Here is a 115,343-nt window from a genome sequence, read left to right as displayed (position 1 = left end):
AGGATTTCTGTATCATATGAAGCCCAAGTAAGACCTTCAGGTGCATTTTCGTCGTCTTTGTAGATTTCAACAATTGCTTTATCTACTGGTTCTCTTAGGCTACTTATAAGTGCCATTTTAACCGTTTCGCATAATTCCGTATCGGCTTCATTTATTGTTTCTGTTTTTGCATTTACTGTTCTATTAGAAATTACTAATAGCATTCCAACCATAAGCAAGACCGCAAATTTTTTAATAATTATCACCTCATTTTAGTTTTCCTAAGAACTAAAATGATTTATTCAAGAATATGGCCCTTTTCATGCAGAAAGGCACATTTCCTTATTCAAGAAATGCGCCCGTTTACGGAATATCGTTATTATAGGAAATACTACCCGAAAGTTTAAGTACAAAACTTCACAATTATACATTATTAAACACATAACGACCAGGCACGCGAACAACGGTCAAGTGCAAAACCTTGTTAGGTTTTGTCATTATCAACCAAAGTTATTACTACATTTCCCTTTTTGTGTCCTTTTTCTACATATCTATGAGCCTCTGGAATTTGTTCTAGTGGATAGCGTTTATCAATTACCGATTTTATCTTCAACTTTTCAATAAGCTCTTTGAGGAACAATAAATCTTCAGTACGTTGCTTTGCTATCCCCTGTCCTTCAACTGACACGTATGTCCCGTTCGTAGTTAGTGCTCTCTTAGAATTTGATTTCGATCTCTTCCCTACTGCATCAAAGATGATATCATAACGCTCTTCTCTTTTCGTAAAATCCTCTTTTATATAATCAATTACCTTATCAGCTCCAAGCGATTTCACCAATTCAAAATTTGCGGCACTGCATACCCCAGTAACTTCTGCCCCAAAGTATTTGGCAAGCTGTACTGCGGAGGTCCCTACCGAACCTGAGGCTCCATAGATAAGAACTTTTTGTCCGTCCTGGATATTTCCTTTTCTTAGAAAATGCAGGGCGGTAGTGCCTCCAAAAGAAACTGCAGCAGCTTCCTCATAGGTCATATTGGTAGGTTTTATTGCCACTGCCCCGTCTTCAGGCAAACATACGTGCTCGGCATAAGCCCCAAAATTCATCCCCGTCATCGCAAAAACTTGGTCGCCTTTTTTAAATTTTTTTATATTCTTCCCTATCTCCTCTATCTCCCCAGCTAACTCCATCCCCAGTATTGATTTTCTCGGTTTTTTCAGACCCAAGAAGATTCGCATAGGAGGGATCCATGCCAAGATAGGACTATTGAAACTTCGAATTCTACAGTCCCCTGATGTTACTGTTGTCGCATGAACTTTAACCAGTACCTCATTGTCCTTGGGAGTAGGTTTTTCTACCTCTTTGAGCTGAAGAACATCGGGTGTTCCGTATTTTGTGCAAACAATTGCTTTCATAACTATCCTCCTAAATTTCTTTGATTTATTCCTTAAATCTTATGATATAAACCACAATATAAAACTACTATGATAAGGAAACTGAAGCGAACAAGCCTTATGCTCTTTGGATATTGTTTTTATTAAAATAAACTGCATCTTCAGTTTAAGTACATTCCTTCACAATCTCACAGCAACGTAACAAAAATTAAATGGCCCTTTACATAAAGAAAACGCATCTCTTATTCAAGAAATACGCTTTTATGTGGAAGACTCGAATTCAAGATAATCTTAAAAGACTTTAATTAGAATCTTCCACTATTGCCCCCTTTAATTGAATAAAGAATAAGCCGAATATCACCAGACAGATTTTCAGCTATTGCACCCGTTACTTTAAGTGTAGTTTTTTACATTTTTTATTACTCTTATAAAACTTTCACTTTCATCCTAGAAATCAATTTATGAGAACCTAATATATAGAAAAACATTATTAAAAAAGTATATATCGTTGGAAAAATTTCTACTCCATCCTCTTTTACATTTACAACGTACAAAAATGAGATGTTGTACTTATCTGCAAGGGAACTCAACAGAATAAAGCCTAAGTAGAACCCAATAAATGATAATAAATATAAAAAGAAAATTTTGATTTTGAAAATCAAATCATAAACACCTCCTTCTTGTGTTCTAGCCCCCTTATATGGAATAACCACTTAAACAACGTCAGCAATCCATTAATCAATATTCTTACAAATGACCTTTCAAATTAACATTTGGTCCAATCATATTAAAATGTCAGTTTTATCTTACCTTTTTCTGTCATATCATTATACAAAGTGGCTATTTATTGGGAGGTTAAAAGGTGAAGAGTACATATTCAGGTAGAAGGTCTGCAATAATTACTGGAATGTTGTTATTAGCTGGGATAGTAGCCGGTATATTTAGTGTTGTTCCTGTTGTAGATGGAGAGGACTACATCGCTAAGGCTTTTACATATAAAAACCAGGTCCTAATAGGGTCATTTTTCCAGTTGTTAATGGTTGTTGCATATGTTGGTGTTCCTATCATGATTTATCCGATTTTAAGTCAGCATAATAAAATTTTTGCTCTTGGATCTGTTGCTTTCGGCATTATTTCGGGTGTGTTCATTATTATTGGTGTGATCATTCTTTTGTTGCTACTGACCTTAAGCCAGGAATTTGTAAAGGTTGGAAATCTGGATGTATCGTATTTTCGGACCATTGGCGGTTTGTTACAAGCAGGGCGAGATTTGGTGAACCATATGGCAACGACACTGACATTTGTTTTGGCAATGCTCTTATTAAACTTCGCGTTTTACCAATCAAAACTAATTCCATCTTGGTTGTCAGTTTGGGGTGTTCTTGGATCTACCTTATCCATAATGGCAAGCTTATTATTTATGGTTCGTTTCATTGGTCTGGATTCAATCTACATGATGTTAAACATTCCAATAGCCTTTCAACAATTTGTTTTGGCTATTTGGTTTATCGTTGGATTCAATCCAACGATACAGCACTCCAATTCAAATTAATAAGAAGGTATGGTATGTAAATCTGTCCAATAGTTATGTATTAAACAAAAAGAGGCGTTATCCTTCTTAGATCAACGCCCCCTTTCGTATTATTAGGTTAACCAGAATGTTAGATTTTTCTGGTTGACCATTTTTTATGGTCTTATTATAACAGTAGCCAGGGTAGAACCTCCCTGCCCGTGGGACTTGGATCCCGTCAGTTAAACCGTTCGCCCCCTACTGGTAGAAACATGTTTGAGGCTGGTTGGGACAAAGATCTCGTATAACAAGCTAAGCTATGATACTACTAGGAGGAAATTGGGGCTACTGGCAAGTTGATTTAGAGGAGGAGATTAAGAATGAATCCAGTCGTAGGTTATATTTAGGTTAGAGGAGTGAAATGCCTGATATTAAAAGAACCACACATATTAGACATATCTAAAATGTGTAGTCTTATTTTGATGGCTTCTTCAACTAACGCCCCCCTATTATGGAATAACCAATAACTTCTTCTTACAGAAACTACAAACCATAATGATTATAGCAGATGTATTATTTTAAGATAAAATTGTCAACAGAATAGCTACAATTAAATTAGGTGCTCCAATTAATGCAAAGACATACATACCTCTTTTTCTCTTCTTTCCTTCATCACGATTCTCAATAGCTGCGTTCGCTCTAATTTGATCACCACTTATAAACACTCCAGAAAGTAATCCTGATATTAAGAGACTCACTAGTCCAAGCCCACCAGAAGCTAAAGTAAACAATTCTAATTCAGTAAAATATCCACATATAAAGAAGATAACGGCGACTAAAGTCCCTACAAAAAAAGCTCTTTTCAAGCTATTCATCTCCTCTTTCCCTTTATATCTTATACGTGGAATACAGAAGTAAGTTTCGAAATACTCAGAATTTACAATACCTAAAATCTTTTTCCTTTAAATACTCTTATATACATTGTCTTCAAAAATTTAAAATGCTTCATAAATTAACTATTCTTATCTTCAGCTCTCGCCCTCTATACATATAGAAAGAGCGCAATTCATACTCCAGAAAAGCGCCCGATTACGGAAGATCAATTAGTAATATAGATGTCCCTTCAGTAAAGTCACACATTCTCCAATTAACTCAATTTGTTCTCCTTTTATCTTTAATTTTATTTCACCCCCGCGCTCTGAATCTTGATATGCTGTAAATTCTTTTTTATTTAAGAGATCACTCCAATATGAAGCTAATGCGCAGTGTGCAGAGCCCGTAACGTAATCTTCGTTAATTCCTATTTTTGGAGCAAAATACCTTGATACAAAGTCATACTTATCTGATCCACGACTAGTAATAATTATACCCGAACCCTCTAGTTCTCTAATTGCTTCCAAATTAGGCGTTACTTTATGAATCATATCCTGATTTTCCAGTTCTAAAATGTACCGATCTTCTGCCCAAGCAGCACCTTTTATGGGGAAATCAATAACACGTTTTAATTTATCGGTCACTTCTGTTTGAGTTGATTCTTTTATTTTAAACTTTAGAATTATTTGTTGTTCTGACAGCTCAGTTTGAAGGAGTCCTGATTGAGTATAAAAGTTAATTGTTGACTCTGATGAAGCAAAACCCTCACTCCACAGAATATGTGCAGCTCCTAATGTACCATGCCCACATAAATCAATCTCTTTTGCGGGTGTGAACCATCTAAGCTGATTGTTATTTTCAGCTTTTATTGAAATAAAAGCTGTGATAGGCTGATTGAGTTCTTTTGCTAAGGATTTCATCCACTCTTCTGATCTTTTCTCTCTCAAGAAAACTATTGCTGCAGGATTTCCCTTAAATTCTTCTTTAGTAAAAGCATTTATAAAATAAAATTGGCTATTCATATACTGCCCCACCTTAAATTAAATCAGCAACATTTGATTTCTATAACATAAAAAGAACTTGATCCTCTTTTTAGTTGTATATTTCAAAGTAATTAAGTATTATAACGATAAACTCATAGTAACTGTTCTTATATTAAAGCCCAATTCTTTGTACAGTTTAATAGCTTGGTTCTCTGCAAAAGCACTAAGACGAACTTCGTGGTATCCATGTTGCCTTAAATGGTCAATAGCAGTTCTCATTAATCGTTTAGAAATTCCATTTCCTCTGTATTCTTCTAAAACAAATAGTTCATAAATAAATCCATTCGTCTTATCAGTAAACTGATCTTTACTTGCCCCTATAAGAATCCAGCCCATTAAATTATCGTATTCTGTTGCTATCAAGTAATAGCTTCCCTTTTCCAGTAGTGGTTTAACGAGTTGTTCGATTTTTTCATTTGTAGGTTTTACTTCACCCAATGTACCATCAAATACAGCTTGTGGAGAAAGTTCTAAAACCTTTTTAAGTTCCGAATCGTTAGGTTTTCTAATTTCCATTAATTCAATCAAGACCTTTCATTACCCTTTAATTTTCAGTTTATCATAATATTCCAGTAGTTCTTCATCTAGAGCCTTTAAATTACTATAATTTTTTAGTAAATTAAACTTGCTTAGTTCGATAAGCTTATTCCAGAAAATGGCCCTTTAATTGAACAAGATATTCTAAGGAAAAAATGAATACAATATGCAAATCTAGTTAACATAATGCTAATTTTCGGAAATTCATAAATACAAAACCCCTTGGGCGCAAAGGGGTTTCAACATGTCTGAGATTTATCGTTTATGCATTGTTGGTTTATCAATGTTTTTAGCCTCTGAAAAAGCCTGACTTCTGCATAAAAAAGGGGTGTTTTATGCAAATAAAATGTTAACTTCGGTTTTTAAGAGATAACGTATGTTTCCGATTTTTGTTGGTAGAACTGGTAGGACCCCTTATTCAAAATATGTTATCAATACACTCTAAAAGAAATTTTCCCCTTAATTTGCCTTCTTGGGTTATGGACTTTTGCCACATCCCCATAATACGTTCCTGGATACATATTCGTAAATGTCGTCGTATTTTCTTCACCTAGGTCAATGGCTTTATATATAGTACAACCTCCACCAATTCTACACAAACGTACTTTCACCCAATCGGTAGTCCCCCCCCAATCGTTAATATAAACCCTCACATTATTACCACTACGAGCTGTAAACTTTCCATCCCATTGACCGTCGCCCGTTGCAAACCAGTATGGCCCATAATTCGTTGCAGCAGAAGCAACTATATTAGAGCTCCACATGATTGTAAACAATGCTACAATAGAAATTCCTAATTTGGTGAATTTTCTTCTCATACAATACCCTCCTATTCCTTTTCAAAATAAATACACGAAAATTTTATCACATATCCTACCGAAAATGTTTATATATTCCTTTTTTATCGAGGGTTAGATAAAAACACCTAAAACCAACTCCTTCTTAATGACTAAACAGTAACATTCTTTAAACTGCAATTCTTTCACTAAACTGCTAAATTTAGTTTAAAATCCTCCGTATATTTTCAACTTCGATTCTTCTGAAACAATACCCTGCAATCCTCCACAAAATGGCCCTTTACAGGAAGAAAGCGCATCTCTTATTCAAGAAATGCGCCCGATTATTGAAGATCGTTATCTTTTAATTTATTTAAGAAAAGCACCCGTTAGTTATACATAAAGACTTACACATTAATTGCATTTATATAAATGATGTGACAATAAGTAATTATTTCTTACCTTTTAGTTCTAAAAGTATAGGTGCAATATTTAGTAAGATAGAAACAATTGTCAAAAACCATAATGCCCTCTCCATACCAGGTACTACATCCCCTAAAGCTGACCAATCTTCCACTTTTACCCACCGAGATACAAGACTATATTCTGAACAAAGTGTTAATGCTGTAAATGATAGTCCTATCGCCATAGCAAGCTTATAATCCTTTCCTGCTTTATACATATAAAGATTTATAAAAGTTGCTACTATTGCAATAACCCCAAATATTATAAACATTGCTAACCTCCATATATTTTTATTTTTGTCGTGTAATAATACTAATGTGCATCATCTCAATTTTTTGCATTACTTTTTTATTAGACATTAATACGTCAAATCTTATTTTATAGTAAATGCTCTTGCTTTTGTGATTTCTTATTGAACAAACCTGCTCCATTACTTGAATAAAGGAAAAGCTGAAGACAATCAATCCAACCTTCAACTCTTCCCCATTAACGGAATATGCACGACACATTATTCATTTGTACCTAATCTTTTTATATACTCCGACTCCAAGGTAATAAAGGAGACCAATAACCATTATAATTACGCCATGACTATAAATCCCATCCCAATCCATCCTCTGATAAAGACAATACCCAAAACGAAAGAAATATACCCGATTATTGAGATAGATAAGGGAATAGTTAACCATCTTTTACTTTTTGTTCTCACAAAATGAATAGAAATCAAAATCAAAATTGCAGTCAACGTTGATACAGCAATTACTGTATCCCCTTAATACTCCCACCACATAAAAACTCCCTCTTCGTTCACTATGCAGTTCAGCAATCATGTCCTTTTAAGTAATACCCAATTATTTCAAATATTCATATTTTAGGCAATGGGTTATTCCGTTATATGGCCCGATTGCTGAACAAGTTAAAAGAGCACTCATTGACTATCTGTTATTTCAGGCATAAATAAGATTCTATAAAACTGACATTTATGCTGTTAAAAAACAACATTATCAAAAAACTACCTTTTGATAATCGTAGATGCTATTATTTGTTACAAAACTCGTCTAATTTAGTGTTGACATTCCAATTTGACGTTTGCGTTTAAATTGTTATATTTTCCAAAGTGGCTCCTCAATCTACGAATTGTCTCCATCCCCCTTAAACACTTGTAATGAATTATCTAAATGTCTTTGAATTAAAAGTTAATAGTAACTAGAAAGATCTAGATCCCATCGTTCTTCCATTATTTCGGCTTCGGTCCATTCTTGATTTGGTTTTTCCTCTGTTAATGTAAAATGATATTTTTGATAAAGATGGCGCGCTTTGTTTAAGATGCTGACTGTCCATAAAAAAACATGCTGGTAGCCCTGTTCTTTACAGAAATGAATAGCCGTCTCCATAAGCCTTTTTCCTAAACCCATTCCCTGGTACTCTTCATCCAACACAAACCATCTAAGCTGCGCTGTTTTCTCATTATATTTTGTAATCGCAATCGAACCGACGATTTCGCCATTCACTTCTGCAACCCATAGCTGTCCACCGTCCGTATTCATCATAAATTCTGTTAGCCCCTTCATGACGTAATATTCGAACATTGGTCCAAATTTATATGTCTCATCGTATAAACGTCCATGAAGATGTGCAACGAAACCAACATCCCCTGGCTGAAACGACCGAATCGATACAGTTGATGGGGAAGGATTTTCGATAGAAAAAATGGATTCAATCTGCTCCATTGATGATGTTAGCTTAGAGAGATCCCGATTCGATAAAGCTTTAATCATGTTTCCGACTTCTCGTCTTGAATTATTGACAAGATCCTGATAAATTTCTTTTCCATGATCTGTGAGATAGAGTAAGTATTGTCGTTTGTCTTCTTCAGATTGCTTTTTATAAATAATTCCCTCGTCCTCAAACTTTTGAATCATCCTACTCATATAACCTCGGTCGATGCCAAGGTTTTCTCTAGCTTCTGTTGCCGTACAACCATTTTTATTATTGATTTCAGTAATAACCCGTGCCTCTGTTAACGGGAAAGGCTGATGATAAATTTGTTGATCTATCTTCCCAAGGACATTTGCATAATATCTGTTGAATTTACGGATTTTTTCGATAAACTGAATCGTTTCCATAGGTAATTTCCCCCTCTTAATAGTTAGAAATTTCAAGATATTATTAGCATATCCTTATTAGTTGACTTCGTCAACTAAATTCTAAAAAAGGCTTTCTTTTAGGAATATAAAAAATAGCCACCAGTCATTGGCAGCTATTTTTTATCAATCAGAATAATAGAAGGTACTTCATACTCTCTAAAATCCTACAATAAATCGATCCATATCTTAATCGCTGTTCCTAAAATTAAGACAGCCAAAATCCATTGAAGTAGCTTTGTGTTCATTTTCTTCCCAGCTTGAGCCCCTAGTGGAGCAGCCATTAAACTCGCTATCACCATTATAAGTGCAGGAATATAGTCTACTTGCCCTGTAGCGATTTTCCCGATTGTTGTCCCAATAGAGGAAATCAAGGTAATAGCAAGGGAGGAAGCAATGGTCATTCTGGTTGGAATTTTTAAAACAACAAGCATAATTGGGACAAGCAGGAATGCCCCTGCTGCCCCAACAATACCGGCTCCAACTCCAACAATAAGAGAAAGAATCGCTGCAAGCCCTTTATTAAAACGTACCTGTTCTAACGGGATCTCATCTAACCCTTTTTTCGGAATAAACATCATAATAGCAGCAACGAGGGCTAAAATCCCATAAACAAGATTAATCCCTCCTTCAGACATAAACTTAGACCCATATCCTCCAATAAAGCTGCCCATTAAAATGCTAATCCCCATATAGAGTATTAACGTTTTATTTAAGTAACCCCCTTTTCGATAAGCCCACACTCCACCAAGAGTAGCAAAAAATACTTGAACAGCACTAATACCGGATACTTCATGAGCCGTAAATGCTGCGACTCCTAAAAGGGGTGGAATATAAAGAAGCATAGGGTATTTAATGATACTCCCACCGATTCCAACCATTCCAGAAATATAGGAACCGATAAAGCCAATGAGGAAAATTGTAAGAATAAAAGCAAAATCCATTCTTAATCCCTCCTTTAAAGGTATAGAGACTGACCATTTAAATATTTAGCCTCTATTTTTCATTTTGATCGAATAGCACAGCGATTTGGACCGATTTCCATTTCACGTTGTTGTTCTTCATCTGGAGACATCTTCCCCATATTGGTTTTACGAATTTCTTGATAGGCATTCGGTTGTGGTGGCAGATTCTCAGTGACCATTTTTCTAAATTCTCTTTCATCTGTGATTTTTAAGCCGTGATTTTTCAAAAAAAGTGTTCCTAGCTTTTCAGCAACAGAGCCATCCTCATTTAATTCTTCAATGTTCATAAAATGGGCAGGCAATACAAGTACGTCTTCTGCTAAATCTTTGTAGCGTCCATATAAAGATTCGCGTAAGTCCCCTACCCAGTCTTCTGCTTTTCCAGCAAGATCCGGTCGCCCAATCGAATCGATAAATAGGATATCTCCCGACAATAAATATTTCTCTTCAATGATTAAAGATGTTGATCCAATTGTATGCCCAGGGGAGTATAAAGCTGAAATATCAATCTTTGTTACACCAATTTTCACAATGCCCCCATCCTCAAGCCTTGCATAATCGAATGTTACTTCCTCAGCATCCTTTGGAGGCAGCCAATAAGTGGCATCTGTTTGTTCAGCAATCTTCCGGCCACCCGAAATATGGTCTGCATGTAAATGAGTATCAAAAATGTGAGTAATTTTCACGTTTTTTTCTTTAGCAAAATTAACAAACACATCTGTCATACGAGTTGCATCGATGATTGCTGCTTCCCCTTCTGATAAAATCATATAGGATAAACATCCTTTTCCTAGTCGAATGAATTGGTATAGCTCCCCACCATTTGGAGTATCTGCCACTTTCACTGGTTCTAAGTGCTCACTCCATGCTTTCATTCCTCCTTGCAGATAGGAAACGTCCAATCCTTTTTCTGCTAGCATTTCAGCAACCAGAACGGAAGAGCCTTCTTTTGCGCATACGACTAAAATCTCTTTATCTAGTGGCAGATCAGAAAGAATTTCTTCCACTCCCTCTAATAAATCAAAATAAGGGACATTTAGATAAGAGAAGCTTTTTCCTTCGATTTTCCACTCTTGAAATGCTTCTTCATTCCGTACATCTAAAATAAACATTTTCTCTTGATTGATTACTTTCTGAGCAATTTCTTTTGTTGTCATTGGTTTTATAGTCATCCCTTAATACCCCCTGCAGTATATTTACTTTCAAAAAAATTTATTTTATATTGGATTCTACCTCACCATTCCACTGACTCATTCCAGGAACAACATTCGTCACGTTTGGAAATCCTTTATCTGTGAGCATTTGTGCAGCGATATCACTGCGGTTACCTGTTCGGCATACAACAAAGATATTCTTGTTCTTATCTACCTCTGAATACCGAAATTCTAATTCACCAAGTGGAATCGATACAGCCCCTGGTATATGGCGAAACGCATATTCAGCTGATTCACGGACATCAATGACGACTGAATCTGGATCAGCTAACTTCCTGACTAATTCTTCATTTGAAATAACGTCACCATGCTTTCTTTCCTTTGCTTCATCATTGCTTGCTTTACGAATAAAATGTTTTAAAACATCCTCATCCTCTATTGTTCCAAGATACTCATGTCCTGAGCTTTTTGCCCATGCTTGTAGATCGGCTTTTGAGCCTTTGTCTGTCGCATGAACTTCGATCACTTGTCCAGCGTCAAGATGATTCATCGCTTTTTTCGTTCGTACAATTGGCATTGGACAAGCTAATCCTTTTGCATCTAATACAACATCTGTGTTAATTTGATTCATGGTAAAACCTCCATATACAGTATAGGGTATATTTTTAGATAAATAAATTTACATGGCCATTCTCAGCGTCAGCTAAATAAGCGGCTACCCCTGCATACTCAACATTTTCTAGTAACTCTTCTTTTTGCAGGCCAAGAAGGTCCATTGTCATGGTACAGGCAACTAGATTGACCTCCTGCTCTTGTGCCATGGATATAAGATCAGGTAGCGGCATAGCATTGTGCTTTTTCATTACATTTTTAATCATTTTAGGACCTATTCCTAGAAAATTCATATTGGATAATCCCATTTTATCTGCCCCTCTTGGCATTATTTTGGCAAACATTCTTTCCATTAGCCCCTTCTTTACAGGCACTATCTCTTCTTTTCTTAGTGCATTTAATCCCCAAAAGGTATGGAAGATGGTTACATCATGATCATAGGCTGCTGCTCCATTTGCAATAATGTAAGCGGCCATTGCTTTATCATAATCTCCACTGAATAGAATAATATTGGTTGTCTTTCTTTCCGTCACCATGGTTCCTCCTTTATCATTATTACCCCATAGGGTATATAAATCATCAAAAAAATTTATCCTTTTTTAATCCAGAATGTAAATACATCATTTTCCTCTTTAAATTGAAGGATTTCATGACCCGCTGATTTCACCCATGCTGTAAGGTCACTTTTCGCCCCTTTGTCTGTTGTTTGAACTTCTAATATTTGATCAGATTCCAATTCTTTGATCGCTTTTCTTGTTTGCACAATTGGCATTGGACAAGCCAATCCTTTTGCATCTAATGCTTTATCTGCCTTCATATTTATTTCCTCCTCAATCGTTAAATACCTACAGGGGTATTTTAAACTGTATAAAAACTGATGTCAATAGATAACGTTTCTTATCTACTTTTCATCAGTAGGTGAACGGCTTCCTTAACAAGGGCTTCTGTGTCTTCTCCTTTTTCCTGTGACTCTTTTACACATTCAACAAGATTCATACTGACAATTAACCCAATCGAACGTTCGAGAGCGGTTTTCGCTGCAGACATTTGCGTAATGACATCCTTACAATCTTCCCCTTGCTCCATCATGCGCAGTACCCCGCTGATCTGACCCTGTGCCCGTTTAATACGATTGATTACTTGTTTATCGTATTCCATGTAGAAACCTCCTTGATTCTAAAATATGATCACTACATGGAATATAATATACCCTATATGGTATATAGTCAAGCATTGCGTTCTTGTTAGCTATATTCATTATCATGTTTTCGAATTATGAGGCATCCTTCACTAAATCAACCATCATTTCTTCATTCATCGGTCCGATTATTTTCTTCGATATCTTTCCTTGTGTATCAATAATATAACTAGTCGGAAAGGCAACAGCTTGATATCTTCCACTCACATTCCCTTCTTTATCTAGTAATATAGGAAAGGTCAATTTATACTCGGAAACAAATTGATTAATCGCTTTTTCCCCTTTATCCAAATCGGTCACATTAACGGCAAGAATTTCAACATTTTCCTTTTCAGATGCTTCTTCATAAAAATTTTGCATATGCGGCATTTCGGCCCTACATGGAGGACACCACGTTGCCCAGAAGTTAATGATCACTTTTTTTCCTTTATAATCAGATAATGATACAGTTTGTCCATCTAAGGTCGTTAAAGTGAAGTCAGGTGCCATACTTCCTTCGTCGAGCTTCTCTGATGAATACGTCTTTTGACTTTCCGCTTCAGGATTATACTGATTGGACGTTTCATCATATATTCGCTCTTTATCTTTTTGATTTTGAATAATATTAATAATGAAAATTGCTACTAACAATGACACGACGGCTAATGAAAATACTTTTTTACTCACTTCTATTACCCCTCCAAGACAATATCATTAAATAGAACATGATTACGATGTAAATAGTTGTCGATAAACTCCCTATCGACCCTTGGATAGATTGGACCAATAGTTGAAAGATGGTGAAGAGAATCACGATTTGGATACCTCTACTTGAAAAATAAACAAATCCTACGTTTATGAAGAATGCAATAAAAGTCGTAATATACATCTGTGATAGGATTCCAAGAGTTAGTTCGTACATAGTAATGGTTATGACCCATGCTGGAAATAAAAATTGTTGATCATTTGTTCTTTTATAATAAATGTAGGTATAGACTAATACGGCCAATACCCCTAACCAAACTCCTTTTATGCCTCCATTAAAATAAATAATGGAATAAGGGTGTGCCATAATATTCTTTATATCAAAAAAAATGATACTGAACTTCCATACCATAATGAAAATAAACGCACAATTAGAATACCAATTAACCGTGTGCTCGTCATAACGGAGCCTCACTATTATGGATGTAATCACCACTGCAATAATAAAAGCCAACCAAGTACTAGCAAACGTAAAGGTACCTATTGTATACCAATGTTTTTCCATCCATTTCATTCCTTTAGTTTTACATTTTTATTTAAAGGTAGATGCACTTCAAAACGATGATGATACTCATCGGTATTCAATATGATCTTCCCCCCATGTGCCTTTACAATTTCATTTGAAATTGAGAGTCCTAATCCCGCTCCATCGGTTGCCTTCGTCCGGGAAGGGTCCACACGGTAGAACCTTTCAAAAATTAATTTTTCTTCATTCTTTGGAATTCGTTTTCCCTTATGTTGAAACTGTAATATATAACTCTCATTTGAACGAAATCCCTTGATTCTTACAGATTTTCCAGTATCATAATCTACAATGTTTTGAACGAGGTTTATCATCACCTGTTTAATCGCATAGTCTACACCAAAAATTGTAGCAGCTTCTATTTCCTCAAAAACATCGATATTATTTTTCATAAATTTTATTTGAAACGTCCTTACTATATCCTTAATGACTTGATCAATTTGAATGTTCGTTTTTTGAGGGGTAATCATTGTTGTGGGTTCAGTCCAGGAACTCATCCACACAAGCTGGTTAAATAAATGCTCGATTCGATCGGTTTCCTCCTTTAAAGAACGGTAGATTTCTTGATCACCCTCTATAATTCCTTTCTCCAATCCTTCTAAATAGCCGGAAAGATTCGTTAAAGGCGTTTTTAATTCATGGGATAAATCTCGTAGTAATTGTTGTTGTTTCTGCTTCACTTGCTTAAGGGAATCTATGAAAGAATTAAAGGTTTCATTTAACTCATTGACTTCATTAATTACGGAGCGGTCAACATGGGATGGGATTTCTCCTGCCTTCAAACGCTCAGTAGCCTCGGTTAACTTTTTGACAGGCTTAGTAAACCATTTTAAAAACAAGTAGTAACCCAGCCCCCCTATGAAAAGGGCTACAATCGTTATGACAATGAGAAAGTCCATTAATTGCTTTTCTAGAAGTTCCCCTGTTATATCCTGCTGATTAACCAATGTACAAGCATAATTTCGGACAGTGAGACCAACTGTAAACGTCATAATAATCAAAATAATTGCATGGACAAAGGTTAGATGGGAAGTAAACTTCCATTTATTCAATAACAAATTTATACCCCATTCCTCTGACAGTCTGTATGTAATGATCAAGTGCAAGTAAATGAAGCTTCTTTCTTAAATGCCTTACGTGTACATCAATGGTTCGCTCCGTTACTACTTTTTCTTGAGCTTTATACAAATAATCCAATAATTGATCCCTAGAGATCACTTGTCCATGATTTACCATTAAATAATACAAAATTAAAAATTCAAATGCGGTTAAATCAATCATTTCTCCTTTGTATGTAACCTCGCCTTTTTCAGGCTTTATTGTAAGTCCACCGATACTCATTTTTTTACAATGATTGTTCGTACGTCGCAAGACAGTCTCTACTCTCATGACTAGTTCACTTGGACTAAACGGTTTCGTGATATAATCATCTGCGCCAATCTTTAATCCCGTTATCTTTTCCTCCTCACTCGATTTAGCTGTCACCATTATAATGCCTACTTGACTATTTTGTTTCCCCCGAATCCACGAACAGAGCTCCTCTCCATTTACATACGGTAACATTAAATCAAGAATGACAAAGCAAGGATCATGAAGGATAAATAAGTCCTGTCCTTCCTTTCCATCGGCTGCCTCAATGACTTCAAAGCCTTCTTTTTCTAAAAATATCTTCATTAATTTTCTAATTTTATCATCGTCTTCGATTATTAGAATATTTTTACGTTGAATCGGCAAGGATTTCCACTCCCTTAGAAAAATAAATTATAGGTGGCGAGGTAGGCACTAATCTGCTGCATCTTTCCACTCATGACTAGAAACCCAAGAATGATCATTAATAAACCATTGATAACATTTAATTTTGGCAGGATTTTATTCAATTTCCCCATTACGCTAACGGTTTTCGTTAGTGAAAATGAAATCATGATAAAAGGGATTGCTAATCCAAGAGAATAAATCACTAATAAGAAAATTCCTTGAGTTAATGTACTTGTAGAACCAGCTAACAGCAATATAGAGGATAAAGTAAATCCTACACAAGGTGACCACCCACTGGCAAATGCCATGCCTAAAAGGAAAGAGCCGAAACTTGTACCTTTTTTACTCGTGTTAAACTTACGTGTATCTTTCATTAAAAACGAAAGATTTATCCACCCTATCATTTGGAGACCAAAGAGGATAATAAGTATGCCAGCTATTTGTTCAATATAAAAGCGATACGCTGTAAACATCTCTCCTAAAAAGCTTGCAGATGCCCCCATAATGATAAAGATGATCGAAAACCCTAATATAAATCCTACTGACCTTGTTAATACAAGGGACCTTTCTACCTTCAATCTTCCCTCTTCAACTCTTCCTCCTGTTAAATGACTCACATATGCAGGTAATAATGGAAATACACAAGGAGAAAAGAAAGAAAGCACCCCTGCAAAAAAGGCAAACCAAATTGAAACCTCTTGCACTGGCTGTTCACTCCTTTCTCCTAAATAATGAACCATCTTTGTTAATTTTTTATTAATTCCACAAAAAATATTAAACATCATGATGTACTTTTTATCATCACTAAGGATTGAAATATGTCTTATCCTGCATACTTCCTCTCAAAATGGGGATAGTTACAACAAGACCATCTTAGCTTTTTTAATGAAAAAGGAGGATTCTAAAATGGAGGATATGACAATTTTTATAAAAGAAGCAACCAGAGAGAAGCCGATCCAAACGCTAGAAACCGTTCTGATGCAAATAGATGGAGTAGAAAGAGCATTAGTGGATATTGTTGATGGGGAAGTGAAGGTTACATACAATGAGGGACAGGTTAAACAGGAAGAGATCCTTTCTAGTATTCAGCAGCATGGGTTGCATCCTTTGGATTAAAACAAAGTTGGAAAAACTTATTGAGTATACTAGATAGGTTACAACAATTTACTATTTATAAATAGACCGGTGTTCACAATAGTAAGTAGTCCGATCCTATGGTGTAAATGTAAAATAGCTGGTAAAAAACATCAAATCACAGCGGAAATAGCAAACTAAATATCAATTAGATTAATGTAGAAAAAACGCTTGGATTGTATATCATTCAAGCGTTTTTTGTTCTAATGTCTCTGATTTTGTGCTATGCAAAGTAGACAGCACTTAATTCAGTGCGATCTCACAAATTGTGTTCTGCGATAAATTATTCTGCTTCGACTGCTATTCGGTACGTTATTTCTAATGTTTCTTCACGAAAACAGTATTACTAATCACAATGAACGCCTACTTTCCTTCGTGAATCCTAATGATTAGATATTGCCGTTATATATGGCCATAATGCCTCAGACTCAAGCTTGAGCATTTTATTTCCGAGTCGTTTTGCCCAATCACTCTCATTTCCGCACTCGTCACGCCATGACCATAATCTTCTTGTACTATGCTGTAAGGAATGCTCTTCGGTAAATCCAATCGCCCCGTGTACTTGATGAGCGATCGGGACACCTACGCTTGCCGCTTCACCAACACGAATTTTCGCCATCATGATTTGGTCTTTTCCATCTCCCGCTTCATATGCCTTCATGGCAAGATTAGCGATCGCCTTTGCTGCAGATACTTCTCCTGCTAGGATGGCAATTTGCTGTTGGACTGCTTGAAAGCGGGAAATCGTTCGACCGAATTGGGTTCGTTCCTTCGAATAAGCGATTGTAAGCTCTAATATGTTCTCAAGTGCTCCTGTCATTTGAACGGTACGGATTAATGCACTACTGTATTGGGTTTTCTCTTCATCAAACCTCTTCAGTGATGATACTTTTTCCTTGCTTACCAATATATTCTCTAAAATCACATGATCCCTTGCTTCGTTTGCCATATTCTGGCCTTTAGTAATAAGACATTTATCACAATTAACACTTGCAGCTATCTTCCCTTTTTCCGATTTTCCAACGACTACAATCGAATTTGAATTTCGAGCAAAAGGAACATCGAATGCTTCCCCTGAAATCACCCATCCATCTGCTTTTTCAGTAAAGGCAATTTTTCCATTCACATTAGATATGACGGTCATTGGCTTTGCCGAAATCGGAAGTCCTGCATCAGATAATATCCAATTGGCTAAAATCGTTTCACTTAAAGGAATGGGAGCAGAGTATTTCCCTGAAACTTGTATTACATTAAGGGCATCGATAAAACCACCGTCAGAACCACCCTCTTCTTCAGAAATTCCGATCGCAAGCATACCCGTTTCAGCAAGGGTGTTCCATAATTTCATTGGGTTCGTTCCACGTTCGGCATCATCCACCACCTGTTTGGTACATAAATCCTCCATAATTTTCTCAGCTGTTTGAATAATGATTTCACTAGTTTCATTCATCTTATTCCAACTCCTTTTGCTACAATTCCACGCAAGATCTCCGTTGTCCCTCCACGGAGAGAAAAACCAGGTGAATGTAATAACGCTTTGGCAAAAAGTGTTTTAAACCTCGGCTGTAGAGCTGCTGGGGTAGTAACAACCTGACGGGCAACTTCAGCAATTTCTGTTTCAAACCTCGTTCCTAAGTCTTTCACTAATGCGGCTGTCACATCAGGTGAGACCCCCTTTTCTAGTAAATCAGCTACTCCAAGGGACATTTCACGTAATGTCACAAGGCGGACGACCAATTCACCGATCGCCGTGGAGGCTCGTTCATTAGCCCCCTCTTCTTGTAAGATTTGGAATAACTCATTAAGTAATGGAAATGTGCTAAGAAAACGTTCTGGACCGCTTCGTTCGAATGCTAGCTCCGCCATACTTTGTTTCCATCCATCACCAATTTCACCAACCACTCGCTGATCGGCGACAAATACATCTTCCATGATGACTTCATTAAAATGGTGTTCTCCAGTCATGATTCGAATCGGCCGGACGCTTACTCCTGGAGTAGAAAGATCGACGATTAATTGACTTAATCCTTCATGACGATTTTCGGTTCGGGCAGATGTTCTACATAACGTCACCATGAAATGAGCATGATGGGCACCACTAGTCCATACTTTACTGCCGTTTATATTCCAACCCCCATCGACTTTCTTCGCTGTTGTTGAGATCGATGCTAAGTCAGAACCAGAATTGGGCTCACTTAAACCAATCGCAAAATAAAGCTCACCACTTGCGATCGCAGGTAAGAACTCCTTTTTTTGCTCTTCTGTTCCATAACGAAGGAAAAGGGGTCCTGTTTGACGATCTGCAAACCAGTGGGCTGCAACGGGAGCTCCTGCCGCTAATAATTCTTCCATCACAACGTATCGTTCAAAAGCTGATTTTTCCTGTCCTCCATACATTTTCGGCCAGGTCATCCCGAGCCAATTTTGTTGGCCAAGCTTACGACTAAAATTAGCATCATAACCAGATAGCCAGCTATCACAGTGTGGAGTAAAATGTCCTGCTTCCCTTTCCGCTTTTAAAAAGGAGCGAACTTCCCCCCTTAATATTTCAACTTTATCCGATAAATGTACCGACCGAATCTTTAACTCTTTCATAAATAAATCCACCTCCAGAGAATCAATAAGAAAATTGCTTTAAGTACTACATTCTGGGAATAAATAAAATAGTTTAGGGGGACGATTAGTAGGATAGAGAAAAAATAGTAGGTAAAATCGTTATTCACTTATTGTAAATCACTTTTCAATGAATACTTTCTCGAAATATGATGACGGTTTGCATCCTTCCAGCCAAGTGCATCTTCTGCTATTAATATCCGCTGAACATTCGCGGACCCTTCTCCTGTATGAAGCATATTAGCATAATTTAAATACTTCAAAATCGGATATTCATCCGTTACGGCATAGCCACCAAAGATCTCGAATGCCGATTGTGCTGCTTTTGTTGCGATTTCAGAGGCAAAATATTTAGAATGGGAACTTTCTCTCGTGGCGGATTGCCCTTTGTCTTTTAGATAGGCACTTTTATAAACTAGTAATCTCCCAGCTTCAATACTTACGACCATGTCCGCTAGTAAGTGCTGAATCATTTGGTATTCTCCAATACGGTGGCTTTTCACCACACGTTCATTGGCATACATAAGGGATTGTTCCAAGCAGCCTTGGGCTATACCGATCAACCGGGCAGGTACCGTCAATCGCCCGTAATCCAAAGCATTCATCGCAATCTTGAATCCTTCCCCTTCCTTACCAAGTAGATTCTCTTTTGGGATTCGAACGTCTTCAAGAAATACATCACAGCTTCGGACCATATACCCTAGCCCACTCATCTCAATCGGAATCGCTTCAAAGCCAGGTTGATTCGTTTCAATAATAAATGCCGATATCCCACGATGGCCAGCAGCTGTATCCGTTTTCGCAAACAATATTCCAACATCGGCTTCGTTTGCAAACGTGATAAATGTTTTTGAACCGTTAATGAGGTATTCGTCTCCTACCCGTTTTGCCGTTGTTTTCATCGAACCTGCAGGGTCTGAACCTCCACCGGCTTCGGTCAAAGCGAACATCCCGATAGACTCTGCTGAAATTAATGAGGGCACATATTTTTCGATTTGCTCTTCCGTTCCCCAGTTCAAAATCGTAAATGGGCATGTCATTGCTTGCATATTAAAGGCGTATCCTAACCCGGGACATGCCTTGGAAACCTCTTCACAAATAATCGCTAAGTTGACAAACCCTAACTCTGATCCTCCATATTTCTCAGGAAAGCACGCTCCGAAAAACCCATATTCCCCCATTTGTTTGATAAGTCCTCGGGGGAATTCCTTCTTCCTCTCATATTCTTTAATCGTCGGTTCGATTTCCGATTTTGCAAACTTTTGGATAAGATTTTTTACAGTCAAATGGTCATCTGTTAAATCAAAATTCATGCTACTCATCCTTTCCTGAATCATTCAAAATCAGGCTTGCGCTTTTCTATAATGGCACTTAACCCTTCCTTGTAATCCGGATGCTCTGTTACAATCCCCATAAAGGAAGAAACCATATCTAATGAAGTTCTTAAATCGGTTTTTAACCCTTGATAAACCGTCCTCTTAATCAAACGTATGGCCTGTTGTGGTCCATCCGCAAGACGTCTCGCCAGCGAATTCGTCTCTACCATGAGTTCTTCGTGGGAAACCATTTTCGTGATTAAGCCTATCTTACTGGCTTCGTGAGCATCGATGATCCTGCCACTCCAAAGTAGATCTAACGCCTTGTCGATCCCAATGATTCTCGGTAAATAATATCCGCCACCGTCACCTGGGACAATGCCGACATTGACATATCCCTCACCAAATCTAGCTTGATCAGATGAAATTCTCATATCACATTGTAAAGCCATATCTAACCCTGCCCCAATGGCATCACCATTTACAGCGGCTATCGTTGGCTTATCGATTTCCTCCATTAATATTGGAATGCGTTGAACATGCTTCCATAAGCTATTCTTCCTCTCAAGACTGGATGATGAGAAGTCTTCCTTTTCATAGCCCGTTAGATCTAGAAACCCTTTTCCGCTTTTCATTGCTTTAATATCGCCACCGGCACAGAAGGACCTTCCATTTCCCGTTAGGACCAACACACGGATGTCATCATGATCTCTCACTTTTTGTAGTGCTTGAATCCATAGCTCGATCATCTGCATACTAAATGCATTTCGTGCATTCGGACGATTTAACGTGATCGTCGCAATTCCATCATTAACATCAAAAAGTAAATCCTTCATATATCCCTTCCCCTTTTATGATAATTTCATAGAAATGAGTTGTGCCGTTTCTTTCACTTGCTCAATATATTGTTCTATCTGAGTTTCCTTAACTCGAACAGTAGGCATTAGAATTGAAAGAGCGGCAATCACTCGATTGAAGCGGTCGATAATTGGTGCACTAATAGAAAATGTACCTGGTACACGTTCCCCATAGCTAATGGAATATCCATTTTTGCGAATCGTATCTAGTTCTACTAGTAACGTTTCCTTGTTCCTAATTGTTTTATTGGTAAACGATTCAAAATCTTCTCCTTCTAATAGTGCTTCTACTTCTTCATCCGGCAAATACGCCATTAAGCATTTAGCAGATGATCCTGCATATAAAGGGGAATACTGCCCAATATAAGTTAGTGCCGCCAGTTCATGATTACTGGCAATATAGCCAATACATTTTCGCTTATTATGATGAATAATACTTAAAGAAATCGTTTCATCGAAGCACTTATTTAAGTGTGTCATATAAGGCTTGGCAATCGACATTAAATTTGAGTTTTCTTCTACTAAATGTCCTAGAAAATACAACTCAATCCCAAGCCTATAAGTTTTTCTATTCTCATCTTTATCGATAAGCCCCTGCAATACAAGTGTATTTAAAATACGTTGTAAACTAGATTTTGATAATCCTAATTTCCGATGAAGATCAGCCAAGGAAAGTTCTTTCTCTTTTTGTGAAAAAGCCTTTAAAATATTGACCGCTCTCGTAATCGTCTGCATCGATTGTTCTGTCACATTTCCCCACTCCAATACTGGTTATTATTTAAAAATAGTACTATATTGATCTATTGTTATTTTTGAAGTGCTGACGTAACTATTTATGTGGGGAATAAATAAGGATAAAGCGCAGTTTACTTTTCCCACTATTCTTTACAAAATGTGATACTTTCGGTGGAATCGATAAAGCACAACCTTCTGTAAGCTCTGCTTTTTCTCCTCCAATTTCCACATACATCTTTCCTTCCAAGATATACATCAATTGTTCTATATCATCATGTGAATGCTCTTCCGCTTCACCCCCAACCTCCATTTCTCCAAAAATCATTTCTACTCTTTGAATTCCATCTTCCTTGCCAATAATCCTTCTATTAAACGTTCCACTATGCCCTGGCGGGAAATAGCCTTCTACTTGATCAAGATATTTCCAGTAACTCATCGTAAGCCTCCTACATATTCATTTGACTTGGCAGCCAAGTGGAAAGTAATGGGAAGAAAAAAAGCAGGATTAAAATGATAAACTCTACAACAAGTAATTTCCAAACCCCTTTAAACGCTTCCGTAACAGGGACTTTCGCTGCACTAGAAGCGATATACACATTCATTCCTAGTGGGGGTGTAATTAAACCAATTTCCGCTGTTTTCGTCACGATAATCCCAAACCAAATCGGATCGAATCCAAGTGATTGAGCAATTGGAAAGGTGAGCGGAATCGTCAAAAACAAGATCGCCAATTGGTCCATAAACGTCCCTAATAATAGGTAAATGAGTACAATGATTCCCATAATGACATAAGGATGGACAGGAAGTTCTCCAACAAAGGAGATTAGTTGTTGTGTCACTTGTGTTGCCGTTAGAAAATAACCGAAGACCATTGCACCAATAATAATCACAAAGATCATACACGTGGTCTTCATTGTCTGATTTAATGCATGCTTAATTTGTGGAAACTTGGTGGAAAACAGGAAAACCGCTATCAGGAATGAAAAAAACGCTCCTACTGCACCAGCTTCTGTCGGCGTGACAGCTCCTGTATAGATGGCCACAACTATGAGAAAAATTAAAATCATCATTGGCCATATCCCTTTTAAGGATTGTACTTTTTCCTTTATTGGAAACGGCTCAGCTTTTGGCGCCATTTCTGGCTGCCTTTTAGCCGTTATATAGATCGAGAGAATAAACCCTAGAGCGGTTAACACACCAGGGACAATCCCCGCTATTAATAAAGGTGCGATGGGAACCTCCGTTAAAATCCCATAGATGATTAGAATAATACTTGGGGGAATCATAATGGCGAGTGTCCCTGCAACACTTACAATTCCCACTGAAAAACTATCTTTATATTTATACTTTCTCATTTCTGGAACGGCTGTTTTGGCCATTGTCGCAGCTGAAGCGGTACTTGAGCCTGAAATAGCCGCTAATCCAGCACTTGCTAGTACAGTTGCAATCGCAAGTCCTCCAGGTAAATGCCCAACCCAGCGGTGGCATGCTTTAAACGCTTTTGTCGTAATCCCACTACTAGTGGTGAATTCTGCTAATAAAATAAACATGGGAATAGTGGTTAAGACAAAGCTAGCTGCACTTGCATGTGGAGTCGTTTGTAAAATCCCATTCATCGCTTCCATCCCACTGTTTAAAAACAGGCCAAGACCTCCAGCAATAAGAAGGGAAAACCCAATAGGAATGCCGATTAAAATAAGAACGAGAAGTCCAATAACAGGGAGCACAACGGTCACTTGCAACACTCCTTTACTCTTTAATGGTCGTATTGGTGCCCAAACCTATATTTTCTTATTTAAGAAAAAAAGAACGATAGCGAGAATAAAACATTAGATTCGACCCTATCGTTCTTAAACGTTTGCTGGTCCCTTTTTCACCCCAAAAAGGGTTCGAACCGTTTTAATGAATTCAATGAGTAATCGAATCGTTAAAACCGCACTTCCGACCGGGACCCATATATAAGATAGAAAGGATGGAAGCGAGATCACTCCAAAGATATATTGCTTTTGGATCCAGGCTTCAAAGGTTAAACGATAACCTTGATACGTGATTAAACTAAATAACACAACCGTTAATAACAACCCTAAGCAATCGACCATAGCCTTTACCTTGTCAGGAAAGTGCCGGTATAACAAATCGATTTTGATATGTTCTCCTTTTTTGTAGCTATAACTAAGTCCTAGGAAGACAACCATTACCATTAAATAATCTTCCGTGATCTCAAAGGCGCCATGAATGGGTTGATTAAAAAAATACCGCCCTGCCGTATCGACCGTAATTAATAACATCATCATGAAAAGGGCAATGTAACCAACGACTTGTAAGAATGATTCGATTTTCGGAAAAATAATTTTTAATTTTTTCATAGGCACTCCTTTTAACCTTCGAGAGTTTATTCCTCTAGAGCCTCACGGAAAGAATCGACTACCTTTGTTGCAGCTAAACCTCGTTTATTAAGTTCTTTTGCCCAGTCGTCCCAAACCGCCTTTGTCTTTTTTTGTATAGCCTCTTCATCCACTTCTGTGAATTCAATTCCTTTAGCCATAAATTCTTTCTTTTCTTTTTCTGTTAAATCATCTAAATACTGTGACAGGTGTTCCATTGTTTCTCCTCCAGCTTTAGTCATGGCTGCTTTTACATCATCAGGTAAAGATTGCCAAACATTTTCATTAATACAATAGGAAACGATAAAACTCCCTAAATTCGCATTTTCGGTAATATACTTCAGCTGTTCTTCTAATTGATATGGTTTCACACTAGGTAAGGCAAACACCGTACCATCAATTGTTTTTCTTTCCATCGCTGTATAAATTTCTGGAGCTGGCATCGATACGGGAGTTCCGCCCAATTTCTCAATCGTTAGACTTTGTGCTCCCCCGCCACTACGAACCTTTATCCCCTTCATATCGCTTAGTTCTTTAACTGGTTTTTGGGTGGTCATGACTTGGTATGGAGGTAACGTAACGGCATAGACGGGACGAATACCATTTTTCAAGAATTCTTCTTCTAATAGAATGTCTTGTGTTACTTTCCAATAAGCTTTTGTTCCCTTGACAGATGTATCAAAGGCATTAGGAAGTTCTCCAACTCCACTTAATGGCAATTTATCGGCCACATACCCGATCCCTACATAAGCAACATCCGCAACTTTGTTTTTTGCTGCGTCTAATAAGTCATCGGCTTTCCCTAGCTGTTCAGCAGGAAAATATTCAAATTTCACTTTGCCATCTGTTAATTCTTCTACTCTATCCATCCAGTAAACAGCCCCTTCTTGTGAGAGATTATGACTGGTTGGAAACGAGTCAGCTACTTTTAATGTGATGACACCGTCCTTAGATTCAGCTGTTTGATCCTTTTGTTGTGCTGCTGATTGACCGCATGCACTCACCACCATCATGATCACCAACAAAACGACTGATATTCCCCACTTTTTACCCTTCAACATTATGCCCCCTTGTTCATTCGAATAATAAAAGGCTACACCTAAAGCAATTTTGAGCATTAATGGAAAACGTTTACAAAAAAGCGTTCGTTTAACATTTCACCTCCAGGAACAACTTGTTCTATACCGTTATGCAGTATTGTATTCCGTTCTCCGATACAATATGATTTAATTTTCTGTAACTTTCAGACGAGAACGTTTTGAACGAAGTAAATATATAGGATTCCAATCAATAGAATCGTGATGACGAATTTTCCGTTCCACTTTAGCCCTACAACGGAAGATTTCTTCTTCACCAGACTACTAACAAGAATATTTAGTGGATTAATAGGACTTATCACCGCAGATAATGACCAAGAGAGCATAAAGATTATGGCCACCACTTCTGGAGTTGTTCCAATGACGATCGGGTCGACTTGAGAGATTACCGGAATGACAAAAATGATAGGATGAAAGCCGATGAGAGTTAGAGTGATGAAAGATAAAATCGTTACTAAAATAAATAGTAGAAAGGATACAGAAGAAATCGTGTTCATCATATTCCCAATAGTTTCGGCAAAGTCTGTCCCTGTTAAAGACGCACCAAAGAGCCCTGCACTAATAAACATCACGATTTCGTTATCCATCTGTAAAAGCGATTGATTTCTAAACTGAAATAGATGCTGTGCAAATAGTCTTTTCCGTTTTGAAAATATGATCCATCCTAAAGGAAAAAGAAGCGATATAATGCTGACAAGTAAAAGCATTGGCCAATGAGTCAGCCTCTCTAAGAAAAGAACACTACACATTAAGGTAAAGACGATGATCAACAATCCCCATATTTTCTTTCGATCATGACTAGATGTAATCGAATGAATCGGTCCTTGTTCGATTTGAAGGTCCTGATTTCTAGCCGTGAATTGAAAAAGAAAATTCGCTACGATTAATTGCAGAATCGCAAATGGGATGCTAATGGCAAAATAACTCACTATAGATATGTGTAAATAATGAGTGACAAGTCCGACAGAAGCGAAATAAGGTGACCATAATACGACTGTTGAAAAACCGGTTAAATACCCTTTCGCAAGTAGCTTTGGGGAAATCGTAAATTTTTGAACAACATCATCAAGCAGTCGAATCGTTCCTATATTTAATACAGGTCCGAATAAAAATAAAAAGGTTGTAAGGTTGGCAAACAAGAGCTTAGGTTTACTGATGAATTTCTCAATATAATAGTGACAAGCTTGTAAATACCGACCAACCTTTAAGGGAATAGCGATAAGCGGAACGAGAATTATTAAGGTGAGTAGTGGAACATTAGAAATGATTCCAGCTTGGATCCCTTCTAGGCCTTTTCCAGTAATAATAGTTAAACAAAAACCTGCAGAAAGCATAAGAAGACTAATGACTTTAAAAAAGGGTTTAGCTTGATAACAACTATAAATAAAAACGAGAATCGTAATAATCGCTAATATAATTCGAATGAATGGATATGGAAGAAAAAACGAGAAAATATAGAGTATACACATTGCTAATATACAAAAAGTTTTAAAGGTCATGTGCTGTCTGCTTTCCTCCATTCCATCACCACCATTCATTTTTAAGTTAAACTTGAAGAAATGAACATCACTAAATAACCCCTTGGGCTCGTAAAATATCTAATTCATCATCTCCTAAATGTAATTCTTCCTTTAGAAATGATAACGTGTGCTCGCCTAATAGTGGAGGATGTTTTTTGATTTTCAGAGATGCATCAGAAAAGCGAATCGGATTTCTAACTAATTTAACCTTCCCAAGTGTTGGGTGTGGAATCTCTTCTACCATTTCCCTTGCTTGAACCTGTGGATGCTGGAATACTTGTTCAACATTATTCACGGGCCCAGACGGAATCCCTTGTTCAGACAGTAATCTAAACCATTCATCTGCCGTTCTCTCTTTAAAAATGGCTTGAATTTTTGTCGATATATCGTCGCGATTTTCCACCCTTGCCGCATTGGTTTTATACTTTTCGTCTGTGATCCATTCTGGCCGACCAAGAATATTACAGAGCTTTTTAAATTGCTGATCATTCCCAACAGCAATCATCATCGGTCGATCCTCGCATTGGAACACTTGATATGGGACAACATTATTATGCTGGTTCCCCATTCGTTTCGAGATAAATCCCTTCATCAAATAACTACTCGCCACATTAGCTAACGAACTAATTTGAACATCTAATAAAGAAATATCAATATGTTGCCCTGCCCCACCATTATTCCTTGCGAAAATAGCAGATAATATACTTACAGATGTATACAGGGAAGCAATAATATCAACGACCGGAAGTCCCACTCGAGTAGGGTCTCCATCAGCATGACCGGTTACATCCATTAATCCCCCAATCGCCTGAATCACGGGATCATACCCTGGCTCATTACGATAGGGACCCGTTTGTCCATAACCTGTAACCGAACAAAGGATAATAGTTGGATTATGTTTCTTAAGCTCCTCATAACCAAGCCCTAATCGCTCAAGGGTTCCTGTTTTATAATTTTCCATGATCACATCCGCATTCTTCACCAGCTTCAAAAATAATTCCTTTCCACTCTCACTTTTAAGATTGATCGTCACAGACCGTTTATTTCGATTGGCCGTAAGATAATACGTACTTTGATCCTCTACAAACGGCCACCAATCCCTCATCGTATCCGTTCCTTCTGGTGACTCAATACGAATCACATCCGCTCCAAGATCCCCCAAGATCATGGATCCTGCTGGAGATGCATAAATCCTTGATAAATCCAAGATCCGAATCCCTTCCAATGGCTCAAACAAAATAAATTCCCCCTTTATTGCGTCTGAACAAATAGACAACTCTTTTTTGTACCGTTGAGTGATATGGTGTTTCACTAATCAGTATATTTTTATTAGATATTAAATATTACTTTTAATCTTCATTAGCAAAAATCTTAAAACAGTAAAATATAGTTCTACAGCCAATGGTATTAAAGGTAAGTTTTATTAAAAAAATAGGTAGGTAACAATTTCTTAGCTATCAATTTAACCAGGAGTAGTCGATTTGGAACGAAATAATTATCCATTTATGTACACATTGAAAAAAACCCTTACATGTGTAGTCTGTAAAGGTTAAATTTTCTGCAAGTCTTACTTTATAAATATTCTCTATCAAATATTATTGTCTAGTTCTTCTCTTCGTTGAAAAAATAATGTAAGCGAAATTCGCAAATTTTTTTTGTAAATTGATAAAGCAAAACTTCACATTCGTTCTTAATACTAAAATTCAGTTCAAATTTATTTTTATCAAAACTGATTAACCCCTTTGTACTACCACTCCATTTTAACATTGGTATTTTAGCAATAAGACTAGCCTCTTTCATCAAACTCCCAAAGATTTTTGATTCGTTTTTCGGAAAAACCGGTTCTTTTTCTATACTTTTTACTCGTTAAATAATGCTGAAAGAATGGAGCGACTTCTTCAGATATAGACTGTTTTAGCTTTTGAAATATATTCAACTAAGTTCTTTCCTAAATGTGAGGTTATAAATTGAAGCTCAGACATTATTAATCCTCAACCTCGACAAGAAAGATTTTCTCCCTAAATCCCCCACGCTTCTCTGCTTTCTGCACTCTAATTTTCTCGACTTCTTCAATTGAAGAGCCGTGATATTCTGCCAGAGTGTACATAATCTCTAAAAGATCAGCCATTTCTTCAAGTGCATCCTCTCTACTTTCTGCCTCACAATATTCCTCTAACTCTTCAAAGCTCTTTTTTTTTAGTTCTTCTATATATCTCGTATCATCCAAGATTTCTATTGAAAACTTCTTTCCAGAGTTTTCAATAATTTCTGGAATATGGTCTCTTACTAGTTTGTTATAGAATGGCACTCTGATCACTCCTATGTAATGTTTTGTGTGATAATTTTTAATGAAACTATTTGTTAGGAACATTCTTCTCTCACACAGTCCTTTTTACCTATCTCTATATTATCTTAATCCCCAATTAAAAATCAGACACCTGTCTAATAATTTTATCTATTCATCCACAACCAACTAAAGCCTATAAATCCAAGGACCCAGAAAATCGCTACCCACCAAAACCAATCGGGTAGGTATTCCATTCCAAATAGCAATAGAATTCCTCCTTAGCCATAATTCTACCCAAATTCTAACATATTTGGATGAAATCTACCCTAATTTTTTAGGCACAAAAATAAGGCCCAATAATTGAGCCTTAGTTCTTTCTTCATTCACTTCCCGACCAACGCCATGACCCCTTTGAAGATAAGGAAAAGAGAGAACACTAGGATGGCTAATAAACCAATGACATCTGTGACAGGTTGTAAGCTTTCAAGGAATGAACCTTCTAGAGGAACTTTGAGTAAGGCAAAACCGGATAAAATACTTGCCAGCATTAACAATATAAATCTATCCATATTAACCCCTCCTTTCCATACACTATATGTACAGAAGTTTAGGTTGGTTATTATGGAATAGCGGTTCCTTCCTACGAAGAATGACAATTTTTTCGCTGGATCGATAGATGATTTTAAAATTTCAAATCGAAATGTTCTACATTTCTATGGAGGTGCTTCAGGATTGGAACGGATTTACTGGCGAATAATGACATAATTTATCCTAAACTTTTCCGTATTTACTTCACTTTCGCAAGTCCAAACGCTAAATTATCCCATAGGATCTTCTCCACCATTTCAGTCTTGTCTTCTGGGCAATCGACAATTAGGATGACTTCTGCTTGCTTTCCACGTAATAATCTGTGTTTTTTCTTAAAAACTTTGTTTTGGATGACATCAAGTAAGAATCCAAATACTAGTCCACATGCTCCTCCAATAATTCCCCAATAAATGGGGCCCCATTTAAGAGCAAACCCTCTACTAGCTCCGATTACGGCGAAGGCAACTGCAAATGCGAAGGCTTTGTCTAATAATGAGGTTCCATCCGATTTATGAAGCGTGTCAAAGAGTTTTCTTTCTTCCGTCCGGCTATCTAAAGGCAATGCAAATATATCGTTAATTCCCTTGTCCTCTAATTCAGAAATGGCAAGTTCAATATAGGTGGAATGTTCGAATGTTGCAAATATCTGCATTTAACTCACCTTTGTTCCCTTCTTTACCTTAAAGCTTGACGATTGATAATTTTTTCTCAAAAAATTCTTCTGTTCTTTTTCAAATAGTTTATTATTTTCAACTGTATTTACATAGGAATCATAAATGGCAAAAAAGTAAAAGGAAGGATAATAAAGGAGCCACTGAGCATCTAAAATCTCAGTAGATTTCTTTATCTCTCCGAAGAATAGATGATGAATCCCTTCAAGCATATGGGAGTAATACACGAATACTACAGTAATGCTCAGTGTCATCGCTGCAATCACAATTCTATGGATATAAAGATGACCAGTACTTGGTATCATCATTGACCAAACGATCGCCATGATGGGATTACGTTTATCAAGATAATTGATTTCCATCGCACCGATACTAAATGTATTATATGGAGCGTCTTCCCTTTCTGCCAAAAGATAGATCTTATTTAAATCAACGGTCGTTCGATAGCTATCCCATATCGCAAAAAAGTAAACAGGTATATAAAGGAGCATCCAACGAGTATCTAATACTTCTTTCACGAGATCAATCTGTCCTGTGAACGAGTATACCATCGCTTGATTGAGCTTCATTTGATGATTGATAAAGATCTCCCAAATAAATAATAGAACCCCGCGAAGATACTTTGAGAGAATTAAATGACCGAATCCTGGAAATGCTGCGGACCACCAGGCAATAATATAAGGGTTCCTCAAATGAAGCTGAGTCGTACCAAATATACTGATATGTGCTTTATATCGGCGATGATTATTTGTAGTCGTATAGTTCTCCATAAGCACTCACTTTCATTTATGTAAGACTCGAAATGGTCCCCACTGAGGTCATATGTATTCATAAAGCTTGTTCATGCAACAAAATGGTCACTAGACTTTGTATATATTTTTCCTAATCACTTCCAAATTATGCGTTTCTTTTTATGGACAGCCATAATTAATGTGGCTGTCGGATAAGTCCATTTTCCTTCTATTAAACAGGTCATTTTGATTTTGGGAATATTGATAAATTTTAGATGAAATGTTTCACTCATTCTTTGTCTTCCTTTAAATTCATATGATTATTCCTTCCAGCCCACTCCATGACTAAGGAGAATCATCATTTTCTTTTTCTTGAATGTGGTAATGCACCACTTTTTGATTTTATGCACGAGAATGACAAGGAAATGCACGAGATTCCAATTTATGCACATACTAAAAAGGAGTGAACAGGATGGTTCCTGATCCCTTTCATACAACGACCTAGACATCATTTAATAACAATTTAGAAAGTATAAAACAAGGAGTCGAATGTTTTCATAAGCCATGTATTGCTCATAAAAATGAGGATACTTTTCTATGTGTTTATCTAAAACCAGATATTGCTTAAAATGGTCAAAAAAAGAATGTTTCAGCCATTCCAAGCGCCTGCATGGCATTTTTGTTGTTTTTCCGATAAGGGTCAAACTCGCCAAAATGCTCATCCAATATGTATTTAAATCACCGTTTAAATCCTCGACCGAAAAGGAACTTTTGAAATCCTCTTTCATTTTTCCTGTATCCTCATAGGGAAAAGGACTTTTCATAACCGAATAACTATACGAGAGTAATCCGATAATACGTGGGTGTTTTTCCTTTATTACCAATTGCAATACATCATTAAAATAAGAGTTCATCCCAGTCGTAAACTTCACACTTCTTACATTTTTAATTGGATCTATACCAATCATTCAAATCACCTTATATTAAGTTTATTATTTTATCCCTTTATGATCGTTTTTCTTGGTCCTTTTTCGTTCCAAAATAAAAGATAATAGAAGGATTAACGGTTAATGTTTAATTAATAAAATAGTTTCGTGCCAAAAAAATTTAAATATAGCATTGTTGAATAATGACATAGTGAATTAAACATCATTGATTTTGTCATGGTACCTTACAAATAATGAAATAATTGCATGGTTTCCTCAGGAGGGAATGATATGAGTTACAAAGACACTTTTATTACCATTTCGGAAGATTCACCTGTTACTTCTGCTATTGAACCAGTCCCAAAAAATCAAAAACCTACGATTGCTTCTATTGAATATCATTTAATCAAGAATAACCCATATAAATTTACACAAGAAGATGTACAATTTAATACTTATTTGATTAAGAATCAAATCGAACACAATCAAGGTGATCATCTACGTGATCAATTTTTCGCAAAGCCTAAAGCGTGTTTTAGAGCCTCTCCATCCTATTGTTTTATTGTATCTGACTATTGTTTTTTGGAGAAAGAGTAATTAAGCTTTTCAATAGCGAGGTAGAAAATAACAAAAAATCAGACGACTCATTTTTTTGATTTCCCTTCAGAATTCATATGCAAATCATTCCATGACTAAGGATCATTATCATTTTCCTAAACTTGAAAGTGTAATGCACAACTTTTCGGTTCTAATGCACGAGAATGATTCGGAAATGCACCAAAAACAAAATTAATGCACAGAATTGATTAGGAATTGCACGAGGTTTCAAATTTATGCATATGTTAATATCTAGGAAAACGAATCAATTTATTCTTATACTATTACAAAGGACTGTCCTAAAACCAGGAACCATACCTACAATCGTTATAAGAAACCTCTATCGACAAACTTGGTGGTTCTGATCCCTTTTTGGACAGCCCCTTTATCTATAGGAAATCATATTCGTCTTGAACCAATCGAAATTATTAATTTGAATTTGCTCTTACTTTAGAAGTAGATTGTTGGATCTAATTCACTCATTTGACATCATCTTTATTAAGATTATCATTTATCCGGTTTACTATATTCTTTGTTGCTTCTTTGAATAGCTTTTTTTCTATAGATTAGGAACATTCCGATGCCATTTACTAATAGTAAACCAAAAATAGTGTTTCCGAGGGGTGCCCACCCGTTCTCCCCTGTGAATAATAATGAAAGTGCTACCTTTCCAATAAGCGTTACATTCATAACGAGTAAGCCTAAAGTTAATGAATGTTTCCAAAATGCCATTCCAATTGTAACTACAAACACCATCATGAAGGTAATCGTTATCACCGCTGATACAGGATTGCTCAATAACTTTTCTTCCATGTCTAAAACCGCCTGCATTTGCCCGTTTATGGTTTCTGGAGGAGGAAACCAAACCATGCTGCTCATCATTAATAGAAAAGTAATTAAGAGACCTTTCCTATGATGTTTATAGGCAAAGTAAGCTAACACGACAAGAAAAACGGGACGAATATACCAACTTAATGGATTTAGATGCCGCCTGAAAGCCCACTCAAGAATTTCTTGATATTCCATTTGTTTCACACCTTTTTAAATTAATACGGTTTTCTTAAAGTTTGTTGATACCTGAGAAAAATCGGAAATACATCATAGAAGCTATGAGCAGCCTGAATACATGTAGACTCCTGCGGGAACAGTGGCTAAAGTGAGCCCTGCAGTGTACGGGTCACCCTAAGGTACGGGAAGTGTATTCAAGCTGCGGGTTAAATAATAACAATCATTACGAAAAGTGCCTAAATTAAAAATGACTCAAATGTACGGATCCCATCAAACTATAGTCTTATAGCGGAAGGTCTCTTTTGCTGAAGATAATTACACTAATGGTATAAAAGAATAGCCCAGATAATGCCAAACCAATGGACACAGGCCATACATCAAACGACCCTTTCACAATTTCCAATGGTTGAAATGCCGTGAAAATCGTGAGGTATTTCAGCCAATCAAGGTCACTAGAATTAGAAAGAATCTGGATTAGATAAAAGAATATTGAAATTCCAGCTGAAGCCCCTAGCGCTAATTTTGCTTCATTAAACAAAGCTGAAAAGAAGAAAGCATAGCCGCTGATCGCAAAAAACAAAAGAAAGGCAAGAACATTGATTTGTAAAAATGTCTCCATGTTACTATTTACATCTTCTATCATTGTTTGAAGACCTACTATCCCTGCTAGTGTTGATAAAATCGAGATTATAAGCAGACCTGAAATGAAAACAGCTGCTTGCGTTAGAGCCATCCGTTTTCTTGAAACAGGCGATGCTAACAAATAGGCCATCGCCCCCCTATCAACCAAATTTGCTAACAGTTGATTCCCGACAATGATGCAAAAAATCATCATAAATAATAGATAAGAAACACCATAAAATCCAGTAGCGAGGAAGCTTTCAACCCCTTGAAGCCCCGCTTCCATTCCGAATGCCTCCCGCATGCTCTCTGGTAGAGCATTAAAGATGTCCGTTTCTCCACTAGGATCATACATACCGATTGTCATTAATAAATATCCGGTAAGTAGAATGGTAAAGATCACTACTAGTTTACTAGTTCTCTTCATCGTCGACCTAAATAACGGCAAGTTTATCATTAATGAACCCTCCGATCGTAATAATTCATGAACATTTCTTCTATGCTCTGATTATCAATATCGATATTGGTAATTCCACAGTGAGATAACGTCCGTATGAGCTCGTCATAATTCCCTTGAACGTCGATTTTCACCGTTAACTCATTAACACTCTTAACTTTAAGTGAAGACTGCTTTATTCTTGTAAGATCCTCCTCACTTTTCACCTGTACCTTAAATAGTTTTTGTTGTGCTTCTTTGAGTTTTTTTACCTCCTCGATGGCTACCAATCTTCCATCTTTTATAATTCCAACCCGATCACAGGTTCTTTCGATTTCTTCAAACAAATGGGAGGACATGAGTATCGTTTTTCCTTTTGCTTTCTCCTCCAAGATCAATTGGATGAATTCATTTTGCATAAGAGGATCCAAACCAGATGTCGGTTCATCCAGGATAAGAATTTCAGGGTCATGCATAAAAGCTGCCACAATTCCTACTTTTTGTTTCATTCCTTTTGACATTTTCTTGATTGGGGTCTTTACATCGAACTGAAATCGATCGATTAAACGATCTCTTAACGATAAATCCTTCATACCTCTCATTTCTCCAAGTAGCTGGAGGGTTTGCATTCCATTCATTCCTTCAAGAAAAGCAATCTCGCCTGGGAGGTAACCAACATGCATTTGAATGGCTGCACTTTCTTTCCAACAATCAAGATTCTTTATCCTTGCTGAACCCGATGATGGTTTCATGAAACCCATTAAATGACGAATAGTCGTTGATTTACCAGCACCATTAGGTCCAAGATAACCAAAAACCTCCCCTTTCTTCACTTCAAATCTCAAATCAAAAATTCCTTTGCCATTTGAAAATGTCTTCGATAATCCATGAATTTGAAGACTCATAATATCCTCCCTCTCCACTCAATTGAATGAAATGAATAATTTATATTGTTTTTATTCATTTTATTCTCGAAATAACAAAGTGTCAATAAGTTTTGAATAAATCTGATTGTATTTATTCAAAACTTCCTTTATGATTATCTTAAGGAGTGAGATTAGTGGACGGATATCAATTACGTACAGAGAAGAAAAAAGAGAAGATTAGAAACGTGGCGATTGAACTTTTCTTAAGTTTTGGTATTGAAAAGGTAAGTATCACTGAAATCGCGAAAAAAGCAAGTGTATCTCCTGTTACCATCTATAATCATTTCGGTACAAAGGATGAACTAGTCAGAAAGGTCATCACTTCTTTTATACAAAAAGAATGGGAGGACAGATTGGACATTACGAAAAGAGGAGATTTAAGTTTTCACGAAAAAATTGAAAAGATGGTGTTTGAAACGGAGAGTATCACAGGTAAAACAAATCCGGAATTTCTTAATTCAATGATCAATGGTGATCCAGAGCTAGAAAAGATGATTGGGGAAATCTATCATCAATTCCTTCCGTCCATCGTTGATTTTTTTGAAGAAGGTAAGAAGCAAGGCTACATGGATCCGGATATTTCTACTGAAACCATAATGATTTATTTGAACTTACTTAAAAATGCTATGAGTGGGTTTCATTTCTACAATGATCCTGAAAAAAATTCAAAATTAGCAAAAGACTTAACAAACTTTTTCTTCTACGGGTTACTTAATAAAGCTCCAAATCGTAAGTAATAGGTAGATTAGATTTTATTAAGAGTAAATAAATAACCCCAAAAACACTATTCATATCTAGTCTTTTTAGGGTTATTTTTATTTTTTCCTTATTCCCACCGGCTCGTCCCATAAGGACTCCGGAACCACTATGATCGACCATATCTAAAATATTTTAAAGGATTTCTTCTATATATTGAAGTTGTGGTTCCTTTTACTTTGGTTTTGAAACAGCCTTCTCTCCCTTCCCCTGTTAGATGCCTTTCTTTTTGTAACCCCTGGTTAAACTCCTTTCTTATCAAACCTTGTAATATCTTCATTCCTACCGATCACGATCAGGATATCCCCTTCCTTAATGACATCTTCTGCTAATGGAGTGACCACAATTTCTCCCCCTCTTTGATACGCCACAATATTGCAACCAAATCTAGCTCGAATATCAAGATCTAATAACGATTTATTATGTAATTTATTTGTCGCCACAACCTCAGCAATACTGAACTCCTTGGATAACTCAATGTAATCGATAATTTTTTTGGAAATAATATGATGGGCGATTCGTTTAGCCATATCTCTTTCAGGATGAATGACACGATCAACCCCGATTTTATAGAGTACTTTGGAGTGATAATCATTGTGAGCTTTTGCCCAAACCTGTGGGACACCTATCTCTTTTAGTAATAACGAAGTAAGAATACTCGATTCAATATTTTCCCCAAACGAAACGAAAGCAAGGTCAATATTACGCAACCCTAATTGTTTTAAGGTTAGTTCATCGATTCCGTTTGCTAACACTGCATGGGTTGCATAATCAGAGTAATAACTAACTTTCTCCTCATCAATATCCACAGCTAATACTTCTACACCTAAATGGTAGAACTCTTTCACTAAACTCCCGCCAAACCGACCGAGACCAAAAACCGCGAATTGTTTATTCATTTCTTCGCTTCCTTTCAAACATGATGGATTATAAATTGATTCTCTTATTAACGCTGAAAAAATTAACTAACGTTTTATTGTTTGAAAGTATCCTTTCTTCCTTAGTATGGTAAATTCATGTCAAGAAAATCCCCTATTTTCTGCAGGTGTGATCATGATACGTTATACCCTGCGAAGTCACTGATTCAAATTCAAAAACTTCCCATACTCCTTCATAAAAGCAAGCTGTATGGTACCGATTGGTCCGTTTCGTTGCTTTGCCATAATGACTTCAATGATGTTTTTCTGATTGGAGTTTTTGTCATAATAATCGTCACGATATAGGAAGGCAATGACATCTGCGTCTTGTTCGATCTGACCACTTTCACGTAAATCTGACAGAAGTGGTCGTTTATCCTGCCTGCTCTCAACTCCACGACTAAGCTGGGAAAGGGCGATCACGACGAGGTTTAATTCTCTTGCCATCGTTTTTAACGTACGGCTTATCTCACTGATTTCCGCCTGACGATTCTGTTTATGCTTCGGATCGCCAATAATCAATTGCAGATAATCGATCACCACTAGCATTCTTTTCTTCTCCCCATGCACACTTCTTATCTTACGGAGCTTCGACCAAATATAATGAATGTCCATACCTGCTTTATCAAAGATATGGAGGTTGGATTGTGAAACCTTCCCCAATGCATAGGATAAATGGCTCCAATCGTCTTCTTCAAAACACTTTCGCGGATTTCTCATTTTTGTGCTATTAATATTTCCAATACAGCTTGCAGCTCTTTTTAACAATTGCTTTTTAGACATCTCTAAGGAAAATACAATTCCAATATCATGCTCTGATGAGTTTAAAGCTATATTCAGTGCAAACGCTGTTTTTCCTACACTTGGCCTTGCTCCAACTACAATGAAATCGGATTCCTGAAACCCTCCGGTAAGGCGATCTAATTCTATAAAGCCTGAAGGTATACCTTGTATTTCTCCAAGATCCTTTTCACAATCCTGGTAAAACTCAACTAATGTTGTCTTGATTTCTCCTAGTTCGTCGTTCGTTTGATCCTCTTCTATCTCCATTAGATGATGAATGCCTTCATTGACGGTTTTTGTGAAGTCCCCTTCATGTGCATTGGAGATAATCTTATCGGCAATCCCTATTATGTTCCGTTTTTGATGATATTCCTTTACAATGCTTTGATATAAATGAAAGTTCTCTGTAGTAGGTACTCTCCCTACTAATTCGGTTATGTAACTAATTCCGCCAACACTCTGGATATTCTCTTCGCCTACCTCCTCTAAGACGGATATAACATCAATGGGTTTTCCTTTTTCATCTAGCCGCTTAATGACAGAAAGAAGGTTTTGCAATGGTTCCAAGTAGAGTTGTTCAGGAAGGACGGTACACTCCTTCACTAGTTCTTCTTTTAAAAAGAGTGACCCAACAACAGCTTCTTCTGCCTGTTGATTAAATAATCCAGTATCGATCATGAGCATGAATCCCTTCTAATCCCTAGAATTTCCCTCATTTTGGCTAGCTCCGTTTGAACGACTTCCTCATTTGCCGGCTTTGAAGTGGGATATAGTATAGCAATTGTATCCGTTCGATCAGGAATCACTCTTGAAATGTTTTCTTCTTTCCTAGTTAGTTCAGAGAGCATTGGAGGGTACGGTGATCTTGCCACATAGGCAATTAGGTTTGCTTCAATTTCTTCAAACGAATACGTTTGTAAAACGACATGCCAGATGTCAATTTTTTTCTGGTTAATTTTAAACTGATGATAATAGTCGGAAATCAATTCTAATAATCTATAAGTTTCTCGTTTAATCATCTAGATTAAAATCCTCCTCTTTGTATGATTTCTTATTTGCTTTCTGGTTTACATACGATTCAAATTTGGGTCCGAATAAAGTCTCCGGTCTGAGATACTTACTCCAGTGTGGATCTCTTAGCCATTCAGATGTCTTTAAGTCAATCACCTTTTTAAAATCATCTAGGACAAAACCTTCCCTCCACCTTGCCTGTATCAGCTGTTTTGTTTTCTTAGAATTCGATTTGTAGGATGAATGGGTTTGTTGGTTTAGATAATCAATCACTTCAGAAAAAAGGATATGAATTTTCTCTGTTGTAGTCTCTGTAGTAATCTCTGGTATTGGTTTGTTCAAACTGATCTCATCCTTTGTCCAACCTGATTCTTTCGACTGTTCACTTTGAGCAGATGGAAGGTCAAAAAGGGACAATCGATGGTATTCCAAGCCTTCAAGCTTTTCATAATCTATTCGATACCACTTTGTTTTGTCCATTTTTGAACGATTCCAATTTGCTGAGACTACATATCCTTGTTTTTCAAGAGAATTGATCGTCCTTCGAATCGTACTTATCGACCAAAAGGGAAACTGCTTCTGCCATTCTATATAACTGTTATAAATCCACTTATTCTCCTCAAACACATGGGAGCTTGTCGTTAACCAATAATGAATCTGCTGCAAAAAAATCGATTCATTGACCCCAACCTTTACAGCCAATGACGGAATGACCATTAATGGATGTTCATTGATTAATAATCTACTCATCATAAAGCCCTCCTCATATTAAGAATTTTGCATCTGTCTTAAGTAAAACTTACTCATTTTTCTAATCCATTTATAAAAGAAATCCGACAAACCCTTTATTCTTCCATCTGCTCATCCACCTTTCGTTTTTTATATAGAAGCAAAGGCTAATAAGAGGACACCCAAAACATAAAAAGATTTTTCGGGTGGTGCCAGGCACGACCCGAGTTTTGTCGATTTTTGTTTGATGTGCCTATTTCACAAAAATAGATTGACAATTCTATAAACTTTGAGATAAAATCCTATTAATCCGATATGAATTATTGTTTTCTCTTATGAAGAGAGGTGGAGGGAAAGGCCCTTTGAAGCCTCGGCAACCTGAAGATAAGGTGCCAAATCCTGCGGAGTGATTCCGAAAGATAAGAGAGGTGAAGTGATGCTGTATAAAGATTAAAACACCTCTTTCTTGAAATAGAGGTGTTTTTTGATTTAAAGCTCAAATTGTAAGGCTTGTTCGTTATTTTTAATGTGAAGGTAAGGGCATTTCCCCCTCCCACTTCTGACCTTCCGCACATAAAGTGTGGTAGAAATATAGCTTTATATATTGTTAGAAAGAATGTTTAAATTGAAAAAATTAGTGAGGTGATCCTATGGCAATCCATTCAAATCAACTAGAAAAAGGGGTTCCCTTTTCCCCATATCAACAACAGGCTAAAGAAGTTGAATCGTTTAAAGGAAGATTAATGACACTCTATCAAAAGGTTTTAGTGAACTATTGGCCATATTGGGCAGCTGTAATAGCGGCAGCCATCCTGAATATTTTCTGGTTTGCTCTCTCCGGTGGCGCATGGGGCGTGACAACAGAATTTACAAGATGGGGAGGGCATTTGCTTCAACTGCTTGGCTTTGATGTCAGTGGATGGCTATATTTTGAACAAATTAAACTCGAAAAGATGCCATGGGACCGCGGTTCAGGCTGGTTAATTTTCGGAATGCTAGGTGGAGCTTTCCTTACCGCCCTAATTAAGCAATAATTTTAAAATTCGCATGCCACAGCAACGAAGTCGGTTGCTACAAGGGTTTATCGGCGGGGTTCTTGCTGGATTCGGTGCGAGACTTGCAATGGGTTGTAATCTCGGTTCTTTCTTTAGTGCTGTCCCACAATTTTCACTACATGGCTGGATTTTTATGCTTGGAATGTTTCCTGGAACCTATCTAGGGACAAAAATAGCTCTTCACCCTCTTGTCATGGGAAAACGAAAATCAAGAAGCCGCGCCAGAAACCGAAGCAACAAAGGCCAAATACCAACTAGGGTTCAAACAGTTCTTGGGGTCATCGTTGGAACTGCTATTGTTCTAGCCACAGTCTATTACTTTAGTGTTGGCCAAAGCAAGCTAGCTTTTGCTTTATTATTTGGGGCAGCATTTGGGGTTTGTATTCAGAGGGGACGGATTTGTTTTACTTCTGCCTTTCGTGAGCTTTGGATTACGAAACAAGGAGCACTAGGTCGAGCGCTTGCATTAGGGATGGTTGTCTCTACCATCGGTTTTGCTATTCTGATGAGTCTTGGTGTAGAAGCTAGAGCGGAGGCAGCAAGTATTGGTGTGTTTCTTGGAGCCATTATTTTCGGAATAGGGATTGTGCTTGCCGGTGGCTGTGAAACAGGCTGGATGTATCGCTCAATGGAAGGCTATGTTCAATTATGGTTTGCAGGGATTGGAACCGTTGTTGGGGCTACTTTCCTTGCATGGTCATGGGAAGGATTAGGCTTATATCAATTTCTTGTCAAACCATTCCCGGCGATTAATCTCGTAAATAGTTGGGGATGGACAGGAGCCATCTTCGGTACAGTTGGTCTATTGTTGGCATGGTATTTACTCATCACCTGGTGGGAAAGCCGTGATTCACTAAAAAAATTAACAAAATAAAAGGAGAATAACAATGGGAATAAACATTAACGTTGATCGAACACTTGATTTACAAGGAGAAGCTTGTCCCTATCCACCCATTTACACGATAGAAGAATTGAACGATATGAAGCCCGGAGAAATTTTAGAAGTAATCGTCGACCACCCTCCTTCTGTTACAAATGTGCCGGAAGAAGTCATTCGAAACGGCCATGAAGTCTTATTTGAGCCGGTTCGTGATGGCGCTGTTTTCCATTTGTTTTTTCAAGTAGCAAAGAAGTAAAGGGGTGAAAATCAATGCATATTGGAATGATGATCACAGCTGCATCCGAATCATCTTCTTTTGCAACTGCCGAGAGAATTGTACTTCTTGGATTAGAAAGAAACTGGTCTTTTTCTATCTTCTTTATGGATAACGGAGTATATGCCATTAAGCGATTTACACGACTTTTAACTGAAAAAAATCATATAAAGCTGATTGCATGTGCTCATAACTGTGAGGAAAGAGAATTGCCTATCGATGAAGGAGTCAAATCCGGGAGCCAAGCCGATTGGGCAAGAATTGTGGACGAAGCAGAGAGGGTGATGGTTTTTGGCTAAAACGGTAGCAGTTGTACTTGAAAGTTCAGAGGTTGACCCTCATCGATTGTCAGAAGGCCTCCGGATGTCAGTAGGTCTTGTACTGGGGAAGCATGATGTTTATGTTCTTCTTTTCGATAAGGCGGTATTAGCCTCTCTAAAAGAAAAACCCGTTTTTTTCGAAAAATATGAAATGGCTAAGCATATAAATGCCCTTATTATGCTAAAGCGAAAAGTGTGGGTCAATCGTCATTCATTAAGTGATCTTCATCCTGAAGCAGAAAAGCTAAAAGGTGTGGAACTGAAAAAACAGAGTGAAATGCTAGACGTAATAGCAAGTGCAGACGTTGTCATACGATACGAGGTGGATGCCAAATGACAAAGACACTATTTATTTTGACAAAGCCGATAAATGAACGAACAGAGGAAATCGTTTCAATCCATAAGGAAGGAACGATCGTGCTTATGCAGGAAGCGATCAAAAGTAGCCATTCATGGTCATTACCCGTATTCGTCGAAAAAGAAGATGCTAACCATCGCGGTCTTATCAGTATTCATCCTGAAATTCAAATGAATCAGCTATTATCGTTAATTGAAACTCATGAGCGAGTAATGGTATTTTAATGAAAGGAAGATGACTAGTGAGCCAATCGAAAGAAATTGTTTTAGATGCCATCGGAGAAGTATGTCCATACCCTCTCCTTAAAGTACAAATGGCCATGGAAGAATTAAATCCCAATGATATTTTACGAGTTGATTTTGACTGTGGCAAAGCAACCGAAACCATTCCTGAATGGGCACAGCAGGAAGGACATGAACAACTTTCATTAGAAAAGATCGGGGAGCGATGGGCTATTAGATTGCGGAAAAAATATAACTAGCAGCTTTAAATTGTTTTATTTAAGAAACCGGTTTTCGTTGGGGAACCGGTTTCTTTTTAGTCATATGTACCCCTCGGATTTACAATTTAATAATATATCCCAATTTCTTCTCCTTAACAAAGCTTGATTTTTAATAAATTCTTTGGCCAGTATTCAACGTTTAATCAGCTTTGCCTAATATAGAGTTGCTCCGCGCATTAAGTTAGAATTCCACCTCATAAACTGCACAAGTTCGAGCATAGCTCATCAATACACACCCTAAAAAATCGATTTTGACTCATAATCAGTGTACCTGCGCATAATAGTGGAATCCTGCCTCATAAAAAGTTTCTTCTTAATTGTAACAACCCAGGTCCTGATTAGAACCCGGGTAATTTGTTCACTTATTTCGGGTTAGATCCCACCCACTCAACAATGTCATTAATAACATATTCCGGAATATTAGCTGGTATCAAATATTCAGCAGGGGTGCTCATTTCCCCTTCGCCTTCTGTGAATAGGTGGTTTAGCTTTGGATAAAGCTGGTATTCTACATTTGTACGATGGGAGAGCTCCTTTTTCCAAATTGGAATTTCAATATCAGATAACACTTGATAATCCCTTTCCCCTTGAATAATTAGAAGCGGTTCGGTTTGTTCCTTTGCCATTTCCGCTGCTTTAATATCATTAATCGAATCCCAAAACATTGCTTGACCTAATTGAAATCCTTCAGGAGGATGTTCTCCAGAAAAGTTGGGATCGTTTAACATTTCATACTGCTCCTTCAAAAAATGATACATAGCAGGAGGGATTTGCCCAATAGATAAAAGGTAATCAAATTGATCAAGAATGACATCTTGGATGGTTCGGGCAGGTCCACCCATAATGATTGCCCCTGCAATATTTTGTCTCTTGTCTTTATTCAGCATTTGCGGGACCATCATTCCGCCTTGGCTATGTCCGAGGATGAAAATTTGATCGTCATCAATCTTCTTTTCTTTTTCAAGTAAACGGGTTGCGAGTAGAGCATCATCGGTTGTTTCTTTATCGACCGTATGATTCGGGTCTGTTATGGTTTTTACTGGATGTTCAAATGTCCGTTTATTATAACGAAGGACTGCGATTCCTTTTGAAGCAAGACCATATGCTAAATCTCGAAAAGGTTTTAATGCATAAATGGTTTCGTCCTTATCACTCGCCCCTGACCCTTGAACAAGAACGACTACTGGAAAAGGTCCCTTCCCTTTAGGAATAGACAGTGTACCAGGTACGGCAAAATCCCCTTTTCCAATTACCACATTTTTTTCAGTAAAGGAATTGGGGTTACTGTAGGAAGGATCATCTGCAATCACCTCTCCCCCCATTGGAGGAGTGACGAGGAAGTCATCAACTTTACCAGAGCGTTCCAGTCTAATCGTCATCGGAACAGTTCCCTGTTCAAAGTTCAATTGGATTTCTACATTGGTATGAACTCGATTCGACTCTTTTACTGTAGCATCCCCGATCCCAATGAATGCACCCATATTTAATTGAAGAGGAAGTGCGGTCCAATAGTTCTCTAGCCATTTTTCTGATATCCCCTTTTTCAAAGCGTGAGTCGATGATTTCAAGGCATGTCGATAATCACCTTTTTGCATATCATCGACAAATTGAACCGCTTTCTGAATGAAACGATCATGATGGTTATTTTTGTCTATGATGGGGTCTTTTCTAGTGAAATGAATACTTTCTTTCAGCTTAGTAGTTGTAGGCAAGTTCATATTAGGAAAATCAGATACTCTGGCAGCGTTGGTAACTTTTAGTGGATTAAAATCTCGATGATGTTCCCTAAGACTTGTCTGAGAAGTGATATTATTTCCAAAGGCAGTTGTTGGAATCGATAAACTAATGATCAAACTTAACACTAGAAACTTTTTGCTTCTAAAATTGTTCAAAAAAATTCCTCCTTGTGTTCAAAAGACATAAAAACTGCATCATTTTTTACATTCTCTAGTCATTCAGCTTTCCCTTTAAAAAATGTTAAATTAGGAAAAAATACACAGTGGGATCTTTCAAAAAGTCTCTTTTCGTAGAGATTGTTGATTTTTGAGAATAAACATTTGACCGTTGACCGTTCCTTTCCTTCCGCTCCAATCCACTCTTCGTTTTCAATATTGTTAAATGCAACAAACTTTTAGAAAAGAGGCTTCAAAAAACACTCTTATATATGCTAAAACGGTACTTCCAGGAGTTAAAAAGTCATAATGGTAAAACAAAAAAGACCAAACCCTTTTAAGCAAGTGTTGGTCTTTTTCTTATAGAACTTCACTTCTTCTTTCAAAGAAAAGAACATCCCTCCATACTCCATGATGTTTACCGATTTTTTCCCTGATCCCCACCTTCCTAAAACCTTTTTGTTGAAAGATTTTGATACTCCCCTTGTTTTCTGGAAAAATACTTGCTTGTAATGTCCACAATCCATTTTTTTCAGAACGGGTAATCACTTCTGATAAAAGCTCTTTTCCCATTCCTTTTCCTTTAAATTGCGGATGAACATATACACTTACTTCGCCAACACCTCTGTAAACATATCGGCGTGAAACTGCACTAACAGTAGCCCAGCCTGCCACCTTATCATCTTTAATTCCTACCACACTGCAATGAATTATTTTTCCATTGATCCAATTCCCCCAGTTTGGAACGTTCGTCTCGAAGGTTGCATTTCCAGTATCGACTCCTAATTGATAAATTTCCTTAATGCCTGGCCAATGCTTTTGACTGATTAATTCAATATTCATGACTCGTTCCTTTCGATTTAGATTATTTGTATTCCACAAGTATTATAAGAGTAAATGCTATTGTACAGGCTTACAACACATCTTACTTTTCGCCATTGATTCATTTAATAGCCGAATCGATCGTAAAACGGTCTCTCTCTCAAAATCGTTCATATTTGAGAAAACATCTTCTAAGTATTGATTCATCTGTGTATCTATCGAAGCAGCAACGGCTTTTCCTTGAATCGTTAATTGTAAATAATACACTCGCTTATCGGTAGAGGATTGAACTTTCTTTAACAATTCCATCTTGGATAATGTTTGGATTTGACGGCTAAATGTCGTCACATCAACCCCGAGTGTTTCGGCAATTTCCTGCATTGACGGCTTTTCCCTGTGGTCAATTTCATATAAAATATGGCTTTGAATAAGGGATATATCCACATTTCCAATCGAACAACAATTCTTATTTAATAATCCAAATCTACGCATCATTACCTGTAACAATTCTCTTGGTGATTCCAACTTTTATTCCTCCTTTGACTTGAATCCGATCGATTGTTAGTATTTCACTTTCAATCATCTCACCATTATTATACTTATCAATTTGTATTTTGCAATTATTAGGGTAAACATCCATCGATTCTATTGATTAAGTCTCCCCATCATCATTCTCCTTTTGATATAATCAGTGATGATAAATAATATAAAGAAGGTAGTCTGATGAAAAAAAGAATGGTTATATCATGTATTGTCGTCCTAGTATTATTACTTTTATTATTCGGCTCCTATAAATTAATGAATTCGAGAGCCTTCCAATTATTCGGAGGGATTACTAGTCAAGTCGAAACCAATGAAAAAATCGTAGCGTTGACATTTGATGATGGTCCCACTAATCATGTGAATCAAATCGTATCGATTTTAGATCAATACAACGCAAAAGCAACCTTTTTCTTAATTGGAAATGAACTACAGAAGAGCTCTGAAGAAGGACGAAAAATAGCGGAGGCTGGACATCAGATTGGGAATCATACGTATTCTCATGAGCGGATGATTTTTAAAACACCTTCCTTTATAAAGCAAGAAATTGAAAAGACCAATAACTTAATTCGCGAAACAGGCTTTAAGGGTGAAATTGACTTCCGACCACCCAATGGAAAGAAATTAATTGGATTACCCTATTATTTAAATAAAAAACAGATAGATACGATTACATGGAACCTTGAACCAGACAGCTACTATACCTCTGTCGATGATAAAGTGGCCTATGTTAATGAAAATATAGAACCAGGGTCTATCATTCTATTACATCCAATGCATGATGACACTGGTAAAGAACTAAGAGTGATTGAAGGGATATTGAAATCTTTAACTGAAAAAGGCTATCAATTTGTCACTGTGAATGAATTGCAAAAATAATAACTACTGTTCTTTTACGCTAGATATAAACTATTTTTCAGGGGTGAAAAGAGTGGTTATACAAGAGGAAATAAAGATAGTCATTGGGGCAGGCGAATATCTTAATAATCCAGGCTGGATCCATACACAGGAGGATGAACTAAATTTATTAAATGAGAACACTTGGAATAATAGATTTGAACACCATTCTATTACAGCTATTTTAGCTGAACATGTATGGGAGCATCTAACGTATGAAGAAGGAATCAAAGCGGCAAATATTTGTTATACGTTTTTAAAATCATCTGGTTATATTCGTTGTGCTGTACCAGATGCGTTTTTTCCTGATAAGGACTATCAGAATATCGTAAAAATCGGTGGACCTGGACCAATGGATCATCCAGCTGCAAGTCATAAAATCGTTTATAATCATATAACATTATCGGAAATGTTCGAAGCAGCTGGGTATAAGGTCGAATTACTGGAATATTGTGATGAGAATGGCAATTTTCATTACTATGAATGGGATGGAAAAGACGGTGTTATTTTTCGCTCAAAACGATATGACCCTAGAAATCAAGGGAATAAACTTGTTGCACCTTCGCTAATACTTGATGCAATTAAGCCATAATAAAGAATTTATTGAAGATCAAAAATAGTCGATGATAAAGGGGCATTATTTATTTTGGAAGCAAAATGTATTAAATTTTATGAGTTTGGTAGACCTGATGATGTTTTACAAATTGAGAATAAAAGGATTCACCGACCTCAGAGTGGTGAAGTCCTGGTTCGAATGATCACTCGTCCTATTAACCCCTCTGACTTGATCCCAATTCACGGGGCTTACTCCCACAGAATTTCTCTCCCTGCCATACCTGGATATGAGGGAGTTGGGATTATAGAAGATGTTGGACCTTTCGTTTCGCAGGATCTCATTGGAAAGCGTGTTCTACCGTTGCGTGGGGAAGGCACTTGGCAGGAATACGTTAGGACCTCTGCAGAGCTGGCCATTCCCATCCCCCAATCCATTGAGGACAATACTGCTGCACAGTTATATATAAATCCTGTCACCGCATGGCTGATTTGTTCAGAAGTATTAGCCTTAAAACCAGATGAAGTATTACTGGTAAATGCATGTGGATCTTCTATTGGTCGTATCTTTGTCCAATTATCTAAAATTCTAGGCTTTGAGCTCATAGCTGTAACCAGAAATCATTTTTATACCGAAGAACTTCTGCAACTTGGTGCTTCTCAAGTCATCGATACGTCAGTTACTTCATTACATTCGACAGTTAGGGAATTAACAAATGGACGTGGAGCTAGTGCTGCTATTGATTCTATAGGTGGTCCGGCTGGTTCAGAGTTAGCTTCTTGTGTTCATCCAAATGGAACTTTATTAACCATTGGGCTCTTATCAGGTGTACCGATCAATTGGGCAGACATTTCAAAAAGAACAAAAGTAAATATTAAAATGTTTCATTTACGACATTGGAATCAACAAGTTCCTGTTAAGGCTTGGCATGAAACCTTTAACCGATTGATTGCATTCATATTGGATAAGAAACTAACACTTATGGAGCCAAGCGCTCATTTTGACTTACTAGAAGTGCAGCAGGCTATACGTGCTGCTGAATCTAGCAAAAATAATAGCGGAAAGATCTTTTTAACAAGTTAGATTCAACTTTAAGTACAATCAATAAAGCTTTCCATGAATAAAGGAGCCTGTTTTTCGTCAATTGTTTAAAAAACAGGCTCTATAGCAGTTTTTGCCTATTCTTTATAATCTCCTACTTTACTTTTTAAGCAGATCACAGCAAATTGATCTATCTTTCCCCATGCTGTCTTCACCTGTTTTTGTATAGAAGAATTCCCACTCATTCCCATTAGGATCACTTACCCAAAACTTATCCTGTGTCGCATAACAACAAGTAACATCCATTTCTTCTCGGGCAAAGAACCCTAACTTTTCTAACCTTTCTTTATGATCTAACACTTCTTTTAAATCACTAACTTGAAAACCAAAATGTCCAACCTGATTTCCTGACACTTCTTTTACAACATTCAGGGTAAAATTTAAGCTTGGGTCTTCTATTAAAAATTTTGCATAATCTTCTTTTACTTTTACTGGTTTGATATTAAATACTTTTTGATAAAAATCAATGGACTCCTCTAAATTAGTAACATTAATCCCGACATGCATTTTCATTTTACTACTCCCCTATCTTGTAATTTTATTTAACAAGCTATACAGCATTCTGGCTCATGAAAATTATTTTCTGATTCATTTTTAAGAAAGCATTTATCACGTTCAGTAAGGATGATCTCTTCCTTGATGTGTAGTTCCATTTCCATCTTCTTGGCAATGAAATGCAATTGAAGTTGGTATTCATTAAACATGCAATCAATCCTTTCATTAAATGTACTTCCTTATAATTTCATAGTCCCATGTAAAATTCATTCAACGAAAATTTGATTTCCAAGATCGGCTATCACCCCCTTTAAATAAGACATGAGCTAATTCGGTACATTTTTAAATAATTTTATTTGTATATTGCAACTATAAACCACTAAATTTTTGTTGATCAGATCTATGAGTTCAAATTCCCCCCTCACATTTTTAATCAACCAACAGAATACAGTCTACAAAACGGATTTTAGCAGTTTTATCTCTTAAATTATTTATACATTAATTAATTGTAAATTGCAATAATTATTCTTATTGTTTTATTTTATCCAAAAAACCTTCTTAGAACCTATTCATCCTAGTTCCAAGAAGGCTACGGTGATTTTCTACTTATTCATTTTTACTTAAAGCTTTGCAAAACAGTGCCAGTACCATCCTTAACCTCTACATCAGCATATGCCCCATTAATAAAAGTGAGTTGTGGTGGAACATGCCCACAATCAATGTCATATATAATGGGAACCCTAAGCTCATCAGCTAATTCCTGATAGACATCTTCGATCATGTAGTTTCCGACTGGTTGATTAGCAGCACTTCTCCCAAACATGATTCCTGAACAATTTTCAAACCATCCCGTTAGCTTCATTTGTACGATTGATCTCCGCAAATCGGTTGTTGGTAGCTCACAATTCTCAAAATACCAAATGACAGGTTCATCATCGATAAACTGTTTGCTAAAAGCCTTTACATCACCAAAGGGAGTGCCGATTAAATGTCTGATCGCGTCAATACATCCACCTAATAAGCGCCCTTGAATTTTTTCATTTTTGTTTGTAACTGTTTTCCAATCGGTTTGTTCTGTCAAATGAAAGATACACGGTGTCGGGTTATCATGCTGCCATTCTTTTTGGTAGTTAGCTGACGAATTTTGCAGGATTGAATCTCCAGATTTGGTTGATAATACAGACTTCCACATTGCTGTTGTGTCATCTGAATACTCGCCTCTTAGATCAATAAGATTGGTCCCATGTGCGGTTGCCATTCCTGTCTTCAATGTAATGGCCAATAATAACACACTTAAATCTGAATACCCTAATATCCATTTTGGCTTTATTTTTTCAAAGTCAATCTCTTCAAGGATCTCAATCAAAAGCTCTCCGCCCCATGGTGGAATGATTAGTTCGATGCTTTCATCCTGCAGCATTCCATTGATTTCGATTGCACGTTTTTTAGCAGGTGCCGATTTTGCTTTGTCTTGTGTCCAAACCGTTTCTCCACATTGGATTCTAAATCCATTGGATTCCATTCGCCTGCATGCCTGCTTTACGAGATCGTGTAATTCAACATCCACACCAGATGATGGTGCTGTTATACCGATCGTTGCGTCTTTTTCTAAAATCGGATATTCGATCATCTTTATCCCCCCTAGTTTTTCATGATTTTACCAATGGAGGAATAGTAGAACAAGGATTTTTTTACTAGTTTTCCATTTATAAAGTTTTTAGCAGCTACAGATCCGCGTAATTTATCGATTTATGTCGAGAAATCGATAGAATGAAAGAAGTTGAAAATAGAATAGGTGAAGTTGAGTATTAAACAATAAAAGTGAAAATAAAAACCCAATCCTTGAAAATAAGCTTCACGTTTGGCGCAGTCTTTAATCTAGTTTTCTGCCCGCTTACTAAAGCAGGATGGAAGGAAAAAAGAAAACCCTGATTCTCTCATACGGAATCCTTCCAGTTAGCTAATAGTTCTGCCAAAGCATTCAATCGGGGACCCTACGTTGGAGTGGTTTCAATGACACCAAAAATGAATTTGGCTTATGAAAATTTATAATTATACCCAAAAAGTTTTTCCTAAAAAATAAGACACATACCACCAAATTCATTTCATATATAGTAAAGAGAAATTAATTTCATTGAAAAGGAGGCCATCAAATGTTTGTTGAAGTCGAAAAAGATGTACATATTTTTGTACAAGATATTAACCCTGGACCGGATAGTAAGCCTATTCGCAAATGATTTAAACAAAGCTCTTATACAGTTTTTACATACTTAATTCAGGCACGACAACTTTTTGACAAAAAGCCAAAAAGAAATGAAACCATCAAACCTATAGCTTGATGGTTTCATTTCTTTTTCTGGACTATTAGAAGCATTTAATAAAATTACCCCTCCAATTATTAATACTAAGCCCAATTAATGTAATATTACTAAATGGGTGTCGCCATAATAGTACACAACGACTTTTTTACTGTATTGCTTAACAACATCTACATGTGTTTTATAGTCAAACAGGTACAGTTTAATGTCCCTTTTTCTACATGTGCAATGGATTTTCAACCCCCATTGCTTATTTTTCCTGCATTCGGAGGGATTCAGCAAATCGACTAATTCCCAAGTCAATTCTCTCTTCGTTCTCCCGGGCATAGGTGAATCTCACATATCCTTCTCGGGATCCCATGGATGAACCTGGAACAAATATAACTCCCTCTCTTATTGCATCTTCTAATAATTTGGTTTCATTAACATTCCTATTAAGCTTGCACCATAAATGGATTCCTCCTTGAGGAGAGTTGAATTCCACCTGGTCCCTTAAGTATGATTGAAGACTTCGGATCATCATATTTCGACGGCTCTCTAAATTTTTTAAAAGCCTAGTGAGATGCAGGTGGAACTCTTTTGATTCTAAAAATTCGTTAGCAACCCACTGAGAAAAGCTTGCATGGCCAAAATCGACCTGTTGTTTGGCATCGGCCAGTCTCTCAATTACCGCTCTCGGTCCAATGATCCAACCTATTCTCAGTCCCGCAGCTACAATTTTGGACAATGAACTGATATACAGGACATTTCCTGTTTCATCCATTGATTTCAGCGTGGATATCTTTTTTCCGGAAAAAGAAGTGATGCTGTATGGATCATCTTCAACAATAGGTATACCTAACTCTAAAGAAATTTCTATAATTCTCTGCTTGTGTCTGTCTGACACTGAAACACCGGTTGGGTTTTGGAAAGCAGGGTTTAAGAAAATCATTTTCACACGATGTTTCTTGTATAACCGGACTAATTCTTCAGGGTCCATACCGTCTTTTTCTACAGTCAGCAGATAGGTGTTGACACCAGCTGACTTAAAAATCTGCAGATTGTAATGGTAGGAGGGGTCCTCCAAAACGACTGCATCACCGGGCTTTAAGAGACACTGAACAATAAGGTGGAGGGCTTGTTGTGCTCCTGATGTGATTAGGATGGACTCAGGGTTTGTTTCTATATCCCGATAATCTTTCACATGTTCTTTTATCGTTCTTCTAAGAATCTCGTTACCCAATGGATGATCATGACCTAAATTTCCGATAAACGAACGAGTGGACGTTAGTTTCCTTAATACCTTTGATGGGAAAAGATCAGGAGAAAGTTCCCCGCTTGCTAGATTGATCATATCTATTTCTTCTGCTTCTTTTCGAATCCTTTGTACAACTGGATGATTAGGGAGAAAGGAGCCGGACTCAATATATCGGTTCCAACTGGGAACCCTCTTTTTGCTCATTCCCCATATATCCTGGCTAATCGTAGTTCCGCTCCCTCTAGTCCTCACAATTAAACCGTCGGCCTCGAGTTCGTCATATGCTGAAACCACCGTGCTCCTGTTTACTCCAAGCTCTTTAGCCATTTTTCTTTCAGATGGCAAGGGCTTATCCGCTGGAAAGGTACCATCTGCTATTCCGTTTTCGATATATTCAGCGAGTTGTTTATACAACGCTTTGTTGGCATTTCGATCTGGCTTCCAGTCCATTGAAAACATCCTTCTAAAATTCTTTTAAGATAGAACTAAATAAAGACCCAAAGCAATTAATGCTAAAATGATGATGACTGCATAAATCAATGTTAAATTAACTGTATTTCTCTTCGAAGCTCCTCTATAATTCTCATCGCCATTCCCCCCGGCAATGACCAAAGTGGAAACGACTGATATAAGTAAAACAATTACGACTATTGCAATGAGGAAGAACATTGGGCACCTCTTTATCATTTTATTATACTGCACATACACTATTTTAAAATAGGATCCACACTTCCGAACCATCCAATTATATTAAAAATTCACCATCCACTTCTCATCTATCTGTTTTCCATATATTTTAATTACCTTACTATCGGAAACAAATATTTAATTACCTCGCCTAATAGAAAATGAGAAATAAGGTGTGCTGCAGCATCCCTCAGCTTTTAACAAATTCAGATTTAAATTAATTAATGGTAAAAGACTTGATACCAGATGAAAGTTCAAAGGATCGATCCGTTATTTTATATGCCCAATGCACTTTTATTCACTTCTAATCAAAATTTTTCACCAAATAAAATAGCCCTCACCCCCAAGATTTTTTATCTTGAGGACGAGAGCTTGTCATTAGCGTTAGTGGCACCACCACAGTTTATTAACATGTCACCAGGCTAATCTCTTCAGGTACGGCAAAATGGCTTATACCCTATCTCTATAACGGGAGATCCCGTCGTACCATCCTTAAGCTAATAGCATAATTACCTACGAAGCTCCAAGTCTTTTTTCACTAAGTGCATTATTACTCCCTTTCAGCAAATAGGAGCTCTCTGTCAATAAGGATATTTCACTACTCTTCTTTTCATTGCTTTTAATGATAAATTTTTGTTATGATCTAATGAATTTTTTCCGTAAACATTTGTTGTTATTTAAAAACTTTCCGCTCCAACCAATCTTTTCACAAAAATTCATGTTTTAAAACAACAACAATTTAAAAAACAGCCTTTCTATATTACATAATTCACATCACAAATAAATGACGAATTTATTGAAAAACCTGTTATTCCACTACAAATCGCAGCAAATCACCAAATATAATATTATCCGACAATTCCAATTCGTGCCGAACCGTTTCCATATAAGGCTCACATTTTTGCATATTGACCATTATGCCATCATTTTTGTCGTAGCAGATATTATCTTTGTATAGATAATCCTTAGCTACAAAGCTTCCGTCCCGGAAAATGACAGGGTGGTCCATATCACGTGTAAATAGATTATGTCCGAAAGAAAAGCTGTTCTCTGATTTTATTCCTAATAAATGAAGGAGTGTAGGACGAATATCTATTTCGCCTCCTTGAGTCGTAATCGTTTCTCCTTCTTGACCTGGCACATGAATGATTAACGGAACCTGCTGATGCTTCATATAATTGGCCATGTTTTCTTCTTCACCTATTAGCTCATTCAAACCGTCTTCATATTTCTCAGATATCCCATAGTGATCTCCATGAAGGACAAATACGGTATCTTCGTACATTCCCTTATCCTTCAAAGTCTGAAAAAATTTCTTAATTGATTCATCCAAATATCGAACAGTCGTAACATAACGATTTACAACTTCTTCTTCCGTGTCTGCTTCATCGATAAACGTATCCTCTTCTTCCAGGAGAAATGGGAAATGGTTGGTTAAAGTAAGGAATTTTGCATAGTATGGCTCTGGTATCTCCTCCAAGTATTCGACAGACTGCTGGAAGAAAGGAATGTCTTTTAAGCCATAGTTAATCGAATTATCGTCTGTTACTTGATAATCTCTTTTAGAAAAATATTTATCGTAGCCTAATGAATCGTACATGATATCCCGATTCCAAAATGTTCGCACATTGCCATGAAAGGTTGCGGCATAATAATCTTTATTTTCCTTTAATATATGCGGCAGACTATAAAACGTATTTTCTGGCCTTCTGACAAAAACAGATCCGCTTGCCAAAGGATACAATCCGGTATCGACCATGAATTCAGCATCAGATGTTTTTCCTTGAGCTGTTTGATCATAGATCTGACTGAAATAAAAACTGTTCTTCACTAGATCATTCAAAAATGGGGTGACCTCTTTTCCATTTACTTTTTGATTAATCACGAAGTCTTGGGTAGATTCCATGCTTATAAGCACAATATTTTTTCCTTTTGCTATTCCAAATAAGTCGGTTCGTTTCGAGTCCTTTGATTGAAGATACTTTGTAGAAGCGACTGCATCGGATTCCGTTACAAATATTCTCTGAAGCGGAGCCGTAACCCCAAGTGCAATATCATAGAGGTGATAATTTAAGGGGCCTAATGATTTCACCATTTGTTCACGATCATACGACTCAGAAAAAAGATGATTAGACTTTACTAGGCCCAAGCAAACCGTTATAGCTATTAAAAGCGTACCAGTAGCTACGTACTTCTTTTTAGACTTGCTCTTGACTGTAAATTTAGTTGATTTCGTTTTGATCAGAAACCATCCAATGACAAATAAATCAATAAATAATAAGACATCCCATGGACTCATTAATTCGACAGTACTGGCACTTAAACCGCCGACATTATCAAATTGAAACAGGATTGGTGCTGTAACAAAGTCTATGTAAAAACGAAAATATAGTAAATCCCCATATAGGATACCGGTACCTGCTAGTAATAAGACAAATAAAACGAATCGGTTTACCCGCTTAGTAAAATAAAAACTAAAGCCGAAGACTAATAACAAAGACCCAATAGGACTGAACACAATTAATACGATATCCAGAAAAGATTGAATGGTAAAATCAAATCCTACAAACGATACAATGACGGTTTTTATCCATAAGATACAAGCGACAATAAGTGTAAGTTTCATTCCTGATGTTTTTTGCAAATTTTCAAACATATGACTATACCTGCTCTACAACTTGACTTATAAATTGCTTTATGATGGTGAATGCCTTCTCAATTTCAGTCATTGTCATATTTCCCATTAAAGCAAGCTGAACCCAATTTCGTTTAAGTAAATAATCACTTTCATAGCTAATGATCATTCCGTTAGCTTTCATTTGATCCCCGACGTCTCTCGAAGAAATAAAATCAGGAACGGGAATTGTGATAATACCAGGAGAATAATCCTCATCTCCCAGGATTTCAAGTCCAGCATTTTTGAGCTTTCGTCTAACAACTGCAGCAATATACCCTCGATAATCTAAATCGACTCTCTTCACCGCTTCATGCAAAGCTGCGACTAAATTAGATGAGTGTGTATATGGGATACTATTTGTCATGGCATATTGACCAAGATCTAAATATCTAGGAATTTGTTTATCAGGTGAGATCGGCTCTTGGTGAAAAACAATTGCTAATCCCGGATAAGAGCTTAACCCTTTCCCGCTTACTGTGCTGGCTAAGTAAACATCTTGAAAGTTCACTGGAACCACCCCAACAGAGCTGCATGCATCGACACAAAGCTTCACATTGTGCTTTTTCGTAATCTGCTGAATCTTGGTTATATCGTACAAATAGCCTGTAGATGTCTCGCAATGCACGGTCCAAAGCCAAGTGATATCCGGGTGCTGCTTAAGAACGTCATCAATTTCCCCTCTTGTAATTTTTTCGTTCCAGCTTTTTTCTATTGTATAAAAATCCACCCCAAACCTTTCTGCATGATCAATGAGACGATGGCCAAATTCTCCATTTGAAAGGATGAGACCTTTGCCAGGGATTTTTGTTAATTGAGCCGAAATTAAATCATTAGCTAGGGTTCCAGTCCCAATGACAATTTGTACATTGTTTGCGTTAACTAGCTTGCAAAGTTTTAAGCGAACTTCTTTCATTTCCTCAATAAAATCATTGGAGCGATGTGAAATCGATTCTTTTCCAAATGCATTTTCCACCTTTTCATGGACTGGCACTGGTCCTGGTAGGAAATTCATTTTTTTAGTTGGCCTTGATTTTTGAATCATCATCTTTTTAAAAGCTTTTGTAGTGGTCTCAAATTTCTCTTTTGTTAAATACATTGGCTGAAACATTGCCTCTTCCGTTCCAACCATTGGACCAAATGATTCAAAGCCCATCCTCTTATATAATCTAATTTGACGGTCAGTTCCTGAAATGAGAACTAAATTATAGTCCATTTTCAAGCAATAGTTTACTAGTGAATCGATTAGCTGGTAGAACACCCTTGTACTGCGAAATTCTTTCTTCACTGAAAGCAAACGAACTTCACAAGGATTAGCTAATGGAGGCATATATCGATCCAAGTCGTTGACCTTTTGATCTAAGGAAAACGGTCGGTTAGCACGTACGGCCACCATCCCTACTACTTCGCTTTCATTTTTTGCAATTATGTATGTATTCTCATCATCAAATTTATCAACTAAATGACCATTCTCGTTTTGCCCGTGCTGCGGGATTTCTTCTACAAAAGTTTGGTAATTTAATTTATATATTTGCCCTAATTCATCTGGTTCAGATGCTATTTTATATGTCAATGTCGTTTTTCTCATGTTTTTACCCCCTCTGAGCCAAAATCAACTTTATTGCTATAATCATTCTAGCATAAATTTTGTTAATTAATGGTTTAATATTTCCATATTTTTTGATGAAAACGATCATAATAAGGAAATATAAAAAAGAGCTACGTTCTGTAGCTCCTTAATGGAAAAATTATATAGTTAATAAAAATAGAATATTACTTCGACTACTCCATCGTTTGATCCTAGTATCTTTAGATTATTTAACCAATTGTTTCACTAAATCTCGATTGCGCTCTTTAAAGACTTCATTATGAGAAGATACCATAGCCATTTTAGATGCGTCAGGCTGAATGAATTGTTTTGCTTTGTTTACAGCGTTTGCTGCATCTTGAAAAGCACCGGCAATCAGATGTAATTTTCCTTCATGCTTTAGAATGTCCCCGGCTGCATAAATCCCATCTATCGATGATTCACTATTCGTACTCCCCACAATATAAAAATTATCAGCCATTTCGATTGGTAAATCGCTATTATTAAGTAATGTTGAATCTCGATCAAACCCATGGTTGATCATCACTTCATCTATAGGTAAATATGATACCTCTCCCGTTTGGTGATTCGTTAATTCCACACGTTCTATCACTTCATGATTCTCACAAGCGATCAGCTTAGTAATCGAGGTATGTAAGAAGCATGTAGCTGAACTATTCATAAGCTGGGTTACTTGAGCTTCATGACCAGATAAAGCCTCTTTTCTATAGGTTACATAAACTTTTTTGGCTATAGGCTCTAATTCGTTTGCCCAATCAACAGCGGTATTGCCACCACCTGAGATGATCACCGTTTTATCTTTGAAACGTTTTAACGACTTCACTGTGTAATTTAAATTGGATACCTCGAACCTCTCTGCCCCTTCAATGTCTAGCTTTTGAGGATTCAAAATTCCACTACCTACTGCGACAATAACCGTCTTAGTAAAATGCTTTTGACCGGAAGCCGTCTTCAATACAAAAATGTTTTCCTCATTTCGTGTAATCGTTTCTACTTTTTCATTCAACACCACTTCTGGGTTAAATGTTAAACCTTGCTCTACCAGCTGTTCAATTAATTTTTCTCCTGAAATCGGGGTTAGCCCGCCAATGTCCCAAATCATTTTCTCTGGATATACATGAACTTTTCCGCCTAATTGTGGTTGATATTCAATAATCTTTGTTTTCATTTCTCTTAGTCCACTGTAAAAAGCAGAGTAAAGCCCTGCTGGACCTCCTCCAATTATCGTTACATCAAATAATTCTGGCTGTTCCATTTCATTCACTCCTTGATTATAAGAAAAGCTGAAGCACCTTGAACAGGTTCCGTATAGCATAGGGTGAGCCTCACAGGGTTATATGTCTCGAGGATCTAGGCGCTGGAGCTTGACACTGATAAATCTTTTCTAACCGTATAGTCTCAAAAAATTTTATTCTTTCTTATCTTTTTTAAAAGGAATTGATTATCATTCTCAATTAAATATACATGATTTCTTTCCGTATGACAATAGCAATGGCTATTGACAATGGTTTAAAAGAATTATAGTATTTAATTGTTCGATATTGATAATCATTATCACTAGTTTGATAGATCATTATTTCAGCAAATGGAGGGAAAATAATGGTTCGCCTATATACAAATGAATTAAATATTGGTTACGGTGAACGTTTAATTGTAAAGGATTTAAGTGTAAACATTCCTGACAAGCAAATTACAACGATTATCGGTGCCAATGGCTGCGGGAAATCTACATTATTAAAGGCGATTACTCGCATTATTTCGCAGCAATCTGGAACGGTCTTTTTAGACGGAAAAAATATCTCAAAAGAAAATACAAAGGTACTCGCAAAGAAAATGGCGATTCTTCCACAAACTCCTGAAAGTGCAAGTGGGCTAACAGTTGGTGAACTGGTATCTTATGGTCGTTTCCCCCACCAAAATGGCTTTGGGCGATTAACGAAGAAGGATTATGAAGTGATTCACTGGGCACTTGAGGTAACCGGTACACAGGAATATAAATATCGTCTTGTCGATTCCTTATCTGGCGGCCAACGCCAGCGTGTTTGGATTGCAATGGCTCTTGCTCAAGAAACGGAGATTATTTTTCTTGATGAACCGACCACCTACTTAGATATGGCCCATCAATTAGAAGTTTTAGAACTTTTGCAGAAATTAAATGTTGAACAGGGACGCACGATTGTAATGGTTCTCCATGACTTGAACCAAGCGGCACGTTTTGCGGACTATATCATTGCATTAAAAGATGGAGAAATCGTAAAAGTTGGTAACTGCGAAGAAGTTATAAACCATAACGTCCTCAAAAAAGTATTTCAAATTGATGCTGAAATCGGAAGAGATCCCCGAACAAACAAACCAATGTGTATGACGTACAACTTATTAAAAGGAGAACATAAAAATGAAAAAGCTATTGATACCATTCCTGCTGCTATTAGTGTTGGTTATTAGCGCTTGTAGCAGCGGCTCATCAGAAGGAAAAAGCAATTCTACTGAAAACGAGAAGAAAGAAACGATAACATACGAATCTGAAAATGGACCAGTCGAAGTCCCTGCTGACCCGCAGCGTGTTGTTGTCCTGTCCTCTTTCGTAGGAAACGTAATGGCTCTTGACGTCAATCTTGTCGGAGTAGATTCGTGGTCTAAAATGAATCCACGTTTTGAGAAAGAATTAAAAAATGTGGAAGAAGTAACGGATGAAAGTCTAGAAAAAATGATCGAATTAGAACCAGACTTAATCATTGGTTTATCCAATATTAAAAACTACGATAAATTAAGCGAAATTGCTCCTACTGTAACCTTTACATATGGAAAAGTCGATTATCTAACCCAACACATTGAAATTGGAAAGCTATTAAACAAAGAAGATGAAGCAAAAGCTTGGGTTGATGATTTTAAAAAGCGTGCGAATAAAGCTGGAGAAGACATTCGTGCCAAAATTGGTGAAGACACAACGGTTTCTGTCATTGAAAACTTTGATAAGCAGCTATATGTTTACGGTGATAACTGGGGGCGTGGAACAGAAATCCTTTACCAAGAATTCAAATTAGAGATGCCTGAAAAGGTAAAAGAAATGGCTCTTAAAGAGGGCTATTATGCATTATCTTTAGAAGTGCTTCCTGAATATGCTGGTGACTATGTCATCCTTAGCAAAAACAAAGATACGGATAATTCATTCCAAGAAACAGATACATATAAAAATATTCCAGCTGTTAAAAACAATCAGCTATTTGAAGTAAATGCGAAAGAATTCTACTTTAATGACCCTATCACATTAGACATGCAACTTGATTATTTTGTTGACATTTTCCTAGGTAACTAATATAACAATGAGGCTATTCCAAACATGGTGTCCCAAGCCAGTTTATATAGAAGAAATACCCCTCCTATATAAATTGGTTCCGGACCTTTTGGAAAAGCCTCTTCCTTTATACTACTAAAAAAGAAAAGATGAGAGACTGTGATGACTAAAGAAAATCAACGTTCAATCCCCTTTCTATTTAAACTAATGGCATGTCTTATACTATTTGTTGGCATGTTTATTGTTGCTATTGTATTTGGGGCGGCTGACACCACTGTCAAAGATGTTTGGTTAGCCCTATTCTCTGATGTAAAGAGTGATAGCATTTCTATCATCCGTGAAATTCGCTTACCACGAGAAATAGCAGCCATTTTTGTTGGAGCTGCTTTATCTGTATCGGGGGCGATTATGCAAGGATTAACGAGAAATCCTCTTGCAGATCCTGGTTTACTTGGTTTAACGGCCGGAGCAAATGCGGCTCTTGCTGTGACGATTGCTTTTTTTCCTTCAGCTAATTACTTCGGGATTATGATTGGTTGTTTTATCGGGGCAGCTGTAGGAGCCATAATGGTTTTTGGTATCGGTGCGATGAAAAAAGGCGGTTTTTCCCCGCTTCGAATTGTATTAGCAGGTGCAGCTGTGTCAGCATTTCTTTTTGCGATTGCAGAAGGAATAGGGATTTATTTTAAAATTTCAAAGGATGTCTCAATGTGGACAGCCGGTGGAATCATCGGGACTTCCTGGGGGCAGCTTTATGCCATTGTCCCTTTTATTTCATTGGGAATCCTCATTTCACTTCTCCTTTCTAGACAACTTACGATCCTAAGTTTAAGTGAGGAAGTAGCTGTTGGATTAGGTCAGAAGACGATTTATGTCAAAACCATTCTATTTATTGTCATCATTTTATTAGCCGGTGCTTCTGTTGCAATAGTTGGAAATATGGCATTCATCGGCTTAATGATTCCACATATCGTTCGTGCCATTGTTGGAACGGATTACCGTTTTATTATCCCCATCTCGGCTATCATTGGGGCTGCTTTTATGCTTGCTGCTGATACACTCGGGCGTACGATCAATGCCCCCTATGAAACACCAGTAGCGGCCATTGTTGCCATCATGGGGCTACCTTTCTTCTTGTTCATTGTACATAAAGGAGGTAAAGCCTTCTCATGATTCAACCATCACTACTCAAAAAACAAAGAATCATTTTAGCTGTTTTATTTGTTCTTATTTTGATCACTATTACGATTGGTACAGGAATGGGCTATTCCTCTGTCTCCTATGACAGGCTGATTCCAACCCTTCTTGGTCAAGGAACATTTAAAGAAGAATTTGTATTATTCTCGATTAGATTACCGCGAATTATTATTACACTTTTAGCGGGTATGGCACTTGCCTTATCAGGATCTATTTTACAAGGGATAACACGAAATGATTTAGCTGATCCTGGTATCATCGGGATTAACTCAGGAGCAGGTGTGGCGATTGCCGTTTTCTTTTTGTTCTTCCCTATAGATGCTGGATCATTTGCTTATATGCTTCCACTTGTCGCTTTTATTGGTGCATTACTGACTGCAACTTTAATCTATGTATTTTCTTATAATAAAAAGGTTGGGCTTCAGCCAGTCAGATTGGTGTTAATCGGAGTTGGATTTTCGATGGCACTTTCTGGAGCAATGATTGTTCTCATTTCATCTGCCGAACGTGCTAAGGTAGATTTTATCGCAAAATGGTTAGCAGGGAATATTTGGGGAACCGATTGGCCATTCATTTTGGCGATCCTTCCATGGTTAGTCATCCTGATTCCCTTTACTTTATTCAAAGCGAACCGATTAAATCTATTGGGACTAAGTGAACCTGTTACCATTGGTGTTGGTGTATCAATTGAAAAAGAACGGATCATCTTACTATTAACTGCTGTAGCTTTAGCAGCTTCTGCCGTTTCTGTCACGGGAGGAATTGCGTTCATCGGACTAATGGCACCACATATTGCCAAAGCTTTAGTAGGTCCGAGAAATCAATTATTTATCCCCGTCGCGATTTTACTTGGGGGATGGCTATTATTACTTGCAGACACCATCGGACGAAACATAATAGAACCAGATGGAATTCCAGCAGGGATTATGATCGCATTAATTGGTGGTCCTTACTTTATGTATTTATTATTGAAAAAATAAGAGGTTCAGCTAGATTTTGGTTTGTATGCTAGAAGCAGAAAACCCTTTGATAATAGTTTATCAAAGGGTTTTCTGCTTCTTTTATAAAAATATTAAAATAAAATCATTAAGTTCATTTGCATAAATCTTGACTAGGCTCATAAATTTGAATTTTGACTCATAATCTTAGGGAATTGGCTCATAAGTCCCGCGTCCCTTTATCACTTGAAGTTAGGCGCATAAATCTTGACTAAGCGCATATCATCCTATTCCCTGCTCATTATCATTTACTTATTGGATGGAACTCTATGTCCCTTCTTTTTTTCATTAAATAGCTGGTAATGGGCCTTTCCTACTTTTTCTTCTATATAATCAAGGGAAAATTCACCCAATGGATCAGCTAAGTCCCCGATTGCCCGTGAAAGGTTATCAATCACTGACCTAATTGTTTCAAACTGTCCATGATTTTCCTGAAAATTCATCTCATCCATTATTTCATGAGCAAGATGTTGAATTCGTCGTAAACGGGTTTCCTTTGTTTTCATGACTTATTCCTCCCCTGTATTCCAACCTATATGGTCTAATATATGAGGAACCATCGGGGTTCATGAGTGGAAGTGTTCCAATCGGATTGTTTCTTTTTACAAAACTTTTATAACATCATTTCTTTTTTCCTATACCAATTAATATAGAAATTTCAAAATACCTGAATGAAAATGATTTTTATTATCAATACTATAAGTAGGAAAGGGGCTAGCCCATAACCAAGGAGTCAAAAAACCACAACTTCATTATATAGAAGAAGCTAGCAAAAAACTCTTCTATATATTGCGGTTCCGGAATCCTTTGGGACAGCCCCTAGAATTTAAGCTTCTGGAACAAATGTTTTACAATCGGTTTCTTCACTATTGGATGCTTTATCGCCTTTATGACTTACTACATAAATAGCATCTGCTTTGCATTTGTTTCCAGAGCCCCAATATTTACAGTTATTCACTTCGCATAGAACATCTTGTGCCATATTTCTCACACCTCCTCTTTTCTTAGCATTAACAAATAGATCGCAGCTAATACTTTAAATTTGGTAAGCGTGAAAAATCGGGTCGTGCCAAGCACGACCCGATTTTTGTCGAATAGTTTTAAATTTCATTGTTCATACATTATTTCATTTTGTCTGCTTACGTTTAACTGGACAATTGCTACAATATCCGATTCCTTCAACACCTTTTTCTAACCTATAGTACATACAACAGGTTTTTCGATAGGGATTTGATTTAAGTTCCTCGCCTATTTTTAAAAATTTTTTTATAGGGTTTTCTTTCAAATTAAACAAGGCACCATTCGCATTTTTTAAGAAATGAAAGTCGCTTTTTAATCGTTCAATTTTTACTGGATCTAATTCTTTTTCTAGTGTCTTCCTGTAAATCGAGTTAATACGAATTGCTACATTTTCCCATAAAATTGATAATGAAACTCGCGATGATTGATTCAATATGTTCAAGAAAGGAGTAATATGTAAGGAAAAGAGATCATGTAATGCCTTTTCACGCCATTGTTCTCTATCCATGTGATCCATTTCCCACCATTTACACGTCATCGACTGAATCGATAATTTCCGTTCATTACTTAAAGCACATGTATATATCGATAAACCAGGTGCACAGTTGAATTTAACTATACAATACAATGTAGACGACACAACTAGAAATGCATACCTTTTTGAAACCATTGATGCTGTAACGGCTAAATTTGGAGCATTTATCTCATTCATTTGATTTTGTAAAAATGTTAAGCATTTTTCTCCCATTAGCAATTCTGATACCATGACCTTCTCTGTCCCGGCATCTTCAATAGAAATATCGAAATTTTTCAGTTCTTTCATCACCATATTGTTCATTTGTATCATCCTTAAAATGAATGTCGATTTTTTATTAATAAATAAATAAAGAAGGGTGCGCCGATACCGGAAGTAAAGACACCTGCTGGAATGTCTAACGGATAGAAGGCAGTTCGGGCGATCCAGTCTGCTAGTAAAACTAACATAGCTCCGATGCCTGCTGTCGTAATAAATAGTAATGACGTATGATGACGTACGATCCTTCTTGAAATATGCGGTGTAATTAGTCCGATAAAGCCTATTCCACCAGCTACTGCAACCGATAACCCGCAAAGCAATGCACTAAACAACAAAAATAAGATTTTAAACCTCTTCCATTTTAACCCTAATTGAATGGCAACAGAATCACCAAAACTATATAACTCAAAATCGCGTTTTAACCACAGAATAATGAAAAATAAGATACTAAACGAAACGAATATGGATATCGTTTGTAACCAATTGACCCCATATAAGCTCCCTGTCAGCCATAAATATGCCCGTTCAGAAGAAAATGAAGCGGATGTGACAAGGATATACGTGATAAGTGCATTTGAAATGGTGGCTAAACCGATCCCAATTAATACAATTCGATTTGCAGTAATGAATGGATGTAATGAAAAAAGGTAAATAATAAAGAAAGTAATAATTGCACCAATAACAGCAAAGACTGGTGTCCATTGAACACCCATGGATTCACTGAAGTAGGTTAAAAATAGGACCGCACTTACTGAAGCGCCTCCGGTCACACCGATGACATCCGGTGAAGCCAATGGATTTCGAATAATCCCTTGAACAATTAATCCAGCTACTGCAAGTGATGCACCTACAATCATCCCCGATAATACACGAGGCATCCTTAATACTCCTAATGCAAATTCATTCTCAATTGGTGCTAAATGAAATATATAATGAATGACTTCACTTAGAGGTATAATAGTATCGCCGACCATCAACCCTAATAAAACGACTAGTAGCAAACTAACTAAAACGGTTACCGTTTTATAAAAATCTTTTTTCGTTAGAAAAAATGACATCTTCTCATTTTTCGACCGTACAATCCAACGATTACCCACGCATACGCCCTCCTTTAAATGCAATATAAATAAAGAACGGCGCGCCAATAAATGCTGTTATGACACCTAAAGGAATTTCTGCAGGTGGATTGATTAACCGCGTACAGATATCTGCCACTAATAAAAAGATGCTTCCTAGTAAAATCGAATATGGCGTCAACCAAACATAGCCATTACCAACAAGTGTTTTAGCTATATGCGGGATAATTAAACCCACAAACCCAACATTTCCAATGACAGCTAATGAACCACCCGCGAGTACTACCATTAAAATAAGTAACGCTAATTTCATGACCATTACTTTTTGACCTAATCCTTTGGCAATGCTTTCACCAGACGCATAGATATCCATAGACCGTCCTAGAAAACACGTCACAATCATTGAGAATAGTAATAATGGCATCACAGCTAGGATCATCTCCAATGTCCTGCCACTAATCGTCCCTGCCATCCAAAATAAAACGTCATTCATTCCTTTTTGATTCATTAATAAAATGATTTGCGTAAAGGAGACAAACATCGCATTGACAGCAATTCCAGCCAAAATGATTTTTACTGAGGTTGTTCCTGAATAATTTACCGAACCAAGCAAATAAACTAAAATAGCCGCTACAATTGCCCCTAAAAAAGCGAAATAAACAATGATATTTAAATCCGACACTTTAAATAAAACAACGAAAATTACAATAAAAAAGATCGAACCAGAATTAATCCCTAATACACTTGGAGAACCTAAAGGATTGCGTGTCAACAACTGACTGATCATTCCGGCAACTGCCAACGAAGCACCCGTAACGACCGCTATTACCATTCGTGGAAAGCGTTCCTTCCAAATAACGATATGTGTTAAATCATGTTCATTAAATGATGTTACCATGCTGTAAAGATCTGCTAATTTATAATGGGTATGACCGAACATTAAACTCGATAACATACAAATGAATAATAGGATCACTAACAAAAATAATCCAAGTATCTTCCCCTTACTATGATTAAGTTGTACCATTTCATCACCATTCAATTTTTTTACTAAGTCATTATTAAAGAAAACCTGCTTCAATAATGAACAGGATTGTTCACTTCTAGCAGGTTTTCTATTGTCATAAGTTCATCCTTATTTTCTTAATTCAAACATTTCATATATGCTGTCAAGCATTAAATTCGCTGATTGATAACCGGCACCTTGATTCCAGTAGACTTCATCAACTTGGAATACCTTCTCATTCTTCACAGCATCAAGCTCTTTCCAAAGCGGATGATTAGTCCACTCTTTATAGTTTTTCTCCACTAGTTTAGAATCTTTAGAAGCATTGAAGTTAAAGATTACATCTGCATGTAAATCAGAAATTCTTTCCTTAGTCGTGATTTTTTCTCCCCATTCTGCCCCTTCAGATCCTTTAGGACGTTCAAGAATTTCAAATCCTAATTCCTTTAAAATTGATCCACCATAGCTATTATAGTAAACACGCATATGATCGGAACGGAAATTAGTAATAGTCGCTTTAATAGGCAATTTGTCGCCCATTTGTGATTTAAAATCTTTTACTCGTTTATCCCAAGCTGCTAATAATTCAGCTTCTTTATCTTGTTTATTGAGGGCATCAGCCATTAATTTCAACGTATCCTTCCATTCATAAACAGTATCGTCCATGATTGTAGGAGCGATTTTAGATAATTGCGGATAAATTTTCTCATGACGAAATGTAGAAGCAATAATGAGGTCTGGCTTCAATTTCGATATTTCTTCTAAGTTCGGCTGCAGCTCCTGACCAACGACTGTTGCACCTTCTAAATCGGATCTTAAATATTCATAAATTGGTAGTTGGTTCCAAGACTCGACAATCCCCACCGGCTTAACACCAAGAGCTGCAGCTGTATCATTAGCTCCTTGATATAAAGTTACGATTCTTTTGGGTGTACCTTTAATCGTTGTCTCACCTCCAGCATGTTTTACCACACGCTCCTCTTGAGATGAAGTTGATTCCTTCTGCTCACTACTTGTTTCTTTGTTGCCACACCCTGCTGCAAGTAGCATCAGTGCTATAACACATGAAATCATTAAAAATAACTTGTTGCTGCGAAACATAAGCACACTCCATTCCTGATAATGATAATCGTTTTCATTAATATATCTTACCATTATTTAAGGAAATGTGTAGGGGTTTTCTTCCGATTATTAAATTATTTCTTTTTCATTCTTAGCCACTTGACAATACATCCTCCTTTTTATATCGCTTTTACTTTAAATCCTGGTCTTTACCAAAATAAAAGACGCTCCTCCATTTGGAGAGCGCCTAATTTTAAGGATATTGATTTGATCTCTAACCGTTTATTGAAGTAGCTACCGTAAATTCACTGCTCACTCTCCACCTATTTACGAAAACCCTTTCAATAAATTCTGGTCGATTCGCATATAATCTGATAACATCACGGATTTCTTCAGCACGATACTTTACATTTCTGTTGTGTGCAAGCGATGGGTACCCCGAGCCACGCTGTAAATAATCAGAGCTCGCTACAGTATACCACCTTTCATCTTCTAGAAGTTGATCCCCGATGTACATTCCAATGATTCCTTTTCCATCATGAACGATCTTCGCTCCTGAGACATGCAGCCTTCCTGCGTATTTCCCCCTAAATCCTGGACCTTTGCCATCTGCAAGACATATCTGTGTATCCAGTGATAGACCTAAAGCCAATTTGATGTTTTTTCCTTTTATTTCAAAGGAAGTAGGATTTAGTGGTGAAGGACAAATTTCAATTAACTTTTTATTCGAAAGACAATCGAAGGCTCCTGCATTGACGATTCCACTGTTGATTAATCCAATATCACAATTGAGCATATCTTTTAAACCATCAGCAATTAAGTTCGAAATCGGGTTCTCCTCGATCACGTCATGCCACAGTGGCTGGTGGATAGCGTAAAGCGGCCGGCTCAAAACTTCAACCGCTTTCACTTTATTTGTTTTTAAAATCGATGTAACCCTTTCATCCATTTCATAAGGACTGGTAGAAATTGTACCAGAATGAAGCAATTCAAGCTTATCATTCTTTACTTCTAGCTCCAAAATTCCAAGATACTCTCCATAACAGCCTGCACTATTAATGATAGTCCCGTTTATTATTTTCGCTTCAGAATATAGCTGATGGTCATGAGAAGATATAATAACGTCGATACCGCTCATTTCCTCTGCTAGCTCGGTATCAGCAACAGTACCGATATGATTTAGAACGATACATAGATCATATTTTCCATGATTTCTTTTTAATTCTTCTGCGATCGCTTTTTTATAAGAAAGAATATGTACACCAAGACCATCATTGAAATCACTCAAATCAGGTGACGATCCAGTGATGAGGATACGAAGACCTTTTTTTACAATGATCGCACTTGAAACGACACCATTGACCTTAGTTTTTTCCTTTCTAAGCAAATTGTTGCTAATGAACGGGAACGGGCTGATGGAGGCCATATGTTCGAGTGTATCGATGCCATTAAACATTTCATTATTCCCAATCGTCAATGCGTCATAACCGACACACTCTAATAATTCAATTGCTGCCGCCCCTTTCGTACCTTGAAGCTCAATGCTTTTAAAGTCAGCGAAATCTCCAGCATCAAGAACAAGGGTGTTGTCATCCCTATACTGATTAATCAGCGTAGCAGCTCTTGAGAAATTTTCAAAATGACTATGTAAGTCATTCGTATGCAAGATCTTTAACTTCATGATTTCCCCCAATAATTTTGTCTTTTTATCTTTTATTACATTCGGAATTTCATTGGAAATTCCTGCATAAAATCATCAAAATTTTGATTGAATGTGATCAAAAATGATTGAACAAATGATGGGTGAAGGTTTTCGAGTTGTTTCTCTTTTTTAAAATTCATTGTGAGTGCTCCATTAGATTCGCCGTGGCCAAATTATTCAATTTTATTGGTCCTCTTACAAATTTTGAATCTGAACCGACGATACTGGACCAATTCTAGAGCTTTTTAATTATTTTCTTCCCAGTTTGAGCATCGATAAAGGACAAATCTCCTGATAATCTCGGATAACAGGGGGCATATGCCAAGGTAAAATAAGACTCTTTATTATCTAAATATTCCTGTCTCCATTGAAGCTCAATGTCAAATTCGCCACAAAAAATTTCTCTTGCTTCGGAAGAGGATACAGCTGGATTTGCAGTTACTTTCGACAAGGCTTCTATTAGGATATTTGGACCCATGTAATGATCAATAATTCCAGTTGTTCGCTTCACGCTAATTCTGACCGTTCCGAAACGAATAGGTATTTTATTGTAAAAAAGACGAAACTCATAGTGATAGAGGTCGTTGTTAGCTTCTTGACTACTTTTATTTACTACTAATCTAAAAAATTGTTCTGCTGTTGGATGGAGGCAAAATAAAAACTGCAATGCTATCACTTTACATTCTTGATATGTCAGCGACTTTTCACCTTTTCTTTCTAGAAACGACATAATCCCGTGGATGTTTCCTGTTTCATTGTTCCGGATGATTTTCAATGTGTGGTCATTTCTTCTTTTGAAATAGTCTTCTATTGTTAATCCATTTTCATCATACTCGTTGTCGTTTTTTAACCGCCAAACGACTCCTGTGACATCCCCCATATCTTGTTCACGAACTTTTTGAAAGTTATTTTCATTAAAACCAATTAGTTCATTTAAAGAAACATCAGTCTCTTTAGGTTTAGTGATTTTTTCTAATCGTTCTTCAATCTTATCTTCCTCATCATACTCTAATGTTTTCTTATCCCCATTAGCTGGATAAAAACGAAAAGGTAGAGATGGTTCATACACCAAATGTGGAAGATTATCGCCTTCAACATAAATATCACTGCTAAGTTCTGATATAAGTAATTCGATATCAAGTTCAGTTAAATATTCTTTCATAACCGTTTCTTTATCTACGATTGAATCAGGCATTTGTACATTTTCGGCATTTCCATAATAACGGTAGCTAGTAATCTCCCCATTGACAGCAATGTCGATATTAAAACCTGAAAAAGGAAGTGGAAGATTAAGTTCAGTTTGAACATATGAGAGTCTATACTTTTTTTCTCCGGTTTTTTTCCATTCTTCCAAGGTGAATGATTTAAGTGCGTCAGGATGTTGACCTTTAACAAATTCTAAAGCCATCTCACTTAATTGTACCTCTGAGTACTTTAAGGAGCTCTCCTCAGAATTTGTGTACTTACTAAAATTAATCAAACTCCCATCATCCACTTTGAGTTCGACAAAGATGCCTAGTTCCTCATTATCCTTATGCTTCCATGCGAAAATAGCGACTTGTGCTTCTTTGTTTATTTCTTCAATCATGGGCTCATATTCTTTTGTCACATGACCAATCTGCATTGCTCTAGTTCTTAATTCCTCTAAAAGCATAGTTCTCCACTCTTTCTTCGTTATATTTTTTTCCACATCTTTTTCAATATGTAAACATAACCTGCTAAAATAATATTCATGACAAGAAATACATACACATACAATAGCCAGATTGGGACCCCGATATCATTTAAAGAGCCTAATGTATTTATCAAGATTACTGTTAATAAAGCAATTATGAGGATAAACTCAATACCATGAACCAATTTTTCTTTCATTGACATTTTAGCAAGATTATCTTTAATTATTTTGCGGTGTTTTACAGCTCTAAGGCTCAAATAGAACAATATTGGAATTGTTATATATTCTTTTAGAAAGAATAAGACGATTAATCCTGCTATTAAAATAAACCATTGAATTCTTTCATAATAATAATCAATAAACTGAATCAAAATAATTTCACACCTTTATTTTGCTTTGCAAGAAAAAGAGGATGCTATTATCTAGAAACTTAAAACATATTAAACGAACAACCCATGCTATTAAATATAGTTCATGGTTCGTCCATTCCTGCAATGTTTCCGGCGAATTGAGTCATGGTGTTAATCAAAAATCGCCATTTTTTAGTAAGTCTCTTTTATTCCTATACGATTCCAAAGTTAAAAGTTTCACAACCAATTTCTTATAGATTCTTCATATAAAAAAGCGCTTCGTAACATACAGAAACGCTTTTTCCACAATAAAAAGAATGTCCCACAACTCTCAATCATTAGGATTAATAATCGCCAACACCTGATGATCTTTCCATTTTCCATTGATCTTCACATTTTTAATCGCGATACCTTCCTTATGGAATCCAGCTTTCTCTAACACTCTAATGGAACCAATATTATGGGGCATGACGCCAGCTTCAATACGGTGTAAGTGAAGCTTTTCAAATGCGTATTCAACCATTAATTTTACAGCTTCGGTCGTATACCCTTTTCCATTGTACTTTTTATCTAGAAAATACCCAATGAAACAATATTGAAGGGAGCCGCGAAGAACCCCAAATAAATCGATGATTCCAATCAGATGATTGTTATCATTCAGAAAGATCCCATATTTATAATCTTTATCTTCTTCTGCTGATTTTTGAGCATCTAGGATGGACTGCTTTTGGAAATCTAAAGTATAAAAATTCTCGTCACGTACCATTGCAAACTTCTCAAAGAAATCACGGTTTTCTAATTGAAATTGAATGAGTTCTTCAGCATCTGCTTCAGCGAAGGGTCTGAGATAAATGTTATCACTTGTTAGCAATCAATCTTCCTCCAAACTTTTGTTTCACAAATTTAAAATAATTCTAGTAAACTGATTTACTAGTTCTTTCGCTGCTTTTTTACTTTCATTAATCCAATTGAGCTTACTAGAATAAGTATTAGTAAGATCACAATATCAATCGAAAAAAATGATGGCTGATGATTGGATTGACTATATCCATATAGTTTTACAATCAATCCAATAAAAGAAAATACTAAAAGGAAGAGAAAATATCTTTCTTTTACTTTGGGATTATTTTTCATGACCTGATCTCCAAACGATTTGATGGAATTTGTTCGCTTCTATTGTCTTTTAAAGAATCCAATAATAGGCTGTTGAATGCGAGCTGGTCTTCCTGATAGTGATCCGTATAATGATTTAACATTCTCACTCCAACAGCATTATGTTTTGGAAAAACAACGCAATGACAGCCTGCAGCGCCTGTCGCATAATACCAATCATCTTGATGGTACCAGCCTAAAATGCGCCTTTTAGGATCTTGTAATCTCATGCCTTCCATTAAATCAAAGACTTCTCTTGGTATTATTTGAACACCATTGATCTTCCCTTTTTTCAGGTGGAAGTTACCCCAAAAAGCCAAATCTCTAGAACTTGTATATAAATTTCGTTCATGGCCATCGTTGGATTCGATTCTTACAGATGCATACCCATCTGCAGCCTGAAAATCACAAACAAGATTTTCTTTCGGTGTAGTGACCCATTCCGTATTCACCCATTTAAGGGGCTTTAGGATTTTTTCACTAATAAGCTGTGTAATGCTAGAACCGGTAATTTTCTGAATAATTTTACCTTGAAGCTCTTCCCTTTCCATTCGAGAAGCTCCAAAGAATTTAGCCCCTGTGGCCATACATAAATCTCGGATCGTTATCTCTCCTAAAACGTCTTCAGGAATATTATCTATCATTTCATGTACAGCTGTGTCAATGGGAACTTTGTTTTCAACGATAGCAATAGCGAGTGCAGTACAAATATAGGTCTTTCTAGTTGAATAAATATTAAATAATGAATCTTCCGCTACTTTTCTTGCCCCTTTTTTAAAATGATGATTTCCTTCATACCATTCCGTGACGATTTTATCATCCTGAATAACCACAACTGACGCAGCTGATGAACCAAATTCTGTTTGCGCTTGTTTTACATAAGAGTACAGTCGTTCAAATTTCTCAAAGCCATTTTGAATAGCTACCACCATAAATCGATCCCCTTTTTGCCCCATTTATAGAACATATATTCCATATCAAAATAAGGTAATCCTCTTAATCTATTAAAAAAGCTAAAAACTCTTTTCGGTCAATTCGAACATTACTGAGATTCTTTCTTAAAGAAATTTGAGGATAAAATCATAGCAATTCCAAGGGACATGTATGTGACTGCTAATCCTTGTTTTGGAGCAATAGAAGAATACCCTATTGGTCCAAGAAATGAAAAACAGCCAAATATGAAATAGAACAATCCAAGCCATATCGTTATTTTCCCAACTAGAGTATGCTTTCTCATTTCATGTCACCTCTTGTTATAACAATCTTCACATATAAATTTCCCCTCATTTTGCAAATAAGCTTTTATTTCAGTCATTCCTCTTCGTTTCGGAAAAATCATTTTTACATAAACTACATCATTTCCTTTAATTTCTTTCTTACATTCGATACATTTTGGTGTTTGGGAAAACAATTGTAATCACTCTCTCTTATCCCTTTGTAAACAATTCCTTATTTGGAAAATTATTTATAGTTCAAAATTAACATAAACCTATTTTTTCTTCTACACATCCTAAATAATTGATCAAACGGGTGCCTTACAAAGTCAGTCTACAGTACGATGGAAAATATTCCTTTTTCTTCTATACTTTTAATTAAATAGAATTTTTAGGAGGGATTTTCATATGGAGCAAATTTTTAGCGAAAACTGGAATCTGAGTTCGCTGTACCCAGGAGAAATAGAGTCACTCAAGCTAAAAGAATTGATCTCTCGCCTCACCACTGATATTGACAAATTACATAAAAAGATTATTAGTTTTGATTTTCCATTAGAAAAAAAGAATATCCCTGAGATCATTCAACTTTTTCATTTAATTCAAGATGTCATGAATGGATCACTTGAGCTAGATGATTATCTTATTTGTGTTTACTCTGAAGATGTAAAAAACAAAAATGTATCTAATTTAATGACAGAAAGTTCAAAGATCAAAGCTGATTTGAATTCCCTTCTTGTAGAACTAGATCAATTATTAGTAAAAATTCCAAATGAGGCTTGGTTACGTTTGCTCCAACATGAAGAGGTAAGGACATACCAGTTTTATTTAGAGGAACGCAAACGAATGATGAAAAATAAGCTGCCTGCCGAAATGGAAATCTTGATGAATGATTTATCTGTTAGTGGATTTGCTGGCTGGGAAAATCATTATGAGTTACTAATGTCCAAACTCGAAATTCCAGATGGAAATGGTCGAGTACTCTCCATTGGTCAAGCGTTAAATCAAGCAATGTCTGCCAGCAATCGTACCATCCGTGAGAAAACTGCCCATTCGATTATAGAAGTCTCTGAAAAACAAGCAGATTTTTTTGCCTCTATTCTCAATCACATGACCGGATATAGGTTATCCATGTATAAAAAGCGCGGGTGGGATAATATTCTAAAAGAATCCTTAGACCAAAATCGAATCAATGAACAAACTTTGCAGACGATGATTTCTACCATCAACGAACATAAGAATGTCATCAAATCCTTCATCAAACGAAAAGCCCAAGTATCCAAGATCAATTCATTAGGATGGTATGATATAATGGCTCCCAGCTTTACAACAGACCAAAACGTTACGTATACAGACGCTGCAGAAATGGTAATTTCTCAATTTCATCGTTTTAGCAAGAAGCTTGGCTTATTTGCCGAGCGTGCCTTTCAAGAAGGATGGATCGAAGCTGAAAACAGGGCAAATAAGGGACACGGGGCATTTTGTGCCTCTATGCCACTCGCGAAAGAAAGTCGAATATTTCTTACCTTCGCAGGTAGTTATCAAGATGTAGTGACAATTGCCCATGAACTTGGGCATGCATACCATAATTATATTTTGCATGAAGAACCAGCCTTTTCCCAGCAAAAAGGAACAAGCGTTGCAGAAACTGCCTCAACTTTCACAGAAAATTTAGTACTGGATGCTGCGATCGCCAATGCCAAAAATGATAAAGAAAAGTTATCCTTGCTCGAAATGAAAATCACAAATGGTTTAAAATATATTGGTGTTGTCCCTTCTATGTTTGAATTTGAACAAAAACTGTACGAAAAAAGAAAGCATGGACTCTTGACGTCTGAAGAAATCACTAATTTAATGGAAGAAATACAGATTGATCTATATAGTGAGACAATAGCTGAATTAAACCCTTACAACTGGATGACGATTTCCCATTTTTATAATACAGAGCAAGCTTTCTATACTATTCCATACACTATTGGTTTCTTATTCAGTAATGGAATTTATGCTTTGGCAAAGGAACAAGGAAGTCCGTTCATTAATCAATACGACGAGCTCTTACGAAATTCAGGGAAATTGACTGTAGAACAACTTGCAGAACGTTATCTTAATCAAGATATTACTAAAAAAGGCTTTTGGGAAGCATCAATCCAATCAACATTGGATGCCGTAAATGAGTATTTATTGATTACCGAGAAAATGATTTAAGGAAGACTGAGTGAAAACAAACAGGTTAATAAAGTGAAAATGCTACATTTTACGTATGATAAGAAGGAGACTGCCTCCTTCTTTTTTTAAAATTGCGATGTAGTAAGTCTATCACTTTTGTGGTTGAAGATATTTGGTAAAATAAGCACCGAGGAACAAAAAGAAAAGCATTAATAACATACTTATGATCCCAGCTAGATCAAACCAATAAGCTGAAAAGCCGATCAATGAACCTAAATAAAAACATATTGATGTTAAATAATTTTTAATTCCTGCCTCTTTATTTACGTGCTTATGCTTTTTATAAAGGACAATGAAAGAAATAACTAATGCGGAAAGGTAGGTAATTAATAATATTGAATCTAACAATTGAATTCACCTCATCCATACTTACATAACGTTAATCGGGCAACATATTAATAAACAGGTTTTATATATATATTTCATGCTGATACCAAGATAAATGAATTACGAGGCAATCAGAAAACCTGAGAAAACCAATCCTTTATGGAAGTTGGACCAATTTTTCATCCACCCCCATCTTTTTCGATCATGATAAATAATAGAAATCCAAAACGATTGTCATACCAATCAATAACACAAATAATAAGGGATTCATTTCTCTTTATCCTCCTTTCAACTATTATTATTCGTTAAAATTATAACATTATTTACCAAATTAATGGGAATAACTCCATTAGAGTAACCCCATTATTTTTTAACTAGAACAAATGATTCAATTTAGATAGATTATGCACCTTATAAAATAATCTACACCATCATGGTAACACTATAAAAAAATAAAAAGAGGTGGTTACCATGGCAAAAGATAAAGAATATACAGATGTTTCCAATGTTGAAACGCAAAGAAATTTTTTAACTTCAGAGGAATATCCGGAAGGACCATACGGTTCGCCAATTGGCAAACACGAAGAAGTTGAAAATAAAAGTACTCCATGGCAAGAAGAACAACAATACTACAGTGCTTTTACGTATGAAAACCGGAACTTACACCAAGACCTTCCAAGGCAAGTACCTGGTGCTCATCAAACACATGATGAAAAAGATAAAAATGAAGAGGAGCCGTACACCTGATTTAAATAGAAAGCGCTTGGGAAGCCTTCGTTTCTCAAGCGTTTTTCTATTTCCCCATAAAATATGTAAATATAGATTCCTTTAGGTGATTGTCCTGAATTATATAAAGTGTTAGGAAAAAAGGAGGTAAACAAATGAGAGATCATCATTTTCATGATATTGAATATATTTGGTGGGACAATAGGGTGGGCGCTGTTCATCAACATTCTTTTTCGACTCCTACCTCATTTGACGATGGACACCAACATGTTGTTCAAGGAACGACAAAGGATACAGTGCAAGGAATGGATCAACATGTTCATTCATTTGAAGGACAGACTACATTAGATGATGGGCATGTTCATTATTTCCGGGAATGGACGGGACCTCCAATAATAATTCCAAACAGAGGCCACTATCATGAATTTTCAGGAATGACCACTTATAATGATGGGCATTCACATTCCTTAAAAGGAGCCACAAATATTTTAGAGTACCGGGAGGCGTAAACATTTAGGCTGGCCTAGTCGGTTGACCGATATATATTCCGATTTCTAATGAAGGTCGACCGATATTTTCAACCAATTTATGATGTTCAATTATATAATTTCCTTTATGGCATAAACTCTTTTTGACTTACAAGAATTTGATCTTCTGAGAAATCTCTTTTCCACCTATCATACACAACTTGATAGGCTGTAGGACTATACCACTCTTCTAAACCATCCCCAGATGTTCCTTCCGTCTTCCATAAAGTAATGATCGATGCAAAGCCGATTGACCAGACTTGCTAATATATTGGGAAAATCTTCACTGCTCGGTAATAACGGAGCGACCGTCGCTTGAGTCGGTACACCCGCTTCTTTTAATATTTCCAGTGTCTTCAAACTTGCTTGAATAGGAGGAGCAACCGGGGTAAAAAGCTTTCGAATATCTTTCCTGTCTGTCTCAATCGTTAGACTTACCCGCACCTTGTTTTTTGAAATCTATGTCCCTACGAACCAAAGGACTCCTTGTCTTTATAAAAAGAAAATCTGGTTGGTTTTCGACCTTCAACTCTAATAAAGAACGTGTGATTTTTTCCTTATGTTCAACTGGTTGATACGGGTCCGTGCTTGACGACATAAAAATCGTTACCTTTCCTTTAGGCTTAGATCGTGTGAGCTCTTTTTCTAATAATTCCCATTCTTCTTTTCTGAATGTTGAAACCGGCATTTGATGTACGTAGCAGTAGGAGCAACCAAAGGAGCATCCTGTATATGGGTTTAGGGAATGACTATACCGTGATAGAAAACCAGTTCCCTTATTCAGAAGGGTTTTAGGATTTTTATAAACCAATTTATTTTTTAATTTATATCACCATCAGTTTGCATCATGAAAAATAATCCCCAATCCATACCGAATACCGGATGTCAAAGTACTAACTCCATGTCGAACCGTGTTTTTATAATAACCTCTTTTTCCTTCAATTGGACGATGGTTGGTTGGAAATATAAGCGCCTCCCCTTGATCAAGAGTAATGACATATCCTCGACTTTGTGCTCTTGGACGTTGTTCCACAAGGATGGATTCGCCGCCTGTATAATCTTTATTACGCTGATTTAAAGCGAACAACACTTGGAAAGGAAAATACACATCTCCATACATATCCTGGTGCAGACAATTATACCCTCCCGTTTCATATTTGAGGATTAATGGAGTTGATCGAACTTGTTCTTTCTCATGGCATTGCTTCAGAAATTCATCAAGAGTGGACGGGTAATGAGTATCTTTCCCTAACCGCTCAAACCATCGATTTGCTGCCTTCGCAAGCTCAGGGTAGAACCCAGTTCTTAACTCCTGAATTAACGGTGGAAGTGGTGCTTGAAAATATTTATATTCTCCTTCCCCAAATCGGTATCGCGCCATATCGATTCGACTGCGATAATAGGATTCTTCGTCATACATATCCATTAGAAATTGACATTGTTCACTATCCAGCAAGGCAGGCAGCTTTACAAATCCCTGCTCGTCTAGGGTTTGATGGATGGAATTCCAATCCAATGTATCTAAATCAGCTCTAATTTGGCTAACCATTAGTGCCCTCCCCTTTCTCAAGATGTAATAAATATTTTTTCATGTCCAAGCCGCCACGATAACCTGTTAGTGTTCCGTTTTTCCCTATTACACGGTGGCACGGGACTGAAATCAGGACAGGATTGGCTCCGATTGCCGTTCCCACTGCACGAACAGCAGTTGGCTTCTGTATCCATTCTGCAATTTGCGAATACGTATACGTTTCGCCGTACGGAATTCGCTTGAGGGCATTCCATATCTCTTGTTGAAAGGAAGTCCCTTGAGCATCTATAGAGTAGGTAAACGACTCACGTTTGCCATTAAAGTATTCAAGAAGTTCTACTTTATATGGATTTAGCACTTGGTCATCCTCTTTCAATTCAAATTCAGGAATTCTGCGCGTTACCCAATCCTTCATCTCAGTAAAGGAACCATTGGGTGAACCCACATAGCATAGTCCCTTTGGTGTTGCCGCTAAATAAAATAGCCAATTATCGTGTGTTAAAGTTGACCAATTAATCATTTGTCTACTGTTTTTCATGAATCGTTTCCTCCTTAGTTCCCCCATATTTCTTTCGGTACTCAGTTGGGGTACATTTTGTTTTCTTCTTAAACAAGGTTATAAAATAAGCGGTGTTCGTTAACCCGACCATCATCCCGATTTCTGTTACAGATTTATCTGAATTCATCAAGTAATGAATGGCATGAGAGATACGAACCTGTTGAATATATTCTAGTGGGCTCATTCCTTTTACTCTTTTAAAGGTTCGCTGCAAATGATATGGACTGCTGTGACCGAATTCTGACAATGTTTCTAGCGTGAGAGGCTTGTAATAATGTTGATCAATCCAGTCAACTATTTGTTCAATCCACTCCTTATCAGGTAACATTAGGCCATCAGGTTTACATCTTTTACAAGGTCGAAAATTTTCAGACTGAGCTAGTTTCGCATTCTTAAAAATCCGGACGTTTTCTTTATTCGGAACCCTTGATTTACACGATGGACGACAAAAGATTCCGGTCGTTTTAACACCATAAAAGAACGTATCATCATAGGAAGCATCATTTTCTACAATGGCTTTCCAATATTCGTTCGGTATAGGTTTCATGACATCACCCCTCCATTAAGTATACTCCGAACAGTTGATAAATGAATGATTTCCGAATGTAAAAGCAAGATAACGAAATGATTTTCGACTAAAATGTGATAGAACTATATTAGGTACAAGAAGTCATGAACAAGGAGAAACGATATGAAATTTGACGAGAATGAATATACATGGGACGCACCCTATTTTATTGGAGTAAAAACAATAAAGGAATACTGTTTTCCATGGTGTAAAGGAAACCCACTATCTGAAAATACTCATCTATTTCAAACTAGGCATGAAGCCGAACAAGCTGGATTTCGGCCTTGTAAAAATTGTTACTCGGGAATTCCCTTTGGAGCCTGGGAAGATCATAAAGAAGTGGTAAAGATCATAACACCAAAGGAGTTTAGTTTTAAAGAAAATTTGAAGTATCTATCAAGATCGACGAATGAATGTTTGTTTACCATCGTCGACAATAAAATTTACAGAGCAATCCCAATTGAAAATGAATCCCCCTTAGTAGAAATCAGCGCAGAAAACGATACCAATCTGACCGTACGTTTCTTCGGTCACTCAAAGCCTAAACAAAAATGGCTGAGAGCTGAAGTTACTAGATATATTCGGGAATGGTTTGATTTAGAAACTGATTTAATTCCGTTTTATGAACTAGCGAAATCAGATCCTTTGCTAAGCCAACCTGTTTCTAACTTTTATGGTCTGAGAAATATTGGCATACCTGATCTATTTGAAGCATTAGCATGGGGAATTCTTGGACAGCAGATTAACCTCACCTATGCGTATACCTTAAAGAGACGATTTGTAGAACTTTATGGAAGGTATGTCGATTGGAAAGGAATAAAATATTGGTTATTCCCGTCACTAGAAGAAATTGCTTCGTTATCAGTAGAAGATTTGAAAGACCTCAAAATGACGGTGAAAAAATGTGAATATTTAATCGGCGTTGCCCAATTATTGGCAAATGGACAATTAACGAAAGAATTGCTAAGCGATACTGGTGATTATAAAAAAGCGGAAAAAATACTTGTGAAAATACGAGGAATAGGACCTTGGACTGCCAATTATGTGTTAATGCGCTGCCTCCGTTTTCCGTCTGCTTTTCCAATGGATGATGTCGGCTTGCACAATTCGATTAAACTCATCATGAAAACGGATAAGAAACCATCCAAAGAAGAAATCTTAAAGCTATCATCCACTTGGACCAATTGGGAGTCCTATGCCACATTTTATTTATGGCGAATGCTTTATTAGAGATTAATGTTTTGGTTTGTATAAAACCCCACATCATTGTGCACGAAATGTCGGAAAGGTCTAAACAACTCCTGCTATTCTTTTAGTGAGAGGGAGGTCATAAAATGGATTTGCTTGAAAACATGAATGGTGCATTAGACTATATTGAAGATCATCTTACCGGCGATATTGACTATAAGGAAGTAGCAAGGATTTCGTTTTGTTCAGAATATCATTTTAAAAGAATGTTTTCTTTCCTTGCAGGCATTGCATTGTCTGAATACATTCGTCGCAGACGCCTTACCCTTGCAGCATTTGAGATTCATAATAGTAGCATTAGGATCATCGATGCTGCGATGAAATATGGATATAGCTCACCAGACTCCTTTACAAGAGCCTTTCAAAATTTGCATGGTATAACGCCGTCAGAAGCGAGAAACAATGGGCAATCACTAAAAGCTTATCCTCGAATGACCTTCCAACTAACCATTAAAGGAGGAAATGAAACGAACTATCGAATCGAAGAAAAAGAGGCATTTCGCATAGTTGGGATCAAGAAAAGGGTTCCGATCATTTTCCACGGGGTGAATCCAGAGATTGCCTCTATGTGGAAAACGTTAAATGAGGAAATGATCCAAACACTTAAGAAGCTTTCTAATGTAAACCCGCTGGGATTGATAAGTGCATCCACTAACTTTTCTGAAGGTCGTATGGAGGAAAAAGGTGAGCTTGATCATTATATTGGAGCGGCAACAACAAAGGAGTGTCCAAATAATCTCACACAACTCGAAGTTCCGGCGTTAACATGGGCTGTTTTCGAATCTGTTGGACCATTTCCCGACACACTGCAGGATATTTGGGGACGAATCTATTCCGAGTGGTTTCCATCTTCAAGCTATGAACAAACAGAGGGACCAGAAATTTTGTGGAACGAAGGGAAAGATGTCACTTCGCAAACGTTTAAAAGCGAAATTTGGATTCCGGTATTGAAAAAGCAGTGATCGTGAATAATGAAACAGGATAAATTCACATAGCAAAAGAATGGTCAAAGTGTGCTCTCTTTGACCATTCTTTTTCCATAGGTTTGTAATCTCTACCACATAGGGACCACACTATTTCTTTTCGAAATATGCAGGTTTTTGTCGAACGGTCAATATATAGATTGATTTGGACAAATAAACTGGTGACTTGGACAAATTATGAACTACAATGGACAAATTATCAGTGAAATTGGACAAATAAATAATTACTCCATGCTTTTGGATAACCGATGGTTTCATTTTAAAATAGATATTGATACGGAGACTCAGCAAAACATGTGGTCAAACGGATGTGAAAATCCAAAAATGAGAAACCAATTGAAAACTCTTCCACCATCGATCCATGTCATAATTTATGAAAGAGAAACCAACATATAGCTTGAAAGCTGCCTTAAATCCGAAAATGCAAACTATTTAATCGGTATATAAATCTTCACCCTCATTCTATTTGGGAAAATGGAGTTACAAACGTCTGTTACCTCGAAATCAGGGCCTGCATTCCTTTCATAATTTGAATTCAGAAGCCATGTGCCGTAAATATATCTTCTTGTATTTTGAACTAATTCCGAAGGACCATCAATGGTAAACTCAGCATATTTTCCTTCTGGTATCTCAAAATTAATAAAACCGCTTTCTAATTCATTTGCCTCATTCCTTACTTCTTCTCCGACAATAAATGAAAAGTTCCCATCATCATGAAAATTACACGATATACCATATGCAAAATTAGGTGCAATCTTCGAAGGAATCTTAAGGTAATATTCATTTCTACCAAAATGATCATAAAATCCTGGAATTTCTTCAAAATATTTTTCGTTGTTCAAATTTGTCTTATATTCATGGCCGATAATATGTATTTTGTTTAAACTGATTATTTTAGGTTTATTAATGGTTAACTCCCCCTTCATTTTCTCCTTGAAATCTAGTAGATTAAGCTTAGCCTGTATTCCTAGCTGAACATCCTTCCTCCTAAATTTTCCAGGTGCAATATTGAAATAATTGATAAACGCACGTGAAAATGCTTCCTGAGAACCATATTGAAATGAAATGGCAATTTCTAATATGCTTTGACTGGACTCCTTCATTTTTATTGCAGCTTCTGATAATCTTCTTTGTCGAATATACTTCTGCACAGAAAAACCTGTGATAGCCTGAAAAAGCCGCTGAAAATGAAAGGATGAGAAATAAGTCTTTGAGGCAATATCCGTAATTGTTAATTCCTTTTGAAGATTTTTCTCAATGAACTCAATAGCCTGTTGCATTCTTTCATAGTAATCCACTTTTCCAATTCCTTTCATTTTATATTTCCTAATAACGATTGTATCGAAGGTGAAAGGTGATTTTTTGATCATTTGTGCTCTTATTTGGTTATCTAAAAAAAAACCGTACTCCATTTAAATGCGGGTACGATTTTCAAAACATAAATTTCTTACTACTCTTTATCAATTTGGAGGTTTTGGTTCCTTCTCGTTAAAATACTTTACAATTTGAGGGAAAGATAAAAATTCATTTTTCCCTTTTTCACTTAAGGTATAGACCCCCCTCTGAACTTTATCAAACCAGCCGTAATAGTTTTTACTTAAAATCGATTGTGTTCTTTCACCTGTCCCCTTCTCTTTAAGTGCTTTAGGTGATAGTGGTCCAAAACGTTCAAGGAAACAAGCGATTTGAATACAATTCTCTTTATATGCCGTCATGATCTTTGTTTTGTTGCTTCCTCCAATATTATAATCACCGTTTCTACCATTTATCTCTTTTATGATTGCATTACTTTTTTTCTTATTTCGCTTCATATTTTTTAAGCGATCAAAGGGGGTTGGTGGAATACTGATCTCCATTTTCGCCCCACTTTTCTGAAATGAAACAAGAATCAACCCTAGCTCTAACCTTCTGATCAAATGGCATATGTCCTGCCACTTTCTGGAGTAGAGACTGTACTTTGGTTTCGGTATAGCTATATAGACAAGATCCGTTAGACGCTGCCTTTTCGCAGCTTGTACCAAGAGTTCCACCGTTAAATTCCGTTTCAATTCAACGATGACTAGTTCTTCCCCTTTTACCGCTGCCACATCACAATGTTTCACCTCACCATGGACTTCATAACCTTTGTTTGTAAAATATTGTTGAATTGGTTTATATAAATCAACTTCATAAATTTTTTTATCAGATTTCATTTAAACCCCTCTAATAATTTTACTTAATGTTTATCATTTTGATGTATTTTTTAAAACTTTAATTACTAAAAAGCGTAATAGAATAATATAAGAGGAGTGATGAATTTCGAATCTATTTACATTACCTATATTTATTGGAGCATGTCTTTTTAGTTTTAGTATGCTAATTTTTAGTGTTATGGACTCACCAAAACCTTTATTTGCTAGTCTCTTAGTTTCTTTCTTTACATTTGAAATTGCTTTTTTTCATGGCATTCAAAAACAAAAATAAAAACCTATGCACAAAACGATTGTAGATAATGTTTTTATTAAAGCTATTATTTCAATTGTATTTGAAATTTTTTTCTCCATTATTGTTATTCTAATGATAGCACTCAGATTAAGTTTATCATTTTGGATAAAGACTTGGATATAAAACAACTATTGGGGTCTTTCACAAAACGATCAGAAATATAGATATATATATTTTTAGCAGAATAGAAAAACAGCTAAAGTGTGGGCTCCATCCAATGTCAGTAACTACAAAAAATCTAATAATAAGGTACTCTAGTCGATCTTTTGGTAACCTCAAGACATTTGTGCTAAATATTAGCCTATTATCCTCTACTTTACTGATTTAGTATAAACCTTAATAGAGCCACCACTTACACCATAACAGTCTGTCAGATGCTGCCATCCATATCTTTCGTAATAACCTTCCAAATCTGTCGTTAGATAAAGATTTTCATATCCTTTTTTGGATGTCTCTTCCATCGCATGCTGAAGAAGCTTTGCTCCAATATCGCTGCCTCTATATTTAGGATCCACAAATAAACAGGCAAGCCAAGGGGATAAATCTTGACGACTATTTAGATCATTTCGAATCAATGCATATGTACCTATAATTGATTCATTGATTAAAGCTACATAGAATCTCGGTATTTCGTCCTCCGTCTTACATGAATGAATCATACAATCTTGATAGAACTTGAAGTTATCTTCGTTGCCCCATTCTTTCCAAAAAACATGAACAGCATCGTTAAATAATTCCTTCTTTTGCCCGATTTCTATTATTTCCATTGCTATCCCCCCTATTAAATAATTCTTTATGAAGCCCAATAATTCCTTCTAATCCCTTTCAAACCATATATCAATCATCTTAATGTTTACTTTTCAATGGACATGTATTTCCATAATAAAAATATACTGTATCAAGAACAAAAAAGGAGTGATTGTGTATGTTAGCTAGAATTGCGGATCGTGTCTCTAGTGGAGTGCAACGCTATATTCCAGATGCCTTTGTCATTGCTGTTCTTCTTACATTGTTCACTTTTCTAGTTGGTTTCTTAACCAACCCAACTGAACCGATTTCACTTTTTAAATCGTTTGGGGATGGCTTTTGGGTTTATCTTACTTTTACAATGCAAATGGTCCTGTTGCTTTTAACTGGAATGGTTTTGGCTGCTGTTCCCGTCGTGAAAAAAGGGCTTGGATCTTTAGCTAGTTTAGCAAGTACACCAAAGAAAGCTTATGTCTTAACCTTTGTTGTCACAGCACTGGCCTATTACATTAACTGGGGACTTGCCGTGGTTGTTGGGGCTATTCTTGTTCGAGAAGTTGGGAAAAGAAATCAAAATGCTCATTTTCCTCTTTTAGTGGCAGCAGCATATTCACCAACCGTCCTTTACACAGCGGGATTATCGAGCTCTATTGGATTAACGGTCGCTACGAAAGATCACTTTTTAGCTGATGTAATGGGCATCATTCCAACATCGGAAACCATCTTCCACCCTTCAACGATCATAATATTTGCCGTTTTATTAATTACCATGCCGATCTTCATTTGTTTTATGGCGCCAAAAACAAACATAAAACCATATGTAGAAAAGGAAGTTCCCAAAAAGAAAGGTAATGATATCGAGCACGCTGATTCACCTGCATTAAAATTGGAGCGAACCCCAATTTTGGGAATCGTAACAGGGGCAATTGGACTCGTTTATGTAGTAAATGAGTTTATGATAGGACGAGATCTTGACTTAAATATTATCAATATTTTATTTCTCTCACTTGGTTTAATCCTCCACCGTTCATTGGGACAATTTGGAAATGCATTTAAGGAAGCAGCAAGCTCTACTTCACCGATTATTTTACAGTTTCCTTTTTATGCAGGAATCATCGCTGTCCTCACAAGCTCAGGATTGGGCCAAGCGATTATCGATGGGATGATATCTGTTGCAAATAAAGAAACCTTTGATGTCTTTACTTATTGGACAGCAGGTCTCGTCAACATTTTAGCTCCATCTGGTGGTGGTCAATGGGCACTTCAAGGACCATTACAAGTTCCAGCAGGAATGCAATTAGGGGTGGATCCTGCGTCAATTGCAATGGCTGTAGGCTGGGGAGATGCGTGGACGAATCTTATTCAGCCGTTTTGGGCTTTGCCTATTTTAAGTATTGTGGGTCTGCATATCCGTCATATTATGGGATATTGCTTTTTACTCGCTATATGGGTTGGAGTTGTTACGACTGTCCTTCTTTTTTTCTTATACTAATTGAAAGCATAGTAGAGAACCCTTTTAGAAAACAAAGATTGGGTTGTTTTAAAAAGGCTCGGGACCGAATTATTTTTATCGATAGAAAATGTTTTAATGTTCTTCCATCTATGGCACTTTTTTTGAGAATAGTCCATCAAGATTGACTGTAGAAATTATTTTCTTGCTCGTATAACCTTCCCCTTATTTATTCGGAGTAAGTCTTCCACCATTATTTTCACCAAGGAATAAGGGGAACCACCTCCTGTATAAACAGTATCCATTTCCGTTACCTTTTGATCAATTACAAACTCTGCATCAAACCCAAAGGAAGGTACTCCCCCAGCTGGGTAACCTGTATACTTTAATACTTCATCTTCATCTGCTAATCTAGGTCTCTCAATCTCTAATGCCTTCCCTACACGGGATGTACTCGCTCGGTCCCCTCCTCTAACAATGGCAACAATGAACCTCCCATTTTGATCGATCATGCAAATATTTTTAACAACCTCATTTTCTGAAACCCCTATTGCTTCAACAGCATCGGAAACAGAATGACATGATTGCTTTAACGTTATATGCTCAGCTTCAATCTTAGTAGATTCTATGTATTCTTTTACCTTTAACTCATAAGAAGTCAATTTTGGCTCCTCCTTATTTTTTATATTTCATTTTTAGAAATGCTGGTAGAGCAATTGTCTGCCTAAACAACAGTTCGTGTGTTGAAAGGTTACCCATAATCTTAATTAAATCATCGCTACTTGACCAATAATCGTAGTTCTTGGAGGGAAGTCCTCCATTATAAAATCTCATTATTGTGTGTTCATCCTGATCGAAAACCGTAAAAGTGGTTCCTAAAACATCATCTTTTTTTACCTTCCCTATCATCGTTCCTTTCCCGTCATAAACATCGATTTCAGCTCTCATCCAAGCTTCCTTATAATGTGCGATTTTCTCGCCTGTTGGTAAAAAAATCTCAATAGGAGTATTTAATCCTGCATTTTGCTTAAAAATTAATCGTGTTCTTCCATGTCTATCTGATAAAATAAATGAACGTTTTAAAAAATGGTTTAAACCGTTTACCACAAAGCCTACTATCAAAAAAGGCAGCTTACTAGTTTCTTTAAATTCTAGCAAAATTTCACCATTAATAGAAAAATAACGGTAGGTTGATTGAAAGCTTGATAAAGACTTGATCATCAATTCCGCATCCTGAACAACCCATGATTCACCATTCGATTCCCCTTTAAATCGTTCAGCTGTCTTTTTTATACCGGCTTTACGTTTTTGAGAAAATCCAACACCTATCAATAGAATTCCAATGATGCTAATTTCCACTGTGGTAAGTACATTTTCCTCTGTACTGCCAATCCATTCAAACTTCCAGCAAAGGAAACCAATCAATAGACCACCTATTAATACGAAACTACCCATCCATAAACATCTATTGGCATTCTTACTATGATGCTCTTTCCAATTCATCTTCTTTCACTCCAAGCATATCATTCAACGTTATCGACAAAAAAGTATATCATTAAGTTCTAATATACTATCTATAATACCCATAATCTAACATTCATTTCATTTTTATACAATAAATTCCTTCTGTTCATTTTCTTAGAGATGTTTTAAATTTACTACTATTAAACAAGCTCCTCTGCACAAAGCAGAAGAGCTTGGAAGAAGTATGATTGATTGTCAACCTAGTTTACATCACTCACATCTATTTTTAAAAACCAATTATACGAATCATTGGCTGGGATGCTAGAAGCTTTCCCGATTTTTTCTGCCAAATAAACATCATCATAGACTCCTGTACACGGCTCAAGTGCCACATTGTACTCACCTCTGTAGCCTCCGCGGGTTTTCCATACACCGAGGAACGGAACCTTCTCAACCGGAAATGTATAGGTAAGTTTCCTTTTTACCTCTGGCTGCACTAATGAACACCAGCCTTCATGCAATCGTTCAGTAAAATAAAACTTTTCAACTGTCGCTGCTTCTTTTGGTTCTAGTTTTGATAAATCAATTCGTTCTCCCGTCGACATCGATTTTGTATGAGGGTACGTATGATGCATGCCCCATTCCCCTAAATGCTTTGTGTCCTTTTCAACATTTATGACTTGTTTCAAGCTACCCGGTAGTTCTATTCGTGTCTCACTATTCAAATTCAATAATGCGTGTGGTGTCCAAATAAACGGAAACCTCTCATCACTGAGATTCAATGCTTCATAGTTGATATTTACACCCGACTCCGTTATCTTCAATGTTTTTGTTAACGAATAAGGAAAGTTCGGACTTTTTACATCCAATTGAATACCACCCTCAACTTCCTTTAAACACCATGGAAGTGTCCAAACCTCCCCATGATCAGGGATCATCATGAAGGAATTTGGATGTGGACCTTTATCAATTCCGGGAAACATCTCGTCGAATCCGCTAGAATCATATTTTGAGAAATCTGCTCCGTATGGGGGAATCGTCAGTGTGTCCTGTTTTGACTGAAACAACCATTCATACTCCGCTTTTTTATCATAAAAACTGACCATTTTTCCACCGTATGATGGGAGGATAATACAGCGGATATGATCATTTTCAAGTGTAATCGAATTGAGGCCTTTAAATATCGATGCTTTGTACGATGTTGAATGGATCATTTCTACTCCCCCCCTATTGCTTAATTTGTTCAATAAACCTAAAGAAAGCGTCTTTGCCTTCTTTGTTACGTTTAAACACACCTGCATGTTCAAGAACTATAGAAAACCTTTTTCCAATTTCCTGCTGGATCATTTCATGTATATTCTCTCTTGTAAGTCTTCCATACTTCCCTACAATTTCTTGAGCCCATGGGAAATGGTGTGCTGTTTGCTTATCTTTTATTGCTTTTGTTTCAAGTTCTTCTTGAAGGATATATTCTGCTAATTGATTAAGTTCATTTACTAATCTTCCCGGTAAAACAGCTAATCCCATTACTTCGATTAACCCGATATTTTCCTTTTTAAGATGATGAACCTCCTCGTGTGGATGAAAAATCCCCATTGGATACTGTTCATTCGTCCGATTATTCCGCAATACGAGATCAAGCTCAAATTTGCCATCACGGTTACGAGCAATAGGTGTTATCGTATTGTGCGGGCCATCATCGGTTTCCGCTAAAATATCAGCTTTTTCATCACTGTATCCTCGCCAAGAGTCGAGAATCACACCCGCAAGTTCGGAAACTCGTTTCCGATTAACACCTATGAGGCGGATAACCGACATTGGCCAGCGCACAATCCCTGCTTCAATATCTTCATAACCCTCTATAGAAAACGTAACATCTGTCGGTGCTTTTGCCATCGGAAATTCATGATGTCCCCCTTGGTAGTGATCATGACTTAGAATCGAACCACCTACTATTGGAATATCTGCATTTGACCCAATAAAATAATGTGGAAACTGTTCAGTGAAATGTAATAACCGATCAAATCCTTCAATAGAGATTTTCATCGGTCGATGCTCACCAGACAAGATAATCGCATGCTCGTTATAATAAACGTATGGAGAATATTGAAGAAACCATTGCTCGGTTTCTAATTCAATCGGAATGATACGATGGTTTTCTCGTGCGGGATGATTAAAACTTCCTGCGTAGCCGACATTCTCTTTACACAATAGGCATTTTGGGTAAGATGCTGATGGTTTTAATTTAGCTTTTGCGATCGCTGTTGGATCTTTTTCTGGTTTTGAAAGATTAATCGTAATTTCAAGGTCGCCATATTCTGTTTTACTGAGCCAATGCTTGTTTTTACGAATTCGATCGGTACGTATGTAATGACTATCCTGTGATAATTGATAAAAATAGTGGGTCGCTGATTTTGCCCCAACCGTTTCATACCGTTTGAAAAATTCACTAATCACTTCTGAAGGCCTAGGCATAAGCTGATTCATAATTTTTGGATCAAATAAATCTCTCTCTGTAACCGTATTATCTTCAATTAATCCAATTTGAAAAGCGTAGTCCAGCATATTTTCAAGAATAGGTACTGGTGTATCTAGGTACTCATTCATCATGGATGTAGAAGGTATCACTTCCTCTACCTTAAATAACTGAAGCAAAGAGTTGTAGACATAATCGATCTCCCATTCGGAAATCAACTTCTTCTGTAATCCATATTGAATCAATCGTTCAATATGATGATGAATTGTCAACCCTTCTTCCCCCTTTCAGGTTATTTACTGTAGCCATTTGGATTATTTTTACACCAAGTCCATGCCGTATGGATCATCATTTCAATACCATCATAATGAGGCTTCCACCCCAGTTCGCGAGCAGCTTTGTTTGAAGAGGCGACGAGCCTAGCGGGATCACCTTCTCTTCGTGGAGCAATCTCTGTGGGAATATCATGCTTTGTTACTTTTCTAGCCGCTTCAATCACTTCTTTTACCGAAAATCCTCGGCCATTCCCTAAATTGTAAACGGCACTTTCTTTACTTGTTTTTAGCTTTTCGATCGCAAGTAAGTGGGCATTTACTAAATCGTTCACATGAATGTAGTCACGAATACAAGTGCCATCAGGTGTTGGATAATCGTCGCCGAAAATCATGATCTTTTCACGTTTTCCTTGTGCAACTTCTAAAATGATGGGAATTAAATGCGTTTCGGGTCTGTGGTCTTCCCCGATACGACTTAATGGATCAGCACCTGCAACATTAAAATAGCGGAGAGCTACATACCGAATTCCATGGGCCCGTTCACTCCATTTCAGCATTTTTTCAATCGTAAGCTTTGTTTCCCCGTATGGATTGGTTGGATCAGTTAAAGCCTCTTCACAGATAGGAACTTGTTTAGGTTCCCCGTAAACGGCCGCTGTTGAAGAGAAAACGATGTGTTTTACATCATACTTCACCATCGCTCTTAACAAGCTAATGGCACCGCGGACATTGTTATCATAATATTTCAAGGGATCTTCTACACTTTCACCTACAAGCGAATCGCCGGCGAAATGTAAAACAGAATCAATTTTATTTTCCTCAAAAACATGATCAATGAATACCTGAGAACGTAAATCACCACAGTAGAAGTTCGCTCCATCAAGAATAGCATCGTTATAGCCTTTTTCTAGATTATCAACCACGATTACGTCTTCGTTTCGATCCAGTAATTGTGCGACAGCGTGACTCCCAATATAGCCCGCACCTCCACATACTAGTACTGACATGACCATTCCTCCTTAAAGTCTATTAGCACCTTCCCCGATCTCAACAACGTAAAAGTCCGCAATTAAACCTGTTTGTTCATAATATGCTGCACTAACGCTATCTATAAAAACATCAATCTCTTTTTGGTCAACAATACTAATTGTACAACCTCCAAACCCTGCACCTGTCATTCTTGACCCTATCGCTCCTTCATTCCATGCTAATTCCACAAGGGTATCCAATTCCATACAAGATACTTCATAATCATCACGTAAAGATCGATGTGATTCATTCATTAATCGACCGAAGCTCTCGATGTCATTTTGATTCAGCCTTTCAACAGCTTTCAATGTTCGGTTATTTTCATATACTGCATGCTTTGCCCTTTTTTTAACAATCGGGTCATTAATGAGATATTTATATTTTTCAAACTCTGCAACCGTAAGATCTCCTAATGCTTCGACAGCTACTTTTTTATTCAATGCTGTTAATGCTTGTTTACACTCATTTCTACGCTCATTGTATTTTGAATCAGAAAGCCCTCGACGTTTGTTTGTGTTGGCAATAACGAGAGTGTACTTATCTAGCGAAATAGGAATATAGGAATGTTCAAAAGTATGGCAGTTCAGAAGAATCGCATGCCCTTTTTTTCCCATGCCGATTGTGAACTGATCCATTATTCCACAATTCACACCTATATATTCATTTTCCGCCTTTTGTGAGAGCTTAACTATGTCTATCATTTCAATGTTGAGCTGGTATAGCTCTTTTATTATTATGGAGGTTACTAGTTCAATAGAGGCTGACGATGATAACCCAGCACCATTCGGAATATTTCCCCAAAAGGCGATTTCCAATCCAACTGGGAGAGAATAGTTTGCTTGTAAGAAAGTTGCTATTACTCCTTTTGGGTAGTTTGCCCATTCGTGGGTATCGTTGAAAGTCAAGTTATGTAAATCAACTTCGACGATACCCGAGTCCTCAAAATTTTGTGAAAATAGCATGATTTTATGATCATTTCGTTTTCTAGCAATGGCATATGTTCCAATACTTAATGCACATGGGAAGACGTGACCTCCGTTGTAATCGATATGCTCCCCAATTAAGTTGACGCGTCCGGGAGCAAAAAAGGCTTTCATTTCACCTTCCGAGCCAAACTTTTCTTTAAATTTTTGTTTCAGTTTCTCCATGCTGACCACCTCGAATTTATCATTGACGTAGTTCTTATTCATCCAAGATTAGGTTGATCGACAAAATGAACAAGCTTTCCCTTGCTTTCATGTAATTCAAAGATTTTCAATTCATTGGTACCTTTTTCTAACAATGGAGCAGGGACATATAGTGTTTCTTGAGGACCCTTTTCCCAATACCTTCCTACATTAAAACCATTGATATAAACTACCCCTTTTTTCCAGCCAGGAAGTGCAAGGAATGTATCATGTGGTTCATCCACTTGAAATTCTCCTTTATAAAACGCCGGCCCATGATGTGATTGATCCTTGGTAAACGACAAGGCTGTAAGATTATCTAGTGGGAGTGGATAGATGTCCCAATGATGAAGAAACTGACGTCCATGTCGGATTCCTTCGGTTATTCCCTTGGGATCTTTTAATTTCGGTCCATAATTTATGCGCCCCATATTCTCCACTAAAATATCGAGAAGCACTCCTTCTTTCGGAACAGAGAACTCTACTGTTGAATCTTCCCAGCGATCGATGACACCTTGATAATCGTTGTTAAGAAAAATGAGTGCCCGATCTCGAACCTCTTGAAGCTGAAGAACCATTTTTTCTCTCGGACCTTTTAAAAATTTTCGATATAGAATAAACCCATAATCCTGATCTACCTTTTCCATTGGCAATGGATCTGGCGAATGAATTGCCCTAGTTAAATCCGGAAGAGCATTAAATAAACTAACAGATTGTTTTAGTTCTACTTCTCCATAGCTCTTTTTCGTAGATTCTTTAGGTAATGTAGGCAATTCAATCTTTGTATGATTGGCAATGATCTCACGAATAGCATGATACTTTTCAGTATAATCCCCTGCTTCAGTTAATGGAGCATCATAATCATAGCTTGTTATTGTGGGCTGATAAAATTCTCCAAAGTTGGCTCCATTGTAAAATCCAAAGTTGGTCCCGCCATAGAACATATAAAAGTTAACGGATACTCCTGTTTCGAGCATATGCTTAAATGTATCAGCAGCATCTTTATGGTCGCGTGTATGATGCTCTTCTCCCCAATGATCAAACCAGCCATTCCAATATTCCATACATATTTTAGGAGAATTCGGATGAAATTCTTCGAGTTTTTTAAATGCTTCATCTGATTTGGAACCAAAATTCAATGTAGCCAAAGTACCATCCATCGTTCCTCCTTGAAGCATGGCATCTGTTGGACCATCTGAAGTAAAAAGCAATACATCGATCCCATTATCTATCATGACGTCTCTTAAATGCTTTAAATACTCCTGATCCGTTCCATAACTACCATACTCATTTTCAATTTGCATGGCGATTATTGGCCCGCCATTTGTACTTTGGTATGGCTTCAATACATTTAGAATCACTTTTAAATATCGATCTACATATTTCAAGAAGCTTTGATCACTTGAACGTAATCGGATATTTTCATCCTTTAATAGCCATGAAGGAAGTCCTCCAAACTCCCATTCTGCACAGATGTACGGACTGGGACGAACGATAACCAAAAGACCTAATTCGTCTGCTAACTGAATAAACCTTTCGACATTGGCAATACCTTCAAAATGATACTCCCCTGATACTGGTTCATGTAAATTCCAAGGAATGTAGAATTCAACACAATTAAAGCCGCAAGCTTTTAGCTTTTCCAATCGATCTTTCCATTGTTCCGGCACCATTCTAAAATAATGAATGGCACCTGATATTAATTGAATCGGCTTTTCCCCTAGCCATAATTCGCCATCCTGGACCTTTAAGTTTCTCAAGATTGTTCCCCTTTCTTTTTAAAACATTGATCATTATCTTCTTGACTATTCGCACGCCAATTCAAAACCCTAGATTCTACAAAAATAATGGCATTACCCTTTAACAGAGCCTGACACGCCTTCGATAAAGAAGCGTTGAAAGATAATAAAAATGATAATAACAGGTAAAAGAGATATCGTTGCACCTGCTGCCATGCCGACCCAATCTACTGAATGCTCTCCGACAAAGGAATACATTCCAACAGCAAGGGTTCTTAATTCTGGCTTATTTAATGTAAACACTAATGGGATGAAGAAAGAATTCCATGTCCAAATAAATTGCATGATCGCTACCGTCGCAATGATAGGCTTCGATAATGGAAGCATAATGCTCCAAAACGTTCGAAGAAAACCAGCTCCGTCCATTACAGCAGATTCTTCTAGCTCTTTTGGCAGCTTGCTGAAGTATGCCATAAATAAAAGGATAAACAATACATGTGCGCCACTAGATTCCGCTAAAATAACTCCTCCAAGTGTATTTAGTAAGCCTAAATTTTTGATAATCATATAGATTGGGATAATTGTATAGCCTTTAGGAATAAACATCGTTGCGGTAATTAAAACAATGAATAGCTTTCTACCTGGGAATTGTACTCTTGCTAATGCATACCCCGTCAACGCACACATAATGAGGACTATTAAGACCGTAAACACGGTAATAATAACAGTGTTAAAGAAATACCCTGAAAAGTTCGCCTCCTCCCATGCGCGAATATAATTACTCCATTGTGCCTCTTTTGGAATTAAAGATAGTCCCGAGTTAATCAACTCGAAATTCTTTTTAAGTGATGCCGAAATCATCCAAATAAACGGATAGATCCAAATCACACCAGCTATCAATAATGCGATGTGTAAGAAAAGCCTTGGTATAAACCTTTTCACCTAAAGTACCTCCCCACTATATCCTTGCCTTCGCTCTTCTTGTAAACCATCCAATAACTAGCACAATAGCAAATACAGCAACACCAAACACAACACCAGCTGCTGATGCATAGCCCATTGATGGTAAACCTGACTCTGGGTTAAAGGCATAACGATAAATATATAAATCTACTACATCCGTACTGAAATAAGGTCCCCCTCCTGTCAGCGTTAACACTAAATCAAAGACATGAAGACTGCTAGTTACACACAATAATAGAATCACTAACCCTACTGGCATCAGAATGGGGATGATGACATTCCTTAATTTCTGCCAAGTATTACAGCCATCGATACTTGCTGCTTCAAGCACATCCTTCGGTAAGGTTTGTAGCCCCGCAAGCCAATACACCATCATCATTCCAAAGAATTTCCAAGCTCCTACAACAATGACAATAATCATGGCTGTCACTGGTGACCCTAGCCACGGAAAGGGGGCATCGATAATATTTAAGGTCATTAATATTTCGTCAAATATTCCACCAGATCCAAACACCTTTCTCATGACGATCCCGATGATTGCTGTAGTGGTGACTACTGGTAAAAAGAAGATCGTTCTGTAAAAAACGGAGCTTCTTTTTAAAACATTATTTAAAAGCATCGCCACTAACAAACTAGTAGGCAGCAATAAAACCGTTACGCCGACCATATAGATGAAAGTATTCTTAAAGGCATTCCAAAAGCTTGGATCCTGTAATGCACGCATAAAATTATCGATTCCGACAAAATCATCCAGAGCACCGATTCCTGGCCAATCATAGAGCGAATAGACATAGCTCATGATAATTGGGTAGATTGTAAAAACAATAAAAAATAGTAATTGAGGAAAAATAAAGACAAACGCCCATAGCTGTCTCTTTCTATGTAGACGACTAACACTATTCTTTTGCAGATGACTAACACTATTCGTTTTCTTAACTGCTTCAGCCATTTTAAAGACCTCCTATTTAAGGGGGAAGAAGCTGTTCCAATGGAGTTCAGAAAAACACAATGATTGTGAACTAAAGTTAAAGTAGTTAATTCTGACCCTTGATTTTGAAACAGCTTCTAAAAGTTACTGTTCATGTATGCACTGCATCATTTTAGACAAAATACAGCTTATATCCACAGCCTTTGTGTAGAAACAACCAAAGATTTCTATTGTTCTTTTTTTACATAAGGCTCGAATGGTTTCCAATCTTCAAATTTCCATGCAGATTGATCAATATCGCTGCCATCTTCTTGGACTTTTTTAACCGCCTCTTTAAATGCTTTATTCTTACCTTCAGACATTTTCTGTAAAGCTCCCTCTAAATCCGTTATTTGTCCTGTTAAATAGCCAACGAGTAAATCTCCAACCGTTTCTTGAGGGCCTTTCCCACTCATTTCAGCTGTTACAGCAGGTGCATTTTCATTCTGATCGACCGGATTCGGTGCAGGAATGAAGGTATCAAATTGCAATTGGAATGTATCTCCTACTACGTTGTCAGGCTTATGTTTTTCATTAATTTTTGGAATTGGAGAAAATTGAGATCCATTTTTCACTAATTCTTCATACCCTTTATCCATCAAATATTGAAGAAATATTTTTGCCTCTTCATAATGTTCTGTTTCTTTATTAACAAGAAGCCCTGCAGCCAAATTTCCTTGGAACCCTAAGTACTGCTCTTTCCCATCTTTTGTTGGGACCAATGCGCTTCCAAAGTTTTCAAAACCATCCTTTACTAAATTTGATCCTGTCCATGCTCCATCAAATAAGAATGCAGCTTGACCACCTGCAAAAACGGCTGGAGCTTCAGGAGGATCTAACGTTAAACTATTAGGGTGTAACACTTTTTCCTCTTCCATTTTTTTGAAAAACTCAATCGATTGAATCGTACCTTTTGTGTGGTAGTAATATTCACCATTTTTTGGGTCGTAATAGATTGCCGGCATAACCTCTGGAGTAATCGCTGAAGCCATTTGAGTTAATGCTCCCTCTGCTACCCAAGGGGTTTTCATACCGACGACAACACCGTATGCATCTGTTTTTTCAGTAATTTCTTTTGAAACCTTCAATAGCTCCTCCCATGATTTCGGAACATCTTCTTCACTTAAACCTGCTTGCTTTAAAACATCCTTATTGTAATACATCACGAAGGAGTCTTTATGCCCAGTCATTAAAGGAAAGGCATAAATGCTCCCATCCTCCATCACAGTGCTTCCCTTTGTCCAAGTTCCTTCTTCAAATTCATCTTTACGATCACCAATTACATCATCGAGCTTATGGAGAACACCCAGATCGTATAATTTATTTACTGGAAGACTTGGATGGGATGCAAAAATATCTGGAAGATTCCCTCCATTCACAGCTGCTTGGAGTGATTGGGTGTAACTTGTGTTAAAGCTTTTTTGAATTTCAATATTAATATCGGGATTCTCCTTTTCAAAAGCGGGGACAATTTCATTTTCAATGATGTCAGCAGCAGTCACCCACCTTACGGTTACATCTAATGTCACTTGATCTTTAGACCCACCCGAGTTTTCACTTTGACATCCACTTAAAAATAGAGCTCCAATCATGGATAACACCATTAACAAGACAAAGATCTTCTTCATGCTATGACCTCCCATTCAAATTCACCCTTTAACTTAATTAAAATAAATTATTAAGTATCTAAATTAACCTCCTTCTCATGAGTGATTTTGTAGAAACGTTTCTGAAAAGTTGAAAAAAGTTTGTTTAATACAGATTAACACGGGCTAAAACCCGAATCAATACAATTTTCAGAATTTTTATTAATCAATTTAATTTACTTAATTCATGGAAAATGATTGAGAGAAAAAGAATTATTGTGTATTCTTTTCTTAAACCTATTCGAAAATAAGGATTTTCTTAATCCAGCACTATTGAACTAGACGATCGGAGGATATGATATTGTCTAATGATTATAAACGAGGTAGCTTTCAGTTAATGAAATCGCTCAATCGTTCTATTGTCTTAAATATGATACGGGAAAAAGCCCCGATTTCACGTGCAGAAATTGCGAAACAAACAAAGCTCACCCCCCCTACTGTCGGAAATATTGTTAAAGAATTAATCGACGACCAATTTGTTCTCGAGGCGACTCAAGGAGAATCCCATGGAGGTCGAAAACCGACATATCTAGAAATTCGAACGGACCAATTTTTCATTATCGGGATTGATGTAGGAAAATTTGAGATGAAGTTTGTAGTAACCAATTTACACGGCTTCCCAGTTGATAAAATCTCCTTAGAAATGCCAAATGCCAATGAATTACTAACAACAATGAAAACAGGGATAACAAATTTATTAAACAAAAACGAACACTCGAATAGAACATTCTTAGGCATTGGAGTTGGAATGCATGGGATTGTTAATACCGATACAGGCGTTTCCTTGTATGCACCCTTCTTCGACACTTACAATATTCCCATTAAATCTGAATTAGAGTCTGAATTTGAGATGCTTGTGAAGGTTGAAAACGATGCCAAAACCATGACACTTGGAGAATCATGGATAGGAAATGGAAATCAAGTTTCAACGCTTGTTGGAATCAATGTCGGTAATGGAATTGGAGCGGGTATCACAATAAACGGGGAACTATACCAAGGGGAACATTTCATTGCTGGTGAAATTGGACATATGACCATCGATCTATCTGGTCCACTTTGCAGCTGCGGCAATTATGGTTGTTTACAGGCATTAGCCGCTGGACCAGCGATTACTGAAAATGCGATAAAATCTCTGAAAACCGGGAGAGCTTCGAAAATGATTGAGCTTGTTGCTGGAGAGCTAGAACGTATCGACGGTGCAATGATCCATGAAGCTGCTAAACAAGGCGATCCCTTTAGCATTGAGCTGCTAAATCAAACAGGTAGATACCTTGGAATTGGAATCACGAATTTAATTCATATGGTGAACCCAGAACGAATTATCTTAGGGGGTGGAGTAGCGCAAGCAGGTGACTTTATTTTGGAACCTATTAAAGAAGCCATAAAAAGTAGAGGATTAACAGAAGAAGCGAAAAACACCCCAATTGTCTTTTCTAAGCTTGGAAAAGACGCTTCTGCGATTGGAGCCTCGGTTTTGATCCTAAAACATTTCTATCAAGCTGCAGAATAAGCTACTCTTGAAACATATAGAATAAAAAAGTAACCCTTTCCTGCATTTGCGTTCCAGAATGGGTTACTTTTTTTATTCATGCATACATGATGAAAGTATCAGCCTTAATAATCATTTTATATCGTATTTCGTCTTTTAATATGATCTTGATAAGCCTCATCTAAACCTGTTACTAAATCGATTTCAGGAGAGAACAATCCATGCTCAATGCTTTTATTATTTTCGAGAAGGTAGGTTACATTTGGAAATGGAAATTTTCGCTCCTTTACATCCATAGTGCTTCCATTTAAACAGTCTTCCCTTTCTCTATCAACTGCTTTTTTCTCCATTACCCTCTCTACTGTTTCTAGAAGATTCTCCCAGGACACAGATTCAGAATAGGTTAAATTATAGGCCTCCCCATTTGAATGTTCGTTATACAAAACACTCGCCATCATTCGGACCACATCTGATATATGAACAAACTGTACCTGACAATTACCTTCTGGAAGCGGAATCGACAACCCTTTCTCTATTCTGTCAAAGAAATAGGATTCTCTGTAATGATTATTCCCTCCTCCATATATATAGGATGGCCTAAAGATTGTCATCGGAAAATCCATTTCACTATGCAAGTGAAATAAATAATCCTCTGCTTCCTTTTTATTTACTCCATATGCGCCCCAAATTGGATGCTCTTCTTTTATAAATGTCTCAGGAACCAGCTTTTCTGAGGGTGCATAAACAGCTCCAGAACTACAAAAGATATAGCGCTTTAACTGACGTAGATTTAAATGATCTACTACTTTTTTTATTTGAACTTTGGTGTAGGCATTTATATCAAATATATATTCATATGTTTTTCCAGAAAGATTTTCACGTATATCCTCAGTTAAGTTCCTATCTCCCTTTAAATGTTGATGAATGCCACTAAACTCAATCTCCTTGTGGCCTCTAGTAAAAATATCAACTTGATGCCCTTTAGTTATTAAATACTGGGCTAATGCTTTACTAACAAATTGTGTTCCACCCATGATTAAGATCTTAACCATATTCATCCCCCTCATTTCAGATATCGACATAAAAAGGCCATTCCAACAAGCAATCTCCTACAAATATCGCAAATACCGGTTAGGATTTTCCAAGAAAGACCTCGTTACTTGTACATGCTCTAAATCCTCAAATCTGGTCTTTTCTGGTGGAAGTGTGTCCAAACTAATGATTTCCGCATCCGGGACCGCCATAAGCATTGGAGAGTGTGTTGCAATAATAAATTGCGCATTTTCATTGACCATTTCTTTTAACATAGAGATAAACGTGAGCTGCTTCATTGGTGATAAAGGTACTTCAGGCTCATCTAAAATATATAAGCCATTTGGCTTGAATCGAGACTGAAAAAAATGTAAGTACCTTTCCCCATGGGACCTAAATTCTAATCCATCCTCATACAAATGCTCTAGTTCACCCAATGTACGGTTATGTGGCATGGAAGCTAGATTTTTTGCGTATAATGATTTATTTTGATACTCCTTCTCTATTTCAACTAGATTCCTTTTTGCTTCCTCACGCATTCCAGTCAGTCTCTTCACATAATTGACAAAGTCCTCTGAGTTTAAAAAGAAACCAGTCATTGAACGAATACTCCAAGTTAATTTTAATGAACTTGCCAATGGTTTTATTTCATTATACTGATCAGTAGAACCAATACTAATGGAGTTTGCAGCATAAGCAACGCTCCTGAGCAATGTTGATTTCCCTGTCCCATTTTCACCGACAAGAATCGTAACCGGTTTTGTAAATGTCATGGATTGAAAGCTTTGAAATAGAGGTAGAAAAAAGGGATATTCCTGTTGATTGTAGGGCTTTTTAAAATGAATGGATTTTAAAATCAACGCTTTTTCCTCCTTGATAAAGGGTTTCCCTTCTTATTCATTCGCTGCAAACCATTCGATTTAATAGCATAATAATACAAGACATGATAGTATAGAAAAAATAATTAATAGAATGAAACAGTTGGCATTTTGATAAAGGAAATGGTGATTTATGTTAAAAGCATATTTCTGGTTGACTATTTGTGTAGTCGTTTGGGGAAGCAACTTCGTATTTGGAAAGATATTAGTTCAAGATTTCTCCCCTGCTCTGTTAACACTACTAAGGCTTTTGTTTATTGTACTATTTTTAATCGGCCTAGCTACCTATAAAAAACATTTTAAACGATTAAAAAAATCAGATTTACTTGCCATCTTTTTTCTCGGGGTTGTTGGTGTATTTATTAACCAATGGTCTTTTTTTGTTGGATTACAAACGGCTGACCCAACAACATCTGCGTTAATTTTAGCCACGACTCCAATTATAACTGGCTTTTTAGCTGCCATATTTTTGAAGGAAAAAATAACCATACGCATGTTAACGGGGTCTACTCTTGCCATCATAGGAATCTATTTTGTTGTGACAAAAGGGAATCTTTCTTCTTTACATATTGACAAAGGTCTTATATGGATTGTTGTTACGATGGTCACATTTGCTATTATGATTATTATGACTAGGCTGCTCTCTCATAGAATAGATCCACTTACGATAACTTTATATTCGAATATCGTTGGCTTTATACTATCGATCCCGTTTGCTTTTACCCTGGACACTCCCTTACGAATCAGCGTTGATATGGCTGATTGGGCTTTTTTAATGGGAACTGCCATTGTTGTACACGGTATTGCTACCCTGATGTGGAATAATAACATTCGACATGTTGATGCATCTAAGGCATCCATTCTATCTAATTTAGAGCCTTTTGTAGCCATGATTGTTGGCTTTATATTATTATCTAAACCTATTACAGGTGTAGAAATAATCGGTTCTCTATTTATAGTTGGAGGAGTCATTCTATCTACCTATCAACGGAAAAAGGCATATAACAGGACGATTTCTAGCAAATAACAAGATAAAAATTTTACACTGTTCTACTATATCACCGGGTTTACTTGAAGGGGAAAAACAAGGAGTTCGACTGACTTAACTGCTGTCCATTTCGTTGCTTTTTTATATGGTTTTGGGGCTCTCTTATAAGTCGATATTTAACCTATCCGACGGATCATTTGATTTTAGAAATAGGATAAATCACGTTTCCATTTTTAATTTTTCTGGATTTCTCTCTATTTAGATATCCCAATTTCCTACTACACTACATGAAAAAGATTTGCACTGATCGAAAAAGTGTCATAAATTCATTGTTTTCCCTTTAAAATTCATACAATTACTCATTCCAGTTCAGTCCATGCTAAGGAGAATCATTATTATCCTTGACTCGAATGTCAAGATACACAACTTTTTGATTTTATGCACCTTATCGACTTGTAAATGCACAAGAATCTAATTTCACGCCATATGAGTAATCAGGTGTGTTTCCTTTTTTTGATTAGCTGTTTACTCTTTAAAATGAACCATTCAAACATTGTTTTCTATTCACAAGAGTAATTAAAAATGTCCCTTTCACTAGATTATTTCAGCTTAAACTGCGGGATAATCGACAGATTGAAGGTAACGTTCCTTAATAATCTTAATGTGATGCAGATCATGACCAGCGATGATACTCACTAGACCTCGAACAGACACAGCAGTTCCATTAGCCATTCCTCTACGCAGCCATTTTTCTTCTCGAAGACCCTTAAGCAAATGTAAGGTGGATAATCGGACTGCATAAAGATTTTCAAGAAGTTCATTCATTGATTGTAAATCAAATGAAGCATTTTCGACATAACTATTCTCATCAAAACCAGGCAGTGACTCCGTTTCTCCTCTAGCAATGCATAGAAGACGCCACGCCATAATTCGTTCCGTGTCTGCCATATGGCCAATCACTTCTTTTAAGCTCCATTTACCAGGTGCGTATCTAAAACTTTCTTGTTCCTCTGAAATATCGCTTAGCAATTCCTTCGTATCCTCTATTTGCTGCTTTAAAATATGTATAATATCTCCTTCTGGAATTAAATTTACGTATGTTGAATAATACTCTGCATATTCATCTTTTTCTGGTCTTTTATCCATTATGTTCATCCTTTTCTCTATTATTAGAATTAAAAAACTCTAAATATAAACTTAATCCAAGCTTCTAAAATAGTTCGATCTGTATCTATATCCATTCTACATAATTTATAAATTTCCTCCCTACCATGTGAATCTTTATTCCCTCTACTACAAACTAAATCCTTTTTTCGTTCCCTGGGATAAGCATTTGTGCATATAGTTTATTGTATGTCGTTTCAAAGGAGGAAATCCTGTTCATGGATTATTTATATCGTTCACGAAACGGTTATCCCCTCATTCGCCCAAACACTTATGACCCAATTCGCCAATACCCAGAAGTCGATCCAAATCTGTTATATCACTCGGCAAATGAATCTAAAAAATTGATGAAGGAAGCAAGCATAGTCCTTAACAAGCTATCTGAATCTAAGGAATTTGACGCTAAATTAATGTATGCTGCACAGGCATCAGATATCGAGGAGGTTAAGCGATTAATTTATTCTATAGGAGTTACGTCAGAAGTAGATGTTCAATACAATCCCGATAGCCTACGCTTAGAATTTACTTCACAAGTAGCTAATATGGATTGCTGCCGGCTACTCATTGCATTGCGCTGGCGTTAGCAAATGAATGGTTCGTTGCAGGAAGCTTTTCTATATATTAGTTATGCTCTCACGACCACAAAATGTCATATCTATGCTTTCGACGAGGTTCGTTTGCACTATTTTTCAAGAAAACAAAGAGGAAACAGCATCAGGAGGAGAATCTATTAATGAAAAAACTACCTTTATTTTCTATTTTGCTAGGTTTCATGCTTGTTTGTAGTGGATGTTTCGGAATGAACGATAGTAAAGAGGCCGAAGAAATAGTTGATCAGTATTACAGCCACCTTTCTGAAGGCAACTATGAAAAGTCAACAGTTTTGCTCTCTGAAGAATATATCGACTTTTTGGGTGCAACACCACAGGATATCATTGAAGTTTTCCGTCAGATGGAAACCGAACAGGGATTTACGGTTCATTCCTATTCAATCTTATCCGTCGATAAGGTCGAGTCCACAAATGATGTACCTATACAACTTCAATCACAAATGACCGGAGAAAAGGAATATATCATACGTGTTGAGTCAAAAGTGGAAGTAAATGGAACAGAAAATAGGATTCCCGATGATGTGTTAGTTTCGATGGTTGATGGAGAATGGAAAATCAAAGGAATCGTTTCATATAGTCCAACCGAATAACAAAGTGAGCACGAGGTACATTTAGCGTTGGTAATATAAATGCTTTATTAATGTATAAAAAAATGATAAGCATTCATTACTAGTCCTCTTGGTATTCACTATGAATCCTTGTTGTTACTCCGAACACCATAGAATATACCAAGAGGGCATATTTTAATATATCTAGAAATGCTTCTAATTAAAAATAACAGTAAAGCTGCCCCTAAAGGCTAGCTCGAATTCAGTACATAGCTTAAATCTAAAACATTTGAAAAGGCTTTCACAAAGTCAAAACGGTAGGAAATACAACTTATATATATCTATTTAGTACAATTATATTGGTTACTGACCCCTTTTTTGGACAGCACCACTTGAGTTAAAGAATTGAGAGAATGCTATTCACTTTTATTACAATCCCCACCAGCTATATCTTTTCGACCAATGCTGTTCGTCAACTTCGGTATCTGCGAATTCAAGTGTAGTTAAGTACTGCAAAAAATTAGTAAGTTTACAATCTTGTTGTTTACTATAATAATTTGAACTGTCTTAATTAATACCAAACAAAATAGACCTATTCAAATTTCGAATAAGCCTACTCTGCTCAGTCTTCTCTTGAAAAATGACCGAATGTTGATTAAAATCACTTCTTTAACTTGCTACCTGATCTTCTTGAACTTTATTTTTTAAGGGTAAATTATTTCTCCCATGAAGGAAATAGTATACAGCAAGCCCGATTAATACAAGAAAGGTGCTATAAAAATATAATGCACTGTGTCCGATTCCTGTTACAACCATTCCGAATATAAGTGAGCCAACACCAAATCCAAAATCAAATATCGATAGGTACGTAGCAGTGGCTAATGCTCTCTTTTTAGGGGGAGCTAATTGTATGGCAATGGTTTGTAAACTTGGAAAAGCAGTTCCCCATCCAAGACCGATTAGGGCAGCTGATAAAAGAAACATAAAAGCTGACGATGATACACTCAACAAATAGGTTCCTATTGCAAAGCATAAAATGGATGGATAAATAATGACATTGGCTCCATATTGATCAAACCATTTACCAGTAAACGGTCTTGATAGTAAAAGCACGACTGCATAAACAATAAAGAAGTAACTAGCCGCTTCAACCAATCCTATCTCCTTTGCATAAATGGAAACAAAGGAAATAATCGATGAATAAACTAGACCGAAAAAAGCAGCAACCAAGGAAATGGGGATAGCAGACATTTCAAATAAACTCTTAATGCCCCCAGTTCGTTTAGGTTCCATTGCCATTTTTGTAGCTATCGATTTTTTAGGCAGCCTAATCAATAATCCTGCCATAATAGCTAGAACAGCACAGATGGCATTTACGGTAAACATCACATTGGTTCCCAATTGCTGCATAACCGTTAAACCTAAAAAAGGACCTATAACCATTCCGAGATTGATGGTCAGTCCATAATATCCCATTCCTTCTCCTTTTCGAGAATCGGGGATAAGATCGGCTACTATCGTACCAATGGCGGTTGTCGCCATACCAAAACCAATTCCGTGACAGAAACGTAAAATGAGCATTGCTGTCATCGAATGGGGAAAAAAGTAAAGTGCAGATGCTAGGCAGAGAGTAAGCAATGCACTCATAAGAATCGGAAACTTCCCAACCTTTTCTATCCATCTCCCCGCAAAAGGACGACTAAGGATCGCTGCAATTAAAAACGTTGTGGTAATTAGCCCCGCTTCAATTGCATTTCCATTTAAGTCTTGTAAAGCATAAATTGGTAATGTAACCAACAAATAATAAAAGGTAATAAAAACAAGAAAATTCGCTATCGAAATGCCAATGAAATTTTTAGTCCATAGTCTAGGTTTGTTCAAGTTCCTTCTCCTCCAACGAAACGAAATACTGCATTTCTGAATGTTTGCTTTACAAGCGTATCATGTATATAATCATACATAAAATATCTATATAATTACTTTTATATATTTTTTTCATATATATTTATAGAGGTGAACAAAATGGACATTAGACAATTACGTTATTTTCTTGTTATTGCGGAAGAAGGACAAATATCACGTGCAGCCGAAAAGCTCCATATGTCACAGCCTCCTTTAAGCCAGCAGCTTCGTCTGATGGAAGAAGAACTTGGTACCACTTTATTAGAGAGAAAACGTAATGGAAAAAGCATGGAGTTAACAGAAACAGGAAAAGTTTTCTATGAAAAAGCACAAGAAGTCTTAAACTTATTTGAAGAATCGATTCTTGAAGTGAAAGAGGTGACAGAAGGAATTAGGGGTTCATTATCATTTGGAGTCGTTCCATCTTGTGTTTCTTATTTGCCGCAGAAAATACAAGATTTCAATAAAGCTTACCCGAATATATCCTTTAGAATTTGGGGCGGTGATCCATATGAAATAAGAAAACACTTAGAAAACCGCGATATTGAGCTTGCCATCATCCGTTTACCAATAGAAAGTAAAGATCTATCTATCGTTCATATTGGGAAAGAACCCTTTGTGCTTGTCATTCCGAATGATTGGGAGACGTTTCATTCTAAAGAATCGATTACACTAAAGGAAATCGGTAATATTCCCTTGCTGTTAATGCATAGAACCAAAGGTGGGGGTATTTACGAAACCATTATCGAGGAATTTAATCGAATCAACATGAAACCAAATATTCTATGCGAATGTCCTGATGTCAACATCCTTCTTTCATTAATCGCCTCCAATATTGGTGCGGGGATTCTACCTAAAACCTCCATCCCCCCTTCAGTGAATAAAGGTATTAGAGTGCTTGATATAAAAGATACCCCCCTTCAATCCGAAACAGCACTCGTTTGGCTTAAAGAAAGATATCTTTCAAAAGCGGCGAGTAGATTTATTGAATTATTTAAATAAAATTGAGACTGTCTGATAATCAATATTTTTACTATCAGACGGATCATATAACTTTAGAAATAGGATAAATCACGTTTCATTATTAAATTTTCTGGATTTGTCTCTTTTGGACTGCCCATTTTCCTACTACGCTACATGAAAAAGCGTTACACTGATCGAAGATTTTAGGTCAAATTGTCATGAATTCTTTGTTTTTCCTTTAAAATTCATACGATTGCTCATTTCCGTTCAGTCCATGAGAAGGAGAATCATTAATTTCCTTGACTCAAAAGCCGAAATGCACATCTTTTTGATTTTATGCACGTAGTCGACTAGGAAATGCACAAGAATCTTATTTTACTCATGAAACCCCAGGAGAAATGCACGAGATCTTAAATTTATGCATATGTTAGCATTTTGAAGAATAAATAAACACAGGGCTGTCCTAATACCAAGGAATTTGGAACCATAACTTTAGATAGAAATCCATGAGGGTCTTCTATCTATGATCGTTCCTCTTTTTAGACAGCCCTTTTATATTACTTCTAATCAGCCTGCATTTTTTCTTTGTTTATCAAAAGAAGAAAAAATCCCCATTTCATTTCTAACCATAGAGAATACAGCCGTTCCTAAAGCTAAAACGATAAACAAACCACCGACAGTCGGATTTAATTCGACACTGGACTTTTCAATAACAATACCGCCAACCAATGAGCCAAAAGCAATTCCGAAGTGCAGGGCAGAATTATTTAAGCTTTGCTGAATTTCAGCGCTTTCAGGTGCCGACTCAATTAAATAGCTTTGCATCGCAGGGGTGATCGCCCAGCTTAGCATACTCCAAATGACCATCACGACTAAAAAGATTGGTAAAGCAAATGTCGTGTAAGGAATCGCAAAGATTGAGAGTGCGAAGACAACAATCACTGTAAGTATAGTAGGTTTGGTCCCAAAACGATCAGAAAGAATGCCTCCTACTCCCCCGCCTACCACTGCTGCAATTCCAAAGATTAAATAAACAATACTCACCCAAGTTCCATCTAGCCCAAGAGTAGATTTTAAAAACGGTGTTAGGTATCCATATAATGTAAGATGACCAGCTAAAAATAAAAATGAAGTCAATTGAGCGAATAATACCTTATGATTTTTTAATGTACGAAACTGTTCTTTCATTGGAATCGAAGGCTTTGGAGCGATTTTATCCATTAAGAAATACACTCCTGCCATAGAAAGTAATGTGAGAATTGTAATGAGAATAAACGGTGCTCTCCACCCGAAAGAATTCCCAAGCATCAATCCAATCGGCACCCCTAAAACAAGAGATGCACTTATTCCCATAAAGACGATTCCTATTGCTCTCGCCCGGTATTTTTCAGATACGATGTTTGAGGCTATTGTGACACATAATACAACAAGTAAAGATCCGCTTGCCGCTGAAATGATACGCGCAACTAATAATAGACCATAGGTATGACTAAATACAGCTATCCCATTTCCGACAAGAAAGACCACTAAGGATAGTAATGTTAAACGTTTCCGTTCAACCTTCGCAGTCAACGTTAATAAAACTGGAGCTGCAATCGCAAATACAAGTGAAAACACAGTAATAAGAAAACCTGCTTCACCAAGACTAACCTCCAAATCTTTAGCAACTAAATCTAATATTCCACCGATGATTAATTCAACCATTCCAACAACAAACGATACAATCGTTAATAAATAGACACGCTTATCCATAGTCATTCGCCCTTTCTGTAATGTTACCACTAGAATAGTAACACAATACCCGAAAGATGACTACAATAAATTTCAACATCTAAAAAAAGACGATCGACTATGCTATGATGGTAGTAATGAATACATAATCAAGGAGTCAATGATAAATGCTTCAACAATTCGGTTTTACACAATATGAAAGCCAAGTATACCAATCACTCATTACCGTAGACCAACCATTGGACGCCACTGGAATTGTGAAGAGTTCGACTGTTCCCCGATCAAAAGTTTACGAAGTCCTTCATCGTTTAATCGAAAAAGGGATGATTCTTGAAACAACGGTCGAAAAAAAGCGCCTTTATACTGCACTTCCTATTGAGGCCACAATAAAAAAGCTCAAAACGGAATTTGAATCCAATCTTGAGGTATTAAGAAATACACAAATAAAAAAAACACCCTCAGATGACCGTGTTTGGACATTAAAGGATAATCAATCCATACAATCAATGCTTAATGAATTAATTCAACTAGCACAGCACTCTATTTATATTTCTGGATGGGCAGATGATTTAACCACCTATCTTCCACTATTAGAGTCCAAATATCAGGCAGGCATTGATGTAAGCATCCATGTGGTTGGAAAACTCTCTACCTCTATTCCAGCTGTATCTACCCTAATCCCCGACTCAAATGCGATATTGGAAAGAAGCAGAATCCTGATCGTGGATAAACAAGAGATCTTATTTGCAGGAATTGAAGATTCAAAGTGGCAGGCAATCCGAACCCAATCGAATCCATTAGTGAAGTTCTTTACCGAGTTTTTCTATCATGATGTGGCTCTAACCGAAATTACACAAAAGTATAAAGACACTATCATGGAAGATGGAGATATTAGAAATGTGTTGTTAAAATTGAGGTATTAAAAGGAGAATATCTTTCCTAATAAAATAAAAATATAAACTTAAAGTGTCTGGGGCATAGATTTTTTCAATGTTAACACCTGGCTTCCAGACACTTTTTAACGGTTTAATCACGTTTATCTCAATAGACTCAAGAAAACCTCCAATGCCTTAGTTTGAAAGGGTGAATTAAGGACAATAGAGAAATTTCTCTTAATGATGAAATCTTTTAAATAAATAGATCCTAGTGATCCAACAGACAGCTCTTTTTTTATGGCTGATTCAGATAATACACTAATGCCCAACCCTGACTCAACGGCAGACTTTATTAATTGTATACTACCAAATTCTAAAATTTTATCAGGTTTGTATTCAAATGAATCAAAAAGCTTATCCGCTACTTTTCTAGTTCCTGACCCCCGTTCCCTTACAATCCAAGTTTCATTTGCCAATTCTGAAAATGCTAATTCTTTTCTTCCTTGTATTAAATGATGATCCTTAGGCATGACAATGCACATCCTATCTTCTGCAATTGGCTCGATCTGTAAGGACGAATCTATCACTTCTCCTTCCACTAGTCCGACATCAAGTTGGTGGGACTTTACTAACTCGACGACCTCTGTTGTATTTCCAATAAAGATATTAGGCTTGATTAAAGGATAAAGTTCATGCATCTTCCCAATTATAGGAGGTAATTCATACTCACCATAAGTATAACTCGCCCCAATTTTAAGAGTACCATCTGCGTTAGAGATCAAGTCATCTACTAAATATTTCATTTTTGAGTAAAGGGCTAGTATTTCTTTTGCATGATGATAGACGATCTCTCCGGCTTTATTCAATCTGACAAACTTATTGCTTCTCTCCAACAACTTTACTCCATATCTTTGTTCAAATAACTTGACATATTGACTCACAGCTGGCTGTGTCATGTGTAATTCTTCTGCTGCATGTGAAAAATTCTTTTTCTCGACTACTGTTACAAATACTTGAAGCTGCTGATCCATTAAACTCACCTCATGTATATGAATTTACTTATGATGAACATTTGAAATTATTATTTTCCTTATCCATCATTCTATCTTACTCTATTAAAGAAGGAAATATTGGAGGGAAAGAAAATGACAAACTTGAATAGTGAGGAACTTATACTTAATGAACCCCCTAGCCCTAAATCACAGCCTTCTTCGGTATTCAAATGGTTAGGCGGGATTCTTTTTACATTTGCCATTTCATTTCTAGGGTACCTATTATCTAAAACACCTGGATTTGATCATGTTGGCCAGTTAGCATCTGCAATCGTGATTGCTATCCTATACCGACAAATATGGGGATATCCTGAAGTACTTCGGAAAGGTATCGCTTTTTCATCAAAACATTTACTAAGATTGGCTATCATTTTATACGGATTAAAGTTAAATATTGATACGGTTTTACATGAGGGTCTAGGGTTGCTGGTTAAAGATGCTGGTGTCATTATCTTTGCCATATTGGTCACAATATGGTTAGCCAAATTACTCAAGGCAGATAAGAACATCTCACTGCTTCTTGGAGTTGGTACAGGTGTTTGTGGAGCTGCGGCTATTGCGGCTGTAGCACCCATCATCAAGTCAAAAGATGAGGACACAGCAATCGGTGTTGGAATTATTGCATTGGTAGGAACCGTTTTTGCTCTAACCTATACGCTATTACGACCGATCTTACCATTATCATCCGTTGATTATGGGATCTGGTCAGGTATAAGTTTGCATGAGATCGCACATGTAGCCCTAGCAACTGCCCCAGGAGGCGAAGAAGCACTTGCAATAGGATTATTGGCGAAATTAGGTAGAGTGTTCCTTCTTGTCCCACTTTGCTTTATCTTCATGTATTGGATGAAGGCAAAAAAGAACAACTCAGACGAAAATCAAAATAAAATTGAATTTCCATGGTTTCTGATCGGGTTCCTTATTATGAGTCTTTTCGGTAGTTATGTATTAGGAAATACCATTCACATTTCCGAAAATATGATCGATGGAATTTCTTCGATTACAACATGGTGCTTAACAGCGGCAATGGTTGGGCTTGGGCTTAACGTCAGCCTTCGAGATCTTAGAACGAAAGCCCTTAAACCTCTTATTGCTATGGGGATTACTTCGATTGTTCTTTCTATCATTACTTATATTATTGTTTTGGTTTAATACCTGCTTCATAAAGACGGAGCTGTCTGATAAGTGCATTTTTTCCTATCAGATAGCTCATTTTTTGACTTCCCTATAGAAATCATACGATTAATCATTCCAACCCAGTCCATCATCATCATTTTCCTTGATTTGAATGTGGTAATGCACAGCTTTTTGTTTTTATACACATTTCATATGTAAGGAACAAATCAAAATTTATCATTCTGATATTCCTTATAAAAAGAATGGCTCTCCCAAAATCAAGGTCAGGATCCTCAACACCTGAGTATAGAAGAACTTCTCAAAAATTCTTCTATGTATGGAGTATGAACAATTCGGATCCCTTACGACTCAGATGCATTGGTCTGGTTTATAACATATAGATTATCAGTCCAATTAACATAAAATTGGGCAGCTTTTTGTGGTGGACTTGGAAGAAAAAATCGTTAATTAAGTCATGAAAGCCCAAATTAAGTCGAGTCACTGGAAAAGGGCGTTCATCTGAGTTATGAAAGCCCGAATTGGATCAAGTCACAGGAAAAAGGGCATTCATCCGAATTATGAAAGCCCGAATTAGGTCATGTCACTGGAAAAAGGGCATTCATCTGAGTTATGAAAGCCCGAATTGGATCAAGTCTTAGGAAAAATGGCATTCATCTGAGTTATGAAAGCCCAAATTGGATCAAATCACAAGAATAAGGGCATTCATCCCAGTTATGAAAGCCCGAATTGGATCAAGTCTTAGGAAAAAGGGCATTCATCTGAGTTATGAAAGCCCGAATTGGATCAAGTCACAGGAATAAGGGC

124 protein-coding genes, 1 pseudogene and 1 riboswitch (1 of these 126 running past the window's edge) are annotated in these 115,343 nt (G+C 36.8%); of the genes and pseudogenes, 31 read left to right on the top strand and 94 right to left on the bottom strand.

The window, feature by feature from the left end:
* Both JOC86_RS00615 and JOC86_RS00610 read right to left on the bottom strand, forming a co-directional pair.
* Positions 1 to 212, bottom strand: the 5' portion of a protein-coding gene (locus JOC86_RS00615; RefSeq protein ID WP_239587323.1) for a DUF3888 domain-containing protein. It extends 184 nt beyond the left edge of the window; the window shows 212 of its 396 coding nt (coding positions 1-212); its start codon is at positions 210 to 212; its stop codon lies off the left edge, out of view.
* Positions 213 to 463: 251 nt separating this feature from the next.
* On the bottom strand, positions 464 to 1,393 hold the full coding sequence (locus tag JOC86_RS00610; protein ID WP_205167856.1) for an NAD(P)-dependent alcohol dehydrogenase: 930 nt from the start codon (positions 1,391 to 1,393) through the stop codon (positions 464 to 466).
* Positions 1,394 to 2,234: 841 nt separating this feature from the next.
* On the opposite strand from JOC86_RS00610, the gene JOC86_RS00605 reads away from it, so the two are divergent.
* Positions 2,235 to 2,924: a DUF4386 domain-containing protein gene (locus JOC86_RS00605; RefSeq protein ID WP_338021692.1), complete on the top strand. Its 690-nt coding sequence runs from the start codon at positions 2,235 to 2,237 to the stop codon at positions 2,922 to 2,924.
* Positions 2,925 to 3,460: 536 nt separating this feature from the next.
* Here JOC86_RS00605 and JOC86_RS00600 read toward each other — a convergent pair.
* From JOC86_RS00600 to JOC86_RS00520, 17 genes are all read right to left on the bottom strand, one after another.
* A complete protein-coding gene (locus tag JOC86_RS00600; protein ID WP_205167855.1) occupies positions 3,461 to 3,748 on the bottom strand; it encodes a DUF5316 domain-containing protein in 288 nt (95 codons plus the stop codon).
* Between the two features lie 237 nt (positions 3,749 to 3,985).
* The gene (locus JOC86_RS00595; protein ID WP_205167854.1) at positions 3,986 to 4,777 is read right to left on the bottom strand and encodes a PhzF family phenazine biosynthesis protein; all 792 of its coding nucleotides are present in this window, start codon (positions 4,775 to 4,777) and stop codon (positions 3,986 to 3,988) included.
* 99 nt (positions 4,778 to 4,876) lie between these two features.
* Positions 4,877 to 5,314, bottom strand: coding sequence for a GNAT family N-acetyltransferase (locus JOC86_RS00590; RefSeq protein WP_205167853.1), 438 nt, complete (start codon positions 5,312 to 5,314; stop codon positions 4,877 to 4,879).
* Positions 5,315 to 5,766: 452 nt separating this feature from the next.
* Positions 5,767 to 6,153, bottom strand: coding sequence for a hypothetical protein (locus tag JOC86_RS00585; protein ID WP_205167852.1), 387 nt, complete (start codon positions 6,151 to 6,153; stop codon positions 5,767 to 5,769).
* Between the two features lie 409 nt (positions 6,154 to 6,562).
* Positions 6,563 to 6,847: a hypothetical protein gene (locus JOC86_RS00580; RefSeq protein WP_205167851.1), complete on the bottom strand. Its 285-nt coding sequence runs from the start codon at positions 6,845 to 6,847 to the stop codon at positions 6,563 to 6,565.
* A gap of 925 nt (positions 6,848 to 7,772) precedes the next feature.
* A complete protein-coding gene (locus JOC86_RS00575; protein WP_205167850.1) occupies positions 7,773 to 8,702 on the bottom strand; it encodes a bifunctional helix-turn-helix transcriptional regulator/GNAT family N-acetyltransferase in 930 nt (309 codons plus the stop codon).
* A 185-nt stretch (positions 8,703 to 8,887) separates the two neighbouring features.
* Complete coding sequence (locus tag JOC86_RS00570) at positions 8,888 to 9,664, bottom strand: sulfite exporter TauE/SafE family protein (RefSeq protein WP_205167849.1); 777 nt, start codon at positions 9,662 to 9,664, stop codon at positions 8,888 to 8,890.
* Positions 9,665 to 9,723: 59 nt separating this feature from the next.
* A complete protein-coding gene (locus JOC86_RS00565; protein ID WP_205167848.1) occupies positions 9,724 to 10,857 on the bottom strand; it encodes an MBL fold metallo-hydrolase in 1,134 nt (377 codons plus the stop codon).
* Positions 10,858 to 10,897: 40 nt separating this feature from the next.
* Positions 10,898 to 11,470 carry a sulfurtransferase TusA family protein gene (locus tag JOC86_RS00560; protein ID WP_205167847.1) on the bottom strand — a complete coding sequence of 191 codons (573 nt, stop codon included), beginning with the start codon at positions 11,468 to 11,470 and terminating at the stop codon, positions 10,898 to 10,900.
* A gap of 34 nt (positions 11,471 to 11,504) precedes the next feature.
* Entirely contained in the window at positions 11,505 to 11,987 is a 483-nt protein-coding gene (locus tag JOC86_RS00555; RefSeq protein ID WP_205167846.1) for a DsrE/DsrF/DrsH-like family protein, read from the bottom strand.
* Positions 11,988 to 12,040: 53 nt separating this feature from the next.
* Entirely contained in the window at positions 12,041 to 12,268 is a 228-nt protein-coding gene (locus JOC86_RS00550) for a sulfurtransferase TusA family protein (protein ID WP_205167845.1), read from the bottom strand.
* A gap of 80 nt (positions 12,269 to 12,348) precedes the next feature.
* Positions 12,349 to 12,609: a metal-sensitive transcriptional regulator gene (locus JOC86_RS00545; protein ID WP_205167844.1), complete on the bottom strand. Its 261-nt coding sequence runs from the start codon at positions 12,607 to 12,609 to the stop codon at positions 12,349 to 12,351.
* Between the two features lie 115 nt (positions 12,610 to 12,724).
* Positions 12,725 to 13,315: a redoxin domain-containing protein gene (locus tag JOC86_RS00540; protein ID WP_205167843.1), complete on the bottom strand. Its 591-nt coding sequence runs from the start codon at positions 13,313 to 13,315 to the stop codon at positions 12,725 to 12,727.
* On the bottom strand, positions 13,308 to 13,898 hold the full coding sequence (locus JOC86_RS00535) for a hypothetical protein (RefSeq protein WP_205167842.1): 591 nt from the start codon (positions 13,896 to 13,898) through the stop codon (positions 13,308 to 13,310). Before JOC86_RS00535 ends, JOC86_RS00540 begins: the two co-directional genes overlap by 8 nt.
* Positions 13,899 to 13,903: 5 nt before the next feature.
* The gene (locus JOC86_RS00530; RefSeq protein WP_205167841.1) at positions 13,904 to 14,974 is read right to left on the bottom strand and encodes a HAMP domain-containing sensor histidine kinase; all 1,071 of its coding nucleotides are present in this window, start codon (positions 14,972 to 14,974) and stop codon (positions 13,904 to 13,906) included.
* On the bottom strand, positions 14,961 to 15,650 hold the full coding sequence (locus JOC86_RS00525; RefSeq protein ID WP_205167840.1) for a response regulator transcription factor: 690 nt from the start codon (positions 15,648 to 15,650) through the stop codon (positions 14,961 to 14,963). The genes JOC86_RS00530 and JOC86_RS00525 overlap by 14 nt, the downstream gene beginning before the upstream one ends.
* A 14-nt stretch (positions 15,651 to 15,664) precedes the next feature.
* Positions 15,665 to 16,375, bottom strand: coding sequence for a cytochrome c biogenesis protein CcdA (locus JOC86_RS00520; protein WP_205167839.1), 711 nt, complete (start codon positions 16,373 to 16,375; stop codon positions 15,665 to 15,667).
* Positions 16,376 to 16,577: 202 nt separating this feature from the next.
* Here JOC86_RS00520 and JOC86_RS00515 point away from each other — a divergent pair, with 202 nt between their 5' ends.
* On the top strand, positions 16,578 to 16,787 hold the full coding sequence (locus JOC86_RS00515) for a hypothetical protein (RefSeq protein ID WP_205167838.1): 210 nt from the start codon (positions 16,578 to 16,580) through the stop codon (positions 16,785 to 16,787).
* 400 nt (positions 16,788 to 17,187) lie between these two features.
* On the opposite strand, the gene JOC86_RS00510 is transcribed toward JOC86_RS00515, so the two are convergent.
* The 17 genes from JOC86_RS00510 to JOC86_RS00430 form a co-directional block, all read right to left on the bottom strand.
* Positions 17,188 to 18,255 (bottom strand): acyl-CoA dehydrogenase family protein, encoded by a 1,068-nt coding sequence (locus JOC86_RS00510; protein ID WP_205167837.1) that lies wholly within the window; start codon positions 18,253 to 18,255, stop codon positions 17,188 to 17,190.
* Positions 18,252 to 19,400: an acyl-CoA dehydrogenase family protein gene (locus tag JOC86_RS00505; protein ID WP_205167836.1), complete on the bottom strand. Its 1,149-nt coding sequence runs from the start codon at positions 19,398 to 19,400 to the stop codon at positions 18,252 to 18,254. The genes JOC86_RS00510 and JOC86_RS00505 overlap by 4 nt, the downstream gene beginning before the upstream one ends.
* 128 nt (positions 19,401 to 19,528) lie before the next feature.
* Positions 19,529 to 20,731 carry an acyl-CoA dehydrogenase family protein gene (locus JOC86_RS00500; RefSeq protein WP_205167835.1) on the bottom strand — a complete coding sequence of 401 codons (1,203 nt, stop codon included), beginning with the start codon at positions 20,729 to 20,731 and terminating at the stop codon, positions 19,529 to 19,531.
* Between the two features lie 20 nt (positions 20,732 to 20,751).
* Positions 20,752 to 21,570: an enoyl-CoA hydratase/isomerase family protein gene (locus JOC86_RS00495; RefSeq protein WP_205167834.1), complete on the bottom strand. Its 819-nt coding sequence runs from the start codon at positions 21,568 to 21,570 to the stop codon at positions 20,752 to 20,754.
* 15 nt (positions 21,571 to 21,585) lie between these two features.
* Positions 21,586 to 22,341: an IclR family transcriptional regulator gene (locus tag JOC86_RS00490; protein ID WP_338021691.1), complete on the bottom strand. Its 756-nt coding sequence runs from the start codon at positions 22,339 to 22,341 to the stop codon at positions 21,586 to 21,588.
* A gap of 79 nt (positions 22,342 to 22,420) precedes the next feature.
* Positions 22,421 to 22,762: a cupin domain-containing protein gene (locus tag JOC86_RS00485; protein ID WP_205167833.1), complete on the bottom strand. Its 342-nt coding sequence runs from the start codon at positions 22,760 to 22,762 to the stop codon at positions 22,421 to 22,423.
* Positions 22,763 to 22,772: 10 nt separating this feature from the next.
* On the bottom strand, positions 22,773 to 24,062 hold the full coding sequence (locus tag JOC86_RS00480; protein ID WP_205167832.1) for a TRAP transporter large permease subunit: 1,290 nt from the start codon (positions 24,060 to 24,062) through the stop codon (positions 22,773 to 22,775).
* Between the two features lie 114 nt (positions 24,063 to 24,176).
* Complete coding sequence (locus JOC86_RS00475; protein ID WP_205167831.1) at positions 24,177 to 24,692, bottom strand: TRAP transporter small permease subunit; 516 nt, start codon at positions 24,690 to 24,692, stop codon at positions 24,177 to 24,179.
* Positions 24,693 to 24,718: 26 nt separating this feature from the next.
* Complete coding sequence (locus JOC86_RS00470; RefSeq protein ID WP_205167830.1) at positions 24,719 to 25,768, bottom strand: TRAP transporter substrate-binding protein; 1,050 nt, start codon at positions 25,766 to 25,768, stop codon at positions 24,719 to 24,721.
* Positions 25,769 to 25,953: 185 nt separating this feature from the next.
* The gene (locus tag JOC86_RS00465) at positions 25,954 to 27,345 is read right to left on the bottom strand and encodes a hypothetical protein (RefSeq protein ID WP_205167829.1); all 1,392 of its coding nucleotides are present in this window, start codon (positions 27,343 to 27,345) and stop codon (positions 25,954 to 25,956) included.
* A gap of 31 nt (positions 27,346 to 27,376) precedes the next feature.
* Positions 27,377 to 28,564, bottom strand: a complete 1,188-nt coding sequence (locus tag JOC86_RS00460; RefSeq protein ID WP_205167828.1) for a CaiB/BaiF CoA transferase family protein — start codon at positions 28,562 to 28,564, stop codon at positions 27,377 to 27,379.
* Between the two features lie 549 nt (positions 28,565 to 29,113).
* Positions 29,114 to 29,263: a hypothetical protein gene (locus JOC86_RS00455; protein WP_205167827.1), complete on the bottom strand. Its 150-nt coding sequence runs from the start codon at positions 29,261 to 29,263 to the stop codon at positions 29,114 to 29,116.
* 48 nt (positions 29,264 to 29,311) lie between these two features.
* A complete protein-coding gene (locus JOC86_RS00450) occupies positions 29,312 to 29,635 on the bottom strand; it encodes a pyrophosphohydrolase domain-containing protein (protein WP_205167826.1) in 324 nt (107 codons plus the stop codon).
* Between the two features lie 362 nt (positions 29,636 to 29,997).
* Positions 29,998 to 30,183 carry a hypothetical protein gene (locus tag JOC86_RS00445; protein WP_205167825.1) on the bottom strand — a complete coding sequence of 62 codons (186 nt, stop codon included), beginning with the start codon at positions 30,181 to 30,183 and terminating at the stop codon, positions 29,998 to 30,000.
* A gap of 218 nt (positions 30,184 to 30,401) precedes the next feature.
* A complete protein-coding gene (locus JOC86_RS00440; RefSeq protein ID WP_205167824.1) occupies positions 30,402 to 30,854 on the bottom strand; it encodes a hypothetical protein in 453 nt (150 codons plus the stop codon).
* Positions 30,855 to 31,643 (bottom strand): hypothetical protein, encoded by a 789-nt coding sequence (locus JOC86_RS00435; protein ID WP_205167823.1) that lies wholly within the window; start codon positions 31,641 to 31,643, stop codon positions 30,855 to 30,857. It abuts the gene before it with no gap.
* Between the two features lie 473 nt (positions 31,644 to 32,116).
* Entirely contained in the window at positions 32,117 to 32,572 is a 456-nt protein-coding gene (locus tag JOC86_RS00430) for a YxiJ family protein (RefSeq protein ID WP_205167822.1), read from the bottom strand.
* Positions 32,573 to 32,821: 249 nt separating this feature from the next.
* On the opposite strand from JOC86_RS00430, the gene JOC86_RS00425 reads away from it, so the two are divergent.
* A complete protein-coding gene (locus tag JOC86_RS00425; protein WP_205167821.1) occupies positions 32,822 to 33,127 on the top strand; it encodes a DUF6157 family protein in 306 nt (101 codons plus the stop codon).
* Between the two features lie 507 nt (positions 33,128 to 33,634).
* Here JOC86_RS00425 and JOC86_RS00420 read toward each other — a convergent pair.
* From JOC86_RS00420 to JOC86_RS00410, 3 genes are all read right to left on the bottom strand, one after another.
* Positions 33,635 to 34,153, bottom strand: coding sequence for a hypothetical protein (locus JOC86_RS00420; protein ID WP_205167820.1), 519 nt, complete (start codon positions 34,151 to 34,153; stop codon positions 33,635 to 33,637).
* A 265-nt stretch (positions 34,154 to 34,418) separates the two neighbouring features.
* Positions 34,419 to 35,213 (bottom strand): ABC transporter permease subunit, encoded by a 795-nt coding sequence (locus JOC86_RS00415; protein WP_205167819.1) that lies wholly within the window; start codon positions 35,211 to 35,213, stop codon positions 34,419 to 34,421.
* Positions 35,213 to 36,097: an ABC transporter ATP-binding protein gene (locus tag JOC86_RS00410; protein ID WP_205167818.1), complete on the bottom strand. Its 885-nt coding sequence runs from the start codon at positions 36,095 to 36,097 to the stop codon at positions 35,213 to 35,215. Before JOC86_RS00410 ends, JOC86_RS00415 begins: the two co-directional genes overlap by 1 nt.
* A 155-nt stretch (positions 36,098 to 36,252) precedes the next feature.
* Here JOC86_RS00410 and JOC86_RS00405 point away from each other — a divergent pair, with 155 nt between their 5' ends.
* On the top strand, positions 36,253 to 36,855 hold the full coding sequence (locus tag JOC86_RS00405; protein WP_205167817.1) for a TetR family transcriptional regulator: 603 nt from the start codon (positions 36,253 to 36,255) through the stop codon (positions 36,853 to 36,855).
* A 261-nt stretch (positions 36,856 to 37,116) separates the two neighbouring features.
* Here the strand turns inward: JOC86_RS00405 and JOC86_RS00400 are convergent, their stop codons facing one another.
* From JOC86_RS00400 to JOC86_RS00385, 4 genes are all read right to left on the bottom strand, one after another.
* On the bottom strand, positions 37,117 to 37,773 hold the full coding sequence (locus tag JOC86_RS00400) for a potassium channel family protein (protein WP_205167816.1): 657 nt from the start codon (positions 37,771 to 37,773) through the stop codon (positions 37,117 to 37,119).
* A gap of 177 nt (positions 37,774 to 37,950) precedes the next feature.
* Positions 37,951 to 39,258, bottom strand: coding sequence for a replicative DNA helicase (gene dnaB / locus JOC86_RS00395; RefSeq protein ID WP_239587321.1), 1,308 nt, complete (start codon positions 39,256 to 39,258; stop codon positions 37,951 to 37,953).
* On the bottom strand, positions 39,249 to 39,593 hold the full coding sequence (locus JOC86_RS00390; RefSeq protein WP_205167815.1) for a replicative helicase loader/inhibitor: 345 nt from the start codon (positions 39,591 to 39,593) through the stop codon (positions 39,249 to 39,251). Before JOC86_RS00390 ends, dnaB begins: the two co-directional genes overlap by 10 nt.
* Entirely contained in the window at positions 39,586 to 40,335 is a 750-nt protein-coding gene (locus JOC86_RS00385) for a conserved phage C-terminal domain-containing protein (RefSeq protein WP_205167814.1), read from the bottom strand. The genes JOC86_RS00390 and JOC86_RS00385 overlap by 8 nt, the downstream gene beginning before the upstream one ends.
* A 309-nt stretch (positions 40,336 to 40,644) precedes the next feature.
* A riboswitch (SAM riboswitch) is annotated at positions 40,645 to 40,740 on the top strand.
* Positions 40,741 to 40,964: 224 nt separating this feature from the next.
* Here JOC86_RS00385 and JOC86_RS00380 point away from each other — a divergent pair.
* Genes JOC86_RS00380 through JOC86_RS00350 form a run of 7 tightly spaced genes read left to right on the top strand, consistent with a single transcriptional unit; the run spans position 40,965 to position 43,682 of the window.
* Positions 40,965 to 41,348, top strand: coding sequence for a YeeE/YedE thiosulfate transporter family protein (locus JOC86_RS00380; RefSeq protein WP_205167813.1), 384 nt, complete (start codon positions 40,965 to 40,967; stop codon positions 41,346 to 41,348).
* Between the two features lie 13 nt (positions 41,349 to 41,361).
* Positions 41,362 to 42,243, top strand: coding sequence for a YeeE/YedE thiosulfate transporter family protein (locus JOC86_RS00375; protein ID WP_205167812.1), 882 nt, complete (start codon positions 41,362 to 41,364; stop codon positions 42,241 to 42,243).
* A gap of 13 nt (positions 42,244 to 42,256) precedes the next feature.
* Positions 42,257 to 42,505 (top strand): sulfurtransferase-like selenium metabolism protein YedF, encoded by a 249-nt coding sequence (gene yedF, locus JOC86_RS00370; RefSeq protein ID WP_205167811.1) that lies wholly within the window; start codon positions 42,257 to 42,259, stop codon positions 42,503 to 42,505.
* 14 nt (positions 42,506 to 42,519) lie between these two features.
* On the top strand, positions 42,520 to 42,822 hold the full coding sequence (locus JOC86_RS00365) for a DsrE family protein (protein ID WP_205167810.1): 303 nt from the start codon (positions 42,520 to 42,522) through the stop codon (positions 42,820 to 42,822).
* Positions 42,815 to 43,180: a DsrE family protein gene (locus JOC86_RS00360; RefSeq protein WP_205167809.1), complete on the top strand. Its 366-nt coding sequence runs from the start codon at positions 42,815 to 42,817 to the stop codon at positions 43,178 to 43,180. Before JOC86_RS00365 ends, JOC86_RS00360 begins: the two co-directional genes overlap by 8 nt.
* Positions 43,177 to 43,425, top strand: coding sequence for a hypothetical protein (locus JOC86_RS00355; protein ID WP_205167808.1), 249 nt, complete (start codon positions 43,177 to 43,179; stop codon positions 43,423 to 43,425). The genes JOC86_RS00360 and JOC86_RS00355 overlap by 4 nt, the downstream gene beginning before the upstream one ends.
* A gap of 17 nt (positions 43,426 to 43,442) precedes the next feature.
* Positions 43,443 to 43,682, top strand: a complete 240-nt coding sequence (locus JOC86_RS00350) for a sulfurtransferase TusA family protein (RefSeq protein ID WP_205167807.1) — start codon at positions 43,443 to 43,445, stop codon at positions 43,680 to 43,682.
* A gap of 383 nt (positions 43,683 to 44,065) precedes the next feature.
* Here the strand turns inward: JOC86_RS00350 and JOC86_RS00345 are convergent, their stop codons facing one another.
* The 3 genes from JOC86_RS00345 to JOC86_RS00335 all read right to left on the bottom strand — a co-directional run bounded on the left by JOC86_RS00345 (position 44,066) and on the right by JOC86_RS00335 (position 46,942).
* On the bottom strand, positions 44,066 to 45,595 hold the full coding sequence (locus JOC86_RS00345) for an alpha/beta hydrolase (RefSeq protein ID WP_239587320.1): 1,530 nt from the start codon (positions 45,593 to 45,595) through the stop codon (positions 44,066 to 44,068).
* Positions 45,596 to 45,955: 360 nt separating this feature from the next.
* Positions 45,956 to 46,438: a GNAT family N-acetyltransferase gene (locus JOC86_RS00340; RefSeq protein WP_205167806.1), complete on the bottom strand. Its 483-nt coding sequence runs from the start codon at positions 46,436 to 46,438 to the stop codon at positions 45,956 to 45,958.
* Positions 46,439 to 46,495: 57 nt separating this feature from the next.
* The gene (locus JOC86_RS00335; protein WP_205167805.1) at positions 46,496 to 46,942 is read right to left on the bottom strand and encodes a MarR family winged helix-turn-helix transcriptional regulator; all 447 of its coding nucleotides are present in this window, start codon (positions 46,940 to 46,942) and stop codon (positions 46,496 to 46,498) included.
* A 198-nt stretch (positions 46,943 to 47,140) separates the two neighbouring features.
* Here JOC86_RS00335 and JOC86_RS00330 point away from each other — a divergent pair, with 198 nt between their 5' ends.
* Genes JOC86_RS00330 through JOC86_RS00320 form a run of 3 tightly spaced genes read left to right on the top strand, consistent with a single transcriptional unit; the run spans position 47,141 to position 49,490 of the window.
* Complete coding sequence (locus JOC86_RS00330) at positions 47,141 to 47,836, top strand: polysaccharide deacetylase family protein (RefSeq protein ID WP_205167804.1); 696 nt, start codon at positions 47,141 to 47,143, stop codon at positions 47,834 to 47,836.
* 52 nt (positions 47,837 to 47,888) lie between these two features.
* Entirely contained in the window at positions 47,889 to 48,446 is a 558-nt protein-coding gene (locus JOC86_RS00325) for a class I SAM-dependent methyltransferase (RefSeq protein ID WP_205167803.1), read from the top strand.
* A 54-nt stretch (positions 48,447 to 48,500) separates the two neighbouring features.
* A complete protein-coding gene (locus tag JOC86_RS00320) occupies positions 48,501 to 49,490 on the top strand; it encodes a zinc-dependent alcohol dehydrogenase family protein (RefSeq protein WP_205167802.1) in 990 nt (329 codons plus the stop codon).
* Positions 49,491 to 49,607: 117 nt separating this feature from the next.
* Here JOC86_RS00320 and JOC86_RS00315 read toward each other — a convergent pair whose 3' ends face one another.
* The 9 genes from JOC86_RS00315 to JOC86_RS00275 all read right to left on the bottom strand — a co-directional run bounded on the left by JOC86_RS00315 (position 49,608) and on the right by JOC86_RS00275 (position 59,783).
* The gene (locus tag JOC86_RS00315; RefSeq protein WP_205167801.1) at positions 49,608 to 50,021 is read right to left on the bottom strand and encodes an ArsI/CadI family heavy metal resistance metalloenzyme; all 414 of its coding nucleotides are present in this window, start codon (positions 50,019 to 50,021) and stop codon (positions 49,608 to 49,610) included.
* Between the two features lie 29 nt (positions 50,022 to 50,050).
* Entirely contained in the window at positions 50,051 to 50,212 is a 162-nt protein-coding gene (locus JOC86_RS00310) for a hypothetical protein (RefSeq protein ID WP_205167800.1), read from the bottom strand.
* Positions 50,213 to 50,619: 407 nt separating this feature from the next.
* On the bottom strand, positions 50,620 to 51,633 hold the full coding sequence (locus tag JOC86_RS00305) for a S66 family peptidase (protein WP_205167799.1): 1,014 nt from the start codon (positions 51,631 to 51,633) through the stop codon (positions 50,620 to 50,622).
* A 784-nt stretch (positions 51,634 to 52,417) separates the two neighbouring features.
* The gene (locus JOC86_RS25235) at positions 52,418 to 52,648 is read right to left on the bottom strand and encodes a YfmQ family protein (RefSeq protein WP_419095985.1); all 231 of its coding nucleotides are present in this window, start codon (positions 52,646 to 52,648) and stop codon (positions 52,418 to 52,420) included.
* Positions 52,572 to 54,008 (bottom strand): MocR-like pyridoxine biosynthesis transcription factor PdxR, encoded by a 1,437-nt coding sequence (gene pdxR, locus JOC86_RS00295; protein WP_205167797.1) that lies wholly within the window; start codon positions 54,006 to 54,008, stop codon positions 52,572 to 52,574. The genes JOC86_RS25235 and pdxR overlap by 77 nt, the downstream gene beginning before the upstream one ends.
* Positions 54,009 to 54,032: 24 nt before the next feature.
* Positions 54,033 to 54,227: a hypothetical protein gene (locus JOC86_RS00290; RefSeq protein ID WP_205167796.1), complete on the bottom strand. Its 195-nt coding sequence runs from the start codon at positions 54,225 to 54,227 to the stop codon at positions 54,033 to 54,035.
* Between the two features lie 826 nt (positions 54,228 to 55,053).
* Positions 55,054 to 56,901 carry an LTA synthase family protein gene (locus JOC86_RS00285; RefSeq protein ID WP_239587319.1) on the bottom strand — a complete coding sequence of 616 codons (1,848 nt, stop codon included), beginning with the start codon at positions 56,899 to 56,901 and terminating at the stop codon, positions 55,054 to 55,056.
* Between the two features lie 4 nt (positions 56,902 to 56,905).
* Complete coding sequence (locus JOC86_RS00280) at positions 56,906 to 58,507, bottom strand: aminotransferase class V-fold PLP-dependent enzyme (RefSeq protein WP_205167795.1); 1,602 nt, start codon at positions 58,505 to 58,507, stop codon at positions 56,906 to 56,908.
* A 226-nt stretch (positions 58,508 to 58,733) separates the two neighbouring features.
* Complete coding sequence (locus JOC86_RS00275; protein WP_205167794.1) at positions 58,734 to 59,783, bottom strand: NAD(P)/FAD-dependent oxidoreductase; 1,050 nt, start codon at positions 59,781 to 59,783, stop codon at positions 58,734 to 58,736.
* A gap of 344 nt (positions 59,784 to 60,127) precedes the next feature.
* On the opposite strand from JOC86_RS00275, the gene JOC86_RS00270 reads away from it, so the two are divergent.
* From JOC86_RS00270 to JOC86_RS00255, 4 genes are all read left to right on the top strand, one after another.
* A complete protein-coding gene (locus JOC86_RS00270; protein WP_205167793.1) occupies positions 60,128 to 60,973 on the top strand; it encodes an ABC transporter ATP-binding protein in 846 nt (281 codons plus the stop codon).
* Positions 60,924 to 61,844 (top strand): iron-hydroxamate ABC transporter substrate-binding protein, encoded by a 921-nt coding sequence (locus JOC86_RS00265; RefSeq protein ID WP_205167792.1) that lies wholly within the window; start codon positions 60,924 to 60,926, stop codon positions 61,842 to 61,844. Before JOC86_RS00270 ends, JOC86_RS00265 begins: the two co-directional genes overlap by 50 nt.
* Before the next feature lie 141 nt (positions 61,845 to 61,985).
* On the top strand, positions 61,986 to 62,996 hold the full coding sequence (locus JOC86_RS00260; RefSeq protein ID WP_205167791.1) for a FecCD family ABC transporter permease: 1,011 nt from the start codon (positions 61,986 to 61,988) through the stop codon (positions 62,994 to 62,996).
* Positions 62,993 to 64,000, top strand: coding sequence for a FecCD family ABC transporter permease (locus tag JOC86_RS00255; RefSeq protein WP_205167790.1), 1,008 nt, complete (start codon positions 62,993 to 62,995; stop codon positions 63,998 to 64,000). Before JOC86_RS00260 ends, JOC86_RS00255 begins: the two co-directional genes overlap by 4 nt.
* Before the next feature lie 266 nt (positions 64,001 to 64,266).
* On the opposite strand, the gene JOC86_RS00250 is transcribed toward JOC86_RS00255, so the two are convergent.
* From JOC86_RS00250 to JOC86_RS24505, 15 genes are all read right to left on the bottom strand, one after another.
* Positions 64,267 to 64,524, bottom strand: coding sequence for a hypothetical protein (locus tag JOC86_RS00250; RefSeq protein ID WP_205167789.1), 258 nt, complete (start codon positions 64,522 to 64,524; stop codon positions 64,267 to 64,269).
* Between the two features lie 320 nt (positions 64,525 to 64,844).
* Positions 64,845 to 65,000, bottom strand: a complete 156-nt coding sequence (locus JOC86_RS00245) for a DUF1540 domain-containing protein (protein ID WP_205167788.1) — start codon at positions 64,998 to 65,000, stop codon at positions 64,845 to 64,847.
* A 144-nt stretch (positions 65,001 to 65,144) separates the two neighbouring features.
* On the bottom strand, positions 65,145 to 65,876 hold the full coding sequence (locus JOC86_RS00240; protein WP_205167787.1) for a (2Fe-2S)-binding protein: 732 nt from the start codon (positions 65,874 to 65,876) through the stop codon (positions 65,145 to 65,147).
* A gap of 11 nt (positions 65,877 to 65,887) precedes the next feature.
* A complete protein-coding gene (locus JOC86_RS00235) occupies positions 65,888 to 66,931 on the bottom strand; it encodes an iron chelate uptake ABC transporter family permease subunit (protein ID WP_205167786.1) in 1,044 nt (347 codons plus the stop codon).
* Entirely contained in the window at positions 66,924 to 67,952 is a 1,029-nt protein-coding gene (locus JOC86_RS00230; RefSeq protein ID WP_239587318.1) for a FecCD family ABC transporter permease, read from the bottom strand. The genes JOC86_RS00235 and JOC86_RS00230 overlap by 8 nt, the downstream gene beginning before the upstream one ends.
* Positions 67,953 to 68,045: 93 nt before the next feature.
* The gene (locus JOC86_RS00225) at positions 68,046 to 69,071 is read right to left on the bottom strand and encodes an ABC transporter substrate-binding protein (RefSeq protein ID WP_239587317.1); all 1,026 of its coding nucleotides are present in this window, start codon (positions 69,069 to 69,071) and stop codon (positions 68,046 to 68,048) included.
* A 181-nt stretch (positions 69,072 to 69,252) separates the two neighbouring features.
* Positions 69,253 to 70,659: a bifunctional metallophosphatase/5'-nucleotidase gene (locus JOC86_RS00220; RefSeq protein ID WP_205167785.1), complete on the bottom strand. Its 1,407-nt coding sequence runs from the start codon at positions 70,657 to 70,659 to the stop codon at positions 69,253 to 69,255.
* 35 nt (positions 70,660 to 70,694) lie between these two features.
* A complete protein-coding gene (locus JOC86_RS24870) occupies positions 70,695 to 70,820 on the bottom strand; it encodes a hypothetical protein (protein ID WP_275583351.1) in 126 nt (41 codons plus the stop codon).
* A gap of 95 nt (positions 70,821 to 70,915) precedes the next feature.
* Complete coding sequence (locus tag JOC86_RS00215; RefSeq protein ID WP_205167784.1) at positions 70,916 to 72,370, bottom strand: YcdB/YcdC domain-containing protein; 1,455 nt, start codon at positions 72,368 to 72,370, stop codon at positions 70,916 to 70,918.
* The gene (locus tag JOC86_RS00210) at positions 72,355 to 72,726 is read right to left on the bottom strand and encodes a hypothetical protein (protein ID WP_205167783.1); all 372 of its coding nucleotides are present in this window, start codon (positions 72,724 to 72,726) and stop codon (positions 72,355 to 72,357) included. Before JOC86_RS00210 ends, JOC86_RS00215 begins: the two co-directional genes overlap by 16 nt.
* Before the next feature lie 310 nt (positions 72,727 to 73,036).
* Positions 73,037 to 73,576, bottom strand: coding sequence for a GNAT family N-acetyltransferase (locus JOC86_RS00205; RefSeq protein ID WP_205167782.1), 540 nt, complete (start codon positions 73,574 to 73,576; stop codon positions 73,037 to 73,039).
* 59 nt (positions 73,577 to 73,635) lie between these two features.
* On the bottom strand, positions 73,636 to 73,839 hold the full coding sequence (locus tag JOC86_RS00200; protein WP_205167781.1) for a hypothetical protein: 204 nt from the start codon (positions 73,837 to 73,839) through the stop codon (positions 73,636 to 73,638).
* Positions 73,836 to 74,813, bottom strand: a complete 978-nt coding sequence (locus JOC86_RS00195) for a serine hydrolase domain-containing protein (protein ID WP_239587316.1) — start codon at positions 74,811 to 74,813, stop codon at positions 73,836 to 73,838. The genes JOC86_RS00200 and JOC86_RS00195 overlap by 4 nt, the downstream gene beginning before the upstream one ends.
* An 86-nt stretch (positions 74,814 to 74,899) precedes the next feature.
* Complete coding sequence (locus JOC86_RS00190) at positions 74,900 to 75,094, bottom strand: hypothetical protein (RefSeq protein WP_205167780.1); 195 nt, start codon at positions 75,092 to 75,094, stop codon at positions 74,900 to 74,902.
* Positions 75,095 to 75,100: 6 nt separating this feature from the next.
* Positions 75,101 to 75,268: a Fe3+ hydroxamate ABC transporter substrate-binding protein gene (locus JOC86_RS24505; protein WP_239587315.1), complete on the bottom strand. Its 168-nt coding sequence runs from the start codon at positions 75,266 to 75,268 to the stop codon at positions 75,101 to 75,103.
* 211 nt (positions 75,269 to 75,479) lie between these two features.
* Between JOC86_RS24505 and JOC86_RS00185 the strand changes: the two genes are divergently transcribed.
* Positions 75,480 to 77,273: a M3 family oligoendopeptidase gene (locus JOC86_RS00185; protein WP_205167779.1), complete on the top strand. Its 1,794-nt coding sequence runs from the start codon at positions 75,480 to 75,482 to the stop codon at positions 77,271 to 77,273.
* Between the two features lie 111 nt (positions 77,274 to 77,384).
* On the opposite strand, the gene JOC86_RS00180 is transcribed toward JOC86_RS00185, so the two are convergent.
* Positions 77,385 to 77,642 carry a hypothetical protein gene (locus tag JOC86_RS00180; protein WP_205167778.1) on the bottom strand — a complete coding sequence of 86 codons (258 nt, stop codon included), beginning with the start codon at positions 77,640 to 77,642 and terminating at the stop codon, positions 77,385 to 77,387.
* A gap of 450 nt (positions 77,643 to 78,092) precedes the next feature.
* Between JOC86_RS00180 and JOC86_RS00175 the strand changes: the two genes are divergently transcribed.
* Together JOC86_RS00175 and JOC86_RS00170 are read left to right on the top strand one after the other, a co-directional pair.
* On the top strand, positions 78,093 to 78,368 hold the full coding sequence (locus JOC86_RS00175; RefSeq protein ID WP_205167777.1) for a hypothetical protein: 276 nt from the start codon (positions 78,093 to 78,095) through the stop codon (positions 78,366 to 78,368).
* A 134-nt stretch (positions 78,369 to 78,502) separates the two neighbouring features.
* Positions 78,503 to 78,856: a YmaF family protein gene (locus JOC86_RS00170; RefSeq protein ID WP_205167776.1), complete on the top strand. Its 354-nt coding sequence runs from the start codon at positions 78,503 to 78,505 to the stop codon at positions 78,854 to 78,856.
* A 104-nt stretch (positions 78,857 to 78,960) separates the two neighbouring features.
* On the opposite strand, the pseudogene JOC86_RS00165 reads toward JOC86_RS00170, so the two are convergent.
* The 4 genes and pseudogenes from JOC86_RS00165 to JOC86_RS00150 form a co-directional block, all read right to left on the bottom strand.
* Positions 78,961 to 79,685, bottom strand: a pseudogene (locus JOC86_RS00165) (radical SAM protein).
* A 24-nt stretch (positions 79,686 to 79,709) separates the two neighbouring features.
* Positions 79,710 to 80,423, bottom strand: a complete 714-nt coding sequence (locus tag JOC86_RS00160) for a 2OG-Fe(II) oxygenase (protein ID WP_205167775.1) — start codon at positions 80,421 to 80,423, stop codon at positions 79,710 to 79,712.
* Positions 80,416 to 80,943, bottom strand: a complete 528-nt coding sequence (locus tag JOC86_RS00155) for a methylated-DNA--[protein]-cysteine S-methyltransferase (protein WP_205167774.1) — start codon at positions 80,941 to 80,943, stop codon at positions 80,416 to 80,418. The genes JOC86_RS00160 and JOC86_RS00155 overlap by 8 nt, the downstream gene beginning before the upstream one ends.
* On the bottom strand, positions 80,930 to 81,511 hold the full coding sequence (locus JOC86_RS00150) for a bifunctional transcriptional activator/DNA repair enzyme AdaA (protein ID WP_205167773.1): 582 nt from the start codon (positions 81,509 to 81,511) through the stop codon (positions 80,930 to 80,932). The genes JOC86_RS00155 and JOC86_RS00150 overlap by 14 nt, the downstream gene beginning before the upstream one ends.
* Before the next feature lie 144 nt (positions 81,512 to 81,655).
* Between JOC86_RS00150 and JOC86_RS00145 the strand changes: the two genes are divergently transcribed.
* Together JOC86_RS00145 and JOC86_RS00140 are read left to right on the top strand one after the other, a co-directional pair.
* A complete protein-coding gene (locus JOC86_RS00145) occupies positions 81,656 to 82,762 on the top strand; it encodes an Ada metal-binding domain-containing protein (protein ID WP_205167772.1) in 1,107 nt (368 codons plus the stop codon).
* A 104-nt stretch (positions 82,763 to 82,866) separates the two neighbouring features.
* Entirely contained in the window at positions 82,867 to 83,742 is an 876-nt protein-coding gene (locus tag JOC86_RS00140; protein ID WP_205167771.1) for an AraC family transcriptional regulator, read from the top strand.
* A gap of 449 nt (positions 83,743 to 84,191) precedes the next feature.
* On the opposite strand, the gene JOC86_RS00135 is transcribed toward JOC86_RS00140, so the two are convergent.
* The 3 genes from JOC86_RS00135 to JOC86_RS00125 all read right to left on the bottom strand — a co-directional run bounded on the left by JOC86_RS00135 (position 84,192) and on the right by JOC86_RS00125 (position 87,014).
* Positions 84,192 to 85,061 (bottom strand): effector binding domain-containing protein, encoded by an 870-nt coding sequence (locus JOC86_RS00135; RefSeq protein WP_205169871.1) that lies wholly within the window; start codon positions 85,059 to 85,061, stop codon positions 84,192 to 84,194.
* Positions 85,062 to 85,223: 162 nt separating this feature from the next.
* A complete protein-coding gene (locus JOC86_RS00130; protein ID WP_205167770.1) occupies positions 85,224 to 85,955 on the bottom strand; it encodes a DUF2161 domain-containing phosphodiesterase in 732 nt (243 codons plus the stop codon).
* Positions 85,956 to 86,558: 603 nt separating this feature from the next.
* Positions 86,559 to 87,014 carry a GNAT family N-acetyltransferase gene (locus tag JOC86_RS00125; RefSeq protein ID WP_205167769.1) on the bottom strand — a complete coding sequence of 152 codons (456 nt, stop codon included), beginning with the start codon at positions 87,012 to 87,014 and terminating at the stop codon, positions 86,559 to 86,561.
* A gap of 158 nt (positions 87,015 to 87,172) precedes the next feature.
* On the opposite strand from JOC86_RS00125, the gene JOC86_RS00120 reads away from it, so the two are divergent.
* On the top strand, positions 87,173 to 88,486 hold the full coding sequence (locus JOC86_RS00120) for a short-chain fatty acid transporter (RefSeq protein ID WP_205167768.1): 1,314 nt from the start codon (positions 87,173 to 87,175) through the stop codon (positions 88,484 to 88,486).
* A gap of 155 nt (positions 88,487 to 88,641) precedes the next feature.
* Here JOC86_RS00120 and JOC86_RS00115 read toward each other — a convergent pair whose 3' ends face one another.
* The 10 genes from JOC86_RS00115 to JOC86_RS00070 all read right to left on the bottom strand — a co-directional run bounded on the left by JOC86_RS00115 (position 88,642) and on the right by JOC86_RS00070 (position 100,151).
* Complete coding sequence (locus JOC86_RS00115) at positions 88,642 to 89,106, bottom strand: aminoacyl-tRNA deacylase (RefSeq protein WP_205167767.1); 465 nt, start codon at positions 89,104 to 89,106, stop codon at positions 88,642 to 88,644.
* 13 nt (positions 89,107 to 89,119) lie between these two features.
* Positions 89,120 to 89,947 (bottom strand): hypothetical protein, encoded by an 828-nt coding sequence (locus tag JOC86_RS00110; protein WP_205167766.1) that lies wholly within the window; start codon positions 89,945 to 89,947, stop codon positions 89,120 to 89,122.
* A gap of 221 nt (positions 89,948 to 90,168) precedes the next feature.
* Positions 90,169 to 91,122 carry an aldose epimerase family protein gene (locus tag JOC86_RS00105; RefSeq protein WP_205167765.1) on the bottom strand — a complete coding sequence of 318 codons (954 nt, stop codon included), beginning with the start codon at positions 91,120 to 91,122 and terminating at the stop codon, positions 90,169 to 90,171.
* 13 nt (positions 91,123 to 91,135) lie between these two features.
* Entirely contained in the window at positions 91,136 to 92,656 is a 1,521-nt protein-coding gene (gene galT / locus JOC86_RS00100; RefSeq protein WP_205167764.1) for a UDP-glucose--hexose-1-phosphate uridylyltransferase, read from the bottom strand.
* 20 nt (positions 92,657 to 92,676) lie between these two features.
* Positions 92,677 to 93,666: a UDP-glucose 4-epimerase GalE gene (galE, locus tag JOC86_RS00095; RefSeq protein WP_205167763.1), complete on the bottom strand. Its 990-nt coding sequence runs from the start codon at positions 93,664 to 93,666 to the stop codon at positions 92,677 to 92,679.
* Positions 93,667 to 93,678: 12 nt separating this feature from the next.
* Complete coding sequence (locus JOC86_RS00090; protein ID WP_419095984.1) at positions 93,679 to 94,878, bottom strand: galactokinase; 1,200 nt, start codon at positions 94,876 to 94,878, stop codon at positions 93,679 to 93,681.
* Positions 94,875 to 96,614, bottom strand: coding sequence for a glycoside hydrolase family 35 protein (locus JOC86_RS00085; protein WP_205167762.1), 1,740 nt, complete (start codon positions 96,612 to 96,614; stop codon positions 94,875 to 94,877). Before JOC86_RS00085 ends, JOC86_RS00090 begins: the two co-directional genes overlap by 4 nt.
* Before the next feature lie 93 nt (positions 96,615 to 96,707).
* Positions 96,708 to 97,535: a carbohydrate ABC transporter permease gene (locus JOC86_RS00080; protein ID WP_338021689.1), complete on the bottom strand. Its 828-nt coding sequence runs from the start codon at positions 97,533 to 97,535 to the stop codon at positions 96,708 to 96,710.
* Positions 97,536 to 97,551: 16 nt separating this feature from the next.
* Entirely contained in the window at positions 97,552 to 98,505 is a 954-nt protein-coding gene (locus JOC86_RS00075; RefSeq protein WP_205167761.1) for a carbohydrate ABC transporter permease, read from the bottom strand.
* A gap of 206 nt (positions 98,506 to 98,711) precedes the next feature.
* Complete coding sequence (locus tag JOC86_RS00070; RefSeq protein WP_205167760.1) at positions 98,712 to 100,151, bottom strand: ABC transporter substrate-binding protein; 1,440 nt, start codon at positions 100,149 to 100,151, stop codon at positions 98,712 to 98,714.
* A gap of 319 nt (positions 100,152 to 100,470) precedes the next feature.
* Here JOC86_RS00070 and JOC86_RS00065 point away from each other — a divergent pair, with 319 nt between their 5' ends.
* Positions 100,471 to 101,679: an ROK family transcriptional regulator gene (locus JOC86_RS00065; RefSeq protein WP_205167759.1), complete on the top strand. Its 1,209-nt coding sequence runs from the start codon at positions 100,471 to 100,473 to the stop codon at positions 101,677 to 101,679.
* A gap of 116 nt (positions 101,680 to 101,795) precedes the next feature.
* On the opposite strand, the gene JOC86_RS00060 is transcribed toward JOC86_RS00065, so the two are convergent.
* Together JOC86_RS00060 and JOC86_RS00055 are read right to left on the bottom strand one after the other, a co-directional pair.
* The gene (locus tag JOC86_RS00060; RefSeq protein WP_205167758.1) at positions 101,796 to 102,710 is read right to left on the bottom strand and encodes an NAD-dependent epimerase/dehydratase family protein; all 915 of its coding nucleotides are present in this window, start codon (positions 102,708 to 102,710) and stop codon (positions 101,796 to 101,798) included.
* Between the two features lie 57 nt (positions 102,711 to 102,767).
* Positions 102,768 to 103,550, bottom strand: coding sequence for an AAA family ATPase (locus JOC86_RS00055; RefSeq protein WP_205167757.1), 783 nt, complete (start codon positions 103,548 to 103,550; stop codon positions 102,768 to 102,770).
* 151 nt (positions 103,551 to 103,701) lie between these two features.
* On the opposite strand from JOC86_RS00055, the gene JOC86_RS00050 reads away from it, so the two are divergent.
* Positions 103,702 to 104,595: a DMT family transporter gene (locus JOC86_RS00050; RefSeq protein WP_205167756.1), complete on the top strand. Its 894-nt coding sequence runs from the start codon at positions 103,702 to 103,704 to the stop codon at positions 104,593 to 104,595.
* Positions 104,596 to 105,165: 570 nt separating this feature from the next.
* On the opposite strand, the gene JOC86_RS00045 is transcribed toward JOC86_RS00050, so the two are convergent.
* A complete protein-coding gene (locus JOC86_RS00045) occupies positions 105,166 to 105,702 on the bottom strand; it encodes a DinB family protein (protein ID WP_205167755.1) in 537 nt (178 codons plus the stop codon).
* A gap of 203 nt (positions 105,703 to 105,905) precedes the next feature.
* Between JOC86_RS00045 and JOC86_RS00040 the strand changes: the two genes are divergently transcribed.
* Positions 105,906 to 106,304, top strand: a complete 399-nt coding sequence (locus JOC86_RS00040; protein ID WP_205167754.1) for a YuzC family spore coat inner layer protein — start codon at positions 105,906 to 105,908, stop codon at positions 106,302 to 106,304.
* Between the two features lie 149 nt (positions 106,305 to 106,453).
* Positions 106,454 to 106,921 carry an outer membrane protein assembly factor BamD gene (locus JOC86_RS00035; RefSeq protein ID WP_205167753.1) on the top strand — a complete coding sequence of 156 codons (468 nt, stop codon included), beginning with the start codon at positions 106,454 to 106,456 and terminating at the stop codon, positions 106,919 to 106,921.
* Positions 106,922 to 107,548: 627 nt separating this feature from the next.
* Here the strand turns inward: JOC86_RS00035 and JOC86_RS00030 are convergent.
* Positions 107,549 to 108,760, bottom strand: a complete 1,212-nt coding sequence (locus JOC86_RS00030; RefSeq protein ID WP_205167752.1) for an MFS transporter — start codon at positions 108,758 to 108,760, stop codon at positions 107,549 to 107,551.
* A gap of 141 nt (positions 108,761 to 108,901) precedes the next feature.
* Here JOC86_RS00030 and JOC86_RS00025 point away from each other — a divergent pair, with 141 nt between their 5' ends.
* Positions 108,902 to 109,783, top strand: coding sequence for a LysR family transcriptional regulator (locus JOC86_RS00025; protein ID WP_205167751.1), 882 nt, complete (start codon positions 108,902 to 108,904; stop codon positions 109,781 to 109,783).
* Positions 109,784 to 110,311: 528 nt separating this feature from the next.
* On the opposite strand, the gene JOC86_RS00020 is transcribed toward JOC86_RS00025, so the two are convergent.
* Positions 110,312 to 111,496, bottom strand: a complete 1,185-nt coding sequence (locus JOC86_RS00020) for an MFS transporter (protein ID WP_205167750.1) — start codon at positions 111,494 to 111,496, stop codon at positions 110,312 to 110,314.
* 146 nt (positions 111,497 to 111,642) lie between these two features.
* On the opposite strand from JOC86_RS00020, the gene JOC86_RS00015 reads away from it, so the two are divergent.
* The gene (locus JOC86_RS00015; RefSeq protein ID WP_205167749.1) at positions 111,643 to 112,398 is read left to right on the top strand and encodes a TrmB family transcriptional regulator; all 756 of its coding nucleotides are present in this window, start codon (positions 111,643 to 111,645) and stop codon (positions 112,396 to 112,398) included.
* Positions 112,399 to 112,511: 113 nt separating this feature from the next.
* Here JOC86_RS00015 and JOC86_RS00010 read toward each other — a convergent pair whose 3' ends face one another.
* Positions 112,512 to 113,381 (bottom strand): LysR family transcriptional regulator, encoded by an 870-nt coding sequence (locus JOC86_RS00010; RefSeq protein WP_205167748.1) that lies wholly within the window; start codon positions 113,379 to 113,381, stop codon positions 112,512 to 112,514.
* A gap of 114 nt (positions 113,382 to 113,495) precedes the next feature.
* Between JOC86_RS00010 and JOC86_RS00005 the strand changes: the two genes are divergently transcribed.
* Entirely contained in the window at positions 113,496 to 114,554 is a 1,059-nt protein-coding gene (locus tag JOC86_RS00005; RefSeq protein WP_205167747.1) for a YeiH family protein, read from the top strand.
* Positions 114,555 to 115,343 lie beyond the last annotated feature (789 nt).

Origin of the sequence: Rossellomorea pakistanensis (genome assembly GCF_016908495.1) — a bacterium.
GTDB classification, from domain to species: Bacteria; Bacillota; Bacilli; order Bacillales; family Bacillaceae_B; genus Rossellomorea; species Rossellomorea pakistanensis.
This window is presented reverse-complemented; position numbering and strand designations above follow the sequence as displayed.

Bases quoted from the DNA above. Each gene is read 5' to 3' on its own strand.
- JOC86_RS00610 (WP_205167856.1), bottom strand. From the start codon at position 1,393: ATGAAAGCAATTGTTTGCACAAAATACGGAACACCCGATGTTCTTCAG.
- JOC86_RS00595 (WP_205167854.1), bottom strand. From the start codon at position 4,777: ATGAATAGCCAATTTTATTTTATAAATGCTTTTACTAAAGAAGAATTT.
- JOC86_RS00590 (WP_205167853.1), bottom strand. From the start codon at position 5,314: ATGGAAATTAGAAAACCTAACGATTCGGAACTTAAAAAGGTTTTAGAA.
- JOC86_RS00585 (WP_205167852.1), bottom strand. From the start codon at position 6,153: ATGAGAAGAAAATTCACCAAATTAGGAATTTCTATTGTAGCATTGTTT.
- JOC86_RS00580 (WP_205167851.1), bottom strand. From the start codon at position 6,847: ATGTTTATAATATTTGGGGTTATTGCAATAGTAGCAACTTTTATAAAT.
- JOC86_RS00575 (WP_205167850.1), bottom strand. From the start codon at position 8,702: ATGGAAACGATTCAGTTTATCGAAAAAATCCGTAAATTCAACAGATAT.
- JOC86_RS00570 (WP_205167849.1), bottom strand. From the start codon at position 9,664: ATGGATTTTGCTTTTATTCTTACAATTTTCCTCATTGGCTTTATCGGT.
- JOC86_RS00565 (WP_205167848.1), bottom strand. From the start codon at position 10,857: ATGACTATAAAACCAATGACAACAAAAGAAATTGCTCAGAAAGTAATC.
- JOC86_RS00560 (WP_205167847.1), bottom strand. From the start codon at position 11,470: ATGAATCAAATTAACACAGATGTTGTATTAGATGCAAAAGGATTAGCT.
- JOC86_RS00555 (WP_205167846.1), bottom strand. From the start codon at position 11,987: ATGGTGACGGAAAGAAAGACAACCAATATTATTCTATTCAGTGGAGAT.
- JOC86_RS00550 (WP_205167845.1), bottom strand. From the start codon at position 12,268: ATGAAGGCAGATAAAGCATTAGATGCAAAAGGATTGGCTTGTCCAATG.
- JOC86_RS00545 (WP_205167844.1), bottom strand. From the start codon at position 12,609: ATGGAATACGATAAACAAGTAATCAATCGTATTAAACGGGCACAGGGT.
- JOC86_RS00535 (WP_205167842.1), bottom strand. From the start codon at position 13,898: ATGGAAAAACATTGGTATACAATAGGTACCTTTACGTTTGCTAGTACT.
- JOC86_RS00515 (WP_205167838.1), top strand. From the start codon at position 16,578: ATGGAGGATATGACAATTTTTATAAAAGAAGCAACCAGAGAGAAGCCG.
- JOC86_RS00510 (WP_205167837.1), bottom strand. From the start codon at position 18,255: ATGAATGAAACTAGTGAAATCATTATTCAAACAGCTGAGAAAATTATG.
- JOC86_RS00505 (WP_205167836.1), bottom strand. From the start codon at position 19,400: ATGAAAGAGTTAAAGATTCGGTCGGTACATTTATCGGATAAAGTTGAA.
- JOC86_RS00500 (WP_205167835.1), bottom strand. From the start codon at position 20,731: ATGAATTTTGATTTAACAGATGACCATTTGACTGTAAAAAATCTTATC.
- JOC86_RS00495 (WP_205167834.1), bottom strand. From the start codon at position 21,570: ATGAAGGATTTACTTTTTGATGTTAATGATGGAATTGCGACGATCACG.
- JOC86_RS00485 (WP_205167833.1), bottom strand. From the start codon at position 22,762: ATGAGTTACTGGAAATATCTTGATCAAGTAGAAGGCTATTTCCCGCCA.
- JOC86_RS00475 (WP_205167831.1), bottom strand. From the start codon at position 24,692: ATGAAAAAATTAAAAATTATTTTTCCGAAAATCGAATCATTCTTACAA.
- JOC86_RS00465 (WP_205167829.1), bottom strand. From the start codon at position 27,345: ATGAATGGTGGTGATGGAATGGAGGAAAGCAGACAGCACATGACCTTT.
- JOC86_RS00445 (WP_205167825.1), bottom strand. From the start codon at position 30,183: ATGGATAGATTTATATTGTTAATGCTGGCAAGTATTTTATCCGGTTTT.
- JOC86_RS00440 (WP_205167824.1), bottom strand. From the start codon at position 30,854: ATGCAGATATTTGCAACATTCGAACATTCCACCTATATTGAACTTGCC.
- JOC86_RS00435 (WP_205167823.1), bottom strand. From the start codon at position 31,643: ATGGAGAACTATACGACTACAAATAATCATCGCCGATATAAAGCACAT.
- JOC86_RS00430 (WP_205167822.1), bottom strand. From the start codon at position 32,572: ATGATTGGTATAGATCCAATTAAAAATGTAAGAAGTGTGAAGTTTACG.
- JOC86_RS00425 (WP_205167821.1), top strand. From the start codon at position 32,822: ATGAGTTACAAAGACACTTTTATTACCATTTCGGAAGATTCACCTGTT.
- JOC86_RS00420 (WP_205167820.1), bottom strand. From the start codon at position 34,153: ATGGAATATCAAGAAATTCTTGAGTGGGCTTTCAGGCGGCATCTAAAT.
- JOC86_RS00415 (WP_205167819.1), bottom strand. From the start codon at position 35,213: ATGATAAACTTGCCGTTATTTAGGTCGACGATGAAGAGAACTAGTAAA.
- JOC86_RS00410 (WP_205167818.1), bottom strand. From the start codon at position 36,097: ATGAGTCTTCAAATTCATGGATTATCGAAGACATTTTCAAATGGCAAA.
- JOC86_RS00400 (WP_205167816.1), bottom strand. From the start codon at position 37,773: ATGAATAAACAATTCGCGGTTTTTGGTCTCGGTCGGTTTGGCGGGAGT.
- dnaB (WP_239587321.1), bottom strand. From the start codon at position 39,258: ATGCTCATGATCGATACTGGATTATTTAATCAACAGGCAGAAGAAGCT.
- JOC86_RS00390 (WP_205167815.1), bottom strand. From the start codon at position 39,593: ATGATTAAACGAGAAACTTATAGATTATTAGAATTGATTTCCGACTAT.
- JOC86_RS00385 (WP_205167814.1), bottom strand. From the start codon at position 40,335: ATGAGTAGATTATTAATCAATGAACATCCATTAATGGTCATTCCGTCA.
- JOC86_RS00380 (WP_205167813.1), top strand. From the start codon at position 40,965: ATGGCAATCCATTCAAATCAACTAGAAAAAGGGGTTCCCTTTTCCCCA.
- JOC86_RS00375 (WP_205167812.1), top strand. From the start codon at position 41,362: ATGCCACAGCAACGAAGTCGGTTGCTACAAGGGTTTATCGGCGGGGTT.
- yedF (WP_205167811.1), top strand. From the start codon at position 42,257: ATGGGAATAAACATTAACGTTGATCGAACACTTGATTTACAAGGAGAA.
- JOC86_RS00365 (WP_205167810.1), top strand. From the start codon at position 42,520: ATGCATATTGGAATGATGATCACAGCTGCATCCGAATCATCTTCTTTT.
- JOC86_RS00355 (WP_205167808.1), top strand. From the start codon at position 43,177: ATGACAAAGACACTATTTATTTTGACAAAGCCGATAAATGAACGAACA.
- JOC86_RS00340 (WP_205167806.1), bottom strand. From the start codon at position 46,438: ATGAATATTGAATTAATCAGTCAAAAGCATTGGCCAGGCATTAAGGAA.
- JOC86_RS00330 (WP_205167804.1), top strand. From the start codon at position 47,141: ATGAAAAAAAGAATGGTTATATCATGTATTGTCGTCCTAGTATTATTA.
- JOC86_RS00315 (WP_205167801.1), bottom strand. From the start codon at position 50,021: ATGAAAATGCATGTCGGGATTAATGTTACTAATTTAGAGGAGTCCATT.
- JOC86_RS00310 (WP_205167800.1), bottom strand. From the start codon at position 50,212: ATGTTTAATGAATACCAACTTCAATTGCATTTCATTGCCAAGAAGATG.
- JOC86_RS00305 (WP_205167799.1), bottom strand. From the start codon at position 51,633: ATGATCGAATATCCGATTTTAGAAAAAGACGCAACGATCGGTATAACA.
- JOC86_RS25235 (WP_419095985.1), bottom strand. From the start codon at position 52,648: ATGCCCGGGAGAACGAAGAGAGAATTGACTTGGGAATTAGTCGATTTG.
- pdxR (WP_205167797.1), bottom strand. From the start codon at position 54,008: ATGGACTGGAAGCCAGATCGAAATGCCAACAAAGCGTTGTATAAACAA.
- JOC86_RS00290 (WP_205167796.1), bottom strand. From the start codon at position 54,227: ATGTTCTTCCTCATTGCAATAGTCGTAATTGTTTTACTTATATCAGTC.
- JOC86_RS00285 (WP_239587319.1), bottom strand. From the start codon at position 56,901: ATGTTTGAAAATTTGCAAAAAACATCAGGAATGAAACTTACACTTATT.
- JOC86_RS00280 (WP_205167795.1), bottom strand. From the start codon at position 58,507: ATGAGAAAAACGACATTGACATATAAAATAGCATCTGAACCAGATGAA.
- JOC86_RS00275 (WP_205167794.1), bottom strand. From the start codon at position 59,783: ATGGAACAGCCAGAATTATTTGATGTAACGATAATTGGAGGAGGTCCA.
- JOC86_RS00270 (WP_205167793.1), top strand. From the start codon at position 60,128: ATGGTTCGCCTATATACAAATGAATTAAATATTGGTTACGGTGAACGT.
- JOC86_RS00265 (WP_205167792.1), top strand. From the start codon at position 60,924: ATGAAAAAGCTATTGATACCATTCCTGCTGCTATTAGTGTTGGTTATT.
- JOC86_RS00260 (WP_205167791.1), top strand. From the start codon at position 61,986: ATGACTAAAGAAAATCAACGTTCAATCCCCTTTCTATTTAAACTAATG.
- JOC86_RS00255 (WP_205167790.1), top strand. From the start codon at position 62,993: ATGATTCAACCATCACTACTCAAAAAACAAAGAATCATTTTAGCTGTT.
- JOC86_RS00250 (WP_205167789.1), bottom strand. From the start codon at position 64,524: ATGAAAACAAAGGAAACCCGTTTACGACGAATTCAACATCTTGCTCAT.
- JOC86_RS00245 (WP_205167788.1), bottom strand. From the start codon at position 65,000: ATGGCACAAGATGTTCTATGCGAAGTGAATAACTGTAAATATTGGGGC.
- JOC86_RS00240 (WP_205167787.1), bottom strand. From the start codon at position 65,876: ATGAACAATATGGTGATGAAAGAACTGAAAAATTTCGATATTTCTATT.
- JOC86_RS00225 (WP_239587317.1), bottom strand. From the start codon at position 69,071: ATGGTAAGATATATTAATGAAAACGATTATCATTATCAGGAATGGAGT.
- JOC86_RS00220 (WP_205167785.1), bottom strand. From the start codon at position 70,659: ATGAAGTTAAAGATCTTGCATACGAATGACTTACATAGTCATTTTGAA.
- JOC86_RS24870 (WP_275583351.1), bottom strand. From the start codon at position 70,820: ATGAATTTTAAAAAAGAGAAACAACTCGAAAACCTTCACCCATCATTT.
- JOC86_RS00200 (WP_205167781.1), bottom strand. From the start codon at position 73,839: ATGAAAAATAATCCCAAAGTAAAAGAAAGATATTTTCTCTTCCTTTTA.
- JOC86_RS00195 (WP_239587316.1), bottom strand. From the start codon at position 74,813: ATGGGGCAAAAAGGGGATCGATTTATGGTGGTAGCTATTCAAAATGGC.
- JOC86_RS00190 (WP_205167780.1), bottom strand. From the start codon at position 75,094: ATGAGAAAGCATACTCTAGTTGGGAAAATAACGATATGGCTTGGATTG.
- JOC86_RS00185 (WP_205167779.1), top strand. From the start codon at position 75,480: ATGGAGCAAATTTTTAGCGAAAACTGGAATCTGAGTTCGCTGTACCCA.
- JOC86_RS00175 (WP_205167777.1), top strand. From the start codon at position 78,093: ATGGCAAAAGATAAAGAATATACAGATGTTTCCAATGTTGAAACGCAA.
- JOC86_RS00170 (WP_205167776.1), top strand. From the start codon at position 78,503: ATGAGAGATCATCATTTTCATGATATTGAATATATTTGGTGGGACAAT.
- JOC86_RS00160 (WP_205167775.1), bottom strand. From the start codon at position 80,423: ATGGTTAGCCAAATTAGAGCTGATTTAGATACATTGGATTGGAATTCC.
- JOC86_RS00155 (WP_205167774.1), bottom strand. From the start codon at position 80,943: ATGAAAAACAGTAGACAAATGATTAATTGGTCAACTTTAACACACGAT.
- JOC86_RS00150 (WP_205167773.1), bottom strand. From the start codon at position 81,511: ATGAAACCTATACCGAACGAATATTGGAAAGCCATTGTAGAAAATGAT.
- JOC86_RS00145 (WP_205167772.1), top strand. From the start codon at position 81,656: ATGAAATTTGACGAGAATGAATATACATGGGACGCACCCTATTTTATT.
- JOC86_RS00140 (WP_205167771.1), top strand. From the start codon at position 82,867: ATGGATTTGCTTGAAAACATGAATGGTGCATTAGACTATATTGAAGAT.
- JOC86_RS00130 (WP_205167770.1), bottom strand. From the start codon at position 85,955: ATGAAATCTGATAAAAAAATTTATGAAGTTGATTTATATAAACCAATT.
- JOC86_RS00125 (WP_205167769.1), bottom strand. From the start codon at position 87,014: ATGGAAATAATAGAAATCGGGCAAAAGAAGGAATTATTTAACGATGCT.
- JOC86_RS00120 (WP_205167768.1), top strand. From the start codon at position 87,173: ATGTTAGCTAGAATTGCGGATCGTGTCTCTAGTGGAGTGCAACGCTAT.
- JOC86_RS00110 (WP_205167766.1), bottom strand. From the start codon at position 89,947: ATGAATTGGAAAGAGCATCATAGTAAGAATGCCAATAGATGTTTATGG.
- JOC86_RS00105 (WP_205167765.1), bottom strand. From the start codon at position 91,122: ATGATCCATTCAACATCGTACAAAGCATCGATATTTAAAGGCCTCAAT.
- galE (WP_205167763.1), bottom strand. From the start codon at position 93,666: ATGTCAGTACTAGTATGTGGAGGTGCGGGCTATATTGGGAGTCACGCT.
- JOC86_RS00090 (WP_419095984.1), bottom strand. From the start codon at position 94,878: ATGAATAAGAACTACGTCAATGATAAATTCGAGGTGGTCAGCATGGAG.
- JOC86_RS00075 (WP_205167761.1), bottom strand. From the start codon at position 98,505: ATGGCTGAAGCAGTTAAGAAAACGAATAGTGTTAGTCATCTGCAAAAG.
- JOC86_RS00070 (WP_205167760.1), bottom strand. From the start codon at position 100,151: ATGAAGAAGATCTTTGTCTTGTTAATGGTGTTATCCATGATTGGAGCT.
- JOC86_RS00060 (WP_205167758.1), bottom strand. From the start codon at position 102,710: ATGGTTAAGATCTTAATCATGGGTGGAACACAATTTGTTAGTAAAGCA.
- JOC86_RS00050 (WP_205167756.1), top strand. From the start codon at position 103,702: ATGTTAAAAGCATATTTCTGGTTGACTATTTGTGTAGTCGTTTGGGGA.
- JOC86_RS00045 (WP_205167755.1), bottom strand. From the start codon at position 105,702: ATGGATAAAAGACCAGAAAAAGATGAATATGCAGAGTATTATTCAACA.
- JOC86_RS00035 (WP_205167753.1), top strand. From the start codon at position 106,454: ATGAAAAAACTACCTTTATTTTCTATTTTGCTAGGTTTCATGCTTGTT.
- JOC86_RS00025 (WP_205167751.1), top strand. From the start codon at position 108,902: ATGGACATTAGACAATTACGTTATTTTCTTGTTATTGCGGAAGAAGGA.
- JOC86_RS00020 (WP_205167750.1), bottom strand. From the start codon at position 111,496: ATGGATAAGCGTGTCTATTTATTAACGATTGTATCGTTTGTTGTTGGA.
- JOC86_RS00015 (WP_205167749.1), top strand. From the start codon at position 111,643: ATGCTTCAACAATTCGGTTTTACACAATATGAAAGCCAAGTATACCAA.
- JOC86_RS00010 (WP_205167748.1), bottom strand. From the start codon at position 113,381: ATGGATCAGCAGCTTCAAGTATTTGTAACAGTAGTCGAGAAAAAGAAT.
- JOC86_RS00005 (WP_205167747.1), top strand. From the start codon at position 113,496: ATGACAAACTTGAATAGTGAGGAACTTATACTTAATGAACCCCCTAGC.